The organism is Pseudomonas sp. NFACC08-1 (assembly GCF_900106735.1).
Classification (GTDB): domain Bacteria; phylum Pseudomonadota; class Gammaproteobacteria; order Pseudomonadales; family Pseudomonadaceae; genus Aquipseudomonas; species Aquipseudomonas fluorescens_Q.
The window spans coordinates 129,909-245,251 of the sequence record NZ_FNNL01000010.1 but is presented as its reverse complement, the minus strand read 5'-3'; the positions used below and the strand labels follow the sequence as shown (position 1 = coordinate 245,251).

The window sequence follows — 115,343 nt, the reverse complement described above, 5'->3', positions numbered from 1 at the left end:
GGCCGTTGTGACGGCGGATCAGCGCCGGAATGAAACGGTGCATGTGATCGAAATACGGCAGGCGCAGAAACGCCTCGCGCTCGATCAACTTGATGCCGCAACCGGTATCGGGCGTCTGGTCCTTGAGCAGGCTGGCGCGCAATTTGTTGGCAAATCGCGAGGCCCAACGCTTGCTCGCCGTGTCCCGGCGGTTGACGCGATGCCCTGCCACCAGCTTGACGCCCGCGGGGGTGCCTTCGGAGCCGCGCACCAGGTCGAGCATTTTCGGCAGATCGGCCGGGTCGTTCTGACCGTCGCCGTCCAGGGTTGCCAACCAATGCCCGCGTGCCACTTCAGCGGCGTGGTAGACCGAGGTGCTCTGCCCGAGGGAGCGGGTGTGGCTAAGCACCCGCAATTGCTGGTAGCCGCTACCTTGCAAGGTGCTTAACTCAGCGGCGGTGGCGTCGGTGCTCCCATCGTCCACCACGATGACCTCAAAGTTCTCATTGGCCAACGCCGCGCGCACTTCTTCAAGAAGTGGAATGAGATTACCTGCCTCGTTTTTGGCTGGAATCAGGACCGATACATAAGGGCGTTCGTGCATGATGCTCCAGAAAAAAGCTGGGAAATGAGTGGTTAGACGGCGTAATAGTCGCGGTACCAATCGACAAACGACTGCACACCGACGGGCACCGCGACCTGTGGGCGAAACCCCACCCGCGCCTCCAGTTCACGAGTGTCCGCCCACGTGTCGACCACGTCGCCCGATTGCAGTGGCAAGAAATTCTTTATCGCGCGGATGCCCAGCGCTTCTTCAATGCACTCGATAAACTGCAAAAGCCTCACCGGTGAGCCGAAGCCGATGTTGTAGACCTTGTTGCGCACGCCGGTCTCATCGGTCGGCGGCAGCGGAATCAGGCGCACGAGGCCCTCGACGATGTCGTCGATATAGGTGAAATCGCGAGACATCGCGCCGTCGTTGTAAACGTCGATGGCGCGACCGTTGAGGATGGCATCGGTGAATTTGAAGGGCGCCATGTCGGGCCGTCCCCAAGGCCCATACACGGTAAAAAACCGCAGGCCGGTGGTGGGAATGCCATAGAGATGCGAGTAGGCGTGAGCCATCAGCTCATTGGCGCGCTTGGTAGCGGCATAGAAAGACACCGGCTGATCGACAGGGTCGGTCGTGGCGTACGGCAGGCGGTCGTTCAAGCCATACACCGAACTGCTCGAGGCGAAAATCAGGTGCGCCGGCCGATGGGCACGGCAGGCTTCCAATATGTCGAGGAAACCTACCAGGTTGCTTTGCGCATAAACGTCCGGATTGTCGATGGAATAGCGCACGCCGGCTTGGGCCGCGAGGTGGACGACTTGGTCGAAGGCGTGTTCGGCAAACAACTCCAACAGTGCCTGTTTGTCTGCCACATCCAGCAGCTGAAAGCGGAAATCACGATATTCGGCCAAATGAGCCAGTCGTGCCTGTTTCAGCTCGACGCTGTAGTAACTGTTGAGGTTGTCGATGCCAATGACCTGATGACCATCGCTGCACAGCCGCTTGGCGGTATGAAATCCGATGAACCCTGCGACGCCGGTGACCAGTACTCTCATACGCGGCCCAAAACGGTCATTTGCATACATTACCCTGATGGATGGTCCGGCTTTTCCGGGGCTTGCACAGGCTTGTATCAGAAGAAAATGACGGTTTTACGAGCGTAGCGAAAAACCCTATGGGAGCTTGGGTAGGCACAAGATTGGAGGCCACCCGATGGGTCAATCTGGGTCGTTGAGAATCAGACTGCGATAATGCCCCGGGTTGGACCCGGACCATTTGCGAAACGCCTTGTAGAAGGAGCTGGCATCGGCAAAACCCAGGCGTGAGGCGATTTCGACGAAACTGATGGAAGGCTCGGCCAGCCAGGTGATCGCCAGGTCCTTGCGCACGCTGTCCTTGAGGCCTTGGTAAGTCTGGCCCTCCTCCGCCAGGCGTCGACGCAGGGTGGAGGCGGACACGCACAGCTGCTGGGCCAGGGCCTCGGTTTCCGGCCACTGTTCGGCAGGCAACTGCCGCAGGTCGTGCCGGATACGGCTGGCCAGGCTTTGCGGGTCGCGGTATTTGACCAGGATGTTGGCCGGGGCCTGGGCCAGGAAGCGCTTGAGCTCATCAGCGTTGCGTCTGATCGGCAGGTCGAGGCATTCGGCGGCGAAAATCATCCGGGTGCGAGGCCGGTCAAAACGCAGGTTCTGGGAAAACATCACCCGGTAGTCGTCGCAGAAATCCGGCGCCGGGCAACGCAGCTCGACGGAAAGAATGGGAATGCGCCGCCCAGCCAACCAGCAGGCCACCCCATGGACGATCATCCAGTAGGTGAAGTAGGTAAAGGCCCGGCGCGGTTCCTGATCGTCTTCCAGCAGGACGATCTCCGCCAGGCTTTGCTGGCGCACCCACTGGGCCGGCAGGTGTTCGAGCATCAGTGACAGAAAACCCAGCCCCGCCGTCAAGCCGCTCGCCAGCGTCGGCTGGGCCATGGCGCACTGGCAGAGAAACGCCAGGCTGCCGGACTTGAGCTTGCGCGGGTCCATGCCAAAAAACTCATCATCCAGGCGCCGGGCGAGCAAACGCCAGAGCCGCGCATAGGCATGGGCCGGGACCCGCGCCTGGGCGTCGTCGAGCAATGCGGGATCGATGCCCACCTTGCTCAATACCTCATCGATAGCCGCTCCGGGAGCGCAGCTTTGCAGCAGCGCCTCACGCACCAACTGAATGGAGATGGTGTCTTTTTTCGACATGGCGCCGGTGTTCACAGGATCCGGTAAAGCAGCCGTTCTATCCGCACCCGGCTGACCCGTTTCAGGAACCTGGCCACGGCATCGGGGTAATCCGGCAGGGTTTCCAGGTCCAGGTAACGCTCGATCCGGTGAGTGTGGCGGTAGATCTGTTCAAGCTCGGCCTGGCGCGGCGCCAGCAACTCGCCCTTGGGGTCGTCCAGCAACAGCGCGTTTTCCAGGTCCAGGCGAAAGGCCCGCGGGTTGAGGTTGTTGCCGGTCAGCAAGGTGTAGCGCTCGTCGATCCACATGCCCTTGAGGTGATAGGTGTTGTCCCCATCACGCCATAGGTGCAGGTTCAATTGGCCGCTGTCGATAGCGCGCTGATGGCGTTTGGCGAAGCGCCGCAAGCTGATTTCGTAGAGGTATGGCAGCGCCGCGATGATCTTGAACGGCTCGCTTGGCGCAATGTAGAAGTCGTTGGCGGTCTTGTCGCCGACGATGATGTCGATCTTGACCCCCCGGGCCAGGGCGCGATTGAGCTCCCGGGTCACCGCCAGGGGCAGGTTGAAATACGGTGTGCAAATGGTCAGTTGCTGCCGACTGCTGGCGATCAGCTCACCGATCACCCGGCTCAGCGGATTGTTCTTGCCCACCCCCAGCAACGGGCTTACCGACAGGCCGCTCTTATCGAGGCTGCCAACGCTGGTGTCATAGGTCGCGTACTTGAGGCGACTGCGCAGGTCGCCGATGTCCTTGCGCAAACTGCGGGTGCTGGGCAGGTTCGGCAGGTCCAGGCGGTGCACGGCCCTGGAGGTGATCAGGCCGTGCTGCACCAGGTGATGCATCGAATCGGCCAGTGCCGTGTTCTGCAGCAGGTGATAGCGGTCGTAGCGGTATTTGTCGAACTTGTGCAGGTAGACGTTATTCAGGCTTGCGCCGCTGTAGAGCACACAGTCGTCAATCACGAAGCCTTTCAGGTGCAGCACGCCGAACAGCTCGCGGGTCTGTACCGGCACGCCGTAGATCGGCACTTCGCTGGCATGGGTGCGAGTCTGTTCCTGATACCACGCCGAGTTGCCCGGCTGCTTCTTGGCGCCGATCAGCCCGCGCTGGGCCCGCAGCCAGTCCACCACCACGACCACATCCAGTTCCGGACGCGCGGCCTTGGCGGCATGCAGGGCATCGAGGATTTCCTGGCCGGCCTCGTCCTGTTGCAGGTACAGCGCGACGATGTAGATGCGCTGGGTGGCCTGGGCGATTTTCTCCAGCAGGCAACGGCGGAATTGGGCAGCGCCATCGAGGATGGTCACCGCGTCGGCGGTCAGTGCAAAGCTGCGCAGCTTGGGCAGCAGGGAGCGTTTGAAAAGCGACGGCATAGGGCTCGCAAAAGGTCGATTCCGAAGAACGGATGAGCTTACACCATGGATGGGTTTGGGTCTTCCTGTCCTCAAGAAAAAAAGACTTGACCAAGGAGAACGATCATTCTACTTTTGTTTCATGAACGAAATTACTGGTAATGAAACACGAGACATCATCCTCGATGTCGCCGAAAAGTTGATCTATAAAAGTGGCATCGCCGCCACCGGCATGGATCTTCTGGTGAAAACCGCCGGCGTCTCCAGGAAAAGTGTCTATCGCTACTTCGCCAACAAGGACGACCTGATCGTGGCCGCCCTCAGGCGGCGGGATGAGCGCTGGATGCACTGGTTCAGCAGCGAAGTGGACAAGGCGCCGACACCGACGGCGCGGCTGCTCAACCTGTTCACCGTACTCAAGGGCTGGTTCGACAGCGAAGGTTTCCGCGGCTGTGCATTCATCAACACCAGTGGCGAGACAGGCGATCCACAGGATCCGGTCCGCCAAGTGGCGAAGATGCACAAACAGAAGTTGCTCGATTACGTCACCCGGCTGTGCGTCGAACAAGGTGTCCAGAACCCGGACGCATTGGCCCGCCAACTCCTGATTCTGATTGACGGCGCCATTACCGTGGCGCTGGTCATGGGCGACCACAGCGCGGCTGACGACGCCCAGGACTTGCTGAAAAAACTGTTACACGCCTGACCCGTTGAACCCTTGTGCAATTCGTCAATTCACTGGAGATCCGCCATGTCTGCCTCTTCCGAAGTTCGCCCGCCGTTGCCGCCGTTCACTCGTGAATCGGCGATCGAGAAAGTTCGCCTGGCCGAAGACGGCTGGAACTCTCGTGACCCACAAAAAGTATCCCTGGCCTACACGCTGGATACTCAATGGCGTAACCGCGCCGAATTCGCCCATAACCGCGAGGAAGCCAAGGCGTTCCTGACCCGCAAATGGGCCAAGGAACTGGATTATCGGCTGATCAAGGAGCTCTGGGCCTTCACCGATAACCGCATCGCCGTGCGCTATGCCTACGAATGGCACGACGACTCGGGCAACTGGTTCCGCTCCTACGGCAACGAAAACTGGGAGTTCGACGAACAAGGCCTGATGTACAACCGTTATGCCTGCATCAACGACATGCCGATCAAGGAAAGCGAGCGCAAGTTCCGCTGGCCGCTGGGCCGCCGGCCGGACGATCATCCGGGGTTGTCTGAGTTGGGGTTGTAACGCTCTTGACTGAACCACCGTTATCGCGAGCCAGCTCGCTCCCACAGGGAATCCATGTCGGGCACAACATGTGTATCCGCAATGTGGGAGCGAGCTTGCTCGCGATGGCGGTGGCAAATCCGACAAAGGTGCAAACTGACTCACCGCTATCACGAGCAAGCGCCCACAGCAGCGCCAGACAAGCGGCCCCTCCAACAGGCTTGACCCACATGCCGCCAGGCATCACATTGCCTGGGCCGGCGATAAGCTCGCTGTTTCGTTGTGCAGCAGATTTTTGTGGAGCCCATGACCGCGTCGATTCCGATCCGTCCCCCCTGCCCGCCCGGCGTCTGCGATTGTGGCCGTGATGCCTTGCTGCAAGCGCCTGGCAGCGACCTGCGCATCCTTTGCCTGAATCGCCAGGAAGAAAAACGCCTGCTTGAACGTTTGGAGAACATCCAGAGCCTCGACGAACTCCAGCGCCTGCAGCAACGCCTGTACGAGAACCTGGGGATCCGCTTGAGCGTCGAGCCCGGCTATAACGAAGTGCGGACCATGCGCGGCATTGCCATCGAATTCCAGGAGCAGCCCGGCCTGTGCCGGAAAATTCGCCAGTCAATCCCCGCCGCCATTCGCCGCGGTCTGGAAAAACGCCCCGAGATCGCCTGGCGGCTGCTGGATGCCCACGATCTGTTTCGCGACATCTGAACCCAGGCGGCTCCTTCCCTGGAGCGGCACTTCGGCCTAGAAATCCACCGTCGCGGAAAGCAGGTAGGTGCGCGGGGTCGACAGCGTCAAGCCAGGCTCACTGTCATCCGACGCGCCGGCCGAACTCCAGTAACGCTTGTCTGCCACGTTTTCGATGTTGGCCCGCAGGGTGATGTGTTTTTCGTCGACCTTGAATGCATAGCGGGCGCCCACATCGAAACGTTCCCAGGAATCGATTTCCTTGGTGTTGGACTGGTCCAGGTACTGCGAGCTGGAATAGATGCCACGGCTGGTCAAGGTCAGGCCCTGTAGCGTCGGCACGTCCCACTCGGCGCCGAGGTTGACGTTGTACTTCGGCGTGGCCGGTGCGCGGTTGCCGTCGAAAGTGCCGTTGGTGGTCTGGGTCAGTTCGCTGTCGATGTACATCACGCCGCCGAGCAAACGGGTTCCCTTCAGCGGTTCGCCAAACACACTCAACTCCACGCCGGTGTTTTCTCGCTTGCCGTTCGGGCCGAAGACACGCGTCGTCGCGTCGGTCGCATAGGCCGGCTGCTTGATCCGGAACAGGGCGGCGGTGACGGCGAACGGACCGGCATCATACTTGGCGCCCACCTCGACCTGACGGCTGATGAATGGCGGGAAAATCTCGTCCTCGTTCACCGATGTCGACGGCGCGATCTTGCCCTGGCTCAGGCCTTCCATGTAGTTGGCATACAACGACAGCTTGTCGGTCGCCTTGAACAAGATGCCGCCCGACGGCGAAACCTTTTCTTCGTCGTAGGCGGTGTCGCCCTTGACGTTATTCGTCCAGTCGTCAACCTTCACCCGCTGCCAGCGGGCGCCGAGGGTCAGCAGCAAGCGATCATCGAACAGCCCCAGGGTGTCGGACAAGGCCACGCCACTGAAGCGGTTCTCGGTATAGACCTTGTCGTCCTGTCGGGTCGGGTTGCTCGGCGTCGGGGTCTGTACCGGGTCATACAGGTTGCTGCGACCGTTGGCGTAGCGGGCGCCGCCATTTTCGAAGTCCATGTAGAAATAACTGGCCGCCAGGTTGACCTCATGGCTCACCGGACCGGTATGGAACCAGTTGCGCACCCCGGCCGTGGCCGTGCGGACATTTTCGTCGCGGGTAAAATCTCGGGGCTGGACCGTGAAGTCACCGGCGTCGTTGATGACCGAAACGTTGTGCCTGAGGAAGTCATGCTCGCTTTTGCGCGCGCCGACACCGCCATACAGCATGACGGAATCGTTGACGTCGAATTCAGCGTTCACGGCGCCGAAGGTGTCCTTGGTGCGTGCCTTGCTCCAGGACTGGGCGTAGTTGTCACGTACGTCACTGGCGTGAGGAACCTGTGCATTGGCACCCACCTGCACGCGCTCCTGGGGCGCGTCGGTGTTACGCTCGGTGTGGCCGATGTCCGTCGACAGTCGCAGGCGCTCACCGCGAAAATCCAGGCCCAGCACCGCCATCTCGCGGTCCACGCTCTGGTGATCCCATTCGGTATCGCCCGCCTGCTTCACGCCATTGAAACGGATACCGAACTTGTCATCGTCACCAAAACGCCGACCGACATCCACGGCACCGCCAAGCTGGTTGTTGGAGGCATAGCTGCCGGTGAACGAGGTGATGGGCTTGTCGGTGGCACGCTTGGGCACCACATTGATCCCGCCCCCCACGCTGCCCCGCGGCGAGATACCGTTGATAAGCTGGCTCGGGCCCTTGAGGATATCGACGCGTTCGGCCATCTCCATGTCGATGGTGTAGGTCGGCAAGATGCCGTAGAGACCGTTGTACGCCACATCACTGTTAAACAGGCTGAAACCGCGAATGGTGAACTGCTCGTAGCGCCCGCCCGCCGGGTTGGTGGCGCGGACCGAGGGGTCGCTGGCGATCAGGTCGCCCAAGGTACGCGCCTGCTGGTTCTTGACCACCGCGCTGGTATAGGTGGTCATGCTGAACGGCGTTTCCATGAAGTCCCGCGAGCCCAGCAAGCCTTGCGAACCGCGACGAGCAACCTGGCCACCGGCATACGCCGGGCTGTCCGTCGACGCCGTGGCGCCGAGAATCGAGGTGGGTGCCAGTTGCAGGCTGCCGCGTTCCGGTGCCGGCGTCAGGATATAGGCCTGCTCACCCACCGCTTGCAATTGCAGGCCCGAGCCCGACAACAGCCGGGCAAACCCCTCCTCGACCCCGAACTCACCCGAAAGGCCGGCGCTGTTGCGACCACTCACCAGGGCCGGGTCCACCGACAGGTTGACGCCCGCCAGCCCCGCAAACCGGGTCAACGCCGCGCCGAGGCTGCCAGCCGGCACCTGGTAGCTGCGCCGGTCGGCGTCTTCGGCCAGGCTCGATGAGATAAAGAATGGACTGGCGCTCAAACTCAGCATGAGGCTCAGGTTCAACAGCGGACGCCAGCCGGCAAAGGCCGGGCGCAAAAGCAAAGGTGCAACTGCGGACATTGGAAAGCGCTCTCATTTTTTGTTCAGTTGCCTTGAATGACAAGCGAGACAAAAAAAGGGGACAGGCCTCAGGCCATATTTTTGCGAAGTGTCAACGTGACCCAGTAGCGAGTGCGCATGTGCACGTCCAGCGGTAGGCTGGCCGCAAGCAGCGTGAGGATTCGGTCGGTATTGTCCAGGCGGAAGCTGCCTGTGATTCGCAGGGGTTCCAGGGTTTCGTCCCAACGCAACACCCCGGGGCGATAGCGGCTCAGTTCCCGCAGGAAATGCCCCAGTGGCTGGTCCTGCGCAACCAATAGGCCCTCACGCCAACCCAGCTGTGCCACGTCGAACGCCTTCACTGGCCCCGCGCCCGAGTCCTGGATGTTGACCTGCTGGCCTGCTTCCAGGCTCAGCAATGGCCCGCGCAAGGGTTGCAGTTGTGCCGAGCCGCTGACCACCGACACCCGGCAATCGCGTTCGCCCAGGTGCACACAGATTTCGCCACGACCGACGGTGATGAGCCCGTAGGGTGATTGAACGGACAGCGGCGTGCGCCCGGCGAGCGTGAGGGCGATTTCGCCGCGCAACAGCACCAGGCGATGCGTCTTGAGGTCCAGGTCAACGGCGCTGTCGGTGTTCAGTTGCAGCGCACTGCCATCGACCAGCGACCAGCGCCGTTGCTCGCCCGTGGCGGTGTGCAAATCAGCGCGCCAGGCCTCCAATGGCAGCTCTCGCCCCAGCAACCAAGCGGTCGGGACCAATGCCGCGACGCCCAATGCGCGTTTGAGCGCCTCGCGCCGAGCCAGCACTGGGCGGTCCAGCGTTGCCATGCCCAGGGACGCGGGCACCCCGGCAAAGCGCTGGCGCAATCGCTGGGCCTTCTGCCAGGCCGCCTCGTGATGAGCGCTGCTGTCGCGCCAGCGTTGCAGGGCCGCCGAGTCGAATGCATCTGCGTCGAACTCCATCAGGGTCAACCAGCGAGCCGCCGCCCGCGCCGCTTCGCGGGCTTCGGGTGAAGGGGCCGAGCGCATCAGAAGTCCACCAACAGGCAATGCTCATAGGCCTGGGCCATGTAGCGTTTCACGGTGCGTTCGGACACGTGCAGGCGTTCGGCGATCTCGCGATAACCCAGGCCTTCAAGTTGGCTCCAGAGAAAAGCCCGCCGCACCAGGGGCGGCAGGCCATCGAGCAGTTCGTCCAGGGCTTGCAGGGTTTCCAGCAGCAGCCAGCGTTGCTCTGGCGACGGTGCGCAGGCTTCGGGCAGGCTCGCCAGGGCGTCGAGATACGCCTGTTCCAGACTGCGCCGGGTGTAGAAATTGCTCAGCAGACGTTTGCCAACGGTCAGCAGATAAGCCCGGGGTTCTTGCAGGTCAGCCAATGTCTGGGAACTGGAAAGCACCCGCAGGAAGGTATCCTGGCGTAGGTCCGCCGCATCCCAGGCATTGCCCATGCGCCGTCGCAGCCAGCCTTCCAGCCAACTACCGTGATCACGGTACAACGCATGGAGGGAATGCTCCGTCGGCGTAACTGCATCACACATGTCCAGAAGCCTGCGCAAAGTCTTAAATGAGACTGATTCTAATTAATGTTCGCGCGTTAATCCAAGCTCTTTATACAAAGTGTGTCTAAACAGGGGATGGGATTGATTGGGGGGTGCTACGCAGCCCAGCGGGAGCAAGCTCCCTCGCCACAGGGCAGATTTGGAAACCTGTGGGAGCGAGCAGTGCGATCAGTGACTGGCGTGCAAGGTCTTCGCCACCTCGGGCATGGCCGATGAGTGATGGTTGATGATCTTCCACTGGCCATCGAGGCGCTCATAGAGGAAGGTGTAGCGCGCCTGGACCTCGCGCTTGGAACCGTCGGCCTGGGTGAGCGTGAAGGTATAGACACCACTGTCCATCGCCGCATCGGGGCCCAGATGGCGGATCTCCCGGTAGTTGATTTGCCCGACCGGTTTGCCGGCCAGGAAATGCTCGAAGTAATCCTGGATCTGCGCCGGTGTGTTGCGCACCTTGTTGGAAACAGTCGGTTGCAAAATCGCATCCGGGGCGTAGAGGCCGGTCACGGCTGTGGCGCTACCGGTTTGCAGCGCGGCGTTCCAGCGGTCGAACAGGGCCGCGATCTCACGGTCATTCACATTCTTGGGCTGCTCGGCCACCGTGCGATACACATAAGGCGTAGCCTCAAGCGCCTGGACAAGCGGTGCGGCCAGCAGGAATAAAGCAGCAATGGCGCAGGTTTTCATTTTCATCAAAGCGTTCCTTTGGGTTTCAATGGCTCCACTTTGCCGGCCTTCCCTGCCTTCGCCATCGGCCAACCGGTGCCAATCGCCTATGCCGTTCGGCAGATAGGCCCGGTGCCGGTGACACGTTCTAATGACGCCACCGCGAACCGGACCGGTCCTCTTCCACGCTGGAGTTCCCCATGCAAAGCCCACCCCATGACCCCGGCAGCGCCCTGGCCATCCGCAGCCAATATCGCCAGTCGCAAAGCCGCGCCGCACGCCTGGGCCTGCTGCTGGGCACCGGCCATGAACTGACGCAACTGCCCCTGTCGGCCATGCGCCAGCGTGCGCTGCAACGGGCGTGCGCGTTCATGGCCATGGACCATGGCCTGCTGCTGGAGTGGGCACCGGACCACCCGTTGCGCACCCTCGCCAGCCACGGCAGCGCGGAGCGACTCGAGCTGCTCGCCAACCTGGCCCGGCCACAAACGCCCGGCCCACAATGGCTGGAGTCGCCCGGCAGCGGCCTGCCCCAGGTCTTGCGGGTGCCGTTGCGGGCCTCCGACGGTATAGCGTTCGGGGCGTTGTTGCTGGGTAACAGCGTGGCCCTCGGCGCGCCGGACAACGAAGACATCGAATCGCTGCAATTGCTGGCAACGCTGTTGGCGGCGCACTTGGAGAACAGCCGTCTGCTCGAAACACTCCAGGCCCGCGAGCGGACCATGTCCGAGTTGGTCCACCGCCTGTTCAGCGCCCAGGAAGACGAACGCAAGCGCGTGGCCTACGACCTGCACGACGGCCTGGCACAGAACCTCGCCGGTTTGCATCAGCGCTTGCAGGGCTTCGCCGGTCGCTGCCCGTCGCTACCGCCTGCACTGGCCAACGAGCTGCAAAGCATCCTCGACCTGGCCCAAGGCTGCGTTGGCGAGGGCCGGCAACTGATCGGTGGCCTGCGCCCCCACGTACTGGATGATTTCGGCCTGTACAAAGCCGTCGACAAGGAAGCCGACCGCCTGCGTGACGCGGACCTGACGGTGACCTGGGTCGAACACAGCACCGCGCGCCTGCCGGGCCACACGGAGATCGCCTTGTTTCGCATTGCCCAGGAAGGCATCAACAACATCCTCAAGCACGCCCAGGCCAGCCACGTGTGTTTGGGGTTGGCGGTAGAAGACGGCCACGCTTGCCTGCGCGTGGAGGACGACGGCCGTGGCTTTGCCCTGGAGCAACCCATCGAAACCAATGGCAGTTGCCATCTGGGACTGGCCGCCATGCAGGAACGCGCGCACTTGCTGGACGGCCACTTGAGCTGTTGCAGCCAGCCCGGCGGCGGCACCCGACTGCTGGCCAGCGTGCCGCTACCGGCCCACGGAGGACACCCATGACCCCACCCTTGCGCCTGCTGCTGGCCGATGACCACGAAGTCACCCGCACCGGGTTTATCAGCATGCTCGCCGGCAACCCGGGATTCGAGGTCGTCGGCCAGGCCCGCGACGGCCAGGAAGCCCTCGACCTGTGCGAGCGGCTACAGCCGGACATCGCGATTCTCGACATCCGCATGCCCGTCCTCAACGGCCTGGGCGCGGCGCGGATCCTGCAACAGCGCCAGCCCAGAATCAAAGTCGTGATCTTCACCATGGATGACAGCCCAGACCACCTCGAAGCCGCCATCGGTGCGGGCGCGGTCGGCTATCTGCTCAAGGACGCCAGCCGCGATGAAGTGCTCGAGGCCCTCAAACGGGTCGCCCAGGGCGAAGAGGCGTTGAACAGTTCGGTCAGCGCGCGCCTGCTGCGCCGCATGGCCGAGCGCGGTGCCAATGGCGCCACTCAAGTCCAGGCCCTGACCGCCCGAGAACGCCAGGTCCTGGGTCTGGTGGCCGGCGGTTTCAGCAACCGTGAAATCGGCGAAAAGCTGGGCATCGCGCCCGGCACGGCCAAGGCCCACGTAGAGCGGGTCATCGGCAAACTGGGCGCCGCCGACCGGACCCAGGCCGCCGTGCGCGGCGTTGCCCTGGGCCTGGTGGCGCAACCCTCCGGGCAATGGCCATGAGGTTTCTCGCCGCCCGCCGCTGGGCCGACCTGCCCTTGCGAGGCAAGGCCCTGGTGGTGATTTCCCTGCCCCTGGTGGTCCTGCTGTTGTCGCTGGTGCTGATCTATATCACCGAACGCCAGACCGCACGGGCCGAAGAGGACGTGCGCCGGGTGCTGCTGGTCCAGGGAGATATCCAGACAGTCCACACCCTGTTGGCCGAGGCAGCGGCCAGCGTGCGCGGTTACCTGCTGACCCGGCGCGAAGATTTCCTGCCCAGCTACGAACAGGCCACGCCGCTGATCCACGCGGCGTTGCAGCGCCTGGACCACAACATTCGCGATGCCAGGATGCGTGAACACCTCAAGACCATCACCCCGCTGATCGCCGACAAGCTCGACGGTCTGCTCGCGTTGCGCAACGGCAAGCGCGACGACCCCGAGGCCATCACCACGATCCTGATCGAAAACAAACAGGTGCTGGATGTGCTGCGCGAGCAGATCAGCGCCATGCGCATCCGCGAGGACGCCCTGCTCGCCGACCGCAGCGCCGCCGCCTCGGCCACGCGCATGCGCCTGTTGTTCGCTACCTTGCTGGCGGCGGTGTGCGGGCTGCTGGGGGCGATTGTCGCGGTGTTGTTCCTGTCCAAGGGCATTGTCGCCCGCGTCCAGCAGGTGCAAGGCAACGCGCAGCGCCTGGCCTTGGGCCAACCCTTGTTGCCGCAACCGCCGGAGCAGGACGAAATAGGCCAGCTCGGCACGCGCCTGGTGGAGGCCGGGCAGTTGCTCGCCGAACGCGAGCGGGCCCTGCGCGACAACGAGGAGCGCTTGCGGCTGATCATCGATGGCGTGAAGGACTATGGGATCTTCGCTCTGAATGCCCAAGGCTACGTCACCACCTGGAACGCCGGCGCGCAGCGGATCAAGGGCTACACAGAGCAGGAAATCCTCGGCCGCCATTTTTCCCTGTTCTACCTGGCCGAGGAATGCCCGGCGCACCCGGACATGGCCTTGCGCGAAGCCACCCGCGACGGTCATTACATGGAAGAAGGCTGGCGTTGCCGCAAGGACGGCAGCCGCTTCTGGGCCAGCGTGGTCATCACCGCCCAATACGATGGCACCGGCGCCTTGCGCGGTTTTTCCAAGATCACCCGCGATATCACCGACCGACGCGCTGCCGAGATCGCCCTGCGTACCGCCCGCGAAGAAGCCGAAAGCGCCAGCCGGGCCAAGAGCGAGTTTCTCTCGCGCATGAGCCATGAGCTGCGTACGCCACTGAACGCCATCCTCGGTTTTGCTCAATTGCTGGACATGGACTCCACGGCTGGCCAACGCCCCCAGGTCAGCCATATCCTGCGGGCCGGCCAGCACTTGCTGGCGCTGATCAACGAGGTGCTGGACATTGCCCGGATCGAAGCCGGGCGCCTGCCGCTGAACATCGAGCCGATCGCCCTGTCGACGGTGCTGCACGAAGCCCTGACCTTGGTTTCACCAATGGCCGCCGACGCCGGGATCCACTTGGCCGAGCTGCCAGCGCTGCCCGACGACAGCGGCGTGCTCGCGGACCGCCAGCGCCTGGTGCAGGTACTGCTCAACCTGCTGTCCAACGCCATCAAGTACAACCGGCCCGGTGGTGAGGTGCGCATCGAAGTCAGCGTCCAGGCCCATCAGGTGAGCATCGCCGTCAACGACACGGGTCATGGCATTGCCCCGGAACAGCTGGACCAACTGTTCAAGCCCTTCGAACGCCTGGGTGCCGATCCCCAGGTCGAGGGCACTGGCTTGGGGTTGTCGTTGAGCAAGAGCCTGCTGGAAATGATGCAAGGTAACCTGCAGGTCCACAGCGAGCCCGGACACGGCTGCTGTTTCACCCTGCAACTGCCCGGCACCCAGGTAGTTGGCGCGCATTTGCCACCCATCGCCGCCCTGGCGGTGACGCGTTCGCCTCTGGACTATCACGGCAAAGTCCTGTGCATCGAAGACAACCTGTCGAGCCTGGCGCTGATCGAAACCCTGATGCAACGCCGCCCGGGCATCCAGTTGTTGTCGAGCATGCAAGGCCAGATGGGCCTGGACCTCGCTCGCCAGCACAGCCCGCAACTGATCCTGCTGGACGTCAGCCTGCCTGACCTCGAAGGCCTGGAAGTCCTGCGCCGCCTGCGCCAGTCCCCGGCCACCGCCGCCACGCCCGTGCTGATGATCACCGCCGATGCCAGCGACCTGACCCACCGCGCCCTGCGTGACGCCGGCGCCACGGCGATCCTGACCAAACCTATTCATATCCAGGCCTTCCTGGGCCACCTCGAGCACTATCTACCGGAGCCCGCATGAATCGCGACTTGCGCATTCTGATCGTCGACGATCAGCGCCCCAACCTGGACCTGATGGAGCAACTGCTGGCCCGCGAAGGGTTGCACAACGTGCTGAGCAGCACCGAACCTTTGCGCACGCTCGACCTGTTCAACAGCTTCGAGCCGGACCTGGTCATCCTCGACCTGCACATGCCGGCGTTCGACGGCTTTGCCGTGCTGGAGCAACTCAATCGGCGCATTCCGGCCAATGATTACCTGCCGATCCTGGTGCTGACTGCCGACGCGACCCGAGACACGCGCCTGCGGGCCCTGGCCCTCGGCGCCCGGGACTTCATCAGCAAACCCTTGGACGCGCTGGAAACCATGTTGCGCATCTGGAACCTGCTCGAAACTCGCGCGCTCTATAAGGCGTTGCGCGAGTTGATCCCGTCCCAGCAGATCGAACTGTTGCGCCAGCACCGTCCTGCTGCCGGCCCGGCTTGACCTGGCGGCCGTTCCATCGAGGCATGCGAAGCATGGAAGTCACTGAACGAACATCGGCAACCGGCCTGCAGGCACACATTCGCGGCGAGCGCCTGGCGACGTCCGACGGCGTATCGGCCAAGGAGATTCTGGTCGAGATCTTCGTCCGTGAGCGCAGCGAAGCACACATCGTCGTGCCGGCAGTGGCCGAACCGTTGCTCGTCTGGGTGCTGTCCGGGGAAGCCATCGTCGAGGAGCGCGTTGCCGACGAGGCGTGGGAAGCGAATACCGTGGGCAGCGGAGATTTTTTCCTGACCACATCCCCGGTTCCTTATGAGATGCGCTGGCAAGTGACCAGTCGCGAGCCGTTTGTGGTCATGCATCTGTACCTGGGGTTGGCATTGCTGGAACGCGCCCTTGCCGAAGCCGGCGGCAGCGGCGCGATCCAGCTGCGGGAAGTCTCTGGCGGGCGGGATGAAGCACTTTCGGCCTTGCTCGAACAGATTCGGGCGGAATTGACCCGGCGCGGTGAAACCAGTGCCTTGCTGATCCAGGGCGTGGCTCAGTGCGTAGCGGTGCACCTGGCGCGGCATTATCTGGATGCCAATGCCGACGACATGTCCGGACGTAACGCCCTGCCCGCTTTCAAGCTCAAGCGGGTGACCCAGTTGATGGAACAACACCTGGCCGAACCCTTCAGCCTCGGTGACCTGGCCCAAGCCATCGGTATGAGCGAATACCACTTCAGCCGCCTGTTCAAACGCGCCACCGGGCGGTCACCTTCGCAATACTTCATCCAACTGAGAATGGCCCGGGCCCGGCAACTGCTGCTGGAAACCGAGCGCAGCGTCATCGATATCGGCTTGGAGGTCGGCTACGGCAGCGCCAGTCACTTCTCCCAGGTATTCCGTCGCGAAGTGGGTGTGGCGCCAAGTCATTACCGCAAGTAAGGACCACACATCCCCTGTGGCGAGGGAGCTTGCTCCCGCTCGGTTGCGAAGCGAGCGCAAGATTTTTGGACCGCTGCGCGCTCCAGCGGGAGCAAGCTCCCTCGCCACAATGGGGTTCTTGGCCGATGTCTAGATACGGCGTTTATTTGATCCGGTAGTGAAAGGTATTGCGCACTGCCGGCACCGTCACCGCCTTGCCATCGATGATCCGCGGCTGATAACGAAACGTCTGGGCGGCAGCCAAGGACGGTCGGATGAACAATGGGTGGCAACCGTCGAGCACCTTGGGGTTATCGATCCGCCCGTCCGGCGTCACGCTGTATTCCACGGTGCAATCGCCTTCCAGGCCCTTGTCCAGGGCGCGTTGTGGATAGTCCGGGGCTTGCTTGCTCAGCGGTTGGTAGCTGCGGCTGTCGGCGACGGCCTGGCGCGCCTGCTCGGCTTGGCGTTGCTCGGCAAGTGCTTGCGCCTGCCGGGCCTGACGCTGTTGTTCGGCGACCTGCTGCTCGGCGTCTTGCCTGCGTCGTTCGCTTTCCTGGCGTTCGCGCTGCTGTTGGGCCTGTTGCTCGCGCTTTTGCTCCTCGACCCGTTTGCGCGCCAGGGCCGCCTGCTCCAGTTTCTGTGCCTGGACACGCGGATCGACAACGGGTTGGCTGGGAACGGGACGCGGCGCTTCTACCGGCGCCGAAGTCGGCTCGGCCGATGGCGGTGCTACAGGAATAACAGCGGCCGGTGCAGGCGCTTCGGGCACCGGTGCCGCTGGCAACATCACCAGTTGCGTGCGCAACACCCGGGGTGCCTCGGCGGCTGGCTTTTCCACGCTCCAACCCAGCACCAACAACGCCACCACAGCCGCGTGCAGGGCAACGGCGAGCCCCGCCGCCAGGCCGTTTTTCCAGAAGCGACGGCCCAGCGCAGGCACGCTCAAGGAGGGCCTGTGCATGGTCATCGCCGTCATTGCGGCGCCTCGGTCACCAGTCCCAGATTGCTCACACCGCCCTGCTGCAACGCGGCCATGGCTGCAACGACCCGGCCATAATCGGCATGCTCGTCGGCACGGATGTACACCTGGGTATCGCTGCGCTCGGCCACGACCTGCGCCACCTTCACGCGCATCTGCTCCAGATCCACAGCGCTGTCAGTAGCGTGGTGGGTGTCCAGCTCACCGCCCAGGTTCCAGTAGTAACCGCCCTCGGCCTTGACCGACAGGGTGAGGATTTGCTGGCGACTGTCGTTGGCCAGTGCTTCGCTGGCGACCTTGGGCAGTTCGATCTTCACGCCCTGGGTCAGCATCGGTGCGGTGACCATGAAAATCACCAGCAGCACCAACATCACGTCGATGTACGGCACCACGTTCATTTCGGCCTTGGGACCGTGCTTGCGTTGTGGCTTGACGAGCATCTGCCCTCTCCTCTCAAGCGGCCGTGGCCAGGTTTACCGGTGCACCGTGCAGCTTGCGGTGCAGACGCGCCTGCAGCTCGTTGCCAAAGGCGTAGTAACGGGTCAGCAGGGTCTGGCCGCGAGCGGCAAAACGGTTATAGGCAATGACCGCCGGGATCGCCGCGAACAAGCCGATGGCCGTGGCGATCAACGCTTCGGCAATACCCGGCGCCACCGTGGAAAGGCTGGCCTGTTGCACTTGGGACAGGCCGATAAAGGCATTCATGATCCCCCAGACGGTGCCGAACAAACCGATGTAGGGGCTGACCGAACCGACGGTGGCGAGAAATTGCAGGCCTTTTTCCAGCTGTATTTCCTGTTCGCTGATCGCCACTTGCAGCGCGCGCTCGACGCCTTCAAGCACCACTTCTGGCGTGCTTGAAGGTTGGTTGAGCTGAGTGAAGGCCAGCACACCCGCCTGAAAAATCGGCGTGACACCAGCGTCTTCTTCGCGGACTTGTGCGTGTTCCCGGTACAAGGGCAACAGATCCTGGCTGCTGCGAAAACGCTGCATGAAACCGTGGAACTGACGCTCGTTGCGTTGCAGCACGGCGCTGCGCTGGATGATCAGATACCAGCTCAATAGCGAGGCCAGCAGCAACGTGAGCATGACCGCCTTGACCAACAGACTCGCGTCACTGATCAGGCCCCAGATCGTCATGTGTTCCAGAGTGGCTTGCATGGTTGAAACTCCTGTCTGGCGGTTATTCGATGAAATGTTCGTGACCGGTTGATGACAGCGTCGCTCAAGGCAGGCGCAGCACTTTCGCCACGTCGGCCCAGGGCACGAACTTGAAGTTCTGGGTCTGCTCGGGCATGCGCTTGCGTCCATCCTGGACCACCAGCATGCCCTGGCTCCAAGGCCCGCCGAGGTTCCTCGAGGTCACCTCCAGGCCATCGGTTTCCGACGCGCCATCAATGCCCGCGGCAGCGTTCAGGCCGACCCGGAAGGCGCCCCGCACGGCATAAGGCGGCTCGGCATCGAGCACCAGGTAGCTGTCGTTGCCCTGGCTGGAGATCACCAGGTAGTCGTGGCCGTTGGCCTGGTACAAGGCCATGCCCTCAACGTCGGCGTGCAACAATGGGCCAACCTTGATCACACTGTTCAAGGTCGCCGGTTGGTCGGCCCGGGCATCCACCGCCCAGACACCTACATCCTCTTCACCGAGAAACAGACGCTGGCGCCGCTCATCTGCCACGCAACCTTCGGGCTGGCTGTCGACGCTGAACTGGCGCACCAACTGGCCTTTCACCACGCCGTCCGGCGCGCTCAGGCGGTACTGCACGAAGCGCCCGTCCTTGCCGTTGGCGAAGGCATACAGCTCACCTTCGGCAGGCTGGAACAGACAGATGCCGTAGATTTCCTGCAATGACGTCATGATCTCGCCCGCTTCGCGCAACTCGCCACTGGCGCGGTCGATACTGAACAGGCTCAAGCTGTTGCGATCTCGGTTGCTGGCCACGGCCAGATCGACGATTTGCGTGCCCAGCTTGAAGTTCGCCCGCACATCGACGTTATTCAGGCGCCCGACCGCCAGTTCCTGCAGCAGCTTGCCTTGCAGGTCATAGGCCAACAGGCCTTGCTTCTTGTTGGTGCCCAGCACCCGGCTCAGCCCGGGCGTCGTTGGATGCACCCAGATCGCCGGGTCATCGGCGGCATCGCCCTGGCGGGCCACCGGTTCGCTCTGGACGATGGCCGTCACAGTGGGCAGTACCGGCGGCAAAGGCACTGGCGTGGGTTTCCAGCTGATTTCGCCTTGGTACAGGTGCCCGTTGTCATCGTCGCGCAGCAGCACTTCAATGCCACTTTTCGTCAGCCGCGCCGCGAGGTTTTCCGGTTCCTTCAGACCCGCCAGCGGCAGACTGGCTTCAGCACTCCAACCCTCTCCCTGCTGCTGATACACATGCAGGCGCGCCGCTTCCGGGTCCAGCCCCAACAGGCCTCCCGGCAACACGGCCATGGCCCCGGCGCGTTGCTGGAGCTCGCCGAACGGTGCGCGCATCGCCACGGGCACCCGCACGGTCTCGGCCTCAGAGGATGCCGGGTAGGCCCACCAACCCACCCGCTCCTCGTTGACGAATAACTGATTAGCGCTGTCCTGCACCTGGCAGGTCTTGGCATCCGGCGGCAACGGCAGGCCCCGCACCCGTTGCGCGGTGTCGCTCAGGCGCTCGCCATTGCCCACCAGCCATTGCTCGCCCTTGCCTTCCTCGCCGACCAGGAACACAAACAGGTTGCTCGCCTCGTCGCGGTACAGGCACAGGCCGTTGACCGGGAAGTCCCGCGTGGGCAGGTACAGCGGCGTGCTCCACTGGCGACTTTTTGAGTCGAGGCTGACGACCATGGCTTGCTGGCGCTCGCTGTCGAGGCTGGCGACCAGCACGTTCTCGCCTTGGGCACGGCTATCGACACCTTCGAAAGTGCCCTTCAGGCGCGTCAGTTCGCGACCTTGGGCATCGAGCAAGAACAGGCCCTCGCGGGCGCTGGCCAGGCGTTCGGTCGTCGAAGGGCCAGGCAGGAATGCCAGGGCGTTGATCGACCGTTGTTCGGCTTGAGGCCAGGGTTGCAGCTTTAGCTTGGGCGCTGAAGCAGCCGCCAGCGCGGCAGCTGATGCCAGGCTGAGCGCCATCGCCAGTAGGCAGCGCTTGGGTAAGAAAAACATCGTGATCAACGGGAAAATCCTTGTCATTGGGCCAACTTCAGAAATGGCATGTTCACTATTCCTGTGGCGAGGGAGCTTGCTCCCGCTTGGGTGCGTAGCGCCCACACAACAGGTCTGCTGCGCAGCCCAGCGGGAGCAAGCTCCCTCGCCACAGGTGATCTGCATCGGCACCTAGAAATGGGTAAAGGTCAGCCCCAGCTTGTAGGTCGGGCCGTACTCTTCGTACTGGCCGTTGTAGGAGCGGTGGCCGGTGTAGACGAAATACGGCTCGTCGGTGAGGTTCTGGGCTTCCAGGCTGACTTGCAGGTTCTTGGTCAGCGAGTAACGCGCGCTGAAGTCGACGAAGGTCTGGGCATCGACATGCAGGTCATGGTCGCGGTCGCTGATGGACGCCAGCTCGAACAGGTACGCGGATTTGTAGTTGGCCGACAGCCGCAGGCTCAGCTTGTCGTTTTCCCAACCCAACATCAGGTTGCCGACCGTGTCCGACTGGTTCGGCAAGTCGATGCTACGTTTGCGCTGGGTACCACTGGCTTGGTCGAAGCCTTCGATCTCGGCGTCCGAACGGCTGAAGGTGGTGTTGGCGCCGAGCAGCAGGCCATTCCAAGGTGCTGGCAGCCAGTCGAACTTTTGCGAGTAGGCCAGTTCCAGGCCATACAGCTTGGCGCTGTCACCGTTGGCGTAGCTGTGGGCCTCTGAAAAATCGGTCCAGGCGCCCGTGCCGGCCAGGTCGGTGTTGTAGACAAAATTCTTGATGTCCTTGTAGAACACGAAGGCCGAGACCGTGCCGGCGTGCCCCATGAAGTGCTCGATGCCCAGGTCCAGGTTGCTCGATTCCAGCGGCTTGAGCTCCGGGTTGCCGAACGTGGCCTCGTCATCGTCGATGACAAAACCCGGCGCCAACTGCCCAAAGGTCGGACGCACCACGGATTTGGTCCAGGCCGCACGCACCTGGGTGTTCTTGTCCAGTTGATAGCGGGCGTGCAGGCCCGGCAACCAGTGGTGATACTTGCGCCGGGTCTCGGTGTCGGTGAATACGCCGTCGGTGGCGCCGGTGCCCTTGGCGTCGAACTCCGTGCCTTCGTAGCGCATGCCGGCGATGAAGCGCCAGTCATCGATATCGACGGTGTTCATCAGGTATCCGGCGTTGATGTCTTCGCTCATCTTGAAGTCGTTGACTCGCGACTCCTGCTCGTCAAAAAAATCATCGCGATTCAGACCGCCGAGCAACTGCTTGATCGCGTCGGCGCTGATACCCGGGCCGAAGCGGCCGAGGCGATAATCCACATTGCCTTTCTGGAACTGCCCAAGGTTCAACTGCTCGTCGGTAAAACCCAGGTCGTCGAAATCCTCGTAGACCCAGGCATTGAGGTCGTTGTCCTTGTTACGTCGGCTGACTTTGCCACCGAACTTGACCTGGGACGCGTAGCCACTCAGGTCATAATCCCGGGCCAGGTCCAGGCGCAGGTTTTTCTCGGTGTCGGTGGTCTTCTGCTCCTCCCAATCCACCTTGTCGAGGCTGAAGTTGGCGGGATCGTAGAACCCCGACCCGATGATCGGCCGCGGCTTGTCGTTGTCGTAGAAGCCGCCGTTGAAACCGTCGATGCCTTCGAAAGTGGCGCCGGCGATATGGCCGGGGCTGTCTTCGCTGGATTGGCTATAGCCGCCCTGACCGCTCAGGGTCCAGAGCCCGAACAGGCGCTCGCCACCGAGCACGTAGGATTGAATTTCCTGGGTTTCTTCACGTTGCTTGAGTTTGCGCTCGCCCTCGGCGTCCCCCAATTCACCGGCGGCTTGCGGGTCTTCGAAGGCAATGCTGGCGGCGTTGCGGGTTTCACTGTCCTTGTAGCGGCTATACAGCGTGCGCAGGTAATAGCTACTGGAGTCGTCGGGCTTGTAGTCGAAGTTCAACCCGCCACCGGCCCGCTCGCGACGGATGTCGTAGTCGCGCTGTTCGAACTCTTCGAGGCGTGAGCCTTGCTCGAAATCCCAGGCGCCGCCGGTTTCGACGTTGTCCGAACCGAAGTCACGCTTCTGCCAGCTCAGCGCCGCGGCCACGCCGAAGTTGTCGATGCCATCGCCGAGGCTGAAACGATCGCTGATGGCACCGGAGAATTTCGGGCTGGTCTGGCTGGTGTTCTTGTCATAGCTGGCTTCGCTGCTGCCGGTGTAGAACAGGCCCTTGTGGTCGAAGGCCGAGAGGCTTTTGACGTCCACCGTGCCGCCCAGGGAGTTGGCGTCCATGTCCGGCGTCAGGGTCTTGATCACCGACAACGATTGCACCAGCTCCGAAGGCAGCACATCCAGGGCAACGGCCCGGCGTTCGCTCTCCGGGGCTGGCACCAGCGTGCCGTTGATGGTCACGCTGTTGAGGTCCGGTCCCAGGCCGCGCACGCTGACAAACCGGCCTTCGCCCTGGTCGCGCTCGACGCTGACACCGGGCAGGCGTTGCACCGCTTCGGCGACGTTTTCATCCGGCAACTGCGCCACGCCGTCGGCATGCACCACACTCTTGATGCTGTCGGCGTTGCGCTGCTCCTTGAGGGCCTGGTCGATGCTGGCCGCCTGGCCGACCACTTCAACGTGTTCAGTGGCCGCCTGCTCGGCGGCGCTCAGCCGCTCACTGGCAATGGCCATCGCCAATGCGGTGAACGTGAAACCGACGAGCCCGGCAGTGCTTGTGCGGTGATACATGGTGGTCCTCCCCAGGAATCCGGAAATCCGCCAGGCAATGGCCCGGCAACTGGGAGGGCACGCTAGGGGTGCTGAATGACGGTTCTGTGACAGGGTTTGGCTGGAGGGGCAGCAATCGGCTGATTTAGCGGGGCTGGCGAGCCGGAATGAGCTGAAATGACCTATTGGAACCGCGCTCGGAAACTCCGTGGCGAGGGAGCTTGCTCCCGCTGGGGTGCGCAGCGCCCCCACAACCAGGCGCCACGGTCCTGATAGACAGACCATCTGCGCCTGCTGCGCAGTCGAGCGGGAGCAAGCTCCCTCGCCACAGGGGCGGTGTTGTCGCAAAAAAACCAGATGACTGATGAGCTGATTCGACCTCCCCCACCCCATCACCCGCCGTCACCGCACTGTCACATTCATCTGCTGTGCTGGGCCGCATTCCGCTTCTGGCAAAGGATTCCGGCCATGTTCTCCGTGCTGCGCCCGCACTGCCTCAAACTCGCCCTGCTCCTGCTGGCGGCCAACGTCGGGTTGATCCTGCACTTGGCCAGCGGCGAACTCAAACCCGTCGCCGAATGGGTCTGGCTGGACATCCTCGGCGAAGGTGGCTCAGCGCTGCTGGCGCTGGTCTGGTTGGGGCTGGTGCTGAAAAGCCGCCCGACCGGACGGGTCACTAACTACCTGATCCTGGGCCTGGGCTGCATCTTCTTTTCCTGGTGGATCGACAGCCTCGATGAATTCATCCGCCTGCCCGACAGCATCACCTGGGACCACTGGCTCGAATCCGGGCCGATGCCGGTGGGCATGATCCTGTTGACCCTCGGCATCTATCATTGGCACCGGGAGCAACTGGCGATCAACGCGCAGATGGAGAAGCGCGAGCGGCTGTTCCGTGAGCATCGTCTGTTCGACAAACTTACGCCGTTGGGAGGCGCCGACTTTCTCAAGCACGAACTGTCCGCCAGCCTGGAAGACAGTCGACGCCGCCAGCAACCTTTGTCGCTGCTAGCCCTGGACCTTGACAACTTCACCGCCATCAACCAGCGCTTCGGCCACGGCGAAGGCGACGCGGTGTTGCAGGCCGTCAGCCAGTTGCTGGTATTGAACCTGCGGCGCCAGGATCTGCTGTGCCGCCTGGCCGGTGATCGCTTCGTGGTGCTGCTGCCCGATACAGGCGAGAGCCAGGCCCGGCGCTTGGCCCTGGAGCTGGAGATTGCGGTGCGCAGCCTGGCCCACAAGACCCGGCAACACAGCGAACGGTTGCAACTGGTCACCAGCACGGCGGTGGTGATGGCGTTCGACGAGTCCCCCGAAGCCTTGCTCAAACGCCTGAACCTGGCGCTGGCCCAGTCCCGGACCACATTGGCGAAAAGCGCATGACGCTCAAGACGTGCTGGTACGAAACCGACAGCCGCTTCATTCCGGGGCACTATCAGCCTGCCGCGCTGATCGACCTGGCGCTGTCGCGGGACATCGACAGCCATCGCCTGCTGCGCGGCACCGGGTTGTTTCACGACGATATCCTCGCCGGCCAGAGCCGTATCAGCCCGCAGCAGTTCCTCGGCCTGATCGACAACAGCCGGCGCCTGCTGGATGCCAGCGACAGCAGTTTCCTGTTCGGCCAGCGGCTGTTGCCGGGCCACTACGGGCCTGCGAGCCACGCCTTGCGCCACGCGCAGAATCTGCATCAAGCCCTGCAAACCCTGATCGACCAACAGGCGCTGCTCAGCCCGCTGGCCGCCCCGAGGCTGCTGTTGGACGAGCACTATGCCTACCTCCATTGGCTTGACAGCTGCGGCGCCGATGAGCAATGGCGCTTCGTACTGGAGGCGAGTATGACCTCGATGGTGGCGATGAGCACCTGGCTCAGCGGCGAACGCCTGCCCTGGCAATGCAGCTTTCGCCACAGCGAACCACGTTACGTCGAGCAATATTGGGTGCACCTGGGTGAGCACACCCAGTTCGACCGCCCCCTGGACCTGATGCGCCTGCCCCGCCACTGCCTCGCCCAGCCCTGGCCCAACGTTTCAGCCACCGCCGGCCAGGTGGCGCGGATCGAAGCCCGGGAACAGCTTGATCAACTGGGCTTCGCTTCAAGCTTTCTGGATTGTATCTACGACTACCTGCACGCTCATGTGCAGCAGACGCTCAGCCTGGAACAGACCGCCCAGGCCTTCGCCATGAGCCCGGCAACCCTCAAGCGCAAGCTGCACAAGCACCACACCGGATTCCAGCAACAGGTGGATCGGGTGCACACCCATGTGGCTTTGTATCTCTATCAGGTCAAAGGGTTCAGCAATGAAGAAGTGGCGCAGTACTTGCGCTTCAACGACACGGCGAACTTCCGTCGTTCGTTCAAGCGCTGGACCGGTAGCACGCCGAACCTGATTCGGCAGTTGTTGATGCTGGGGTGAGGCTTATAGGTACTGAAGTCGGACACAACCTTGTGGCGAGGGGATTTATCCCCGTTGGGCTGCGCAGCAGCCCCCCTTTTTATCACCCAAGCATTGAGTCGACTGTGCTTTTTTTGGGACTGCTTCGCAGCCCAGCGGGGATAAATCCCCTCGCCACAAATGCGAGCTTGCGGGCTCAGTGCCCGCGGATGTAGTGCTCCAACTGCCGGATCAAATCCGCCTGTTCGACAATCGCCTCTTTCACCAGGTCGCCGATGGACAGCAGGCCGATCAACTGCCCGTTATCCAGCACCGGCAAGTGCCGCAGGTGGCTGTCGGTCATGACTTCCATGCAGCGATCGATGCTTTGCTGGCTGTCGGCAGTGATCACGGGCGCGCTCATGATGGTGCGCACCTGGGTGCCCACCGAGGAGCGCCCTTGCAGCACCATCTTGCGCGCGTAATCGCGCTCGCTGAACACGCCCACCACTTGCCCGTCTTCGATCACCGGCAGCGCGCCGACGTTTTTCTCGGCCATGATTTGCAGTGCTTCGAGCACCGTCTGTTCCGGAGCGATGCTGTGGACCTGCTGGTGCTGCACGCTTTTGAGTCTCACCAGTTGAGCGGCGGTTTTCATTGCTTATCCCCACATTCAGCTAAGACACTGCCAATTGAAAAAAAGAAAAGGAGTCCGGCGCCGCTCCTGTGGCGAGGGGATTTATCCCCGTTGGGCTGCGCAGCAGCCCTAAAGCCTTTCATCCCAATGCAACAGATAAACCGAGATCGCTGTCCATGGGGTCGCTTCGCGACCCAGCGGGGATAAATCCCCTCGCCACAGATGTGCCAGACAGGTGTTTATCAGTCTTCGCCGATCTCGACCACGTCGCCATTGAGGCGCACCGGCCAGACCCGCAGGCGCTGTTCCGGGTATTCCAGGCAATGGCCGTCTTCCAGGCGGAAATGCTGCTTGTACATCGGCGAGGCAATCACCAGGTCGCCCTTGATGCTGCCCAGCAAGCCACGACCGATGACATTCGCGCCGGACTTGGGATCACGGTTGTCGATGGCGTACAGCGGCTTTTCCTCATGCTCGGGCAGGTACAGAAGCGCCACTTGGCTGCCGTCGTGCCAGGCGACCACCCCTGAGTTGGGGACCAGATCGTCACGGCTGCACAGGGCACGCCATTGCAGCGGTTCTTGAGCGACATCGCGGACAGGAATACGAACGACGTTTGACTGGCTCATCAGAGCACCTCCTCGGTAACGGGAATCAGGTGGAGTTCGTGGGCGTGAACCGGCCGGCGCTGGCCGCGTTCCCTGACAAAGTGAACATCCGGATCGCCGCGCCCGTCGTTGACGAAGGTGCGGAAACGCTTGAGCTTTTCCGGATCCTTGAGGGCGTTGGCCCATTCACATTCGTAGCGATCGACCACCAGCTGCATCTGGGCTTCGAGCTCGGCGCCCAAGCCCAGGCTATCGTTGATGATCACGTCCTTGAGGTAGTCCAGGCCGCCTTCCAGGCTTTCGCGCCAGACCGAGGTCCGTTGCAGCTTGTCGGCGGTGCGGATGTAGAACATCAGGAAGCGGTCGATGTAGCGGATCAGCGTCTCGTCATCCAGGTCGGTGGCGAACAACTCGGCGTGCCGCGGGCGCATGCCGCCGTTGCCGGCCACGTAGAGGTTCCAACCCTTCTCGGTGGCGATCACGCCGACGTCCTTGCTCTGGGCTTCGGCGCACTCTCGGGTGCAGCCGGACACCGCGAACTTGAGCTTGTGCGGCGAGCGCAGGCCTTTGTAGCGATCCTCAATGGTCAAGGCCATCTGCACGCTGTCCTGCACGCCGTAGCGGCACCAGGTGCTGCCCACGCAGGATTTTACCGTGCGCGTGGATTTGCCATAGGCATGCCCGGTCTCGAAACCGGCTTCGATCAGCTCGGCCCAGATGTCCGGCAACTGGTGCAACTGGGCGCCGAACAGGTCGATGCGCTGGCCGCCAGTGATCTTGGTGTAGAGGTCATATTTCTTGGCGACCACGCCGATGGCGATCAGCTTGTCGGCGGTGATTTCCCCACCGGCGATACGCGGCACGACCGAGTAGGTGCCGTTTTTCTGCATGTTCGCCATGAAGGTATCGTTGGTGTCCTGCAACGGCACCAGGGACGGGTCCATGATCGGCTGGTTCCAGCACGACGCCAGGATAGAGCCCACCGCCGGTTTGCACAGGTCGCAGCCGGTGTGACCACGACCGTGCTTGGCCAGCAGTTCTTCGAAGCTGATGATGCCTTCCACCCGCACCAGGGCGTACAACTCCTGGCGGGTGTAGGCGAAATGTTCGCACAGGCTCTTGTCGACGCTGACGCCGCGGGCAGTCAACTCATGCTCGAACACTTGCTTGACCAGGGCCGCGCAACCACCACACCCGGTACCGGCCTTGGTGTCGCATTTGAGCTGGCCCAGATCAGTGCAGCCACCGTCGATGGCCGAGCAGATCGAGCCCTTGGTAACGTTATGGCACGAGCAAATCGTGGCGGTTTCCGGCAGCGCCGCCGGACCCAGGGTCGGGGCGCCTTCGGACGATGGCAGGATCAGGCTGGCAGCGTCCTTGGGCAAGGCGATACCGTTCTGCATGTATTGCAGCAAGGTGTCGTAGTAGCTGTTGTCGCCCACCAGCACCGCGCCGATCACGCGCTTGCCGGCGGCGTCCACCACCAGTCGCCGGTAGCTGGCGCTGGTTTCGTCGATGAATTGGAAGCTGCGCGACCCCGGGGTGTTGCCATGGGCGTCACCGATGGAGCCGACGTCCACACCCAGCAGCTTGAGCTTGGTGGACATGTCGGCCCCGGTGAAGGCGTCAGCGCTTTCGCCGCACAGCCGGGCCGCGACATTGCGGGCCATCTGGTAGCCCGGGGCGACCAGGCCGAAAATGCTGCCGTTCCAGGCCGCGCATTCGCCGATGGCGTAGATGTCTGGGTCGCTGCTCTGGCAATGGTCGTCGATCACCACGCCACCGCGCGGACCGATCTGCAGGTCGCTCTGGCGTGCCAGGGCATCCTGGGCGCGGATACCGGCGGAAAACACGATGAGGTCGGTTTCCAGGAAATCGTCGTCGCCGAAATTCATTCGATAACGGTACTGCTCACCGGCGCTGATGGACTGGGTGCCCTTGGACAGGTGCACGCCGACGCCCAGCTTCTCGATACGGGCCTTGAGGGCCAAGCCGCCCTGGGGGTCCAATTGCACCGGCATCAGTCGGGGGGCGAATTCCACCACGTGGGCCTCCAGGCCCAGGGTCTTGAGCGCGTTGGCCGCTTCCAGGCCGAGCAGGCCGCCACCGACCACCACGCCACGACGGGCATTGCTGGCGGCAGCGCGGATCGCGTCCAAGTCTTCGAGGGTGCGATAGACCAGGCACGAATCGCCTTCAGCACCTTCAATCGGTGGCACGAACGGGTAGGAACCGGTGGCGAGCACCAGTTTGTCGTAGTGAAGGCGATCATGGGCGGTAACGACCTGATGGGCGTCACGGTCGATTTCCAGCACCGGCACACCCAGGTGCAACGTGACGCCAGGGGTCTGGTACAACGACGCTTCGCCAAGGGCCAGGGACTCGGCATCGCGGCCCGAGAAGTACTCGGACAGGTGCACGCGGTCGTAGGCACGCATCGGCTCTTCGCTGAACACATGCACACGGTAATGATTGAGGGCACCGCGCTCGATCAATTGCTCGACGCAGTGATGGCCGACCATGCCATTGCCGATCACGATCAGCGTTTGCAGCTTGTTCAGAGAAGCAACGTTGGAATTCATAAAAAGCACCCGACAAAAGCCCATCACGATTTTGAAAGCAAAAAAAAGACGCCTGAAACCTTGCGGTTCCAGGCGTCTTTGCCTGTTCTGTGCGGTATCGGCCCGGCGACTGCGCCCTGACCTACCGATGTCCCCCGGCCTGCTGGCGCTCGATCTTCGTTGACCGACGGGGCTGCCCACTCGACTGTGTTCACGGTGGGCCTGGATAGCCTCTTGCAGCGAGCGTGCCAAACCTAATCCGCAACGCTATTGGCAACCTCGCATTCGCCGACGATCCCCTGTGGGAGCGGGCCTGGCCGCGAAACCGTCGGCCCAGCCACCGCGAGCTGAGCGGCCTCTTCCGCCGTTTCCCAAGCACCGCCCACTGCCTTGCGATGGTGCGATCACCCGCCTGCGGCTTCATAAAAGTGCAGCCATTCAAACCTGTCGGGAAAAATCCTGAACCATCACCCACCCGGATTTTCACAATAAGTGAGGCCCCCGTCCGGTGTCGCGCAGGTGACTTGCCCGGCCCGGATCGAGGCTTGCTGTCCAACCCGAGAAAAAGGAGATTCAGCGATGAAAATCAATGAAGTCATGAGTCGGGAAGTACGCACGGTCTCCCCCGAGACTTCCTTGCGCGAAGTCGCGCAAATCATGCGCCAAGCCGACATCGGTGCGCTGATCATCAATCAGGACGACCGTATGGCCGGTATGATCACCGACCGTGACCTGGTGGTTCGAGCCATGGCAGATGGCATGGACATGAACACCCCGGTCAGTCGGATCATGAGCGATGAGGTGCGCTACTGCTTCGAAGACGAAGAGATCGACCATGTGGCCAAGAACATGGCCCAGATCGAAAAACGCCGCCTGCCGGTGGTCAATCGCGACAAGCGCCTGGTGGGTATGGTCTCGCTGGCCAACGTCGCCAGTTGCAATGCCGACAAGCTCAGCGCCAATCTGCTGCGTGGTGTGGCCCGGCCCCATTAAAACACCCCCGAAGCAAGCACGAGGCGGTTGTCCGGCATGCACTTTGCGCTGGGAGCGAGCCTGCTCGCGATAGCGGTGGGTCAGCTTGAAGGGTTATCGGCGGTCCTGGTCACCATCGCCACGATACTGGCCAATAACTCTTCCTTCGCCTCGTCAGCGCTGACTTCCCCAGTGGCGGCGGCATTGGACAATGCTTCCGCCGCTCCCAGCATCGCCCGCAAACCGGCCTGGGTGATGCCCTTCGTGCCGGCGAACGGCTCCAGCACCGCGCGGCACTTGTCGAGAAAAATACCCTCGTATTCGCGCTTGATACGTTCCAGCTCCGGCGAACTGTTCAACGCCGCGATCACCCCGGGAATCTCTCGGCCCTGCAACAGCACGCACTCGACGTAGGAAGAAGCAATCACCGCCGCCCGGCTTTGCAGGGTCGCGTCGCTGGCGTCCAGGGCTGCGTCCATCAACGCGGTCTGGCGGGCGTCGAAATCCTGGTACAGCGCCGCCAGCAACCCGGACCGGGTGATGAAGTGGTCGTAGACGATGGGCTTGGTCACCCCCGCCTGGTCCGCCAGCCGCGCCAGCGTCAGGGCGTCGCTGCCCTCCTCCCGCACCAGTCGCCAGGCGACATCCAGCAATTGGCGCTGCCGGTCATGCCGGGATAAACGACGACGAGGTGACGCCTGCGAATGTTCGTCAGTGCTTGACATGCTAACTTTACCAACCGTAACTTACTAAGCGTAACTTAAGCATACCTGTCATCAAGACCTCGTGACCAGAAGGAGTTTCGCCATGCATGCACTCATCGTTGTGGCTCACCACGATCCGCGCTCCCTCACCCACAGCCTGGCCGGAAAAATCGCCGAAGGCATCACCCGCGCCAACCCCGCCGATACGTTCGAGATCGCCGACCTGGCCGCCGAAGGCTTCGATCCGCGTTTCAGCTTTGCCGACCATGCCGTGCACCACCGCGAAGCCTTGCCGCCGGCGGATGTGCTGGCCGAGCAAGCCAGAATCGACCGTGCCGATACGCTGGTGCTGGTCTATCCGATTTACTGGTGGTCCATGCCGGCGCTGCTCAAGGGCTGGATCGACCGGGTGTTTTCCAACGGCTGGGCCTTCGATTTCAGCCTCGACAAGCCCTTCATCCAGAAATTGCAGCACTTGCAGGTCCATCTGGTGGGGGTCGGCGGCGCCGATGCCGACAGCTTCCAGCGCCACGGCTACGGTGAGGCCATGACCACGCAGATCGACCATGGCATTTTCGGTTACTGCGGCGCCCGCGTGGTGAGTTCCCAGCGCTTGCTCGACTCGGAAACCGCCGATCCACAACAACATCTGCAGACCGCCGGCATTATCGGCCAGCGCTTGTTCGCAACGCTCGACGAAACCACCCATGCCCCCGCGACCGCATGCGCCTGAACTCAGAGCGCGCGACCACGGGCGGCCGACAGTGTCGCGTCACGCCCGTAGATATCCGGAACGTACACCGCCTGGCCCTGGCTGTCCGCTTGTGCTGTCCAGTAGCCCAGCAGGATCGGCACGGGCCGGGCCAGCCTGAACTCGTGGGTCGACTCACTGGCCAGCAACGTCTCAGTGCGGGCGCGTTCGGCCGGGCTTACCAGCAAGTCGCGCAGGCGCATCACTTGCTCGATCCGCACGCAGCCTGAACTGAAGGCTCGCGGGCCTTTGCTGAACAGTGCCTGGCTCGGTGTGTCATGCAGGTACACCGAAAACGGGTTGGGAAAACGAATCGCCATTTTGCCCAACGGGTTCTTCGGGCCTGGATCCTGGCGCAACATGAGGTTGCCCGGGTGCTCCCAGTCGATATCCTCCGCCAGCAATGGCAGGCCATCACCATCGAGAATCCGCAGGTTGTGGCGGCTGAGAAACTCCGGATCGCGGCGGATCTCGGGCAGTTTGTCTTCGCGCATGATGGTCGGCGGAATGGTCCAGGTCGGGTTGAGTGTCAGTCGGGTGACGTGGGATTTGAGCAACGGCGTCTGCCGTTGCGCACGGCCCACCTGGGTGCGGGTTTGCCACACCGGGGCGCCGCCCTGGTAGACCGTCAACTGCGCCGCTGCCACGTTGACCAGGACACTGTCGGCCTCCACGTCCTGGGCCAGCCAGCGCATGCGCTCCAGGTTGATGCGCAGCTGCTCGCGACGCATGGCCGGGCTGATGTTCAGCTCGGTGACGGTCCACGGCCCCACCACCCCATCGGCCTGCAACGAATGCTGGGCCTGGAAGCTCTTCATCGCCTCCACCAGCATGGGGCTGTAGTGCTCGTCGCTCAACTGCGGCGGCGTACTCAGGTAACCCTCGTTGAACAGTCGTTGGGCCAGGGCGGGTACGCGGGCGTCCTGTTTGTCCGGTTGCAGCAACGGCCCGCCCGGCACCGCTTGCCATTCGGCTAAAGGCTGTTGTCGCAGCCGGGCATAGAGGCCACGCAGGTTGCGGTAGAGGTCCAGGTTCGGCCGTGCCTGTTCAAAAGCGTCGGCCAGGTTCCGCAGGCCCAGCCCGGCGATGGCCAACACCACGGCCGGATGGTCCTGTGGCGGTGGATTGGCCTTCCACACCGGTTCCAGCCGGTCTTGAGGCAAGTAGCCGAAACGCAGGTCATGCAAGGCTTGCAGGTAGCGCCGGCTGATGGCGATGTCGGCACAATGAGGGCCTTGGGTCGCCCCCTCGACCGGCAAGCCATAGCGCCCGGGATCGAGACCGTCGTCGGCCAGTTGTTGCAACTGGACCTGCAACGCCCCCCGTCGTTCGTCGTCCGACCAGACTTCCTGGCCTGCGTTTTGCTGATAGAACGCTTGCAAATCGAGCTGCGTCGGAAAGTCGACACCCACCGCGACGTCCGGGCACGCGACCGCCAATTGCGCCAGAGTGGTCTGCACGAGCGCCGGATCGCTGTCTTCGGCTGTCGCGACCAATGGCGCAGTGAGCAATAAAAGGCTCAGGTAACATGCGGACTTTTTGAACAACTGCTTTACTCCACTCCATGGCCGTCTCGTTGACGGTGAATTTTGCGACAGGTACGACCCGCCATCATGCAAACAAACGAAATCGGACGGGATGCCGCGAACGAACACCACGCTGGAAACGCTTCGCCTGTACAGGGCTTTTTGCGCCGACTCTGCCTGGTCATGCTGGGCCTGGGCGTCATTTGCAGCCCGGCACTGGCCGAAAAGAAGACGAATTCGCAAACGCTCTACAACAGCCTCGCCCACGCAGCGCCGGAACTCAATCCCCTGGCGCTCAAAAGTGCCCTGAGCGCCATGCAATGCGCGGTCGCCAATGGTGCCAGCCAGGCCCGCCACCTGGCGGTCATCGACTACTCGCAACCCTCCACGGCCCGTCGCCTGTGGATCTTCGACCTGCGTCAAAAGAAGCTGGTATTGCGTGACCTGGTGGCCCACGGGCAAAAATCCGGGGAAAACTTCGCGACGCAATTCTCCAATCGCCTGGGCAGCTACCAATCCAGCCTGGGCCTGTTTCGCACCCAGGAAAGCTACCAGGGCACCCACGGCTATTCGCTGCGCATGGACGGCCTGGAGCCGGGTTTCAATGACCTGGCCCGTGATCGGGCCATCGTGATCCATGCCGCCGACTACGTGAACCCGTTGTGGAGCGTGCGCCAGGGCCGCATCGGGCGCAGCCAGGGTTGCCCTGCCGTACGCCCCCAGGTGGCGCGCCAGGTGATCGACAAGCTCAAGGGCGGTCAATTCATGTTTTCCTGGTATCCGGACCCCAGTTGGCTCAAGCGTTCGGCGTACCTCAACTGCCAGCCGCAACAGGTTGCCAGTATCCTTGCGACCAGCGGCAGTTAGGCACGGCCCCCGTGGCGAGGGAGCTTGCTCCCGCTTGAGTGCGAAGCGCTCACACTGTTGATTGGGCCGGCTACGGATGGGGGCTGCTACGCACCCCAGCGGGAGCAAGCTCCCTCGCCACAAGGGTCACGGGTGGTTAGAATGCCGGCCCTTCGAATTGCTGGCCTTTGCGATGAACCCTGAAGCCGTTCAAACCCTTCACGCCCATTTGCTGACCGCCCTGGAGTCGGCGCCAGAAGAAACCCGGCGCCTGTTCCATGGCCGCGGGCGCTGCTGGCCGGGCCTGGAGCAAATCACTGTCGACTGGTTACAAGGGGTGGTCCTGGTCTCGCTGTTCAAGGAACCGGAACCCACGCACCTGGAGGATTTGATCGCGACACTGCTGGCGCTCGCTACGTCGTCGGCCTGGCAACACAGCAAGGCCCATACGCTGGCCGTACAGCACCGCTACCTGCCGCAAAGCCTCACCCAATGGCTGGTGGGCGAGCCCATTGACGAATGGACCCTGACCGAAGGCGGCCTGCGTTACCGGATCGATCTGGGCAAGAAGCAGAACAACGGCCTGTTCCTCGACATGCGTTATGGCCGCGACTGGGTGCGGGCCAATGCCAACGGCAAGCGAGTGTTGAATCTGTTCGCCTACACCTGCGGTTTCTCGGTGGCAGCCATCGCCGGCGGCGCGCGGCACGTGGTCAACCTGGACATGTCACGTGCGGCCCTGAGCCGAGGTCGCGACAACCATCGCCTGAACAGCCATGACCTGGGCCAGGTGAGTTTCCTCGGCCACGATTTATTCAAGTCCTGGGGCAAGGTGATCAACAGCGGGCCGTATGACCTGGTGATCATCGACCCGCCCACCTTCCAGAAAGGCAGTTTCCTGCTGACCAAGGATTACCAGCGCGTCCTGCGCCGCCTGCCGGAACTGCTGACCACCGACGGCACGGTCCTGGCCTGCAGCAACGACCCGGCCACCGGCCCGGACTTCCTCATCGACGGCGTCACCCGCGAAGCACCGGGCCTGGTGTTCGAACAGCGGCTGGCGAATCCGCCGGAGTTTCCAGATGCCGACATGGCGTGTGGCCTGAAAGCGCTGGTGTTCAGGATGACGGCCTCTGGCGAGGGTGCCGGCCAGTAACCTCTATTGCGTGCGCAACGACCACCAAGGGCTGACCAGGCCTGTGGTGATCCGCTTGACCATCCCTTCAACCTCCCGGCTCTTGACCGAGCGATAGATGGCCATGGTGCGCCGCAACTGGTCTTCGCTGAGCGTCACCGGCTGGCCGGCGGCCCAATCCACATCCGCCACCGCCTCGAGCCTCACACGGTGCCAGACGATCCCTTCTGGCCCGGTGACGGATTCCAGGGCACTGGGCAGGTCGGCTTCCGGGTGTGCCAGGTTATCCAGCAATACCTGGGGCCAATGGGAAGGGTCCACCGGCTCGCTGAAGGCATCCACCAGATCGTCTTCCACGGTGTCCCAGATCGCCAAGCCGTCGGACCACTCGCGGGACATCAACCCCAGGTAGGGACGCCAGGTCAGTTCGCCGACGCGGGGTATTTGATCGTTGCCGTTAAAGGAGTCCTGGGCGTCGCTGAGCCAGTTGATGAAGCCTTCCCGTGTCATGGCCGCCCGCAACTGCGAGACGTCGGGATAACGCCCGCTCAATACTCTGCCCCAATAGTCATGGTGGCGGCCCAGGAAGCTCGCGAAAGGCACCCTTTGCGGCTCGAGGCGGGCACGTTGAACCGCCTGGAACATCAGGAAATGCGCCTCCAGTTCGGGGACGTCCGGCGGTTGCCTGTCCAGCACGCGGGCCTGCAAGCGTGTGCGCAGTTGAGCCAATTGCTGGTCGAAATCCGCAACCCGTGCCGAGAGGTCGGCATAGATGTCCGGGAAACCGGTGTAGTACTGCAGGATGCTGGTCGCCCTTTGTCGATCGCCGGCGGCCAACCCGCCCGACACATCGGCATCGGCGTCACGGATGAGGCCGGAGTACCAATCGATGAAACGCCGCCCGCCGGCATCGTCGCGGGCCACTTCCAACGCCCGCTGGAGTTCGTTGAAGGGATCAAGCCAGTCGTCGACGGTGTAGCGAAAAGCCTGGGGGTCCACGGCCCGCAGGATTCGGATCTGGGCGCTGGGCAGTGGATTATCTTCGAGCCAAAGCCCAAGGGTATTCCCCGTTGGCAGGTTGCCCAGCGCCGGGATCAAGTCACCCTGAATGTCAGTGATGCGATTGCCCTTGAGGTCGATGAAGATTGGCTCGGATGATGTTTTCGAGAGCAACCGCAATGCCAGCGCGGGAACGCGTTCAAGCCCGGCGTTGGCCAGCTCCAGCGCCTCCAAGGACACCAGTTCGGGGAGGTCCGGTAAATCGCGACAGTTGTTACCGCTCAGCCGTAAATCCCTGACGGTCGTGGCGCTACGCAGGAATGCACTGCCCTCTTCATCCAGGCGCAGGCCACAGCGAGCCAGGTCCAGGGTGCGCAATCCCGGTAAAGCGGTGATGGCCTGCAATTCCTCGGGGGTGAAATGCAAGTTGTCGGACCATACCAGTTCCCGTAGCGAGGGCAGCTCCGCCAAGCGACCGATGGCCACGGCTCGGTCGGCACCGGGTACGGTCCCGCCGCTCACCTCGGACAGGTTCAGTTCCTCCAGACGAGGAGCACGGTCGGCGCCCAGCAAGGGGGCGAATACCTCCGCGTCCAGGTTGAGTGGATTCCTGCCCAATGACAGCTCCAGCAGGTTGCGAAACTCGCCGGCCGCCGCTGGCACGGTAGTGAGATTATTGCCGTGCAGGCGCAGCGTCTCGATATTGGGAAACAGCCGCAGGAAATCCGAGGGGTCTTCACTCAAGCCCATGTGCGCCAACATCAGCTCTTCGATATGGTCGAAACGCGCGCTGAGGGGCGGAAGCCGGCCGATGTCCCACCCCGATAGACGCAATATCAGCTCGCTATCTTCCCGGTCCGGATCGGGTTCACGTCGCCAGGCCCGGCGGATTTCCCTCGTCACCTCCCTGCGCACCGAAATCAGTTCATCACGGTTGTAACGGCCCTCGTTAGGGTGATGAAGGCCCTCCTCAACCTCCCATTGGCGCAGCCCTTCATCCAGGGTTGCCCATTCAGTCGTCAACCGGCCAACCAGGTCATCGAGACTGATGCCTTCACGCTCGGCCTGCTCGGTCAAGCTGCGTTGCAACCCCTCGAAGGCGGCTCCGGTATGGTGGGGATACAGCCGTTCAAGGCGCCCTTGGAGGGTGCCAAGCCAGCGCCGCAACGGCAGTCGGCCACGGCCGCTCATGGGATAACCAAAGTATCCGTTCAGCCACTGCGGCCCCTCATTCATGTTGTCGAAGCGCTTGAGTCGCAGGTACGGACGCAGACTCTGTCGATCATCCAGGGCTTGCTCAAGAAGGGCCTCACGCAGCTTGGCTGCGTCCCAGATATTCAGGCCCAAGGCATTGCGTGCTTCGTCCGGCATCGCCCTGAGCAACGCTTCTTCCAGGCTCGAAGGCCCGGCCAGTTCGTTATCCGCTTCGTCAAAAGGACGGTATTGGCCGTCCTCCTGGCGAATGAGTTTCAAAGGTCCTGCCTCTCCCACCGTGAGCGGGCCTTGCTGCTCGGGCGAGGACAGACGCAGGTGCAGCCGACCGTGTAATCGCGCAGTGTCGCCAAGCAACCCCATGACCATGGCGTCCCGGTCGGCGCTGCTTTCGCCGCGCTCCAGGGCGCGCAAGGCACGGGTCAGGCGCAGCTCGCTCAGGGCTTCTACACATTGCTTGCCCAGGCGCCCGGTCACCCGGCCTTCAAGCAGGCGCAGCCGGTCCTGGCCTCGAGCCTGGCTGGCCAGTTCGTTGGCCAAGGACTCCGGCAGGCCCGGGAAAGCACGCGCCACGGGAACGGCCTGCGGATCGAGCACTGCGGGCCGGGCCAGGGCAGCGCTCACTTGCGTCCCATGGCGTTCCAGGTAGTCGGACCAGCGCCCGGCCAACAACCGGCTGCGCTCCACCGGGCGCAGTCCGAGGGGGCTTTGCCCCAGCAGCGTGCGCTGTTCATTCAGGCTCAATCCGGCCAGGATGCGATCCGCCCAGGCGTCTTGCTCCAGGTCTGCGTCGTGTACGTCGAGCACGCGCGTAGCGGCTGTGTCACCGGTGACGTGAGCCTGCCCGCCGTCGTGATAACGCAGCCTCAGCTCGCTTGGCCAACCCGGCAAATCCACAAGGGTGTGGGCGATTTGCACAGGCACATGCCCGGGCGCTTCATCACGCCGCAGACGGCCAATGGTCTGCTGCACCTTTTGCCAGTTGCGCGCTTCACTCAGGGCGTCGGCGAATAGCGCCGGCAGCGGCTGTCCTTCCACTTGCAGGTAACGCAGGTGCGCCTCACTGATGCCGGCCTGTCGCTGCAAGGCAAGGATCGTCTTGTCGTCCAGCTCGCCTGGCGTTTCGGCAAAGTCGCGCAGCAGTTCCAGGTTGCTGCGCTGCAATGGGTTGCGGTGCGCCCAGCGCCAGCCGCGAGCACGGCTCCATTCCAGCAGAGGCGTCACGCCTCGATGGCCGGCGGGCAGGCGCAAGCCCAAGGCGTCGGCAGTCCCTTGCACCTCGAAATACTGGCCCTCGACCTGCACCCACGCCTGGTCGGCCGTGCGCCAAACACCCCAGGCGTCCTGTTCGGCCACCAAGGGGGGGCGCTGCCGGGCCTGGAACGGCGTGACATCGCCATTCCACAGGCGTGTCGTACCGTCACTCAGCGGCATGGGTTCAACGGCCCCGCCGATAAAACCCAGATAGGCACCTTGAGCGATCCCAAACAAGACGTTGAAGATATGGTCGATGCCTTCCTGGGCGTGGCCTTCGTTGAATGCCTGGATACCTTCGAAGAACTCATACACCAGGCGTACCCCGCCCACCGCCGCTGCGGCCATGCCAATCGGTGCGCAAAACGGGATGAAACTGACGGCGAGCATCAGCGAACGCTCCGCGAGGCTTTCCCAATACTCGAAGCGTGCCAGCAGCGCCTGCCAGTCCTGGTCCTTGGTGGGGACCATCAGCGTCGAGGCATTGGCCAGGATATGGGTGCGCCATTCGTGATAGCGATCGTCCCATTGATTTTTGCGCACATCGCCAAGACTCCAGGGCACGTGGGGCGTCGGCACCCGGATACGCCTGGGGTTGCCACCCTCGCCCAGCTCCCCTTCTCGCCAGCCGGTCACACGCGCATGGATTTCCTGGAACAGATTGAGGTTGTCCTTTATCTCCCATTCCACCTGATCATGCAGGGCATCGCCCAGTTGGGCTTGCAGGCGCAACGGGAGGTAACGCATCAGGCTCTGGCGATAACTGCGCTTGCGCAATCGTTCGGCCAGCTGTGCTGCCATGGCCTGCAGGCTGGGGAATTGCTTGACGGGCGCCACCACGTCATGGGGCAAGTGCAAGACCACCGGGCGTACGCCCTGGGCGTTCCCTGCCACCCCCCAGTAGACCCGAGCACCGAACAACGGCACAGACAGCACTTCCAGTGCCTTGATCTCGCAAGCCAGAGGCTCCACGGGCCGATCTTCGAGCTGCACACCGACATAGGCCAGCAAACGCTCACCGGTCTCATCCAGGCGCCCATCCAGCTTCGCCTCGTAGGCGTCGTAGGCCAGCTGACTGCGTGCATAGGCCATGTAAGCCTTGGCAACGGCGGGAACCTCAGCGCCGATATGCGGCAGCCGCTGTGCGAGCAAACGCTGGTAAGCGCCACCCGCGTCCATGCTTCGACACAGAAGGGCGAAACTGGCCGGGGTCATGGGCAGCGGCAGGGTCGCTGACGGAGCGCCCCAGCGATGGAACTCCCCGGGCTGGCCCTTGATGAACAGCTCGCCTTTCTTGTCGAACTCGCTGCCGACGGCGGCATCGGCGGGAGGGTAATTGCGCATGGCCGCTTCGACCACCGACAACGAGGTGCCGAAGGCATCGCGCTTGATCCGCGCCCGACGTACCGCCTCCACGACGCCGCCCTTGCCCTTCACCGGTCCCCAGGCCTGCACGGGCGGCTGAGCCAGCAGCAGGTCGCGCGTAAAGGTATCGGGGGCCGGCAAGTCGACCATCAGCGCATTGAGGGTGTCGCTGTCGCGTTGCAATTGCTGGGTCAGGACCTTGAACCGTTTCTGGTGGGCTCGCGAGGCGCGTTTCAACCAGATGGGCAGCCTGGCGTGGATGAACTCGACATGGGTCTCGAGTGTGGACATGTTGGACCTCCTTCCTTGGGGGCGATTGAATGCGTTGAGGTGGCCGATGCTCTCCAAACTGATTTTTTTTTGAAACCGCGCAACCGTTGCAAGGGGTTGCGGGCGTCAGCGCAGCAAGCGAATCGGTGCTACCTTCGCGCCGCGGCCTGGGTGCGTAGCAGGTCAATGAACAGTCCCAGCTCCCGGTTCACCGGCTCACCCTTGCGCCGCAACATGCCAAACGGCGCCAGTTGTACGTCCAGTGCCACTGGCAGCGCCACCACCAGGCCCATTTTCAGGTAATCGCGCAACGCCGTTTCCGAGAGCACCATGATCGCGTCGGTCAGCTGGATCAGCTGCTGCATGGAATACACCGAGCTGCACTCGATGATGTCCGCTGGCATTGGCAACGCCAGGCGTTGCAGCGCCTGATCGAGGCCGATGCGCGCCGGGCTGGTTTCCGGTTGCAGGATCCATGGCCAGTCGCTGACCAGTTCGGCCAGGGCCAGTTTTTTGCGCCGTGCCAGGGGATGGCCGGCGTGGACTACCACCAGCAGTCGTTCATTGCCCAGTTGTTCGAAGTCGTAGTGCTCGCTGTCGGTGGCAGCGTTGCGTCGGGCGATGGCCAGGTCGATGCGACCTTGCTCCAGCAACTGGATCACCTGGTCGCTGGTATCGCCCATGATGCGGATTCGCAGCTGCGGATTGAGCGCCTTGATCCGCGCGATGGAATCCATGACCAAGTCCGGCGCCGCTCCCATGATGGTGCCGATGGACAGGTAACCATAACCGCCCTGTTGGCGCGCCAGCAGATCTTCGGCGCAGCGATCCAGGCCGCTGAGGGCTAACTCGGCGAAGCGGATCAGTTCCTGGCCCAGGGCGGTCGGGCGCATACCCCGGGGCAGGCGCTCGAACAGGTCGCAACCGAACATGTCCTCGATCTCGTGCAGCATCCGGGTCGCCGCCGGTTGCGACATGTTCAGGCTCTGGGATGCCCGGTGCAGGTTCTGGCTGGCGCTCAAGGCCACCAGCATGTGCAAATGTTTGTAGCGCAGGCGGTTGAACAGACTGCGCGACAATACAGGATGAGTCATTGATAGGCCCCTGATTACCGATACCTTCAAGGTATCGGTTGTTAGCGAGATTCGATTTGTAACGCATCAATCGCCCGCCGTACAGTCCAGCCCATAAGAACAAATACCTGCTAAAGGACTCCCGCGATGAAGACTCTTCCTGTGTCTGTACTGGCCAAGATTTCCTGGCGCCTGCTGCCCTTCCTGCTACTGATGTACATCATGGCTTTTCTCGACCGGGCCAACGTTGGCTTCGCCAAACAGGCCTTCCAGGCCGACACCGGTATCGGCGACGCCGCATTCGCGTTTGGTGCGGGCGTGTTCTTCGCCGGTTATGCACTGCTGGAAGTGCCCAGCAACCTGATCCTGCACCGCGTCGGTGCGCGGTTGTGGATGTGCCGGATCATGGTCACCTGGGGGCTGGTGTCGGCGGCCATGGTCTTTGCCCACAACGAAACCAGTTTCTACGTGCTGCGCTTCTTGCTGGGCGTGGCCGAAGCCGGGTTCTTTCCCGGTGTCATCCTCTACCTCACCTATTGGTTCCCCTCGGCGGCCCGGGGCAAGGCCATGGGCTTCTTCTACTTCGGCGCGCCGCTGGCGTTCATCTTTGGCAGCCCGCTGTCGGGCCTGCTGTTGGAGCTGGACGGTTTTGCCGGTGTTCACGGCTGGCAGTGGTTGTTCGCCGTTGAAGGCCTGATGGCCTCGGCTGTGGGCATCTGGGCCTATTGGTACCTGGACAACCGCCCCGCCGATGCCAAATGGCTGACGGTCGAGGAACGCCGGCAGGTCCAGGCGCTGCTCGATGCCGAGGACCTGCACAAACAATCCCACGGCCGCAGCCTGCTCAGCGTGCTGTGCCAACCTTCGGTGTTGTACCTGTGCCTGATTTATCTGCTGATCCAGGCCAGCGTCTATGGCGTGGTGTTTTACCTGCCGACCCAGGTCGGCGGTCTGTTGGGCAGCAAGGTCGGGTTGATGGTGGGGCTGGTCACGGCCATTCCATGGATCTGCGCGCTGTGCGCGGCCTACCTGATTCCCGGTTACAGCGACCGCACCGGCCAGCGCCGCCGTACCGCCGCGTTGACCCTGCTGATGGCGGCCGCCGGAATCGCCTGCTCGGTGAGCGTTTCCAGCCCATTGCTGGGAATCATCGCCCTGTGCTTCGCCGCTTCCGGCTTCATCGCCGTGCAGCCGGTGTTCTGGACCTTTCCATCCAGCTACCTGGCCGGCAGCGCGGCAGCAGCGGGCATCGCGTTGATCAACTCCTTTGGCGCCCTCGGCGGCTTTATCGCCCCGGTGCTGAAGAATTGGGCCGAAGGCGCCTTCCACTCTCCCGCCGCAGGCCTCTACCTGCTCTCCGTTACCACCGTTATCGCCGCGTTGCTGGTGCTGGGTATCCACTCGCCCGGCCAACGCGCTTCGAAGACGCCCGCCACTGTTTAACTCAAGGAGCTGCACATATGGGTATTCCCACAATCAAACACGTTCGCGCCTTCGTGCTTCGAGGCGGCGGCGCGGACTATCACGACCAAGCCGACGGCCACTGGATCGACGATCACATCGCCACGCCCATGAGCAAGTACCCGGACTATCGCCAGAGCCGCCGCAGTTTCGGCATCAATGTGCTCGGCACCCTGGTGGTGGAAATCGAAGCCAGCGATGGCACCGTCGGGTTCGCCGTGACCACCGGTGGCGAGCCCGCGGCCTACATCGTTGAAAAGCACCTGGCACGATTCGTCGAAGGCGCCCGGGTGACCGACATCGAGAAGATCTGGGACCAGATGTACCAGTCCACGCTCTACTACGGCCGCAAGGGCCTGGTGATCAACACGATTTCCGGCGTGGACCTGGCGCTCTGGGACTTGCTCGGCAAGATCCGCCAAGAGCCGGTGCATCAATTGCTCGGCGGCGCGGTGCGTGACGAATTGCAGTTCTATGCCACCGGCGCGCGGCCGGACCTGGCGCAGAAAATGGGTTTCATCGGCGGCAAGATGCCTTTGCATCACGGCCCGGCCGAAGGCGAGGAAGGCTTGCGCAAGAATCTCGAAGCCCTGGCAACCATGCGCGAGCGGGTCGGCCCCGATTTCTGGCTGATGCTCGATTGCTGGATGAGCCTGGACCTCAACTACGCCACCAAACTTGCGGTCGGCGCCCACGAGCACGGTTTGAAGTGGATCGAAGAGGCGTTGCCGCCCGACGACTACTGGGGCTACGCCGCGCTGCGCAACAACGTGCCCAAGGGCATGCTGGTGACCACCGGTGAGCATGAGGCCACCCGTTGGGGCTTTCGCATGCTGCTGGAGATGGGTTGCTGCGACATCATCCAGCCGGACGTTGGCTGGTGCGGCGGCCTCACCGAACTAGTGAAGATCTCGGCCCTGGCCGACGCCCACAACGCGCTGGTAATCCCCCACGGCTCCTCGGTCTACAGCTATCACTTCGTCGCCACCCGGCATAACAGCCCATTCGCCGAGTTCCTGATGATGGCACCCAAGGCCGACGAAGTGGTGCCGATGTTCCACCCGCAACTGCTGGGTGAACCGGTGCCGGTGGAAGGCCGCATGCGCCTGTCGGTCCTTGACCAGCCTGGCTTCGGCGTGACGCTCAATCCGGATTGCCAGTTGCACCGACCTTATCACCGCGAAAGGAGCACGCCATGAACATGCCCCGCAACGCCTTCAAGGCCGCGCTCACCTCAACACAGCCCCAGTACGGTATCTGGGCCGGTTTCGCCACCGGCTATGCCGCCGAGATCATCGCCGGCACCGGTTACGACTGGATGCTGATCGATGGCGAACACGCGCCCAACACCGTACCCAGCATACTCGGCCAGCTCCAGGCCGTGGCGCCCTATGCCACCGCGCCGGTGGTGCGGGCGGTGACTGGTGACGCCAACCTGATCAAGCAGTTGCTGGATGTCGGCGCCCAGACCCTGATGATTCCCATGGTCGAAACCGCCGAACAGGCCCAGGCCCTGGTACGCGCCATGCGTTATCCGCCCCATGGCATTCGTGGCGTGGGCGGCGGCCTGACCCGCGCCACTCGTTGGGACGGTGTGGCGAACTACCTCACCACCGCCCATGAAGAACTGTGCCTGATCGTCCAGGTGGAATCGCGCACGGGCGTGGAAAACGTCGAAGCCATCGCTGCCGTCGAGGGCGTGGACGCGGTGTTCATCGGCCCCGCCGACCTGTCCATCGGTCTCGGCCATGCAGGCAACCCGGGACATCCCGAGGTACAGGAGCGCATCCGGCACGCGGTCGACGCCACCCTCGCGACGGGCAAGGCCTGCGGCATCCTGGCGCCCAACGAAGCCGATGCGCGTCGTTATCAGGCTTGGGGCTGCCAGTTCATTGCGGTGGCCATCGACATCAGCCTGCTGCGCCAGAGCGCCCAGGCTACCCTCGCCCGCTATCGCGAACCTGCCACCGTCCAAGCGCCGTCGCGCACTTACTAAAAGGAGCCTGCCATGTCATCCGTTCCTGTGTTCCAGAACTTCATCAACGGCCAGTTCACCCACAGCGAAGCACACCTGGACGTGTACAACCCGGCCACCGGTGCATTGCTGTCCCGGGGCCCGGCCTCCACCGCCGCCGATGTCGATCAGGCCTTGGCTGCCGCCCGCGCCGCGCAGAAAGCCTGGTCGGCCAAACCGGCCATCGAACGCGCCGGTCACCTGCGACGCATCGCCGGCAAACTGCGGGAGAACGTTGCGCACCTGGCGCGCACCATCACCCTGGAACAAGGCAAGACCAGCGCCCTGGCCGCAGTGGAGGTGAACTTCACCGCTGACTACCTCGACTACATGGCCGAGTGGGCCCGGCGCATCGAAGGCGAAATCATCACCAGCGACCGCCCCGGGGAAAACATCTTCCTGTTCCGCAAGCCCCTGGGTGTGGTGGCCGGCATCCTGCCGTGGAATTTTCCGTTTTTCCTGATCGCTCGCAAAATGGCCCCGGCCCTGCTGACCGGCAACACCATTGTCATCAAGCCCAGCGAAGAAACCCCGAACAACTGCTTCGAATTCGCCCGGTTGGTGGCCGAAACCGACTTGCCGCCCGGCGTGTTCAACGTGGTGTGTGGCGACGGCCAGGTGGGCGCGGCCTTGAGTGGTCACAAAGGCGTGGACATGATCAGCTTTACCGGCAGCGTTGATACCGGCTCGCGGATCATGACGGCGTCGGCGCCGAACATTACCAAGCTCAACCTGGAACTGGGCGGCAAGGCCCCGGCCATTGTGCTGGCGGACGCTGACCTGGCGTTGGCGGTCAAGGCGATTCGCGACTCACGGATCATCAACACCGGTCAGGTCTGCAACTGTGCCGAGCGGGTCTACGTGGAGCGCAAGGTCGCCGATCAGTTCATCGAACGCATCAGCGCGGCCATGTCCGCCACCCGTTACGGCGACCCGCTGGCCGAGCCCGATATCGAGATGGGCCCCTTGATCAACCGCCATGGCCTGGACAGCGTCGAGCGCAAAGTGAGAACCGCCCTGCAGCAAGGTGCCAGCCTGATCAGCGGAGGTCGCGTGGCAGACCGCCCCGACGGTTTCCACTTCCAACCCACCGTGCTGGCCGGTTGTAACGCCTCGATGCAGATCATGCGCGAGGAAATTTTCGGTCCGGTACTGCCCATCCAGATCATCGACGACCTGGACGAAGCGATCGCCCTGGCCAACGACTGCGACTATGGCCTGACCTCTTCGATCTACACCCGAGACCTGGGTCGCGCCATGCACGCCATTCGAGGCCTGGACTTTGGCGAAACCTACGTCAACCGCGAAAATTTCGAAGCCATGCAGGGGTTCCATGCCGGGGTACGCAAGTCCGGGGTGGGCGGGGCTGATGGCAAGCATGGCTTGTATGAATACACCCATACCCATGCGGTGTACTTGCAAAGCTGACCGGCGATAGAGCCAGATGGGCCGGGATACCCATTGTGGCGAGGGAGCTTGCTCCCGCTGGGCTGCGAAGCAGCCCCCGCTCAATCAACCTGATTCACCGCGTCGCCAGGTTTCAGGGCCGCTTCGCGCCCCAGCGGGAGCAAGCTCCCTCGCCACAATGGTTCTTTCCGATCCCTCAGACCACCAACGTCGCCCATGCCGACACCAGCAGCAACACCGCCATGGTCCGATTGAACCGGCTCATGGCTACGGCGGAACGGCAGAACCGGGCCGCGCCGAGGCCCAGATAAGCCCACGCGGTCATGCACGGGATGGAAATCGCGAAAAACGCCAGGGACAGCCAGAGCACCCGCACGGTACGGTCAGCCTCGGCGCCGGCAAACACGCTGACCACCGCCAGCGCCATCATCCAGGTCTTGGGATTCACCAACTGCAACCCGGCCGCTCCCGCCAGGCCCAGTCGCGGGCCTTCGGCGGGCCGGTCCGGGTCAATGGCCTGGGCCGGCGCGCTGAAAATCTGCCAGGCCATCCAGCTCAACCAGGCAATGCCGGCCCATGAGAGCAATGTTTGAATCGTGGCATGACGCGCCAGCACGTCCCCCAATCCGGTGCCGACCAGGAGCACCAACAAGGCTGCCGCCGCGCACGCGCCGAGGATGATCGGCACAGTGGTTGCCAGGCCGAAACGCGAGCTATGGCTCAACACCAGGATATTGGTCGGGCCCGGGGTGATGGAGGCGACAAAGGCGAACAAGGCAAACGGCAGTAACTGGTCCATGGAGCAACTTCTCGGTGAATGATCGATCGCCTGATCATCCCGATGAAGCCATGGTCAGTCTGGAACAATTGAGCAGCGCTTGCGGTAGTCCGCCGGGCTCAGGCGATAGGCGCGCTGGAACCAGCGGCCCAAGTGACTTTGATCGGCAAAACCGAGCATGGCCGCCACCGCCACGGCACTCTCGCCACGCGCCAGCAGGCGCCGGGCGCGGGCCAGGCGCAACTGGATCAGATAAGCATGGGGCGCCAGGCCGAATGCCGCCTTGAACGCACGGGTCAGGCGGAAACGATCCACGCCGGTGACCTGCGCCAAGTCATCCAGCCCGATGTCTTCGCTCAGGTGACTGTGCAGATAATCCCGGGCCTGCTGCGCCACCAATGGCAGCCGTGGATCCGGGTTGATCCGCGCCCGCCAGTGCAGATGTTGGGTCAGGTTGGCCAACAGCGTATCGAGGGCCGTCTGGCGCACGATGCGGATCTCCTGCTCGTGCAGGCTCTGGAAGGCCATGGCCGTGGCACTCGCCAGCCGCGCATCGTCCGTCAGGGTGGCGGCAAACCCCAACTGGGCGTTGTCCGGCGCCACGTCGAACAAGGAACGCAATTCGCGCTCCAGCCATTGAGGCTCCAGGTACAACGTGCGGTAGGTAAACCCGTGGTCGTGGGGGGCATTGCCGTCATGCAGCTCGCCGGGCTCGAGCAGGAACACTTTGCCCGGCGTACTGTTGTGCTGCTGGCGGCGGCAATGAAACTGCTGCACGCCCTGCTCGGTCACGCCCACCAGATAGGTGTCATGCCAGTGGGGATCATAGGCATGCCCCTCGAAATGCGCGCGCACGGTCTCGATACCGGACGTGGCGTCCTGCTTGAGATCGATCCAGTTGCGCGCTGTCATGCCCTATCCCGCTTGGTGAATGTGCTCTTGGCAGATTAACGGCTGATGAGGAGAGTGTCTGGAAGATTTGTGCAAACCTTGTGGCGTTCGGGTTTGCTCACGATGGTGTTCGGTCTGTAGATGCGTCTGTAACCGACCCACCGCTATCACGAGCAAGCTCGCTCCCACAGGTTTATAGCCATCTCAGGAATCCGGAGTAATCACCGGCAACACCGTCTCTACCGCCAAGCGAGCCAATTCAGCATCCTGCTCAGCCTTGACCCCAGAAACCCCGATGGCACCGATGCACTGGCCGTCATGGTGAATGCTCACCCCACCTTCAAGCATGCCCTGCACGTGCGGAGCGCTGAGAAACGCGTAACGACCACCATTGATCATGTCTTCGAAAACCTTGCTATCACGCCGCCCCATGGCGGCCGTGCGGGCTTTTTCGGTAGCGATATAGGCCGACAACGGCGAGGCATCGTCCAGGCGCAGCAGCCCCAACGGGTGGCCTCCGTCGTCTACCACACAGATCGACACCGCCCATTCCCGCTGGTGCGCCAGATCTTTGGCCGCTACCAGCAACATGGCAACGTCTTGTTCAGTGAGTGCCGCTTTGGTTTTCATGGATCACTCCGTGTTGTGCCACAGCAGGCCCGCGAGACAATCAGGCGCCCGCCCAGCAAGCCGAGGAATATTTCCTTCTGCGAACCATAGCGCACATCCAGCGGCTCATTGAAGCCCGGGCCCGGTGGCTTAGCGCGGGTGACACGAACATCCATTTCGCCACAATGGATCCACCACCATAACCAATTGTCCGCAAACACAGCAAAAACGTTGACAACGAAATTAGTTAAGAGAGTTAATGGATCCACAGACAAGAACAACATCCGCCTGGAGATCCCTCATGTACCCCAAAAATGCCTGGTACGTTGCCTGCACCCCCGATGAAATCGCCGACAAGCCCCTGGGTCGCCAGATCTGTGGTGAGAAGATGGTTTTTTACCGGGGGCATGAAGGCAAGGTCGCGGCGGTGGAAGACTTCTGCCCCCATCGCGGCGCCCCGCTCTCCTTGGGGTATGTCGAAAACGGCAACCTGGTGTGCGGCTATCACGGCTTGGTGATGGGCTGCGACGGCAAGACCGTCGAGATGCCGGGGCAACGGGTGCGAGGCTTCCCTTGCAACAAGACTTTTGCAGTACAGGAACGGCATGGGTTCATCTGGGTCTGGCCCGGAGACCAGGCGCAGGCCGACCCGGCGCTGATCCATCATCTGGAATGGGCTGAAAGCGATGAATGGGCCTACGGCGGCGGCCTGTTCCATATCCACTGCGACTATCGCCTGATGATCGACAACCTGATGGACCTGACCCACGAAACCTACGTCCACGCCTCGAGCATCGGCCAGAAGGAAATCGACGAGGCGCCGCCAGTGACCACGGTCGATGGCGATGAAGTGGTCACCGCCCGGCACATGGAAAACATCATGGCCCCGCCGTTCTGGCGCATGGCCTTGCGCGGCAACAATCTGGCCGATGACGTGCCGGTGGATCGCTGGCAGATCTGCCGTTTCACCCCGCCCAGCCATGTGCTGATCGAAGTCGGCGTGGCCCATGCCGGCAACGGCGGTTATCACGCCGCACCGCAATTCAAGGCGTCGAGCATCGTGGTGGATTTCATTACGCCGGAAACCGAGACGTCGATCTGGTACTTCTGGGGCATGGCCCGGCACTTCCAGCCGCAGGATGAAGCCCTCACCGCGTCCATTCGCGAAGGCCAAGGCAAGATTTTCAGCGAAGACCTGGAAATGCTCGAACGCCAACAGCGCAACCTGCTGGACCATCCGCAACGCAACTTACTCAAACTCAACATCGACGCAGGCGGCGTACAGTCCCGCCGGGTGCTGGAGCGCTGGATCGCACGGGAACGGGAAACACAGGCCGGGTTGATCGCCAGCAGCCATCAACCACAACGGGTGGAGCAACGGCCATGATCGAAGTCCAGGTCGTGGCGCGACACAACGAAGCCCTCGATATCTGCAGCTACGAATTGACGCGTGTCGATGGCGAGCCGCTGCCGGCCTTCACCGCCGGCGCCCATATCGATGTGCACTTGCCCGGCGGCCTGATCCGCCAGTACTCGCTGTGCAACCATCCCCAGGAGCGGCACCGCTACCTCATCGGCGTGCTCAAGGATCCGGCGTCCCGCGGTGGTTCGCGCAGCCTGCATGAGTTGATCCAGCCAGGCATGCGTTTGCACATCAGCGAGCCGCGTAACCTGTTCGCTCTCGCCCCGCAAGCCCGGCGCAGCCTGTTGTTTGCCGGCGGCATCGGCATTACGCCGATCCTGTGCATGGCCGAGCATCTGGCCCAGAGCGGTGCCGCGTTCGAGCTGCATTACTGCGCCCGCGCCCGGGACCGCGCGGCCTTTGTCGAGCGCCTGCGCCAGGCGCCTTATGCCGACCGGGTATTCCTGCATTTCGATGAAGAACCGGAAACCCTGCTGGACGCCGCCAGGGTGCTGGCCGCGCCGAGTGACGATGTGCATCTCTACGTCTGCGGCCCCGGCGGGTTCATGCAACACGTCCTCGACACCGCCAAAAGCCAGGGCTGGCAGGAAGCCTGCCTGCACCGCGAATACTTTGCCGCCGCCCCTACCGACACCCGTGCCGATGGCAGTTTTTCGGTCAAGCTGGCCCGCAGCGGCCAAGTGTTCGACGTGCCGGCGGACTGCAGTGTGGTGCAGGCGCTGGAGCGCCATGGCATCGAGATCCCGATCTCGTGCGAACAAGGGGTCTGCGGCACCTGCCTGACCCGCGTGCTGGAAGGTGTACCAGAGCATCGGGACATGTTCCTGACCGAGGCTGAACAGGCCTGCAACGACCAGTTCACGCCGTGCTGCTCCAGGTCGAAAACCCCGGTGCTGGTGCTGGATCTCTGACAACCACCGGAAAACAGGCACCCCAAATCCCGTGGCGAGGGAGCTTGCTCCCGCTCGGCTGCGCAGCACTCGCAAACCAGACAATGCGATTTACCTGAACGATATAGGGCCTGCTTCGCAGGCCAGCGGGAGCAAGCTCCCTCGCCACAGGGGGATGCGTGCTGGCTACACAAATACAGCAGTCATCCGGGCCGTTCACTCCGAACGCAGAATCACCGTCATCCGCTCGTCAGCCAGCGTAGAGCCGAACACTTCGGCGTAGCGCAGGGTCGCGTTGGCATGCTCGCGCATGATTGCCTCGGCGCGGCCGCTCTGGCGGTTGATCAAGGCGTCGAACACCGAATGGTGTTGCATATGGGCATAGTTGAAGCGGCGAAATTCGCCGGCCATGTTCTGGCGATCCACAGCCAGGGCGGTGACTGAGGCGAATGGCAGATGATCGTTGCGGGCCAGGGCATCGGCAATCGCCGGGTTGTGGCTGCCTTCGACGATCACCTGGTGAAAGCGCATGTTGAGGTCGTGATAGACCTCCAGGTCGTCCTCGGTCACATAGCCCTTGGCGAACAATTCATCGCCCTGCGCCAGGCATTGCTCGAGTATCGCACGGGCCTCTTCAGATAAACCGTGCTCGGCCGTCTGCCGTGCCGCCAGGCCCTCCAGCACGCCACGCACCTCCACGGCCCCGGCGATCTGTTCGGCACTGACCGAACGCACCTGGAAACCTCGTCCGCCGAAGCGCACCAGCAACCCTTCCTGCTCCAGGGTGCGGAACGCCATGCGCACCGGCATGCGCGAAACGCCGAACAACTCGGCCGTGGGTATTTCCATCAGACGCTCGCCAGCGGCCAACTCGCCCGAGGCGATCATCTTGCGCAGCGCAACCAGCACCGTTTGGCCGGGCTTACTCATCCAGGCGATTCCACAGAAAAGAAGCCGTCATAGTAGAAGGCTTGGCGCAGCGTGTCACGGCAAGGCAGTGGCAGCCAGGCTGGCCGCCACAGCGGATGGATCAAACCCCTGCCAACTCGCGCAACTGCGCCAGGGTCTGTTCGTCCAAGCTAATCCCATGCTCATTGGATTTGCTGCGTTCGCGATGGCGACGGTCTCCCGGCAAGCGCCGCAACCCGACGCCATGCATCTGCCTGACCAGTTCCTGGCTGCGCTCGGCAAAGTTTTGCCCGGCGGTCTTGCTCGGGTCGATCACGATCAACAACTGACCGGTCCACGGGGTCTTGGCACCCGGATGGTTGTGCCAGTCGAACTCGAAGGAAAAATTGCCGCCAGTCAGGGCTGCCGCCAGCAACTCGACCATCATCGACAGCGCCGAGCCCTTGTGCCCGCCAAAAGGCAAGAGCGCTCCCCCTTCGAGAATCGCCTTGGGGTCGCGGGTCGGCTGGCCGAGGCTGTCCACGCCCATTCCTGGTGGCAACAACTCGCCCTTGCGTGCAGCAATCTGTACGTCGCCGTGGGCAATGGCGCTGGTGGCGAGGTCGAAGACAATCGGCTCACCGTCAGCCCGTGGTGCGGCGAAGGCAATGGGGTTGGTGCCGAACAATGGGCGGTCCGCGCCATGGGGCACCACACACGTCATGCTGTTGACCACACTCAACGCCACCAGGCCTTCATAAGCGAACGGCTCGACATCCGGCCAGAGGGCGGCAAAGTGATGGGAGTTGCGAATGGCCAGGACGGCGATACCGGCACTGCGGGCCTTCGCCACCAGCAATGGACGCGCCGCGGCCAGGGCGGGCTGGGCAAACCCGTTGCAGGCGTCCACCGCGACAAACCCTGAAGCGACGTCCTCGACCATCGGCACGGCCTTGCCGTTGACCCACCCGCTGTCGAGTGTCGAGACATAACCGGGAATGCGAAACACCCCATGGCTGTGGGCGCCGTCGCGCTCGGCCCCGGCGCAGTTTTCAGCCAGGCACCGAGCGACTTCGGTCGACGTGCCATGACGCAGGAAAATTTTCTCCAGCAAGCTCACCAGAGCATCGAAAGACAAGGTGCAAGAAGCGGCATGATCGGATGGCACAGACATCTGAAGCTCCAGAATGATTGTTGGAGGTAGCAACAGCGTAAAGGGACCCGCCGGGGGATTAAACACCGGTTCAGGCGCGCACTGTCAATCCTTGTCCACGGCATCTGCCCGGCCTGGCAGGTCGAAAACCAGCATGCGGTAACTATGTACCACCTTGGCTCTTTCATCGTTGCCTAGTCTGGCGGCTTCCTCCACGTTCGCGCCGCTTTCAGGCGCCCCGATCGAGAAGCAACGATGCTCACTGAAACCACGCCACTTTTATTTCCCGAGGTATTGCACGCCCATCGCCTGGACGAATTGACCGCAACCCACGGACTGACGCAGGCAGACCTCGACTGGTTGCAGCACATCGCCCTGCCCGACCACACCCAGCGCGCAGCGCAGACACCCCCGATGTTCGCCGAAACCATTCTGTTTCAAGCCGATGAAAAACCGCCCATTGCACTGGCCGGCTGCTTTGTCCTCAGCACCTCGTCGAACAGCAGAAAAACCAGCACCCACCCGGCGTTCTTCTACACGCCAAGTGGCGGCATAAAAAAGTTCGACAACCTGGCATCCCTCGAAGCGCAGATTGACCAGATGCGCCGGGACACTGCGCAACGCGACGACCTGTTTCGTCTCTTGTCGATCTCCCAACGCAGCGAACTGAACAGCACCACCGACATCAGGCAGACCCGGCAACTCATCGAAGAGGATGTTTTCAAGACCCAGCTCGAATCCATCGAGCACGCCCAGGGCCTCAATGCCCTGGCCATGGTGAATGAACTGATCAAATTGCCCTCGTTAAGATCGATGCTTGACCAGGTATTGAACGAGGCGCTGCCAGACCTGGATCATCGACAGATCCGCGTGGCCTTCAGCAAGGGGGCTTACCCAGGAAATCCAAGGGCCATCCAGGTGACCGAAAGCATTCCACTGGGCGATGCCATCCTGGGCTATTTCCATCATCAGGGCTGGCCTGTCGGGCATGACATCGATCTGACTCACCCGGGTACGCCCGCATCGTCCTACAGCCCGCAGCGATGGGAAAACATCATAAAAGACATTGCCAGGAAACTGATTCCAACGCTTATCGGTTGCATTGATGCCTTTTGGGAGAACATGACGACCCACTTTTATATGTCTCGGCGCAAACTGCTTTCCCAAGTCATCCACGACAGACTCTGGGCAACCATCCTGGTCGAGCGGGAAAAAAGACAACTGACGGAGGAACAAAGTCGTGAACTGCTCCGATTGTTCAGGCCCTCCCGCCGGGACGAAACACTGCTGTTCATCGAAACGATTCGCCTCTGGGAATATGAGCCGCACTTTGTAGAACTTGCAGGCTCCTTGATGATCAGCGCCAAAGGCAACTATCTCTACACCCCCATGCAGGGTCTTCAGAAGATAGACAACCCTCCAGGTTTCAAGGCTGCGCTGTTCGGTCACCCCGCAAGCACCGCACAAAAGGAAGCGCTCTATAGCCTGCTGAGCCTGGAAGAGCGCAACCGTTTCCTGCGCTTTGACGAACCACAGATTTCGGGCAAGCCGCTGGATTTGCCAGTGTCCGAATCCCTGGCGAACGCCATCATCGAAAAACAGAAGAATAACTTTCATTACGCACTGGAAATGTCTCGCCAGGGCGATGTCGACATCCACGCGCTCATCGACAAGGCGTTGGATATACGCACCTTCATCAATAAAAGCCTGTTGGACCCGCCTACTGCCGGACACTGGGGGACTCATCCCGCTTTTCATGGAAGTCTGCGCCCGTCCAACTTCATGGCTGATCAGATGCAAAGAAAAGTCAAGAGCTACACCGATGTCGAAGCCGCTTTCGATAGCCTCTTTACCCGGTTGCCGACCTCCCACAACGTTTCGCTGCACAATGGGCTCAGGCAATTACTGGCTGAACTGACCAATGTTTTTTCCTTGGGGATACGGGCCGAGGCCGAACTCAGGGAACTTAACGCGAGCCTGCCGGCGATTGCCAATGACCTGATCAGAACGGTTTTTGCCTACGATTCAGAATACCCGGACCGTGCCCAACGGATCGGCGTCAGGGGCTTCCGGCCGGATGTCTATTCGTTGACGCTGGCCTGTAGCGAAGAAGACCGAACGGTTTATCTGCCCCTTGCCAACTGCTTTTTATTAACTGAGCGCGGAGGCCTCGATACCCCCTATTCGGGCATGGCCATCCTGTGGACGCCCGCCGATGGCTTGCAGGCGTTTTCGTCCGTAGATGTTGCGACCCAGCAATTGAATCGGCACCTGCTCGATTCCCGAAAACGCTTTGGTTTGCTCGCCAACCTCACCCCGGCCCAACGCCAACCTCATGGACGCTATCAACTCCAGGCATATGAACTGATCGAGGACAACGTGCTGGTGAATCGGATGAGTTCGTTCATCAAACACTTTGAGGCCGAGCATGCTTATCTGACCACCTTGAAAGCCGGAAGCTGGCAACTGACCGGCAAGGCTCTGTCGAGAAGCCTTCAGGCATTGCTGGACAAAGGCGCGCCGACCAATCTCAAGCGCGCCACCCACATTGCCCGGGCCAATAAGCAGCAACAGCAACTCCCCGCCTGGCTCGGTACGGCGGCACTTGACGATCAACGCCTGCACGTCGAGTTGCTTGAGCAATATAAAAACAGCGTGGTCGATGGCAAGGACTATCTGGACGGTATCGAGCCGCTGCGCACCTATGTGCGTAATAAATTGAAAGCACTGCTGAGCGCACGCTTCGCTGCAAACAACCTTGACCCCGACACCCTCCAGATCACACCAAACCTCGCCATAGTCGGACCGGCCAGTTCGCTAACCGACTTCGCCATGCATCACATCGAAGTGACCCGGGAGGGCTTCAAGGTTTCTTCAACGTCCACGCAGAAATTGCCGGACGGCCTGAACGAGATCACCGTCAGGCAGATGCTGTCCTCGTTGAACATCTCGACCGATTTTAAAAATCAGGTGGCGCAGAAACTGTCCGGCCCCACTGCGCAGGCCCGGCAAAGAAAAACGGCCTTCCGCCAACAAATGCCCTGGCAGTTGCTGCAATACGCTCACGCACGTTATCTGCAACAACACCTCTCCCCCTTGGCCTTTGATTTGATTCGCCAGGTGGTGGACATGCCCGATGCCGTCGCTCGCAAAGCCGTTGACGGTGCCAACGCGTTCATTCGCCCGCTGGAATTGATCAAGACCGGTGGTGCAGTGCCGGTCAAAGCGCAAGGGCTCTACTTGATCGGCTCGAGCGTCGATGCGACAAGTCCTCAGGTCCTGTATTCGCCCTACCACGAGGGGGAGCACTTCATCGAATTCAAGGATGAAGCGAGCGTCATTGCCGCATTCAATACGCCAGGGATACTTCAGAACCTGCTGATTCGCCGGCTTCCCGAGCACCAGCAGGCCACATTCAGGCACCTGTTCGCCGCCACCGTCGGGCAGCGATCGGAAATCACCCTGGCCTCGAACCCTATCCAGACCAACCTGTTCGACACATTGTTCGACGACAACGCAGCATTGTTATCGGACATGCTGAGCGCACAAACCAATGAAAAACGACAGTTTGACTGGGAAACGGTCCTGCACCTGTTCAGCTCCGGCATCAAGTCAGTGGGGAGGCAACTGTCGGGCAAACTGACTTTTATCGAAACGCTTTGGGAAAGCTACCAGGACTTCAAGGCTTCAGCCGAAGCGTTGCAGCAGCATGACTGGAAAACAGGCCTGCACAATTTTATCGCCGGCGCTGCCGAGATGGTGTCGCTGGGCCTGATGAATCGCGAGGATACATTCGGTCTTCTCGATCCCATTGAACCGCTTTCGCAAGGCGCTACGTTGGCCAATCGCTGGAAGGACATCGCTTCCACCGCCCGGATCCGAACCGACTTGAGCGTTTTCGAGGCCATGGGTATCAGCCTGTCGGACCTGCAACCAGACCTGATCGACGGCACCTACAAGGCACTGGAAAACGGCAGGCTTTATATCCCCCTTGCCGGCAAAGTCTTCCAAGTAGCGAAAGCCGGCCAAACCTGGCGAATCGTGCATGAGCACGCAGAGGGGCCGTTATTGAGAAAGTCGCCTGACGGCCGGACATGGGAACTCGATCCACAACGCCAGACCATACGCTTTGGCAAAGCCGGATCGAAAATGGCCGTCACCTACAGCGACTTCAAGGCCAAGGGCTCACTGAATATCGAAGCAAAGGGCATGGCTGAGATACGCAGGAAATATCCGCACCGTGCAAACGCCATTGTGCAGGCACTGGAGACCGCGAGGTTCTATTCATTCAACGCCCTTCACAACCTTGATCAATTCAAGCGACAACCACTTGCGGGCTCTCGGCTGGATAATTTCATGAGATTGTTTTTTGGGGTCGACAGCGTCGACGCTCGTCTTATCAGCAAGATAGAGACGGCGATCTCGCCCATATGCCGGGCATTGGCCGATCCATCCTGGGCGCAACAGAATGCCGACCGCATCGTGATCGGCAACCTCAAGCACCTGGAAGATCGAGCAACCGCCTTCGTACTCGAGCCGGCAGCCGTCGGCAGAATCTATATCACGCAGTTTTTCTTCGACATGGGCTTGGATTGGTACAAGGCCGTCGTACCCGAGTTCTTCAATGTCGATGCGCATGCCCAGGGAGCGACCCTCATCCACGAAATTTCCCATCAGTTGTTCAATACGTTCGACATCATCTACCTGGACGCCGCACTGCCATTTCTCGATTTGATTTCAACAGCGACTTACGCCGGAAAGTTGCGATACGACGAGCAAAGGGACCTGCAACTCAACGGGCTTTCATTGACCACACCAAAGTCAAAACTGTTCACGCAGTGGGACAGCACGGATAACACTTACAAGAAGCTGGAGCTGTTGCCTGGATACAGTCAAATCACCCGGGAAATCCTGAAGATTACTGGCGCCAGAACCATGGATAACGCTCGCGATGATTTTCTCGATTCGATTTTGCCGGACAAGCGCATCGACGTCATACTTCGCAACGCCGACTCGCTCACACTCTTGATCTGTGAATTGGGACGCCAACTCGACCCCACTCCACCACGGAAAACTACCGTGCCATGAACGGTTTGGGTGGTTGATCTTTTTTTCACGCAATGTATGCGACGGTAGGCGACAACGAGTGTTTGAGTAAAAAAACAGGCGATTGATGCGTAAACGCCATGACGGTTGTTCTCGGCAGCTCATGCCGAAGGTTAGAATGCGGCAAACCAGGAAGAGTCAATGACCGAACATCCCCTCTCGGAAGCCGAATACGACGCCATTACCGATGCCGCTGCCCATTGGTGCATGCGTTTGCATGCCGCCGATTGCACCCATGCCGAACGGCAGGCGTTCAAGCAATGGCACGATGCCGATCCCCTGCATGCTTTCGAATACGAAGCCATGCTGGAGATCTGGGCTGTTGCCGATCATCTGCCGCGTGTCGAGTCAACGCCGACGGCTCCAGCACGCCGCACCCAGTCGCGTTGGAGCCGGTTGGCGGTCGCCGCTGCGGTGTTAGTAGTGGGCACGCCCCTGGCTGCTTACACCGGCTGGAATCTGGGCTGGGTTGCCAATTCCTACCAGCGCTTCGAAGCGGGCGCCAGCGTACGTCATGTCACCCTGGGTGACGGCAGCCAGGTCGAACTCAACCTGGGCAGTGAGCTGGTATTTGCCAACTACAAAAACGAACGCCGGGTGACGCTGAAAAAGGGTGAGGCATTTTTTGACGTCAGCCATGACAAACAACACCCATTTGTCGTTCGGGCTGGCCAAGGCCAGGTGCGTGTGACCGGTACACGCTTCAACGTATGGATGTACCAGGACCAGGTACGGATCACGCTACTGGAGGGCTCGGTGAGGGTGACCAGCAACCAGGCACTCAGCCGTGACGGCCTGCCGCTTTTCCCGGGCATGCAGGCCAGCTACAAGGCGGGCGACCAACAACCGCAAGTTCGCGAGACAGATGCCAATGACAGTTCGCTGGCCTGGCGCAACGGCAAACTGGTGCTGGATAACCTTGCCCTGAGCGATGCACTGCCGCTGATCAACCGCTACCTCGACCGGCCTGTCATGTTGGCCGACAACAGCACCGGGGGCCTGCGTATCGGTGGTGTCTACAACATCAGCGAAGTGCAAAACCTGGTGCCTTCGCTGCCGAAAGTGCTGCCGGTCTACCTGACCCAGAACAAGGACGGCAACCCGGTCCTCAATTCCATCGGGCAACGACCAGCCACTCACTGACAGCTTTTCTCTGTGGGAGCCTAGCTTGCTCGCGATAGCCCGGGTCAGCTTGCCTCGACGTTGAATGCGCCGCCCTCATCGCGAGCAAGCTCGCTCCCACTGGGGATTTGTGTTGGCCGGGAAATCACAGGCTGGCACCGATCCTATGTGTGGAAGCGAGCTTGCTCGCGAAGGCGGTGGATCAGTCTACATTCAGTTTGAATGTGACCGCTCACCAGCGGCTATTGCGTCGCCACCCTGCCCGTCTCATCACGCTCGCGGATAATCAACGCTTGATAGTGCGGATCGGCCTTGATCTGCTGTTCAGTGAATGGCAGCACACTCCACTGCTTCTGCGAAAAGGCCTGGGTCTGGTCCGCCGAATATGGCGATGCCGGGTCGCTGGAGAGGGAGAATGCCAGCAGCCCCTGGGCCTGCGGACCGTTGCCGTCAAACGTCACCACTTGCAGATAACTGGTCCCGCTGACCACCTCCCGCTTGCCGTCCGCCCCGGGCACACTCTGGATCGCGTTGTAGATGCCCAGCTCCCCGGGACCGCCGTGAATCGGTGTCTGTCGGCTGCCGCTGCTGGCCACCTGGACGTCTTGCCATTGGCTGTCCTTCGACAAGCCGGCGACCTTCACCGTCTCCACCGAAGCCAGCATGGCATCGCGCACGGCCTTGAGTACCGCTGGCCGCTCAATCGCCAGGCCACGCGGTGTGTGTTGCGGGTCTTTGGGGTCGAACGCGACGCGCCATGAATCCGGCACCGCCTGCAAGCGGTCCATGATGTGCTGGAAATGCACGAACCCCAGGCCGCTATTCAGGCCGGCCTTGCGATCCCACGCCTTGAGGCTGGCACACGCCTCGACCAATGCCGAAGCATCGGCCCCCAGGTCACCGGCGCACACGCCGAGCAGGTCCGGCATCACTTGGTCAGCCAGGTAAACCTGATCGTCCATGACCATGCGCTGCAAATCCTCGATCTTCACCGGCCCGCTCTTGGCCAATTGGCTCATCCGGTCCAGCGCAAAACGCGCCCGCAGTCCCAGGGGCTGGCCTTGCTGACTGATCAATGGGGAGTAACCGGACAGCGGCTGCGCAGGGTTGACCATCCAAGCCGAATCGTTGGAGTTCTGCACGTAATCGCGGCGCAGCAACTGCGGAAGCCTGTCGGCGGCATAGGTGCCTTTTTGCACGGCTTTGGAATCGATGCCCCAGGCACACTCGCTGCGAGAGCCATCCAGCACGATCAGTCGCAACCCAGCCCGGGGATCGCTGCACCGGGCCAGTTTCTCGGCGTCGACGTTCGGCACCACCGACACGTTCATGTAAAGGCTTTGCCCCTGGTCATCCACCGCCAGGGTATTGACCCAGGGAATGCCCTGGATCTTATGGACGGCGTCCTGCAGATCCTTGAGCGTGACCGCCTTGTTCATGGCGTACCACTGCGCCAGCACGCGATCGTTTTCCAGGTTCGCATCCCGCAGGCTGTAGGCGAACCGGTTATCCCAGTCCAACCGGCCAGGCCACTGCACGATCGGGCCGAACTGCGAGCCATAGATCACTCGGGTGACCGTCTGCACCTGTCCATCAGGTTGCTTGTCGTCCACCGCGACCGTCTGCTGACTCATCGGCACAGACTTGCCGTCAAGCAGATAGCGGGTCGGGTCCTTAGGGTCGAGTTGCAGGCGGTATAGGGTGAAGTGTTTCGAGCTGTCGACGGTGTGGGTCCAGGCCAAGTGCTGGCTGAAACCGATATTGATCATCGGCAGGCCTGGCAGCGCCGCGCCCATGACGTCCAGCTTGCCGGGAATGGTCAGGTGCATCTGGTAGAAACGCATGCCGCCCAGCCACGGAAAATGTGGGTTCGCCAGCAACATCCCACGGCCGTTGAACGAGCGCTCGCTGCCGATGGCCAGCGCATTGCTGCCGCGCTCCAGGGCAAAACGCTGCTGCCGAGTGGCGGCGGCCGCGAAACCAGCGACCGGGGTGCCCGCGAGTGCGCTCGCCTGGGGCGGTTGCGCGCCGGCCAGGGCCTCGGCGAATTGACCAACGCCGCCTTCCACCAACAACCGACGGGTCAACTTGACCAGGTCCAGCGCCGTGATCGGCCGCACCCACTCGCTGGCACATTGTTCGGGCAGGCCTTTGGCCTTGCGCTCGACCAGCGCACGGTTGTAGCCCGCCACGTAGCCTTCGACCAGTTGTTGCACTTGAGGCGTCTGGGCCTGCCAGAAACCGGAAACCGCTTGTGGCGTGTTGAGCCAACTGAAGAACAGATCACTGACGCGGTTCTCCCGCTGCTCCACCGTCCTGCGCTCGGGCCCGAAATAGCGCGAGCGCTGGGCATTGACCGTGACAATTTCATTGGCCAGCAGGCACAGGTTGTCCTGGGCGTAGGCGTAGCCGATGCCATAACCCAGCCCGCGCTCATCCTGCGCCCGGATATGCGGTACGCCAAAACGGGTGCGACGGATCTCGGCACTGGCCTGCTGCCCATCGTCTTGCGCATTGACCACGGGGCTGAGCCCGAGGGCGATCCCCAGAAAAGCGCCTGCGAGGCCAATCCTCGATAACTGCCCGGACATTCTCACATTCACTCCTGATAAAACTTCAGAAACCAGGACGGCCACCGGTGCGACAGAAGACAAACACTCGACCCGCCTGGGAAATCACATGCCGCTTGCTGAACCGGAATGTGCCTCCCTTGAAAACGAACCGGATGAAAAAAAATTAATGGCTGGCAGCCTTTTGAATATGGGGGTTTGACGCAGCAAGGGCATTTTTTTCACATCATGGCCCTCATGATTGTGCGTCCTCGTTCGTCCTATTACAGGAGAGTATCCGTGACCTTTTCTGATCAGGCTGGTAAGGAGTTTTTGCATGCGTAACGCGCAACTGCCCATGGAGGGCAAGCCAAGGGCGACCGGCGTCTCGCTGAGCGCCCCCCACCGTGTATTCGACAGGCCGGCAGAGCGAGGCGGCAATGACCACATCAGACGCTTGCTCAAGAGCTTCGGGCTCAGGACCAGCCTGATTCGTCTCAAAGTCATCGACGCGCTGCTCAAGGCCGCCCAGGAAAACCGCAGCCTGGGCGTGCGCGGGGTGCACAGCCAGTTATTGGGGCTGGACATTCCATTGTCCTTTCTCAGCGTGCGTGAGGTGTTGAAGCGCCTGTGCAGCGAGGGCGTCGTCACCCTCAACCCGGATAAAAGCTACCGCCTGCACCCCAGTGCGATGGCCGTGCTCAAGGCCGAGGAATGAAGCCGGCGCTCAGGACTTGACCTTGCGCCGCATCACGCCGTTGACCACCACCACGATGACCGCCACGGCGATGGCGATGTATTGAAACAGCTGCTCGCTGATCATGCCCTTGCCCTGCATCCACGACAGCCCCAGCATGATTGCCAGGACGACGAGGACGATCAGAATCGAGTATTTCAAACGTTGTGAATGAGTCATTACCAATTTCCTGAATGTATCCGCTCTGTGTCCGAAGGCTTGCCAAGCCCATACCGTATTGCGGGAATGGCGGGCTGCCAACGGGGTCCCATGGTACAGCCGAAGGAGCGTATTCGCGCAACCGCGGCGGTTAATCATGAGGAATTATGTATGTTTCGCCGTATCAGCCTATTGCTTGCCTTGTTGTTCACCCTGACCCTGAGTGGCTGCCTGTTTTTCCCCCACGACCGCGGTCATGGGGATCGACCTGATCACCGTGGCGGCCCGGGCTTCGACATGCCCCGCTAACTGTCTTTTTGGCGTGGGAGCAAGCTCCCTCGCCAACCTTATGCAACACTGGTTTATCGCGCCTTGCCTTACCTGAAGCGGCGTCACCGCCATCACGAGCAAGCTCCCAAAGGACGTTATTCGCCCTTGCAACTGACAATTCTGTAATCCCCGCTTCAGCCCACCGTCAGCTCGCGCTCGCTACTCTGTTATCCTCCCTCCAAACCGTTCGACACGAGACCACCCCCATGGCCCATCCCCTGCACCTGCTCGCCTTGAGCGCCCTGTTCATGACCACCCTGGCCCAGGCCGCCGAACCAGTCACCATCGATGTACACCGCGATGCCAATTGCGGCTGCTGCAAAAAGTGGATCTCGCATCTGCAAGCAAACGGCTTCAAGGTCAACGACCATGTCGAAGCCGACATGAGTTCGGTCAAGCAGCGCCTGGGCGTGGCGCCGAACCTGCGTTCCTGCCACACCGCCGAGATCAACGGCAAATTCGTCGAAGGCCATGTCCCGGCCGACCAGGTACTGGCGCTGAGCAAGCGCGATGACCTGCTCGGTGTCGCCGCGCCGGGCATGCCCATGGGCTCGCCCGGCATGGAAATGGACGGTATGAGCGATGCCTACCAAGTCATCGGCTTGAAGAAAAACGGGACCCAAACCGTAGTGGCGGATTACCCGGCCCACTAATGGGCGAAACCTATATCGGCTTGTTCCTGGCGGCTTTCGGCGCGGCAACCTTGTTGCCGTTGCAATCGGAGGCGGTGTTGGTCGGCTTGTTGCTCAGCGAGCGCCATCTGGCCTGGCTGTTGCTGGCCGTTGCCACGCTCGGCAATGTCCTCGGCTCACTGGTGAACTGGTGGCTGGGCACGCGGCTGGAGCACTTCAAGAATCGGCGCTGGTTTCCGGTCAGCCCGGCCCACCTGGACAAGGCTCGCGTGCATTACCAACGCTTCGGCCACTGGTCACTGCTGCTCAGCTGGCTGCCGATCATCGGTGATCCGTTGACCTTGGTGGCCGGGGTGATGGGCGAACCGTGGCGGCGTTTCCTGCTGCTCGTGAGCCTTGCCAAGGGCCTGCGCTATGGCGTTCTCGCCCTGGCGACACTGGGATGGATGGACTGAACGTTCGGGCTGTTCGGTTGCCTGTGGTTAATGTCGCCATAATCGGGTCGCGCCAGGATCGGCGGCGGCCACAAGGAGATTGACCATGCCCCGTACCCCCGCGCGCTGGTTGCCCAGCCTGTTCCTCACCGCCGCCCTGCCCCTGTTCGCCCTGGCCGCCCCCCCACCCGAAGGCCCGGCCTACGGAGCGCAGTTGGAGGGCTTCGAATACCCCTACACCCTCAAGCGCTTCGCCTTCCAGTCCCAGGGCCAGTCGTTGCAGATGGGCTATATGGACGTGCCGGCCCAAGGCAAGGTCAATGGCCGCACAGTGGTACTGATGCACGGCAAGAATTTCTGCGCCGCCACCTGGGGCGATTCGATCAAGGTGCTCAGCGAAGCCGGCTACCGGGTCATCGCGGCGGACCAGGTCGGTTTCTGCACATCGAGTAAACCCGAGCATTACCAGTACAGCTTCCAGCAACTGGCGAGCAACACCCAGGCCTTGCTCAAGGCCCTCGGCGTACAGAAAGCCGTCATCCTCGGTCACTCCACCGGCGGCATGCTCGCCACCCGCTACGCCTTGCAGTTTCCCGACGAGGTCGAACGCCTGGCGATGGTCAACCCCATTGGCCTGGAAGACTGGAAAGCCTTGGGCGTACCCTATCGCACCGTGGACCAATGGTACGCGCGGGAGCTGAAAGTCAACGCCGAGGGTATTCGCAACTACGAGCGCACGACCTATTACGCAGGCCGCTGGAAACCTGAGTTCGAGCGCTGGGTAGACATGCTCGCCGGCTTGAACAAGGGCCCGGGTCATACGCAAGTGGCGTGGAACTCGGCGCTGATCTACGACATGATCTTCACCCAACCGGTCTATTACGAGTTCAAGGACTTGACGGTACCCACCCTGCTGCTGATCGGCACCTCGGACACCACCGCCATCGGCAGCGATATCGCGCCGCCGGCGGTCAAGGCCAAGCTGGGCCACTACGAGGTATTGGGCAAGCAAGCCGCCCGGCTGATTCCCAGCTCGACACTGGTGGAGTTCCCCAATCTGGGGCATGCCCCGCAGATGGAAGAGCCGGATCGGTTCCACAAGGCCCTGTTGAGCTGGCTGGACAAACCCATTCCCTGACGAGGTGTTCCATGGCGGTGCAAATAGCAGTCATAGACGATTGGCAAGATGTGGCACGTGACGTCGTGGACTGGTCGGTGCTGGACAGCGTCGGCCAGGTGACGTTTCTCCATGACTATCCCGCTGACCGCGACACCCTCGCCGAGCGCTTGCAGCGCTTCGAGGTGATCTGCGTGATGCGTGAACGCACATTGTTCGACGAAGGCCTGCTGCGTCGCTTGCCCAATCTGAAACTGTTGCTCACGGGCGGCATGCGCAATGCCGCCCTGGACCTGAAGGCTGCCGCTGAGCTGGGTATCCAGGTATGCGGCACCGACAGCTACAAGCACGCCACGCCTGAATTGACCTGGGCGCTGATCATGGCCCTGACCCGCAACCTGATGCAGGAAGCCAACGCCCTGCGCGCCGGCCTGTGGCAGCAAGGCTTGGGCGGCGACCTGCACGGCAAGACGCTGGCGATCCTCGGCCTGGGCAGCATCGGTACGCGGGTGGCGCAGTTTGGCCAGGTGTTTGGCATGCGGGTCATCGCCTGGAGCCAGAACCTCAGCGCCGAGCGCGCCGCCGAAGTGGGCGTGACGTATGTGAGCAAACAGGCATTGTTCGAGCAGGCCGATATTCTTTCGATCCACCTGGTGCTCGGCGAACGCACCCGCGGCCTGGTGGATGCCCAGGCCCTGGCCTGGATGAAACCCGAGGCGCTGCTGGTCAACACCTCCCGCGGGCCGATCGTCGATGAAACCGCCCTGATCAACGCGCTGCAGCACAAGCGCCTGGCCGGCGCCGCCCTGGACGTATTCGCCCAGGAACCTTTGCCCGCAGCCCATCCGTTCCGAACCCTGGATAACGTACTGGCCACGCCGCATGTGGGCTATGTCAGCCGACAGAATTACCAGCGGTTCTATTCGCTGATGATCGAAGACCTGCTGGCCTGGGCGGCGGGCCAGCCGATCCGGTTACTGACGCCAGCAGGCTGAACCTAGAGCATCAACACACCTTCCCTTGTGGGAGCGAGCTTGCTCGCGATAGCGGCGGATCAGTTGCAAGGTCGGTGACTGGCACATCGCTATCGCGAGCAAGCTCGCTCCCACAGGAGACATCGTGTTTTATTGGCCATTAAAACGCCTCTATACCACCCGCCCTCCAATGGTGCGCCGCGCCATTCCATCGCGCACGCCGATGAAACAACGCCGTTCCCATACACCCCTCTGGTTTCAGAAAACTGCACTTCGTCGGTGCGTATCCCCCTTTGTCATGTAAGAGATTGCCGACAAAAACCGTGATTGTCGGACAATGCGACGAACCGAGCCGCACCGCTCTACGTTCTGACCTAGACTGCCTAACCGGGGGGAAAACCAACCGGTCATCCAGACGAAAAAAAGTCGAAACTTTTCGCAACGGCGACAGGTCAGGTTAGAGGTAGGGCAACCGCGACTGGTGCAGTCCTTGCACTAGTCATTGCAACAGCTCCTTCAGCTGATTCGCTTCGCCGCATTGGGTAGCCGTTCGCTTTCCTTGCGTAGCGCTTGTGCGCCTGGCCGCAGGATTTGGCCAATGAAACAACAGCTCTGGCGCTTGCCGGAAACAGATCGAGAAAATGGGAGATATTTATGATCAGTGCTGCCTTGGAACCACAACAAGTTCGTTCTCAATTACCGCCCGCGGCCGAATCGCCAACGGCACCGGTGCTGGCCACCGGCGGCAAGGCACTGCTCCCCGTCGTTCGACAGAATCCCAACCGCAAGAAAGTATTATTCGTTACCTCGGAAATCGCCGACCTGGTAAAGACCGGCGGCCTGGGCGACGTCTCCTCCGCACTGCCCCGGGCCATGGCCGGGCTGCATGATGTCCGGGTGCTGATCCCCGGTTATCCGCAAGTGATGAACAGCGGCAATCCGATCCACATCATCGGCGAACTGGGCGGTCACGCAGCACTGCCGCCCTGCAAGATCGGGCGCATGGACATGGCCGACGGCCTGGTGATCTACGTCCTGATCTGCCCGGAACTCTTTGCCCGCGAAGGCTCTCCCTACGGAGCCAACAACGGTCGCGACTGGCCCGACAACCACATTCGCTTCGCTCGCCTGGGCCTGGCCGCGGCCGACATCGCCGCCAACCTCGCGCAGATCCATTGGTGCCCGGACCTGGTCCACGCCCACGACTGGCCAGCCGGGCTGGCGCCGGCCTATATGCACTGGCGCGGGCAACGCACCCCGACCCTGTTTACCATTCACAACCTGGCCTACCAGGGCGTCGTCAGCCTGGCGTCCTGCCCGGAACTGGGCATCCCCGAGCACGCCCTGCAACAGGAAGGCATGGAGTTCTACGGCAAACTGTCGTTTCTCAAGGCCGGGATGGCGTACTCCAGCCATATCACCACCGTCAGTGCCACCTACGCCCAGGAGATCACCACCCCGGCGTTTGGCTGCGGGCTCGACGGCTTCCTCGCTGCCAAGACCCAACAAGGCTTGCTCAGCGGCATTCCCAACGGTATCGATGAAAGCTGGGACTCGGCCACCGACACCCACCTGTTCCGTCAGTTCGCCATGGGCGACTGGGAAGGCAAGGCGGTCAACGCGTCCCATGTGCGCGAACTCTTTGGCCTCGACGACTCCACTGGCCCGCTGTTCGCCGTGGTTTCGCGCCTGGTCTACCAGAAAGGCCTGGACCTGACCGAAGCGGTCGCCGAGTTCATCGTCGAGTCCGGCGGCCAGATCGCCATCATCGGCCGTGGCGAACCGGAGGAAGAACAGGCCATGCGTGAACTGGCCCTGCGTTTCCCCGGACGCATCGGTGTGCGTATCGGCTTCAACGAAACCGATGCGCGGCGGATGTTCGCCGGCAGCGACTTCCTGCTCATGCCGTCGCGCTACGAGCCCTGCGGCTTGAGCCAGATGTACGCCCAGCGCTTCGGCTCGCTGCCGGTGGCGCGCAATACCGGAGGGTTGGCGGACACCATCGAAGATGGCATCACCGGTTTCCTGTTCGATGAGTCCACCGCGGAAAGCTACAAACAGGCCTTGAGCCGGGCCTTCAAGGTCTTCGAATTCCCCGACCTGCTCAACGCCATGCGCTGCCGGGCCATGTCGGCGCCGTTCAACTGGTGCAAGGCCGTGGAACCCTATGCCGAACTCTACGAACAGCTGGTGGCTAAGTCACTGGGAAAATCGGCCAGACAATGAGGTAACAATGACGTCAAGGACGCCTGAGACATGGACCCACGGGGCGGTCATGCTGGATGAAGAGCACACCCGCTTCGCCCTCTGGGCCCCGGATGCATTTTTTGTCAGTGTCGAGCTCGACACTGGAGATTCAATACCGCTACTGCCCCAAGCCGACGGCTGGTTCATGATCCAGACCCGTTGCCCCGCCGGCACCCGCTACCGCTACAACATCGATGGCGAGCTGGAGGTGCCGGACCCGGCCTCGCGCGCCCAGGCCGGCGACATCGACCGCCACAGCGTGGTGGTCGACCCGCATGCCTACTCATGGCGACACACCCAATGGTCCGGTCGCCCCTGGCACGAAGCCGTCATCTACGAATTGCACGTGGGCGCCCTGGGTGGTTTCGACGGCGTCGAACAGCATCTGGCACGCCTGGCCGGGCTGGGCATCACCGCCATCGAGCTGATGCCGTTGGCGCAGTTTCCCGGTGATCGCAACTGGGGCTACGACGGCGTCCTGCCCTACGCGCCCCAGGCCTCCTACGGCACGCCCGAACAGCTCAAGCATCTGATCGACAGCGCCCACGGCCATGGGCTGTCCGTCATCCTGGATGTGGTCTACAACCACTTCGGCCCCGACGGCAACTACCTGCACCGCTATGCCAAGGGCTTCTTCCGTGAAGACAAGCACACGCCCTGGGGCGCGGCGATTGATTTCCGCCGCCGCGAAGTGCGGGACTTCTTCATCGACAATGCGCTCATGTGGCTGCTGGAGTACCGTTTCGACGGCCTGCGCCTGGACGCGATACACGCCATTGAAGACCCGGACTTTCTCCAGGAACTGGCGACCCGGGTGCGCGAGCAGGTGGACCCGATCCGGCATGTCTGGCTGACCGTGGAAAACGAACACAACCAGGCCCACCTGCTGGAGCATGTCTACGACGCCCAGTGGAACGACGACGGACACAATGCCCTGCACGTGCTGCTGACTGGTGAGACCGACGCCTACTACGCCGACTATGCCGAGCAGCCGACCGAACAACTGGCACGTTGCCTGAGCCAGGGCTTCGTCTTCCAAGGCCATCTCAATCGCCATGGCGAAGCCCGGGGCGAGCCCAGCGGCCACTTGCCGCCGAGCGCGTTCGTGCTGTTCCTGCAGAACCATGACCAGATCGGCAACCGTGCCTTGGGCGAACGCCTGCATCAACTCGCCGCGCCCCAGGCCCTGCAAGCAGCGACAGTCTTGTTGCTGTTATCACCGATGATCCCGCTGCTGTTCATGGGCGACGAGGTGGCGGCCGAACAACCGTTCTTGTTCTTTACCAGCCACCACGGCGAGCTGGCAGAGCGGGTGCGCGAAGGCCGACGCAACGAGTTCAAGGCCTTCACCGCCTTTGCCGATCCACAGAAGCGCGAACGCATTCCCGACCCCAACGCCGCCAGCACCTTCGAGGCGTCACGCCCAAGCCTGGAATCGCAAGGCCCGGAGCAACAGGCCAACGAGGCGCTGTATCGGCAACTGCTGAAAATCCGCCGTGAAGAGATCGTCCCGCGCCTGCCCGGTGCCCAGGCCCTGGGGACCGATGTGCTGGGCCATGGCGCCATCAGCGCACGCTGGCGGTTGGGCGATGGCAGCGTGTTGCGCATCGACTTCAACCTCGGCGATCAGCCCGTCGAACACAATGCCCCGGAAGAGGCACGCATTCTTTTCGAACATCCGCAGCAGGTCATGGGTCTGTTGCAACAGGGCGTCCTTGCGCCCTACAGCGCGCTGGTCAGTCTGACGCAGGCGACAACCTTGCCCAACATCACTGGAGAGCGCCTATGAGCGATGCGCAACTGGAAATCCTCGCCAGCCGAGCGGGCCTGGCGGTGGATTGGATCGATGCCAATGGCCGGGCCCAGAAAGTCTCGCCGGCGGTCTTGCGTTCGATCCTCAGCGGCCTGGGCCATCCGGCCGGCAGCGCCCAGGAAATCGACGCCAGCCTGCTGCAGTTGCAGGAAGCTCAACAGAACCATCAATTGCCACCGCTGATCACCGCCGACGTCGGGGTCAGCCTGGACTTGAGCCGCTACTTCGAGGCCGGGACACCCTGCGAAATCAAACTCGAAGAGGGTGCGACACTGAATTTGAACCTCGATGCCGATGCCAAGCTGCCGGGGATGGTCCCGGTGGGTTATCAGCATGTCAGCATCCAGGACCAGCATTTCACCCTGGCCGTCGCGCCGGCCCGCTGCTACAGCGTGGCCGATGCAGTGGACGACCCGACGCCCCGGGCCTGGGGCCTGAGCGCGCAACTGTATGCCCTGCGCCGCCCCGGTGACGGTGGCTTCGGTGACACCCAGGCCTTGGAGGAGCTGGCGCGGGTGGCCGGCGAGCGCGGCGCCGAGGCCATTGCCATCAGCCCGATGCACGCGATGTTCAGCAGCGACACCGGGCGCTACAGCCCCTACTCACCGTCGAGCCGACTGTTTTTCAACAGCCTTTACGCCGCGCCGGGCACCATCCTCGGTGAACGCGCGCTGCGCACCGCCATCGACGCCACTGGCTTGACCAATCAACTGCGCACCCTGGAAGAGCAGCCGCTGATCGACTGGCCGGTCGCCGCCCAGGCCAAACAGAAAATCCTGCGTGCCCTGTACGACGGTTTCAGCCAGGGTGAGCATCCGTTGCATGAGGACTTCAGCAGTTTCCGCCACACCAGCGGCGAAGCCCTGGAAAACCATTGCCGCTTCGAGGCCTTGCAGGCCGAACGCGCCGCCCGGGGGGAAAGCCTCGACTGGCGCCACTGGCCAGAAGAATGGCGCGACCCGCGCAGCCCCGCCCTGGCCCATTTCGCCGAGGAAAATGCCGATGAGATCGGCTTCTACGCTTTTTGCCAATGGTTGATCGCCCGCTGCCTGGAGCGCGCCCAGAGCGCAGCCCGATCCAGCGGCATGGGCATCGGTCTGATCGCCGACCTGGCGGTGGGTGCCGATGGCGGTGGCAGCCAGGCCTGGAGCCGGCAGGACGAACTGCTCGCCTCGCTGACTGTGGGCGCCCCGCCGGACATTCTCAACCGCTCCGGCCAAGGTTGGGGCATCTCGGCGTTTTCCCCGGAAGGCCTGGTGCGCAACGGCTTTCGCGCCTTCATTGAAATGCTGCGGGCCAACCTTGCCCATGCCGGAGGCTTGCGCATCGATCATGTCATGGGCTTGCAACGACTGTGGGTGATCCCTAACGACGCTCCACCTTGCGATGGCGCCTACCTGTATTACCCGGTAGACGACCTGCTGCGTCTATTGGCACTGGAATCCCATCGTCATCAGGCTATCGTGCTCGGCGAAGACCTCGGTACCGTGCCCGATGGCCTGCGGGACAAGCTCAGCGCCCGCTCGATCCTGGGCATGCGCGTGCTGTTGTTCGAACAGGACAACACCCACTTCAAGCCAATTCTCGACTGGCCGGACAATGCCCTGGCCACCACCAGCACCCATGACTTGCCGACGCTCAATGGCTGGTGGCACGGTCACGACATCGACTGGAACGCCCGGCTCGACCTGATCGATTCCCACACCGAAATGGACTGGCGCAAACACCGCGAGCGCGAACGCGAAGGCCTGCGCCACGTGCTGAACCAGGACCCGCAGAACTTTCGCGAAGAACACCGCGAGACCGACCAGGTGCTCGATGCCAGCGTGCGCTTCCTCGGTCACACCCGCGCACCGCTGGTGTTGTTGCCGCTCGAAGACGCCCTGGGGATCGAGGAGCAGGCCAACCTGCCGGGCACCATCGACACCCACCCCAATTGGCGCCGCCGCCTGTCCGGGCAAAGCCAGGCGTTGCTGGATCACCCGGACGCTGCCCGGCGTCTGGAAATACTCGCCTGTGCCAGGCTTCAGGCGAACGAGCGTGACCGATGAAACAGACGTTGATCCAACCCCTGCGGGCAACATTGCGCCTGCAGTTTCATAAAGGCTTTACCCTGGACGACGCCATCCCCCAGGTGCCGTACTTCGCCTCGCTGGGCATCAGCCACCTGTATGCCTCGCCGCTGCTCAAGGCGCGTGCCGGGTCCATGCACGGCTACGACGTCGTCGACCCGACCCTGGTCAACCCTGAACTGGGTGGCGAAGCCGCGCTCAAGCGCCTGGTCGCGACCTTGCGCGAACATCGTATGGGGCTGATCCTCGACATCGTGTCCAATCACATGGCCGTCGGCGGCAACGACAACCCCTGGTGGCTGGACTTGCTGGAATGGGGTCGCCTGAGCCCCTACGGTGAGTTCTTCGACATCCAGTGGCATTCCCCCGATCCACTGATGGAAGGCCAATTGCTGCTGCCGTTCTTGGGCAGCGACTACGGCGTAGCGTTGCAGGAAGGCACCTTGCAATTGCACTTCGATGCCAGCCAAGGCAGCTTCTACGTCGAGCACTACGAACACCGCTTCCCGATTTGCCCGATGCACTACGGCGAGCTGCTCAAACCCAGCGAAACCCTGCCCGCCGAGCAAACCGAATCGCTCAAGGCCCTGGCCGAGCGCTTCACCACGCTGAATTACCAGACCGATGCCCATACCCTCGCCCGCCCGTTGCAAAAAGAATTGCAGGACCTGGCGGCGCAAGCGGGCATCCTCGCCGCCATCAAGGACAACCTAGACGGCTACGACTCCACTCAACCCGAAGGCTTCGAGCGCCTGCACCAACTGCTCGAACGCCAGAGCTACCGGCTCGCCAGCTGGCGCACGGCGGCGGACGACATCAATTGGCGGCGCTTTTTCGATGTCAACGAGCTGGGTGGGCTGCGGGTCGAGCGTCCGGCGGTATTCGAGGCGACCCATGCCAAGATTTTCCAATTGATCGGCGAAGGCCTGGTGGACGGCCTGCGGATCGATCACATCGACGGCCTTGCCGACCCTCGCGGTTACTGTCGCAAATTGCGCAGACGCGTCGATTCGCTGTCGCCGACCCGACACCTGCCGATTTTCGTCGAGAAGATCCTCGGCGATGGCGAGACGTTGCGGCAGGACTGGAACATCGACGGCAGCACCGGCTATGAGTTCATGAACCAGGTCTCGCTGCTGCAGCATGACCCGGCCGGTGCCGCCCCCCTCGCCGAATTCTGGAGCCAGCACAGTGAACGGCCAGCGCACTTCATCGAAGAAGCCCGCCTGGCTCGCCAGCAGATTCTCAATGGCTCCCTGGCCGGGGATTTCGAAAGCGTTGCCCAGGCCCTCCTGCAAGTGGCTCGGGACGATGTGATGACCCGCGACCTGACCCTGGGTGCGATTCGGCGGGCCTTGCAGGAACTGATCGTGCATTTCCCGGTGTATCGCACCTACATCACGCCCCTGGGGCGCTCGGCCGAAGACGAGGTGTTCTTCAACCAGGCCCTGGAAGGCGCCCGGCAAACCCTGAGCGAAGCTGACTGGCCGGTGATCGATTGCCTGGCCGGCTGGCTCGGTGGGATGCCCTGGCGGCAACGTCCGCGCGGCAACCAGCGTAAACGCTTGCGCCATGCCTGCGTGCGTTTCCAGCAACTGACCTCGCCGGCCGCCGCCAAAGCGGTGGAGGACACCGCCCTCTATCGCTCGGCGGTGCTGTTGTCACGCAATGACGTGGGCTATGACACCGAGCGCTTCAGCGCCCCGCCTCAGGTGTTCCACCACGCCTGCCTCGATCGACTCGAACATTTCCCCGACAACCTGATCACCACCGCCACCCACGACCACAAGCGCGGCGAAGACACCCGCGCCAGGCTGGCCGTGCTCAGCGAACGCGCCGATTGGTACACCGCCTGCGTGGAGCAATGGCGCATCCTCTCGCCTTCGCTGCACAGTGACCCGGCGGCGCCCTCGGCCGGGGATGAACTGATTCTGTACCAGGCCCTGCTCGGCAGTTGGCCGTTGGACCTCGACCTCCAGGACCACAAAGCCCTGGCCGCCTACAACGAGCGCCTGTGGCAATGGCAACGCAAGGCCCTGCGCGAAGCCAAGCTGCAAAGCAGCTGGGCGGCGGTCAACGACGCTTATGAGCAAGCCACCCAGATGTTCCTCGAACGGTTACTGCTGGGCGATGAGGGGTTGCCCTTGCGCAGCGCCATCGCCGAGGCGGTCCAGGCCATCGCCCCGGCGGGCGCCCTCAACAGTCTGGCGCAAACTTTGCTGCGCATGACCGTACCCGGCGTACCGGACCTGTACCAAGGCAACGAGTTCTGGGATTTCAGCCTGGTGGACCCGGATAACCGCCGTCCGGTGGATTTCCAGGCACGCCGCGAGGCGTTAGGGGCCGACAGCACGCCAGCCGCGTTGATTCGCGATTGGCGTGACGGCCGGATCAAACAGGCATTGATCGCCAGGACACTGGCCGTGCGAGCCGAGTATCCGCTGCTATGGCGCCAGGGTCGCTACCAGCCGCTGGAAGTGCTCGGCGAGCAAGCGGAGCGAGTATTGGCCTTCATGCGTGAAGACTCGCAACAACGGGCGATCATTGTTGTACCTGTCCATGCGGCGCCGTTGCTGGAAAACAGTGCCACGCCGCTGGTGGCTGCGTCGGATTGGGGCGATACCCGTGTGTCGTTACCGTTCGCCGCCGGGGATGAAAAACTGAAGGGACTTTTTTCAAGCGCAACAGTCACACCCCAAAGGGAGCTGCTGATCAGCACCGCTCTGGGGAATTTCCCGGTCAATGTCTTTATCCAACCTTGAGTTGAATCAGGAGCACTGCGATGAGTACCGACGATAAACGCATTCGCGAATTCGCCTATCAGATCTGGGAGTCCGAGGGTAAGCCCGCCGGGCAGGAGAAACGCCACTGGGAGATGGCGCGCAAACTGGCCGAAGCCGAAGCGCTGGCGCCGAGCAAGCCACCCAAGGCGGCGAGCAAACCAGCGGCCAGCAAAACCGATGGCGCCAAGCCTGCTGCCGCCAAGAGCGCCACGGCCAAGACTGCCGCAAAAAACACGTCCCCCAAGGCCAAGCCTGCGGCCAAACCCTCCGCAGCGACTGCAGCAGTAGTGCCACCCGCCAACAAAACAGCGGACAAGAAGCCCCGGGCACCGCGCAAGCCGCCGGCTGTTTGATTGATCCTATCGGTCTCCTCGTCAGATGGGAGCAACGCCTGCTCGCGAAACAGGCGCGTCGATTTCAGCAGGCGCGCATCGCTTCATCGCGGGCAAGCCTTGCTCCCACAGAGAAACAACTGTTGTCCCGCATAGCGGGGACAAATCCCCTCGTCACAGGTGAAGGGTGGAGCCACCCACCCCAAGTGAATCGCATCGCTGAATCTGTCTGTCTTTTGCAGGAGCAACTATGACCCGTCCAAAAAAAAACACGCCGCCGCCCGTGATCGAGGCTTCGCGGATTCGTGAAGGGCTGCCTTTTCCACTGGGTGCAACCTGGGATGGCCTCGGGGTCAATTTCGCGCTGTTTTCAGCCAACGCCACCAAGGTCGAACTGTGCATTTTCGACGATGCCGGCGAAGTCGAACTCGAACGCATCGAACTGCCGGAGTACACCGACGAGATTTACCACGGCTATTTGCCGGATGCCCACCCGGGCTTGATCTATGGCTACCGGGTCTACGGCCCATACGACCCGGCGAACGGCCACCGCTTCAACCCCAACAAGCTGCTGATCGACCCGTATGCCAAGCAACTGGTCGGCCAGTTGAAGTGGTCCGAAGCCCTCTTCGGCTACACCATCGGCCATCCCGATGGCGACCTCAGTTTCGATGAGCGCGACAGCGCCCCGTTCGTCCCCAAGTGCAAAGTCATCGACCCTGCGCACACCTGGGGCCACGACCATCGCGTCAGCGTCCCCTGGGACAAGACCATCCTGTATGAGACCCACGTGCGCGGCCTCACCATGCGTCACCCTTCGGTGCCTGAGAACCTGCGTGGTACGTTCGCCGGGCTGATGGTCGATGATGTGCTGGAGCATATCCGCAAGCTGGGTGTCTCTTCGGTGGAACTGCTGCCCATCCATGCCTTCGTCAATGACCAGCACCTGCTGCACAAAGGCATGACCAACTACTGGGGTTACAACAGCATCGCCTTCTTTGCCCCGGACCCACGTTACCTGGCCAGCGGCAAGATCGCCGAGTTCAAGGAGATGGTCGCCCACCTGCACGAGGCCAACCTGGAAGTCATCCTCGACGTGGTCTACAACCACACCGCCGAAGGCAACGAACAGGGGCCCACCCTGTCCATGCGCGGCATCGATAACGCCTCCTACTACCGGCTGATGCCCGACGACAAACGCTACTACATCAACGATTCCGGCACCGGTAATACCCTGGACCTGAGCCATCCTTGCGTTCTGCAGATGGTCACCGACTCCCTGCGCTATTGGGCCACGGAGATGCACGTCGATGGCTTCCGCTTCGACCTGGCGACCATTCTGGGCCGCTACCATGACGGCTTCGATGAGCGCCACAGCTTCCTTGTGGCCTGCCGCCAGGACCCGGTGCTGCGCCAGGTGAAAATGATCGCCGAGCCTTGGGACTGCGGCCCCGGGGGCTACCAGGTGGGACGCTTCCCGCCGGGCTGGGTCGAATGGAACGACAAGTTCCGCGACACGGTGCGGGCCTTCTGGAAGGGCGACGACGGCCAGCTTGCCGATTTCGCCAGCCGAATGACGGCCTCGGGCGAGATGTTCAACCAGCGTGGTCGGCGTCCGTACGCCTCGGTGAACTTCGTCACCGCCCATGACGGTTTCACCTTGCATGACCTGGTGTCGTACAACGACAAGCACAACGAGGCCAACGACGAGAACAACCAGGATGGCAGCAATAACAACCTGTCCTGGAACCATGGCGTCGAAGGGCCGACGGACGATCCAGAGATCAACGCGCTGCGTCATCGGCAGATGCGCAACTTCTTCGCCACCCTGCTGCTGGCCCAAGGTACGCCGATGATCGTCGCCGGCGACGAATTCGCCCGTACCCAGCACGGCAATAACAACGCCTATTGCCAGGACAGCGAGATCGGTTGGATCAATTGGGACCTGAGCGAGGATGGCGCGACGCTGCTCAAGTTCGTCAAGCGCCTGATCAAGTTGCGCCTGACCTATCCGATCCTGCGACGCGGGCGGTTCCTGGTGGGTAACTACAACGAGGACATCGGCGTCAAGGACGTGACCTGGCTGGCCCCGGACGGCAGCGAAATGACCATTGAGCAATGGCAGGACAGCCATGGTCGCTGCCTCGGCATGCTGATGGACGGCCGCGCCCAGGAGACCGGCATTCGACGCAAGGCCGGCGATGCAACGCTGCTACTGGTGGTCAACGCCCACCATGACATCGTCAACTTCCGCTTGCCGGAAGTCCCCGAGGGCAGTTTCTGGACCTGCATGGTCGACACCAACCAGCCGACCGTTCGAGGACAAGAGCGCTTCGATTTCGATTCCGAATATTCCGTCACCGGGCGCTCGCTTCTGCTGTTTGAGCTGCAACGCGAAGAAGAGGAATGAAGTACCGGTTGTAAACCGCCAGAGAGACCGCAAGGACGCGGTTTTTCGCTGCACACAGCCCAGTTTTAAGAAAAAAGTGCAGTTCAGACACACATCTCGCAAGACGAATCGGCCGACATGGTCAATACTTCACATGCGGTAGTCTCCAGGATTCGGAGCGCTGTGAATCGCAGCCATACCCACGCGGGCGTCATCGGACAGTAGGCCCGGTAGATGGCTGAAAGATTGAATACACACAAGGATGTCTCTCATGAAACCCGCCTCTCGCTTGCCCGGCCGGCAGCATCCGCAAATCTGGAACAGCGCTGCGCAACTGGCCGATATCCCGATTATCAGTACCCAGACGCTCATTCCCGCCGGCGCCCGCGCGGTCGTCCTCTCCCCGCATCCGGGTGATGAGATCGGTGCCTGTGGCGGATTGCTGCAGTTGCTGAACAATCTTGATCAGCCCATGTTGCTGATCTCGGTCTCCGATGGAGCCCTGATCCATCCCGGTTCACCGTTGTGGACCGATGAGCGCCTGCGTACACACCGCCCTCACCCGCAGGAAAGCGTGGACGCCCTGCATCGCCTGGGCATAGCAGCCCATGGCCTGCAATGGGTACGCGGCGGTTTCCCGGAAAAATCCTTGGCCGAACACGAGGCCGAGCTCACCGACTTCATTGCACGTCACCTGCGCCCCGGTGACGTGGTGTTCAGCACCTGGCGCCAGGATGGCGACAGTGACCACGAGACCGTCGGGCGCGCCGGGGCCCTGGCCGCCGACAGGATCGGGGTGGCGTTCAACGAACTGCCGGTATGGGCCTGGCACTGGCCGGTCCGTGAGCAAAATAAGATCCCCTGGCACCGGGCCCGTAAACTGCGCCTGGATGTCTGGACTACCGCCCGCAAGCGTCACGCCATGTACGCTTACGTCAGCCAACTCAACGGCGAACCGGCGAGCGGCATCGCCCCGCTGGTGCCCCGGGTTATCCTGGATCGGATGGGTATGCCGTATGAGATTGTCTTCATCTGAACACGTGCCTGTAGGAACTGGGCTTGTTCGTGATGGTGGTGGTTCGGATACACCGCTTTCGCGAGCTTGCTCGCGATAGCGCTCGGCACGGCAAGGACACGAAAAATCCGGAACTGCCGACGCCTTGGGTCAGTCGCATGAACAGGTACGTCTGATTCAGGAGGGAACGTGACTCAAGATCCCGATTGGCGGGCCGTCGAACCAATGCCATCGGAGCTGCCTGCGGCGGTTCATCGGCTGCGAATCCTGACGGTCAATACCCACAAGGGTTTCACCGCCCTCAACCGTCGCTTCATCCTGCCCGAATTGCGCGAAGCGGTGCGCAGTACCGGCGCCGACCTGGTGTTCCTGCAAGAGGTGCTAGGCGAACATGACCGACACGCGTCACGCTACGACAACTGGCCCCAGACATCCCAGTACGAATTCCTCGCCGACAGCATGTGGAGCGACTTCGCCTACGGCCGCAATGCCGTCTACCCCGATGGCCACCATGGCAACGCCCTGCTCTCCAAATACCCGATCCGCCAGTTTCGCAATCTCGATGTGTCCATCACCGGCCCGGAGCGGCGCGGGTTGTTGCACTGTGTGCTGGATGTGCCCGGGCACGCCGCTGTCCATGGGATCTGCGTGCACTTGAGTCTTCTGGAAAGCCATCGCCAATTGCAGCTCAAACTGCTCTGCCAACTGCTCGATTCGCTGCCCGAGGACGCCCCGGTGATCATTGCCGGCGACTTCAATGACTGGCAGCTGCGTGGCAACCTCGCCCTCGCCCGCCGTGGCTATCTGCATGAAGCCTTCGAGCACCACCATGGTCGCCCCGCCAGGACCTATCCAGCCCGCTTCCCGCTGTTGCGCCTGGACCGTATTTATCTGCGCAACGCCAGCAGCCATGCCCCGCAAATCCTGGGCAACAAACCGTGGACGCACCTGAGCGATCACCTGCCGCTTTCGGTGGAAGTGCATTTGTAGAGCGTAATGCTGTTCACTTAAGAAAATGATGGACCTGTGGCGAGGGAGCTTGCTCCCGCTCGGCTGCGAAGCAGTCGTAAACCGGCGGGTGCGGTGTGTCTGATGCTGCGCATTTGGCAGGTTCAGGGGCCGCTTCGCAGCCCAGCGGGAGCAAGCTCCCTCGCCAAGGGTTTGTCGATGGCCTTAAGTGAACGGCATTAATTTGTAGAGCGGGCCTTTTCTGCTCTTTCTGCCCGCGGACCTGTAAGTTATGACAGTAGCGACGCTGGTTTTTCATTGCTAGGGTGCCATCCCATACAGCGAGCGTTGCCAGGCCCTGTGTGCCATCTGTTGTGCAACCGATGCTGAAACCGGCATTTACGAGATGCCGATGCAGAGGGATAGCACATGATTCGGCACGATAGAGGATTCAATCGGCTGTTCAACGCTGTGTGGATATCAGCCCCCTTCCTGTTACCCGTCCCGGCCACCATGGCCGCTTGCACGCTGACGCCAACCGCAGGCGATGACGCTTATGTCTGCGACAGCGGCACCAGCCCCGGGCTGACGGACCTTTCGGGTAACAACAGCCTGACCATGCCCGCCAACGGCAGTGGTGTCATTAGCGGCGACGTCACATTCGGTGCCGGCGTCGACCGCATCGTGATCAATGCCAACGGCTTGATTGACGGTGATGTCCAGCAAGGCTCCGGCGTGGACGACTTCATCATGAATGGCGGCAGGATCCTGTCCCTGGCACAAGGTGACGGTCTCGATACGTTCTTGATGACCGGCGGCACCATCGTCGACGCGTTCGAAGACGGCGACGTTGCGCAGATGACCGGCGGCACGATCGGCCGGGTCGACATGAAGCTCGATGACAACGTTTTCGATATGTCAGGCGGGCAGATCATTGGCAACCTGGTGACCGGTTTCGGCCAGGACACCATCATCCTCTCCGCCGGACGCATCGGCGGCAATGTCAGCGTCAGCGGCGGCAACGACAGCATTACCGTCAGCGGCGGCGAAATCCTCGGCGAGGTCCGGGCCAGTGCCGGCGACGACCAGTTGCAGTGGAGCGGTGGCCTCATTCACTCGGCTATTTTGATGGGTGACGGCAGCGACACGGCGCTGTTGAGCAACCTCGATGAGACCGGGCTGAGCATCACCCCCAGCGTGAATGGCGGATTGGGCCAAGACGTCCTGACCTTTGAAGGCAGCACCTCCAGCACCGGCGCCCGTTACCTCAATTGGGAAACGGTCAGCCTCACCCAAGGCTCGCAACTGGACCTTGATGACACACTGACGTTGGGTGACAGCGCCACCGGCACAGGGACGCTCAACATCGAGAGCGGCAGCACGCTGACGGCGACCCAAGGCGTTGTCGCCCCTTTTACTGCCGGTCAACTGGCGACGCTCAACAATGCCGGCACGATAGACCTTACCCAGGGCAACACCCGCACCATCGATACCCTCACCGTCCAGGGTAACTACGTCGGCGACAACGGCCAGTTGCACGTGCAAACGGCAATCGGCGCCGATGGCTCCGCCAGCGACAAGCTGGTGGTCAACGGCGGGACGCTCACCGGCAATACCGCCATCACAGTCACGAACCTGGGCGGCACGGGCGCACTGACGACTCAGGATGGCATTGAAGTGGTCCAGGCCCAGGGAGGCGCGGTCAGTAGCATCGATGCCTTTTCTCTGGCGCAATCCGTCTCGGCCGGCGCGTTCGATTACCGCCTGTTCAAAGGCGGCGTGACGGGTAATCAAAACAACTGGTACCTGCGCTCCACCGTGGTCGCCGGACCGGTAGCGGCGCCCATCCCGACGGCGCCCCCCGCGCCGGGCGCGCCCCCCGTCCCGACGCTACCGCCCTTGCCAACCGCAGTGCCCGGCGCGGCCCCCATCCCGTTGTATCGCCCGGAAGTGCCGACCTGGTCGGTGCTGCCTCCGGCGGCGGCGCAATTGACGTTGATGGCCCTCGGTACGTTCCATGACCGCCAGGGTGACCAGCGCCTGCTCACGGAAACCGGCGCGTTCGGCGCGGGTTGGGGTCGGGTCTATGGCGTAGACCTGGATAAAACCTGGGCCGGTACGGTGACGCCGCAGTTCGATGGGTCGATCAAAGGGTTCCAGGTGGGCAACGACCTATACAGTTCGCTTCTGTCCGGCGGCCAGACCCAGCGCATTGGCTTCTTCGTCGGGCACACGGAATTGAACGGCAATGTCAAAGGCTTCAACCTGGGTTTCGAAGGCCGACACGCCGGCAAGATAGAACTCGACGGCGACAGCTACGGGCTCTACTGGACGCTCACCGACCCCAACGGCGGCTACGTCGACACCGTGGTGATGGGCACGCGATTGAACGGCGACAACCGTTCCGAGCGCGGTCTGAAAATCGACAATCGCGGGCACGCCTTGACCGCTTCGGCGGAGACCGGCTACCCCTTCAAGGTGACCGCTGACTGGGACTTTGAACCCCAGGCCCAGATCATCTACCAAAAGGTCTCCCTGGATACGCAAAACGATGGGGTCTCCAAGGTCGAATTCGATTCCGACGGTGCCTGGACCGGCCGCCTCGGTGCGCGCCTCAAGGGCCGCTACCAGGTCAGCGGCATGCCCATGGAACCGTACCTGCGCGCCAACCTCTGGCATACGTTTTCCGGCACCGACTCAGTGATATTCGACGACACCGAACGGGTCGAGACCCAACAGCGCGCCTCCACCGGCGACCTCGGGATTGGCGTCACCGTGAGCCTGGCGCCCAGCGTCGCCATGTACGCCGGCGCGAACTACAGCCAAAACCTCGACAGCAACCAGCAACACAGTGTCATGGGCAACGTCGGTTTACGAATCAGCTGGTAGACAGGGTCTACGACAGAGGTTTGACGCCCGAATACCCACCACAATAACCAATTGAAATCAGCGCTTTATTAGCACTGATTTCATCTTGCCATTCATCGTTCATTTTCTTGACGCGCCGCCATCGGTCTTCTTGACTACACCGTACTACCCCCGGAAATACAGTCAGGGGCAGGCCTCTGGAACCCGCCAACACGGGCCGCCAGAGGCTTGCCTCAATCCATTCGGTCGCCCCTCATTCGGGGTAGGAGAGACGCCAAAAAGCGAGAAACGCATGCGATTGCAAGGCAGGCCCCCATGAAAACTTCCCTCCGTCCACAAGCGCTCACCACCACTTTCCATACCGTCTCGACATCGTTGCTGCTGCTTTCATCCATGGAGGTCCAGGCGTGGCCTGCCGAGGAGACCGTGCAGCCCTGGTACGACCGAACATCATCCATCCACCTCGATACCGCACTGGTTGGAAGTGAGCCTGCTTCCGGCAAAAGCCCCGCCCTGTTCACAGTGCGAAACGGCGACGGTCATACCCAGCGCATGGGACTGATCAGTGGGCAACAGCAGATCACTTCAACCGGCGGCGGCCTGTTGGTGATGCCCGCGCTGGCTGACCCGGACAAAGAGGCCGTCAACCTGAAAGGTTCGAGCCTCGGCGCCTACTGGAGCCTGACCGGCCCCGCGGGCTGGCACGTCGACCTGAGCGCCAGCGGCGGCCGGATCAATGGCTACAGCCGCACCGAACAAGGCCAGCGCCAGGCCACCGAAGGCCATGCGGTGACGCTGTCGGTCGAAGGTGGCTTCCCTATTGGCATCAGCACCCACTGGGTGGTCGAACCCCAGGCGCAACTGATCAACCAGCGCATCACCCTCGATACGCCGAATGCCGAGAGCGGCACCGGCGATGAACTGAGCAGTTGGAGCGGCCGCGTTGGCGCACGCCTCAAGGGTAACTACCAGGTCAACGGCCTCGGTGTGGAGCCTTACCTGCGAACCAACCTGTGGCACACCGTCCAGGACGCCAGCACGGTGACCCTGGACAAGGTCGACAAGATCAGCAGCAGCCGAAAATCCTCCACCGTCGAAGTCGGCCTGGGCCTGGTCGCCCGGGTCACACCGGCGGTCAGCCTGTATGTCAGCGCCGATTACAGCAGTGACGTCGACGACAACGACCTCAATGGCATCATTACCAGCATGGGCGTGCGGATGCGCTGGTGAGTCGTTGATAACGCCCACCGCTTTCCAAGGCTGGGCCTGTGGGAGCTGTCGAGCGAAGCGAGGCGGCTCCTGCATAAGTCCGGCACAAGCAAACTGCCGCCACTTAAAAAACACCTCCATTAAGGCGTATAACGCTAAAAGCGATTTATACCTGCAAGCCGTCTGCCCTGGCTCATTTCATTGATGGAGTAACGACATGACCACCGTCCCCTTCCTCGCCAACCTTTTTCCCAGCGCCACCGACATCCCGCCGGCCTACCGCCTCGAAGGCCGGATCGAACAGCGTGAATACCTGGTCGACGGCGTCCTGGAAACCTGGCAAGGGCCACTGGCCGTCGTCCGCAGCCCCGTTTACCTGACGGGTGAGCTGGGCGATGAACAAGTGATTCTCGGCAGCACGCCGCTGCTGGATGCCGAGACCGCCCTCACCGCCCTGGACGCTGCCGTGCGGGCTTACGATCGCGGCCAGGGCCAGTGGCCGACGATGCGCGTTGCCGAGCGCATCCGCCATGTGGAAACCTTCCTGGCACGCATGCGCGAGCAACGCGAGGCCGTGGTCAAGTTGCTGATGTGGGAAATCGGCAAGAACCTCAAGGACTCCCAGAAGGAGTTCGACCGCACCTGCGACTACATCGTCGATACCATCAACGCCCTCAAGGAGTTGGACCGGCGCTCCAGCCGCTTCGAGCTGGAACAGGACACCCTCGGGCAGATCCGACGCGTGCCCCTGGGCGTGGCCTTGTGCATGGGCCCCTACAACTACCCGCTGAACGAAACCTTCACCACGCTGATCCCGGCCTTGATCATGGGCAACACCGTGGTGTTCAAGCCGGCCAAGCTCGGCGTCCTGCTGGTGCGGCCGTTGCTGGAAGCTTTCCGCGACAGCTTCCCGGCGGGCGTGATCAACGTGATCTACGGCAGCGGCCGCGAAACGGTCAGCGCGCTGATGGCCAGCGGCAAGATCGACATCTTCGCCTTTATCGGCACCAACAAAGCGGCCAGTGACCTGAAGAAGCTCCATCCACGGCCACACCGCTTGCGCGCCGCCCTGGGGCTGGATGCGAAGAACCCTGGCCTGGTGCTGCCGGACGTCGACCTGGACAACGCGGTCAACGAGGCGCTGACCGGCTCGCTGTCATTCAACGGCCAGCGCTGCACAGCGCTGAAAATTCTGTTTGTCCATGAGGATGTGGCGCCGGCGTTCATCGAGAAGTTCAACGCCAGGCTCGCCACCCTGAAACCTGGCATGCCCTGGGAGGACGGCGTGGCGCTGACGCCGCTGCCCGAAGCGAGCAAAGTCGATTACTTGCACTCGCTGGTCGCCGATGCACTCGCCAAAGGTGCAGAAGTGAAGAATGCCCATGGCGGCGAATCGCGAAGCTCGTTTTTCTACCCCGCGGTGCTGTACCCAGTGAACACAGCGATGCGGGTCTACCATGAGGAACAGTTCGGTCCGGTCGTGCCCATCGTACCGTACCGCGACCTCAATACCGTCATCGATTACGTACTGGAGTCCGACTTCGGCCAGCAGCTCAGCATTTTCGGCACCAACCCGGCACAAGTCGGCAAGCTGGTGGACACCTTCGCCAACCAGGTCGGACGCATCAACATCAACGCCCAGTGCCAACGTGGCCCGGACACGTTCCCGTTCAATGGCCGGAAGAATTCGGCCGAGGGTACCTTGTCGGTCCACGATGCACTGCGCACCTTTTCCATCCGCACGCTGGTGGCAACCAAGTTCCAGGAGAACAACAAGGCGTTGATCAGCGACATCATCCGTGAGCGCGATTCCAACTTCCTGACCACTGACTACATCTTCTGATCCACGCCCGAACGGTGGGCTACGACAGGACTGGGCGCCGCGACTTGATGCCCCAGCCCTGTTGCATGCCGGCAGCCGCCAGCAGGATCGCCGCCACGCCCAACCATTGCAGCGGCTCCAGGCGATGGCCAAAGGCGAACCAGTCGACGAAGATCGCTGCGATCGGGTAGATGAACGACAGCGCACCGGTCAACGCGGTCGGCAAGCGTTGTATGGCGCTGTACAGCAACACATACATCACGCCGGTGTGCACCATGCCCAGGGTCAGCAGGCTGGCCCAGGCTTCGGTTTGCTGCGGCAACGCCGAGAAGTTCGCCCAGGGCGCCAACAGCAACACGCCGGTGCTAACCTGGATCAGCGCGATCAGATGCGGCGGCGTGCCGGTCAGGCGCTTGATGATCAACGCCGCGATGGCGTACAGCAACGCAGCCCCCAGCGCCAAGGCAATGCCCAGCAGATAATCATCGCCACCCTGCCCTTGCTCGCCATGGGCACTGACGATGGCCAGCATTCCGAGAAACGACACCGCCAGCCAGAACAGTTTCTGCGCGGTGATTTTTTCCCCCAGAAACAGCGCCGCCAACCCCACCAACATGAACGGCTGGACGTTGTACACCGCCGTGCCGATGGCAATCGAGGCGCGGGAATAGGAGGCAAACAACAATACCCAGTTGCCGACGATCGCCACACCGCTGAGTACCGCCAGCAGGAAAGTGGTACGGGTGAGGATGCCGGGGCGCAAAAAGCCGAAACCGGCGCAGATCAGCAGCAAGGTCACGGCGCCGAACACGCAGCGCCAGAACACCACATCCAGCACCGGCAGGCCGGAAACCAGCACGAACCAACCAATGGTTCCGGAGATCAGCATGGCGGCAGTCATTTCCAGCGAACCGCGGCGTAAGGTCTTGTCCATCTTCAGGCTCCTTCAGCAAGTGGGCACAGTATGCCGAGCCGTCGGGAGGCTTCTCCATGGTTTGAACAAGGCTAAACTGCGATTCGACCTTTTTTATCAAGGCAACTTCACACATTCGCCTAATGGAGTTGAAATGACTGACAATATTGACCAGATTCTCATCAGTGCCCTGATGGAAGATTCCCGACGCTCCCTCAAGGCCTTGGCAAACCTCAGTGGCCTGTCATCCCCCAGTGTCGCCGAGCGCCTTCGCCGGCTCGAAGAACGTGGCGTGCTCAGGGGCTACACCGTCGAAGTGGACCCCAAGTGCTTCGGCTATCAACTCCAGGCCATCGTGCGTATCCGCCCGCTGCCGGGGCAGTTGCAGGAAGTGGAGCGGCAGATCCAGGCCATCGCTGAATTCACCGAATGCGACAAGGTGACCGGCGACGACTGCTTCATCGCCCGCCTGCACGTGCGCTCGATGGAACAGCTGGATACATTGCTGGACAAACTCAATGCCCACGCCGAGACCAATACGGCCATCGTCAAGAAGACGCCCGTCAAGCGGCGGTTGCCGCCGATGGCTTAGGTGCCGCCTGGTTTGAGCGAACGCATGGCCCGATGGGAGCGGGCTTGCTCGCGATGACGGCGGGTCAGTCACACCGAAGCTGGATGTGCCGGCCTTTTCGCGAGCAAGCTCGCCCCCACAGGAAGTCCGGCCTCGGCGCTTGTCCGAGGCCGGGGGCACGCTACTTGAGCTCTTCCAGTTCAGGGCTGCGCTGTACTTTAAACACCTCTTGTTCAGGCGCATTGCTCGCCTTCATCAGGTTAAGGGGCTGGACTTTGGCGCAAGCATTCTTGCCGTCGGCATAGATTCCGCTGTGGTTGCATTTCCATTCATAGAAGTTCGCCAGGGCGCCGGACAATTGCAGGCTGTAGTCCGTGCTGCGGGTGCCCGGCGAAAACGGCTGTCCAGCCGGGATGTTCTGGAACCATTTCATCCATTCCTCGCCTCCCACCGGTGGCGGGTTGGCTTGGAAGGTCGGATTCATTGGCGCCAATTGCTGGTACTCGGCGGTCATATGGCAACTCAGGCAAGAGGCCTGAGGATTGTCCACGGGGCCGTTGAGGCGGCCGTTCCAGCCCAGGTGGGTCGGTGGCAGCTCCTTGGTGTTGGCATTGATCGCGGTCTGCTTCAGCGCCGGGTTGATCTTGGTTTCAGTCGGCGTCGGGTTGGTGAACGCGTTGCCGTTCTCCTTCGGATCGTTCCCCCACATGATTCCCACCGGCACCAGGTTGTCCCAGCCCGATTTACCGGTCATCGCACCGTTGTACTGAAAGGTGCCGAACAACCAGCCGGTATCTTTGACGCGCGTGTCCCGGACGGCGATGTCCATCTGAATCAACGCGACTTTGGTGATGGCGCGTTTGGTTGAGTAGAAGTCCTTGGTGGTGTAGGCACTCCAAAGTACCGGATTGACCAGCGAGGGCACCGCACTGATATCGATGTCTGCGAACAACGCCTTGCACACCACTGTGCCATTGGGAAATCCCTTTGGTTGCGAGGTGTAGCTCGGGTCAGGGTTCTGCGGATCCTTCCAAACCTGGCCGATGGTGTACGCCCCTATATCGTTATAGATGCCGACCGCATAGGTCTGGCCATTCACGGTTTGGGTACTCGCCAACTGTTTGGGCTGGATAGGCGCCTCTTTGGTCAGCCCGTGAATAGCTTCACGACCGTTGGGGCCATAGTGTTGCCAAGGCATGTGATACCACTGACGAACCTTGTTTTTCTGCACGTTCCAGCCGACTTCCGTATTGCCCTCCAGGCAGTAGTTCTTTACCTCGTTCATATAGGTGCGCCAGCTTTCAAAATCATTGCTGAAATTGGCGGGCAGGTGCTTGAAAAACGACGGCATCGAAGTCGGGCCCGGCGCCACGGTGGGGTAGTCCTGACTGAGCCGGAAAAATGCGGAGGGATACGAACTTTTGGGTGGCGCGAAGCCGTAATCAGGGAACGTCCCGGCCTGGGCGCCAGCCATGGACAACGTGCCGGTCAGGGCCAGTAGTGCAACGATCTTTCCTTGGAAATGCTTCATCGATATCTCCTTATCGGGAGACGCCTGCCGTCCCATCGAAGGGTTGAGCGATGCGCAGGGCCTCCTTCTGTTATCAGGCGTTGGCACGATGCCAGACCTGCTCACGGTCCACGCTCAGCGATGTGACGCACCTCCTTGGCGCCCGCCAAGCGGACACAGTCAGGCCTGGCTCTGGCAGCCGGGTGGGAACGATATCGAGGGAGCGTGGCGAAGATTTAACGCGGTGATCGATCGATCAACCGCATGCCGACCTTGGCAATGCAATCCCTTGCCATAGGTGTAGATCATTTATCCAAAGGTGCCATCATGCTTCAGGCTTTTTGCCGGCCATTTGCCACGCTCCGGCGATGGTCAGCAAAAAAGGGCTTGTCCCCGGCAATACGATCCGAAGCCTTGGGCCCATTGGCCGCCTGGCCGTCCTGGCCATCGACGTACCAGTAACAGTGCTGCACCGCACGCGTGATGCCCACATACGCCAGGCGCAGGATTTCGTCCTTTTGCGCCGAGTCGTAAGGTTCGGCATCACCGTCCTTGCCTAGCCCGGCCATTCGGTAGACCTGGTTCTTGTAGGGTGAACTGCTCAGATGCTGGCAGTCGCCCAGCAGGAACACCGCATCGGCCTGGAGCCCCTTGGCGCTGTGGTAAGTCATCTGCCTGAGCCGTCTCGCTTCCCACGGCAAGCTAGAATCCACATTAACTGTTGGCTGAATATACCTTTCTATCAATAGCTTATCGCTGCTTTTTCGATACAACATCAAGATCGAATCGCCCTTGCGGTAGTGCTCATCCAGTCGCCGCGCCAGCCCTTCATCGTCTCGATCCAACACATTGACCGGGCTTAGCGAGCGAGACACGCCACTGGCCTTGGCCTTCTTGCCTGGGATAGCCGCAGCGGCGCGAACAATATGCTCGGCCGCATCGATGATGTGTTGGTGGCTGCGATAGTTGTCAGTGAGCATGACCCGGGTCGTCGTCGGCGACGGGAATTGCTGGTTGAATGCCATGAAATAACTCGGTGAACTGCCGCGCCAGCCATAGATCGACTGCCAATCGTCCCCGACACACAACAAGGAAGAGCGCTGGGCACCGCGTCCCACGTGCATCGCGGAGCCACGGCTGCGTATTTCCCGAAGACTGGCTCGCAGCCAGGAGACGATCTGCGGCGACACGTCTTGGAATTCGTCGATCATCAGGTGCGAAAGCGGCCGGAGCAACGCATCCCCCAGCAACTTGAAGTTTTCCGGCGAGTGTTCGCTGAACAGCGCAAACATGCGGTTGTAGGTCATGACCGGCGGCGATTGGTCGAGCAGATGGTCTTCGAATGCCCGCCAGTAGCGACTCAGCGCCTCGAAGAAATACCGATCGGGGTCATCCTGGGCAAAGGACATCCGACCCACGGCATCCGGGACGTCCAGGCCTAGGTTCTCGATAAAGCCTGCCGCCGCGACAAAGCAGTCCAGCAACGGTGCCGAACCCAGCTCGCCCTTGACCTTGTAATCGAACCCTGGCCCGGCACTGGCATCGCCGGCCATTGATGCTAATACACGTTTTGACGCCTCATAACTTTCAAGCCATATCAGTGGCTTACGACAGAAAGCTTGAAACAGGGTGCGCTTGACCGCCCATTCCGCGCGGATGCTCAACTTGGCGCCCGGACGACTGAGCCGGGCGTCTTCCCGTGGATCGAACCCCAGTATTACCCAGGCATCCAGGGAAGGCGCGTAACCATGGCAGTGGAACGTCGACCCATTGATCTCGAACGTTTGTCGTTTCGGCTCGATACCCTTGATCGGCCATGCACCGGCGCGCAACCACAGGTCTTCGACGGCATCGCACAACTCTTCGTCGCGCTGGGCTGCCAGCGCGGTCACGGCGACCCGCTTTTGTACATCCGGGTGATCGCGCTCCAGCTCCTTGAGCTGCAGCGCGTGGCGGGACAACGGCAGGATCAGCTCACGGAAACGCGGGTCACGCTGGTAAAGGTTGTAATAACAGGCGTTGAGTTGCTGGCGCTGGGCGTCATTGATGCGCAAATCAAAAGGATTGCCCTGGGCATCATCGTCACCCGCTTCGGCGCGATGGCTCAGGGTCTCGAACGCCTGGAGCCGTTCGAACCCGGGCAGGCTGCGGACCATGGGCAAGATTCGCGAATGGAATGTCCGCACCAAGTCCCGAGCTTCCTTGAGGCTGACGGTACGTCCCCACAGGGCAAACACTTCGATCAGTTTCTGGATGAAATCCTTACGCGATTCCCGGGTAAACGTCACCACGGTCATCGAGTCCAATTCGAAGCCCAGGTAATGGGACAACAGCACAATGCGCAGCACCAGGGTGGTGGACTTGCCCGCCCCGGCCCCGGCGATCACCGAGGTCGAGGGCGTGTCGCTGAAAATCATCTTCCATTGCGCGGCACTCGGTTGTGCATGGACCGGCAACAATCGGGCGACATCTGCCTTGATGCGTTTCTTCAACTCAGCGGTCAGCGGCAGGCGCCAGTCATCGAACAGCAGATCATCGACCTGCGGTGCCGGATGCTCCGTGCTGCGCGAATCACGGATCAACAGGACCTGACGGCCTTCCTCAAGCCCTTCGGCCCGGCCTTCCTTGTATCCATAGTCAAAACCGGCGGTATGACCGCTGCGGAAACCGTCGGCCTGGCCATGCAACCAGGAGGCACGATGTTGGGCTCGCAGGCGTGTCAGGCCATGGCCGAAGAACCGGGCGGCCAGGCGCTTGAACAGCGGCATCTGGGCCAGGGATAAAAGCTCGGGGGGAAGATCGGGAGTGTGTTGCGCCACGCTGGGACTCCGGTGTTCATGAACCATGACGGCTATGGTGTCTGTATTTGCCGCCAGGTTCCACCCAAAAGCTTTTAAGTCATGGGTTTAGGCGATGAAGTGAAAGTTGGCTCACGAATTCATATCTGGTTAGTCGATAGGTTTGACGCGTTTTTTACGCTTTTTGTCGATGGTTTCCTTCGCGAGAATAGCGCCATCAACCATCGCTTTCGCTCCCAGCGAAAAGGATACGAACATGCTCGAACTCAGACCCTTCGCCACCTTGGGCGCCGCCAACCACGGCTGGCTGGATGCCCACCACCATTTTTCGTTCGCCGAGTATTACGACCCACAGCGCATGAGCTGGGGCAACCTGCGGGTCTGGAACGATGATGTCATCGCCCCCGGCAGCGGTTTTCCCCAACACCCGCACCGGGACATGGAAATCATCACCTATGTGCGCGAAGGCGCGATCAGCCATCAAGACAATCTGGGTAACAAAGGCCGTACAGAGGCCGGTGATGTACAGGTCATGAGCGCCGGCACCGGCATTGCCCATAGCGAATACAACCTGGAGTCGACGGCCACCCGCATCTTCCAGATATGGATCATCCCCAACGAAGAAGGCCTGGCACCGTCATGGGGGGCCAAGCCGTTTCCCAAGGACTCGCGCGAAGGCTTCGTGACGTTGGCCAGTGGCAAGGCCGGCGATGACCAGAGCCTGCGCATTCGCGCTGACGCACGACTGGTAGCGGCCAATCTCAAGGCGGGTGAAAGTGCGGAGTATCGGCTGGACGCCGCACGTCGGGCCTATCTTGTGCCGGCCACAGGGTTGATAGAAATCAACGGCTTGCGTGCACAAGCTCGAGACGGTGTTGCGATTGAAGATGAACGGATATTGCGGGTGACCGCGATCGAAGACAGCGAAATCGTGCTCGTTGACCTCGCCTAAGCCCTGCATCGCAGCACTCCTGCTCTTGTGGCGAGGGAGCTTGCTCCCGCTGGGTCGCGCAGCGGCCCTAGAACCCGGCGACGCGGTGGATCAGGTCGATTGAGTGAGCTTGAGGGGGGCTGCTGCGCAGCCCAGCGGGAGCAAGCTCCCTCGCCACAAGCTCACATCACATGTATCACTTGCTGGTGATAGCCCCATCCACCAACGTTTGCGCCTCAGCCACCAATTGCTTGAGGTGCGCATCGCCAAGGAAGCTTTCGGCGTAGATCTTGTAGATATCCTCGGTCCCGGACGGGCGTGCCGCAAACCAGCCGTTTTCGGTCATGACCTTCAGACCGCCAATGGCCTGGTCATTGCCCGGCGCATGACTGAGGATATTCTGGATCTTCTCCCCGGCCAGTTCGGTGGAGGCCACCTGATCGGGCGACAGCTTGCTCAACAGCGCCTTCTGTTGGGGGCTGGCCTTGGCATCGACGCGTACCGAGAATGGTTCGCCCAGCTCGTCAGTCAACGCGCGGTAGGCCTGGCTCGGGTCGCGAGCGGTGCGCGCGGTCATTTCAGCTGCCAACAGCGCCGGGATCAGGCCGTCCTTGTCGGTACTCCAGACGCCTCCGTCCTTGCGCAGGAACGAAGCACCGGCACTTTCTTCACCCCCAAAGCCCAGGGAACCATCGAACAAGCCATCGGCAAACCACTTGAAGCCAACCGGCACTTCATAGAGACGGCGCCCCAGGCGCTTGGCCACGCGATCGATCAGGCCGCTGCTCACCACCGTCTTGCCCACGGCGGCATCGGCGCGCCATTGCGGGCGATTCTGGAACAGGTAGTCGATGGAGACCGCCAGGTAGTTGTTCGGCGCCAACAGGCCACCGGATGGGGTCACGATGCCATGGCGGTCATGGTCCGGGTCGCAGGCGAAGGCCACGTCGAAACGTTCCTTCAGGCCAATCAACCCTTGCATCGCATGGCTGGAGGACGGGTCCATGCGGATCTGCCCGTCCCAGTCGACGGTCATGAAACGGAAGGTGGAATCCACGTGGGTGTTCACCACGTCCAGGTCCAGGCGGTAATGCTCGGCAATGGCCGGCCAGTAGCGCACGCCCGCGCCGCCCAACGGATCGACGCCCAGACGCAACCCGGCAGTACGGATGGCATCGAAATCGATGACGTTGATCAGGTCTGCCACGTAGGTGTTTACATAGTCGTGACGGTGGGTGGTATCGGCTTTCAGGGCCTGCTCGTAGCTGACGCGCTTGACGCCGGCGAGCTGGTTGGCCAGCAATTCGTTGGCCTTGGCTTCGATCCATTTGGTGATGTGGGTATCGGCCGGGCCACCGTTGGTAGGGTTGTACTTGTAACCGCCACTTTGCGGTGGGTTGTGGGACGGCGTGATGACGATACCGTCCGCCAGGCCCGAGGTGCGGCCACGGTTGTAGCAGAGAATGGCGTGGGAAACCGCCGGTGTCGGGGTGTATTCATCGCCTTCGGCGATCATTACGGTGACGCCATTGGCCGCGAATACTTCCAGCGCGCTGGCACCCGCCGGGGTCGATAGCGCGTGGGTGTCGATACCGACGAACAGCGGCCCGTTGATGCCCTGGGCTTCGCGGTACAGACAGATCGCCTGGCTGATGGCCAACACGTGCCACTCGTTGAAGCCCAGGTCGAAGGAGCTGCCACGGTGCCCGGAAGTGCCAAAAGCCACGCGCTGGGTCGCAACCGAGGCATCGGGTCGGCCGGTGTAGTAGGCCGTCACCAGTCGCGGGATATCGATCAACAACTCTGCCGGTGCCGGCTTGCCCGCAAATGGACTGACTGTCATGCAAAACCTCTGAGTGGAGTGGCTCGGTAAATGGGGTGCAGTTTACTGACAGTTCGACCATGGCGCGATGGGTTCGATCCATTGCTGCCGACTACGCCTGTTCGAGCCTCAAGGCATCGGCCAGCGCGCAGAGGGCAGCGTCCATGTCCTGTGGCCCGTTCAGGGCATGGGTGAGGCGCATATGTTGCGCATACAGGCCCTGGAGGCTGAACAACTCCCCTGGCGCGATGACGATTCGCTGGGCAAGCAGCCGATGGAAGACTCGCCGCAAGTCGACCCGTCGCGTCGATTGCATCCAGATCGTCGCACCACCTTGAGGTTCTGCCCATTGCAGGCTATCCCCTAGCCGCTCGCGCAGCAATTGCGTCGTCGAAACCGCGCTTTCGCGCAGCAGGCGCCGCAACACCAGCAAATGCTGGTCAATCCGACCGTTGCTGTACAGCCGGGCGATGGCTTTCTGGCGAATCGGCGACAAGCAAAACGCGCGCAGCAGGAAATGTCGCTGCAGGTGCAAGGTCAACTGGCGCGACAACACATAGCCATACGGCGCCTCTGGCCCGATGGTTTTCTCGAACGTCGAATAGACGATCAACCGGTCCGGGTCGAGCAAGTCTCGAAAAGGCGTCCCCCTCGCCTCGAACGCCAGGTCCGTATGGCTGTCGTTCTCCAGCACCCAAGTTCCGTGCCGCTCCAGCAGATGCGCGATGGCACGACGGTTCTCTTCAGGAACGAGCGTCCCCCTCGGCATGTTCAAGACCGACGACAGCACCACCAGGCGTACAGTTTCGTTCACCAGCAGTTGTTCCAGTTGCTCGACATTGAGCTCGCCACTGGTCAGCAGTGGCAGCTCGATGACGTTGACCTCCGCCGACTGCAGCAGGCGCAACACTGCCCAATCGCAGGGCGATTCGATCAGCACGGCGGACCCGCGCAGTGCCAGCACCGCGATCAGGATCTCCAGCACGCCACGCAGGTCGGCGCCAATGTAGACGTCATCGGCATTCCAGCAACGGGCCGGCGAAGACGTGTAGCGGGCAGCCAGCGCGGTGCGCAGCTCCAGCTCGCCCCAGGGTTGCGAGGGTGTCTGCGAGGAGCGTGGGTACTGGCGCAGCAGTTCGCGTTCGAGCAGCAACAGCGGGCTGTCCAATGGCTGCATCGACGCTGGTTCGTCCGCACTGAGCACCCGCATGCCTGGTCGTCGGGCATTGACGTACAGGGTCTCGAGCAAATCGTCACCGCCGTCCAGGGTGGCCATGCTGGGCACTGGCAGCGCGTAGTAGCCGGACTTGGCGATCGAATAGACCCGCCCTTCCTTTTCCAGCAGCGAATACGCGTACTGAATGGTCGATATCGATACGTTCAGACGCTCGGCCAGTTGCCGCAGCGACGGCAGGCGAACCCGCGCATCAACCTCCAGTTCGTTGATCAGCGTGGTCAGGTAGCGATAAACCGCCTGGTAGGCGAAGCCTGTCTCCCGGCAACCTTTCATCGGCTCAGGCCAGGACAGCGGGTCGCCGCCGACCCAGTCGCAACACCGGGTACAAGGACTGGGGACGAGGTAGATGATTGCGTCAAACCTCGTTCCTCAATGCCTTGCCGAGCGTTCATGCAGCCCATCGGCAGGCGACCCGGCTTCTGCAGTGTCGATGCCGTCAATGGTCTGCTGCAGATCGGCGCCCGGGGCAATGTCCGGTTGTTCCGGCAGTGAGACGCTCGCCCGGTACAGCTTGCCAAGGATGTCGATGGGCAGGCCGCTGACCTCGACCATCCACTGCGCAACCTGATCGACGACGGTCGCGCCCTGCATGGCCTTGTGCAGGTCCGGCATCGCCACCAGCATGCCGGGATGGCAGCAACGCAGGAAATGCTCCAGGCCCGCACCCTGCCCCACGAAGGGCGCGAACAGCATGCACACCAGTTGCGTTTCGCTGAGCCCCAGGATCTTTTGCGCTTCAAGGGCGGCGTAGGCACGACGCTCGGGAATCGACGACGGTGAGCCGAACAGTGCCCGGGCCTGTTCGCAGGCGTGTTCCGGCAGTTGCTTGCGATGCATGATCATGATCGCTCGCTGCGCGTAGTCTCCATAGCCGGTTTCATAGCTGCGTCCATGCAGGTAGCAGGCCTGCAGACCGTGCAGATGGGCCGACAGCAGCGGGCTGATGTATTCGTTTTCAGGCGCCGATGGCACAAGCCCCTCGGTCTGCACCCGCAGGAACTCGTTGAAGAGCGGCCAGTTGGTTCCCTCCGAACGAACGACGATCAGGTCGTCGATGCCGACGTGCCCCACTCGCCGGCAAGCCTCGAAGTGACCCTCGGGCCTCCAGGCATCGAGGCGATCCGGCCCATAGAAATGCCGGTAGATATCACCACCCAGGGTGTCGAGGTGGGCAAAGAGGTTGTCGAAACCGCAGGCGTGCTCGGTCTGCAGGCCGATCTTGCGAGTCGCGCGGCGAAGGCCCGATATGAATTGTTTTTGCTGGCGCGGTGTATCGCTGCTGACCAACGAATCCACGCCCGATTCCCAGCGAGCCATATGCCGATAGAATTCGGCCATCGCCAGGTAGCCGTCGTCCCCAATCTCCAAGGGGCTGTCGACCGCACGAAGGTGTCCCAGGACCAGCAGGTCCATGCGATTGGCTTCGTGCCCCGCCACCGACAAGGGCTGCCGGTGATTGAACGGCAACACTTCGCGGTTATCCGCCATCAGCAATTCGACCCGGGGATCATCGTAGACAAACAGCGCGCTGTAGCAGCGGTGGATGTTTTCCAGCGTCGCCTGGGTGGTTTCGCTCAAGCGTGGCGTGGCGACACGCAAGGTGAAGGTCACCGGATGTCGCCCCGCGATACTCAGCTGTGCGGCCCGCAAGGCGGTCAGCACATAAAAGCTTTCCCGGCTCCCGTTCAGGACCGTCAACACGCGATAATCGCCAATCCGCTCGATGCCTCCGGCGGCGACAATTAAACGCTGGATCAAAAGCTGCAACGCGGTACGTTCTGCCCGGGAATAAAAACCTGACAGTCGTTGCAGTATCTGTTGATACACGTGAGTCATTGCCTGCTCATGAATTGCACTCATAGCCATTTACCTGGAAATTCAACTATCGGCGTCGCACCCGCACCAACGTGACTGCACGACGTGTTGGTCTAGATGATTGTTCTAGCACTCAAAGAGTATTAGCAATACGCTCGAGCATTGCTTGTTGTAATTATTTGATACATATACTGAGAGTCGGCTCACGCCCCAGCAACCCTCCGCCGAAAGCCTTGAAATCAGGGGGCCTAACCGACCAAACGGCACGTCCTAGGAGAATTCCGACAACGTCCCACAGACAATGAGTACGAGAAATAAAGAACTTGCCGAACTTTAATTGACTCTCTACCCCGCCCTGTTTTCCCCAGGGTCGATAGATAGCCCCGCACCCATTAACGTTTATTGCCCCTTGAATGCATCTTGAAGGATGAAGACCTTCGAAAAAGTTATACAGCACCACGACTTCTTCCTTGATATGGAAATCAGCGTTCAATTATCAAGACTTAAACAATGATTAGAAGATACAGATTGAGGGCAAAAACCAGTTCAGATGTTGGTCGGCAGACCGTTTCAGGCTTGAGCGAACCGGGACAGGCCATTCAAGGCACGAAAGGCCAGGTAAGAACGCAGCACCGCCAGGCAGGAGGTGCCGTCAGAAAGGATAAGAAGGTGTCAGGACGAAGGCAACGCAAGAGCCCAGGCGATGACTCTTGCGCAAGGCAGGGTTCAGACCGGGTCGATGACCTGAAGGGCAACACGTTCACGGCAAGGGCATTCGCCCATGTAGCGGTGAGCCTCGACAAACTCGGAGAACGGGAAGACCCGAGTCTTGAGTGGCAACAGCACACGGTCGGCGGTCAGTTGATTGATATCGCGCAGTGCTCGCTGCAAGGCCACCTGGTCCTGGAGAATGCCCAGTTCCGGCTTGCCGGTGAAATTGCCGATGCAGTGCACAAAGAACTGAATGTTCTTCTGGAACGCCGCGCAGGCTGGAAACGGCGTCTGGTTGCCGCCCTGCAAGCCATACAGCACCAGGCTGCCACGCGGTGCCAACACGTCACCCAGCAGCGACATCTGCGGCCCGCCGAGGCCGTCGAAGACCACATCGACGCCACGGTTGTCGGTGAGCTTGTTGATTTGCATCAGCAAGTCCTGCTCTTCGGTGACGATGACCTTCTCGGCGCCCAGCGACAACAGGTACTCACGCTCGTCAGCCGTCTTGGTGGCCGCGATCACCCGCACACCCAGGGCCTTGCCCAGTTGTACGAAGGAAGGACCGGCGCAATGGCTGGCATCGGTGACCAGGGCGAATTGCCCCGGTTTGACCCGTGCCAGGTCCATGTAGGCGAAATAGGCGATCAGCAGCGGCGTGTAATGCACGGCGGCCTCGATCGGGCTGAGCACGTCGGGATAACGGGTCAGGGCGGTGCGTGGCAGCACGATGACCTCACCGTACACCGGATAATCGTTCGGGCTCTCGGCCGGAAAACTGGCGACCTTGTCGCCCACGGCCAAGTCATCGACGCCGTCGCCGACGGCCGTGACCACGCCGGCCATTTCATGGCCCAGGCCCGAAGGCAGGCGCGCCTGGGACGACGCCAGGTTCTGGCGCCACAAGGTGTCGTACCAACTGATGCCGATCGCTTCGACACGGACCTGCACTTCTCCTGGCGCAGGAAGAGCCGCCGTATGCTCTTCGCATTTGAGCACCTCGGCACCACCAAACTTGTGAAAACGGATCGTGCGGGACATCGCAAACCTCGTCAAAGTAACCTCTAATGCCATGAACTCTATCCGGGCTTTGTACCCAAGACCATCAGTGGCTATTAATAGTCGACATGCCTGTCATTGATTCCGCAGCAAGAAAAACCAAGCCATTGCGTAGGACTTAACCTAAGAAAACTCAATTAGCCGGTGCAGAGTACCAGTCTTTCCCCGTAAGATTCATGCCGGCCATTGTTCCCATATGGCCGCTCACGTCAAGCTTGCCGAATCTGCCAGGACCCCAGATGAATCGTAATGACCTGCGGCGTGTCGACCTGAACCTGTTGATCGTGTTCGAAACATTGATGCATGAACGCAGTGTGACTCGCGCGGCCGAGAAACTGTTCCTAGGCCAACCGGCCATCAGCGCCGCGCTGTCGCGCCTGCGCAGCCTGTTCGATGACCCGTTGTTCGTACGTACCGGTCGCAGCATGGAGCCTTCGGCCCGGGCGGTCGAGATCTTCGCCCTGCTCTCCCCGGCCCTGGATTCGATTTCCACGGCGGTCAGCCGGGCGGCGGAATTCGACCCGGCCACCAGCACCTCGGTGTTTCGCATTGGCCTGTCGGACGACGCCGAATTCGCCCTGCTGCCGATGCTGCTCAAGCGCCTGCGGGCCGAGGCGCCCGGCATCGTGCTGGTGGTGCGCCGGGTCAACTACATTCTGATGCCTGGTTTGCTGGCGTCCGGTGAAATCTCCATCGGTGTCAGCTACACCGACGACCTGCCGGCCAACGCCAAGCGCAAGGTCCTGCGACGCAGCTTGCCCAAAGTGTTGCGGGCCGACACCGCGCCGGGACGACTGACCCTGGACGAATTCTGTGCTCGCCCCCATGCCCTGGTGTCTTTCGCGGGTGATTTGAGCGGCTTCATCGATGAAGAGCTGGCGAAACTCGACCGCAAGCGCCATGTGGTGCTGGCCGTACCGCAATTCAATGGCCTGAGCACGCTGCTGTCGGGCACCGACATCATCGCCACCGTCCCTGACTACACCGCCGACGCCCTGACCGCCGCCGGCGGCGTACGCGCCGAAGACCCACCGATTCCAGTGCGTAGCTTTGAGCTGCACATGGCTTGGCGCGGGTCCCAGGACAACGATCCTGGGGAGCGTTGGTTGCGGTCGCGGATTCAGATGTTTTTCGGCGATCCTGACAGTCTCTAGGTTTCGCCGGGCGGGCTGTTCATCTGATCATTTCTGCCTTTCCACAAACCAGGGAGCTCCATTCACTTCCAGTGGATTGCTACATTGGGGGCACATCTGAGGGCATGCTTTGGATGGTTTGAAAAGGATGCCCCCAGCCTGAGGTCAAGTGGGCTATTGATGAGGATAGCTCCGACCGGACTCTCTGCGAGTTGCTATACCGGCCTGAGATTTTCAGCGAAACGGTGAACATGCAGCCGATGAACATTTGATGATTCTTCGCATTCACACTGAATAGATGCGTGCAAATGTAAAAAATTATGATGGCATAATGCCTCGGAAAGCGGCAATATCCACACGTTCCCAACGGATTTTAAGGAGCGGTTCCGATGACATGGCCAGTCACGCTGAAGCTCGATATCTCAGCCTACCCGCTCAGCGTGGTGCAACGCGCCGCTTATTCAATGGCCGACACTGTCGCAATCCAGATCGGTATTGAAGCCAATCAAATTAGCCTCACGGCCCACCCCGCTGAAGCAAGGTTAACGCTTTCCCCGGAGCAGGCTCACTCACTGATCCTCCAGCACCTGAACGACTTCGCCCTGCGCGACCATATCAACCGAGAAACAGCAGGGTTACGTGAAATCCTGGCCCGAGCCGCGCTCGCTGGATGTGGGATTTCCCAGTGACACTGATTGCGACAGACGCCAAGCACTACCGCTTGCTGCCTTTTCGATTCATGCGCATGAACACGGGACAAGCCCGTGACATCCTACTCACCTCCGATACCGGTGAGTACATGCACGTGAACGACGCGCAATTACGAGCCCTCAGTTACTTCGACGTTCAAGCACGTACGCCTTTTTACAAGGACCTGCTGGCCCGCCACTTCATCTACGAACCAGGTCGCCACGACCCGTTCCCGGAAATGGCCGCGCAGTATCGCAGCCGCAAAGACTTCCTCTTCCAGGGCCCTGCACTGCACTTGTTCGTGGTTACATTGCGCTGCAACCACACCTGCCAGTACTGCCAGGTGTCGCGGGCCCCTCTGGGCGGATCCGGCCACGACCTGTCGGAAGCGGATGCACAGGCGGCGGTCGATCGCCTGTTCGAATCGAACGCTCCCGCCCTGACTGTGGAGTTTCAGGGTGGCGAACCGCTTCTGGCCTTCGAGCGCGTCCGCCAGATTGTCGAATGGGTCGTTGAACGGAACGTGGTCGAACAACGGGATATCCAGTTCGTCATTACCACCACGCTGCACCACCTGACGGAGGAAATACTCGACTTCGCAGAACAAAATCGCATCCAGTTTTCGACCTCGCTCGATGGGCCGGCGCCCTTGCACAATGCCAACCGCCCTACCCCGTCACGAGACTCCTACGAACGCACTGTAAAAGGCATCCAGTGGGTCCGTGAGCGCCTTGGCCATGATGCAGTTTCCGCGCTGACCACGCTGACTTCAAGAAGCCTCGAACAACCTGAAGCGATCATCGATGAGTATGTAAGCCAGGGCTTCTCCAGCATCTCACTTCGGCCTCTGAGCCCTTATGGATTTGCCACCAAGAGTGCCCATCGACTTGATTACCCTATTGAGCGATACCTGGCCTTCTACAAGAAGGCACTGGCCTATTTGCTGCATATCAACCAACAGGGCGTATACCTCTCAGAGAGTTATGCGAGCTTGTTGCTGAAGAATATCCTGACACCCTTCTCCTCCGGCTATGTAGACCTGCGCTCCCCCGCTGGCGCAGGCACTGCGGCGCTGGTCTACAACTATGACGGTGACGTCTATCCCTCGGACGAAGCCCGAATGTTGCTGGAGATGGGTGAAGACGGCTTGAGGCTCGGCACCGTGCAGCAACCCTTGTCTGAATTACTCGCATCGCCCGTTATGAATGCGTTGCTCGCCAGTGGTGTAGCAGAGGCGCTGCCGGGCTGCTCCGATTGCGCACTTGTCCCGTACTGTGGTGCTGACCCCGTCGAACACTATGCCCGCCAAGCTGACCCGATCGGACACCGAGTGTTCAGCAGCTTCTGCAAGAAGAACATGGGGCTGCTGAAGCATCTTTTCGGCCTGCTTTGCGATGGCGACGACAACGTGCAGAGGGTGCTGCTATCTTGGTTGAACAGGCGCTCTTACAACGATGTCCGGTTCCCGGGTTACAGGGGCTGATGGCGATGCTGCGCAAAGATACCCACTTCGAAATCCATCACCTGAATGAGCCGAAACTGCTCAAGGTCATCACTCTGGATGAGCTCATCGAACAAGGCCTGGCTGTTTGTGCTGGAAGCGCTGAGCTTGGTGACCTGCTGCTTTGGCTGCCAAACGAAGAACGGCTACGGAGCCCGCATCTGCTCTCATTACCAGTGGGTGGATTCCTGATCCCGGAGCCATTGATCGGCGACTTCGACAGCGCGCGGCCACACCTGCACACCCCTAAAGATGCGAATGTCGTGCAGCCCGGCGATGTCATTGCCATCACACCAGGCAACGCGATGGTGCGAGTGCTCTATCGACGAGGCTCAGACAGCAACCTGCTGTTCATGACCGATCGTTGCAACAGCCTCTGCCTGATGTGCTCGCAGCCGCCCAAAGATATCGATGACCGTTGGCACATCGAGGAGAACCTACGGCTGATCGACCTGATGGACCCGGGCGAGGAAAATCTGGGAATCAGCGGCGGAGAACCAACGCTTTATCGCGACGGTCTGCTCGAAATCCTGGCCAAGTGCAGAGCCGTTTTGCCGCAGAAATCCATTCATGTGCTCAGCAACGGGCGTCTGTTCCAAGACCCGAGCTGGATCGCAGCGCTCTCTGCCATCGGCCACCCTCAGTTGAGCTGGGGCATCCCGCTGTATGCCGACAATCCCGAAGACCATGACCATGTGGTGCAGGCTCCAGGCGCGTTCAGCGAAACCCTGCAAGGTCTTTACAACCTGGCGCGGGCCAACCAGATCATCGAGATACGCGTGGTGCTCAATAGCCTGACCACGCCACGCTTGCCCGAGCTCGCCCACTACGTGTTCAGGAACCTGCCCTTCGTGCGGCATGTTGCGCTAATGGGTATCGAAAGTACCGGCCTGGCCAGGAAGAACTACGAAGAACTGTGGGTTGACCCGCTGGACTATCAAGACTCGTTGAGCCAGGCCGTATATTTCCTGTTTAACCGCGGAGTGCCGGTCTCGATCTACAACTTGCCCCTGTGCCTGATCCCGGCCCACCTCTCGCGTTTCGCCCGCCAGAGCATCTCGGACTGGAAGAATCTGTTCATCCATACCTGCCAACAATGCGCTGCCGTCAAACATTGCTCTGGCTTCTTCAAATCCCAAACCGACCGCTGGCAGAGCCGCGGCGTACAACTACTATCGACCGAGGCCTTTAGCGCCTATGCAAGGAGCGCACAGTGAAATTGCTCGACCGCTGGAAAGTCCTGATCAGTGGGATCAGCTTGCTGCCAATGGCAGGTACCACCCTGGCACAGGCGGGCCATCTGTCGCTCGCCGATGCGAACTGGCAACCCAACGACAAGCTACAGCCCCCAGTATTTGCCGATACGCTCAATTCGCCAGACACCGTCAACATCTATGCGGCACATCGCTCGCACAGTTCACACCGGTCCCACAGCTCGCACAGTTCTCACTACAGCGGCTCGGGTGGCTATAGCGCACCTCGCTACTACAGCCCACCCGCTACCAGTACCCGAAGCTACCGCACGCCGAGTGCTTCGAGCAGCACCTCAAGCAGCAACAGCCTTTATCAGTCGTCTGGCACTACCAGCGGGACAAGTTCGAGCACTTCAAAGAGCCGCGCGACCAATGAGCAGAAAAGCAACCTGGTCACCCGTGTGCAGACCGCGCTGATGGTGCGCCAGTATTACCAAGGCACCATTGATGGGGTGATGGGCAAGGCGACACGTGGTGCGTTGATGGCCTTTCAGATGGACAGTGGGCTGACCGTGAATGGCCGGATGGATACGCCATCGCTGAATGCGTTGGGTATCAAGATTCCATAAGTCGCTTCAGGTTAAAGCTAGCGTCCGTTCAGCAACGAAGGAATTATCCCATGCAGCACATCATTCAAGTCGACAACACTCTCTGGGCATTGATCAGCCGCCTGCAAGGCAAGGAACTGCAAACACCGTCGCGTAGCGCCCGTTTCCGTATCACGACCGTTGATGCAAATCGCGTTGTGATTGAGACCGGATCGGAAGACTCACAGTTGGCGCTGACTCGAGCAGCTTTCCAGCAAACGTTGGACTACCTCGCCGGTAACAATCATTTCGGCCAAGCAAAAGCTGTGGAAATCAGCTCCAACCATACGTACGAAAAAGCCGGCCCACTTTGCCAAGCGGCTCGTTACAGAGCAGAAGGCAAGCCGGGCCGTACCAACATCACCTACATCCTGCCGATTTTGGAGCAGTGCCAGGCAGTCGGCATCCGGTCCACCACCCCAAACAGCACTTGGCTGCTGCCCTGAACCGCTCCTGATATCTTTACAAGGACGCCAACATGTACGCCAAAATGGACACCTTCCGCCCCAGCAGTGCCGCGTCGTTCGATCAACCCTGCAAGGTTACGATCGACATCGAGTTTATCACCGTCTCCTATGACGACGCGGGGCAGACCTGGCAATACCGAGGCCAGGCAAAAGGCCCGGGGCATTACGAACTGCAAGCAGAAGGCTTCGACGGCAGAGCAACGCTGCACCGCTTCGAAGGCTCGAATGTGCTGGAAGGCACTTGGGTCGAAGACGGCATACGCGGGATGTGGCGAATTGTCTGCCAAGCCGATTAATTCGTCATTCGTGCCCACATAAATAAGCTGAACTCGTGGTGGCTTGATGGGCCGCCACGGGGTCATCCACCTCAACTGGCAGAACAAGACGTACATCAAGGCGGCCAAGCATTGCTGTCCGCATGGATTTTAGAAGCACTGAAAAGAAGTTCAAGGATGAAAATGATAACTCTGAAAGCAAAACTGCTCGCCAAATTCCAGCAATATTCCGTATCCCAACGGTTCTATCTCGCCTCGATAGTTACGTACCTCATCACGATTGCAGCTTCTCTATACACGGGCACATCCGCGCTTACCATCGGGACGGCGGTCGCGGCTGCATTGATAATCTGCGGATTCATTGCCTGGTGCATCCCTTTCGCCCGCTGGCTCCATACAGCATGGGATAAGCCATTCGCCAAAACACCCATCATCATTATGCATCTGCTTGCATTGCTGGTGTCGACAGCATGCGCGCGTTTCGCGGTTGCCGAGACGTTAGGGCTGCCCCCTCAAAGTTTTGATCTGACAGTCGGCTTTCTCGCGTTGCTGTTCTACACTCCATCGTGGCTGCTTGTGGTGGCAATACTCCTTGGTCTGACAGCAGTGCTGATCATGGTCATCGCGATGATCAGCCTGCCATTCGAAGCAGCCTGGCAACATATGACCCGCTTGGCCGCGCTCCTCGGCTTTCAAGCCAAATTCAAGCAATCGCGCAGTATGATCATGTTCCATGGTGCAGGGGCACTGATCATTAGCGTGCTATTTGCCATGAGCTACGGCTACCTTACCGACAACTTCAGTCCGGCCTTCAAGGCCGTGACCAAAGTCATTGCACTACGAAGTGATTTCCACAAGACCCCTAACTATCCTGACGTGCGGACTGGAGAATATGTGCATCCGTTGGAGAATGGCTTTATCGCTTACGCCCGCGAACAAGAAGACAAAAGTTTCATCATTGGCGTTCGTCTACAGCCTGCCGAGAATTACGATGTCGTCGTGTCGACTATTCCGCCTCTCAAGGTTGCAATAACAACCATGGCAGAACACATCAAGCAATCCCCTGCGCTGATTTGGCTGCTCAGCAGCGCTGCTTCAGAGACTAAGTCTGACTCGATGCTGCGTTAGGCCTGGTTGCCGAGCCAGCAGGACGGCAGCTTGAGACATCAATGGATGAGTCAAGGCGCATCAGTGGCTCTCCACCGATCCATTTCTTACAGGGGCATAGAAGCGCTTAAGCGGCGGAATCTGCATCTTCCAGCCCTGAACCTCCAAAACCCAAAAAACCGCCGATACAGATAAACGGCTTCAAAAAGACAGTGGAGGAAAGGCTTTGATCTGGTATGGACTACCAATAGGACAAATTAAGACATTACGGCGAATGATGATGCATCCGCTCGACTTTGATCCAATAAGTTACATTGAAAAAAATCCTTCATGAACCTGACTCACATCCTTCGAAGGAAACGCTGATTCTGGCTAGTGAGTTCAATAGGCTTAGAGAAAAATTACTGCCTTCACTGGGCCAGATTCATTCCAATCTAGCGAATAGCGGGCCATTAACCCTTGAAAACACCACAGCAAAGGCTAGGCCACTAGAATACAAATTCTTAAAGACCAGCCTTTCAGAGCCGCTCAAACAAGCGATAACCATTAAAGCCTGCGATGGCATCAACATGCAACTAGACAGGATCGCTGACTCTTTTAAGATAAATGAATATCACGGCACTAAGCCGAATGAAGGCCTGCATGACATTATTAGGCTTTACTTTCTTAGCGAGGTGCTTTTTCTTCTGCTATCAAAAACCGCATCCTCGACAAAGCAGGGTAACTTAATCGAAGTCAGACCATCCTCCCATGAAGTCACGAAGCAATTGCATCGAAAGTGGTTTGCTAATCAATGGGAGCAAAATAGCTGCGCAGCCAACATAGCTTATCTTGACATGATTCCTTTAGGCTTCGACAAGCACTCCATGTTTCCTTTGGTTATAAGGGCGCTAGGCGAAAATCTTGCAGATAAAATATTTTTTATCCCCGAAGGGAAACTACCATATAAAATTCAAAGCCTTCCAAGTATACAATGGGCTAGAAAGCTGTGTAAGCTTGCAGTTCTTTGCTCATGGTGTCAGATCAAGAACGAATTGAATTACGCACCCAATCAGCTCATCAGCAAGATTGGTATAACAACAGACGAGATTCAAAGAATCGAAGAACTCTCGGAAAAACAGCCAAGGCCTGACCGGGTGTTCGATGTCACCAGCAAAGGGATATCCATCAAAAATCCCAGCATTACAATACAGCTTCGGCATACAATCAATTATCTCGCCAACAAAATTTCCGACGAGAAATTAAATCACGAAATCGGAATGTTTTTTTGAAAAGAAGTGTGTGTTTGACTATTTCTTTCGTGAAAATATCAAGAAAAATTACTGCGCATTTGAAGGCTTTGTACCTCATGAAATCAGCGACCAAAACTTTAACCCTGACGTAGACCTGATAATCAAAGATATAAAGTGAAACCAATATTATTTTACTCAGGTTAAATATCTGCGAGCAGGCGGCAGAGCCTATATCCTTGGAGATACGGACCAGAATGGTCGCAGGGTTCAATGCAGTCTTGATCAGCAGCCGAGGATTGTTGACCCCGGGATAGCCCAGATTATCAGCACGCAACGACAGCGTCTTACCACCTATGAACCCAAGTCGAAGACTATTAAGGCGTGCACTAGAAAACTGAAATGGCCAATCTAGAAAACTGCAACGGACATCCGGAGCGCCCCGACCACTTCAAACCATCAGGCCCGCTGCGCCCTTCACAACTGAAACGGCTGCACTGCCTGCAAATGATTCGAAAATCCCGAGTCAGTCTCACATCGCCACGTCGCCCACAACTTACACCCCTTCCCCCACATCCAACTCGAACGCCAGCCAGTTCCTGGCGGGCATCATGTAACGGTTAGATCCCGGAAAAAGCATCATCTCAACGCAATGCTGTACATCAATCGACTGAACCTTACTGGCGGTCTGGTTCAACAGCTGAAGGAAAAGCCATTCCGATACCCCTATCAGCGAAGGATGAACCACACCGGAAGAGGTGAACTGTTGAACCTGCGCCCAGTTGGAGGTCGGAGGAATATCCCGGCGATAGCAACTCCCCCAAGCCGCCACATGCACATCCCCAGAGGCAATCGACACGCGTAGCAGCTTTTTCTCAGCAACGCGTGTTAGCGTCTCCAGAAGCCGCTTACGCTCACCCTCGTGATCTCCGTGCGACCAATGATCCTTCAAATCATCGGCATTGCTGTCGAGCACGTGATCCTGGCCAAACGTATCAAGCAACCCCTCAGCCAACGACAACTTAGGATGTGCCACAGGCACAGATGACATGAAAATCAAATGCTGACACTTGCTACCTGGATGAGCCGTCTTGCCATCGCGAAGCGTGTCGAGCCAGTCCTGCATCGCCTTCCAGCTTTTCTCACCAAGCACCTGAGTGCGAGAGCGCTCCGTACGTAAATCCCCCACATACAAGGACACAGGTCCTATGTGATGAGCAAAACTGAACCCCGGCTGATTATCGAGAAACGGCAGCGCCAATGGATCGCCCGCGAGCTCCACACTCCACTCGATCCGCTCAAACTGCGGATCCTGTTTTGAAATATTCACCCGCTGTTGCTGCGCCAGCAAAGGTGGCAAATCCTCAAGCGCGTGCTGAAGCTGAAAGACCCAAAACGCCTGGCGAGCACAACGCATCAACACTTGGAACACCGAGCAGTGCTGCATCTCACGACTGTAGGAACCCCAACCATCGAAGATGTCGTGGTCATCCCACATCATCACCGTTGGTATACGCGACATGGCATCGGCCGCATCCAGGTTCGGCAGACCCTTGCCCCAGTCGCGACGCGTGTCCGGTAACCAGCGCTTGGCATAGAGATCGAAATAATACGACTCGACCTCCTGCTCAAGTGCAGCATTCACCTTGAATTTCAGCTGGTCCTTACGCGACAACCCGACCCATTGCTTGAGAGGTTTGACATCCTCCCAAATCGAGTCGAAGTAAATCTGATCCCCACCCATTAGCAGCAAGTGGAAGCGCTTCAGATGTTTGTCATGGATTCGGCTTTCGTGCCAAAGCTGTTCTTTGTCCAGCTCGAAACTATTGGGACGCAGTTCACTGTCATGATTTTCGATTAGATCTGCCCAAACAGCATTTTGAGGCTTGGCCAACTTGCGCATTGCAGCTGGGTCCGAAAAGCCATTACAGGAGACATACGCCATCCTGGGCGCATAGTCTTTCCCGGGCACAGAGAACTTCCATCTAAAGTTTTCCCCCACCAAACCAAACTCTACGGCCCGCTCCTCCTTCTGGAGGGCGCAGCTCAGGTCATAACGAAGGATGGTTTCCTTAGGCCCCGCCAACAGAACCACAGGGACTGGGCACGCTTTTCCTTCGATAGAGAGTTTGGGTACAGGCGAACCGGTGGTGATGCCGATCAACGCAGTGACCCTCCATTTCCCTGCACTGATTCCTCGAAACGAAAGCACGGGCCCCACGGTGAAAAGCGACTTGGCCATCCTTGTTATCTCCCCTGATATTCAACAGCGATCACCCTGACGATCTTGGCGCGCGAAGCGGCTCTTTTCGCCAAGATGTCAGCCTCGCCGGTTTGATCCAGCCACTCCATGAATCGTTGTAGGGCATGGCGGGTTTGTGATTCATCACGACAATTTGCCAGGAACGCAAACTGTACTTTCTGTACATCGTCTGCGACGAAAATGCCGAAAGAACCACTGACCACCGTCGCATCGGCGAAGCCTAGCAACGCGGTGGCCTGCGTCTCAGTTGCACCTCGATGACAGGCAATCAGATGCAATGGCCCAACCGCAGTTTTCAAAGCATCTGCATGAAGGTGATCACGTAAAAAGGGTTTGCCAACAAGTTCGCGCGCAGCAGCAACACTGAATGCGGCCGGGATGGCGTGGACCAGAACCGCGACTTTCGCGCCGGCAATGGGAACAACGACGGCAGTCTCACTAGAAGGTGCATCTGTCCCGGTAAGCGCTCTCAACAGAACGGCTTCCATTGCTCGTTTGCGCTGACGGAAATCGAGACGGGTCCAGTCGAGCGCCTGCCCCATGTCAAAACGTGTAGAGGCTGCTGCCGTAACACCTCGCTGGGTTAGCACAACCAACGCGTCAAGAAGCGCTTCATGCACCCGGGTGCGCAATTGCTCGACAGTGGAAACAGTACCGCCTCGAAAAGGTGTCTGCAGCGAGACAAAATCCTGGAACAGTTTATTGCGTGCAGTCTCTGCGCCCTGCCCTTCACCCACCGGAATATTCGGCATAGCAATCAGGCGCACCTTGCCGCGGGTGGTGGCCAGGCCTTCCATGTATTCAGCATGGCAAATGCCAATGTCGCCAGCACGCTTGGCCCAACCTGCATTGCCATTGGACAACACAAGCATCACATCGCAATCATGAACAGCCTGTAGACAGGTATCCCAGCTATCGTCCATAGCATCGGCGGGGGGAGCGTCTTCATTGATCCAGACTTCAAACACCTGCCTGCCGAACAGCTTTGTACCTTCAATCTCGCGCTTGAGCTGCTCTCGAATTGAGCTAAGGGTGTGATCGCTATCAATGGGGAAACGGTCGTTGCAACGACTCGAAAGCATGACCTTGATTTTTTTGGACTGGGCCATCCTTGCTCCTAAACCTCAACCAGAGGCTCTAACAGCTCTGTGATCAAAGGTGATCCTTGCGCGACAAAGCTGAGCCGCGCGTGCAGTCCTCCTAGAACAGCACAGAAGTAGCAAAATGCAATTATTTAGACATCGCGTTACCAGCGCCACCCTCTGCATTTGTAACGAAACATGTCGAATATTAGATGGACTTTGAGCGATGACAATTTCGCGAGCCAAAAGTACCCATCTAGACGCTGTGTGCTCCCAACTGTGTAAGGGACAGCCTCTCGATGGCAGCAAAAATTAAAATTGAAAACCTGCACCACTTTCAAGAAGAAAGCATTAACAATGCAATTTTCTAGTATGGCCAATTAGCTAGACAAATGTTATACAAATGAAAAGCCTCTGTACAACACCCTCACTTCCGCCGTTGCTGGACAAGTGTCTAGGTGCCGACTAGCGTTGATCCAACCACCACTTTAAGCACATGCACTCATTGGGTTGTTGAGTCTAGTGGTGACTCACTTATAATCAGCAATCCGGAGCAGCCATGAACGACAAGTTAGAGTCCGATAAACGATCAGTTGAGACAGGCCCTATTTTTTACTCAGCCCTAGTTATGGGGTTGATTATGATTGGAATAGGCACCTTTTTCGAAGTAATGCACCTTGGGAACTTCACATTAAAAATTTTCATGTTCTGTACGGGGCTAGGAATAATTCTTGGTGCTTTTGGTTCTAAGGCCAGCGTCACCCTACCGGGCCAATCAATGACGATCATCGGGTGTGCGGCACTCGCAGTCGTCATATTCTTTATAATTTTGGACCGCATGGACGGACGTTACCTACGTATAAAAATAGAGGGGGACACTAGAGAGGCTACGATGGTTTTCGAGGGCGACAATGATTTTTTTGGGTCCCGATTAAAAACCAGTTATGACTTTGTAGTTTTCGACAAGGACATTGTTCGCAAAAAACTGGCTCTCATCGTCAACATTGGTGATAGAGAACAAATATTTAGCTGCATTGATGCTGCTTTATTAAGACCATATCTAGGATCAGGAGATACCCTTCAATGGCGTTACAATTCCCAGGATGCAAGCCTAAACGACGAGACCAATAAATTAATTGCCAAGGTTGGCCCATGCCCCAGTGGGACCAGTACAGGCGTTGTCGTTGAAGTAATGCCCGCTATTGATGGTTCGTCTTGGTCGCTGTTGCAAACGGCTTATGCGGATGAGGAAACTCCAACGGTTGATGAATTAATCAATAATTTGAACTCCGACAGTACCTATGTGAGGCGCGATGCCCGCTCTGAGCTCGGAAAAAAAGGAATGCCCGCTGCAAGACCCCTGTTAACCAAAGTACAGAGCACTGACAGTTCCTATCGAACAAAGCTTGGTGCGCTTGTATCCCTCAATGAAATTGCTCAATCAAATGCTGGCCAAAGCGGAGCACTGAAAGCAGTTGTTGAAGAAGACGATTTGAAGGCTCTGACCAAAGCGTCCGCAAGTGACGACGGCACCGTACGATCCTACGCAACCAATGTCCTAGTCAACTTAAAGGATCCGCGTGCTATTCCTTTGGTCATTCAACAGTTTCCAGAATCAAGCGAAGACGGCCAACGTAACCTGCTAGTGGTCCTTAGTCAGACGGTTCCCCTTGCCGATGAGAAACAGAAACAATCCGCGGCTGAAATTGCTACATCGGTCGAACCGAAAGATGAGGCTACGTCGGTGCTGATTAAATCTATCCAGGCTGCGGCCGAGTGAATCCTTAATCGGAGTAACCGTTAGAACGTATCGGTACCATTAGCGACCTCTCATCATGGTGCAGGCGCAACGGCAAAATGGGTTGCGGCATGGAACAGGCTCTTTGCAAGCTTGAGGCGTACCTCCTCACGCCGGCAAAGAGCCTTTTCTTGCCTGATTTCCTATATCCGGCCTACCGTCCACAGTTGATCCAGCCGCGTCGCCCAATCAGATTGCTCGACACGCTTGCCGCACGTAGCGTTCCCCTTCCCCACCGCTCATTAATCTTATCCAACACAGCCATCACATTGGTCGCCTCTGACGGCAGTGAGACCGCAAACAAATCATCCGTGTACTCGCCTGGCTAACACAGGTTGAGAAGCATGACCTCGACCTTGCTGTACTTAAAACCGGGCCGGTACATACGTTCAAGCGCACCCAACGCTGCCTTGGTCAGCAACCTAACATCGTCGGTGGGGTAAGGCAGGTCCACCACTACTCCATTGGCGAACTTGGCTTCCTCAGTATTGAACATACCCGTACGGAAGCTGACGCGGATTTTCTTGCACACTGAGCCCTGGGCACGAAGCTTCTCCAACGCGCGCATCATGTAGCAATTCAGACCAAATCGGTACCTCTCATGAAACTCGATCCGGTCTCGTTGCGACTCTTTGTCAGCGTCATTGAAGAAGGCACCATTGCTGCCGCCGCCAAACGCGAGCACATCGCAGCGGCGGCGGTCAGCAAACGCCTCAGCGAGCTGGAAGAACTGCTCGACTCGAAACTGCTCAACCGCACCAACAAAGGCATTACCCCGACCGATGCGGGCCTGTCGCTACTGTTCATGGCTCGCAGTGCATTGAACAACCTCAATGAAATCGTCGTGCAGATGCGTGACTACTCCCACGGCCGCCGTGGATCGGTGCATGTCCTGGCCAATATTTCCGCCATCACCCAATTTCTCCCGAGCCTGATCAAGTCGTTCACGGAATTGTATCCACTGATCAACATCAGCCTTGAAGAAAGGCCAAGCCTGGCCGTCACCAAGGCGGTGTCCGAAAATCGCACCGACATCGGCATCTTCACCCGTCTTCCGCACGGTGCCGATATCGAGGTTTTCCCGTTTCGCACCGATCGCCTGGTGTTACTGGTTCCCCTTGGGCATCCGCTGGCGACACGCCACTCTGTCAAATTCAGCGAAACCCCGGATCACGAATACATTGCATTGCGCAGTGGCACTCATCTCAACTTTCAGTTGATCAAGGCGGCCAACGACCTGGGGCGCTCGCTAAGGATCCGAATGGAAGTCTCCAGCTACGACGCGCTATGCCTGACGGTTCAGGCCGGCCTGGGCATTGGCATCATGCCCGAGGGGAGCGCGGCGATTTACAAAATGGACGGAGCGAAGGTGATCAGGCTGGATGAGCCGTGGGCCTCCCGCGAACTCAGCGTATGCGTGAGGTCGCGAACGGCGTTGTCGGTCGCGGCAGGCTTGTTCCTGGAGCACCCGCTCGAAATGGAGTAAGCGATGTCGGGCTCAAAGGCGCGAAGGTAAAATCACCCGTTTATGAACAGCGTGCGCTCGATGACGCCCCATCTCGCGCAAGGCGGAAGCTATTCGAGCATGGATAGCCTTGCACCACATGCTGCATGTCATGACGCCAAAGATGGCTACTAAGTAGCGATCGCCTGCTCGTCGTCGGCCCTGAGCTGGTCCAATACCGAACGCTCCGGACGCGGTGCACCGAGATGCAAGTAACGTAGTTCATCCATAAAGGCACTCCAGAGTGAAGGGCCGCCCTTCTCCAGCACCTCCGCGCGCAAAGACGCTTCCTTGCTCGGCTGCGTATGCCGAACACCCCAGGCAGCCACATGCGCGAGCAGAGGTACCAGCTGTATTGCTGCTTCCGTGAGGCTGTAAATTACTTTCTGCTGGTGATTCGGATCCGGGCATCGTGTCAGCAGGCCAGCCGCGGTCAAGTGCTTCAGCCTACTTGCGAGGATGTTCGTGGCGATGCCTTCCTGGTTTTTCTCCAGCAGGACGCCATAACTGCGTCTGTTCTCGAACATGACATCGCGGATAACGATCAGGCTCCAGCGGTCGCCGATCTGCTCAAGCGTCAGGTTGATCGGGCAGCCCGATCGTCTTGTTTGTTGCACAGCTACTCTCCTTGAATTTCCACTTGCATTGTGCAAGGTGCTCGAATATTATTCAACCACTTGCACAATGCAAGCGCTATGACAGCTCAGGCGGATCGGCAAAAAATCGAACATCCGGGCTTTCATCACGGGTAACACCGGCAATTCGATGCTGCGTATGGCCGGAAAGGCGGTAACAGCGACATGGCACGATGAGTTGGCGTTTTGCTGAAGGTCATCACAGCTGTACGTACCTACATATCCACCACACACAATGGTTAAGAACACGATGAAATTCTCCACCATCACTTCGCGCACCCTACTCGCGGTATCGTTAGCATTCGCGGGCGCCTTCGCTGCTGTAGCTCCGGTCCAAGCTGCTGCGCCGATGCAGCACAAGCAGGTTCCAGGCTTCTATCGCACGATGATTGGCGACTATGAAGTCACCGCGCTCTATGACGGCGGCGGTAGTATCGACTCCAGTCTCCTACACGGTGATCCCGCGCTCATTCAGTCCCTCTTGGCGCGCTCCTTCCAAAACGATCCCAAGCATGTTTCGGCAACCGTCCAAGGCTTCCTCGTCAACACCGGCTCCAAACTCGTTCTCATCGATACCGGTTCAGGCGGTCACTGGGGCCCTCCTACACTGGGCAAGCTCGCGCAGAACTTGAAGGCCTCCGGCTACAAGCCGGAGCAGATTGACCTGGTTCTACTGACTCACCTTCACGCTGACCATGCTGGCGGTATCTACCAAAACGGGAAACGCGTCTTTCCGAACGCGACCGTGATGATGACGAAGGCCGACGCCGATTTCTGGCTG

Annotated in this window: 90 protein-coding genes and 1 pseudogene (2 of these 91 cut by a window edge); 53 read left to right on the top strand and 38 right to left on the bottom strand. The window is 60.8% G+C overall.

Annotation, left to right across the window (positions count from 1 at the left end; genetic code table 11):
* The 4 genes from BLU76_RS21155 to pssA form a co-directional block, all read right to left on the bottom strand.
* Positions 1-583: the 5' portion of a glycosyltransferase family 2 protein gene (locus BLU76_RS21155; protein WP_092224246.1), read on the bottom strand. Its footprint begins 161 nt before the window's first position; the window shows 583 of its 744 coding nt (coding positions 1-583); it begins with the start codon at positions 581-583; its stop codon lies off the left edge, out of view.
* Between the two features lie 32 nt (positions 584-615).
* On the bottom strand, positions 616-1,587 hold the full coding sequence (locus BLU76_RS21150; RefSeq protein ID WP_092224244.1) for an NAD-dependent epimerase: 972 nt from the start codon (positions 1,585-1,587) through the stop codon (positions 616-618).
* Positions 1,588-1,749: 162 nt separating this feature from the next.
* Positions 1,750-2,766: an AraC family transcriptional regulator gene (locus BLU76_RS21145; protein ID WP_092224254.1), complete on the bottom strand. Its 1,017-nt coding sequence runs from the start codon at positions 2,764-2,766 to the stop codon at positions 1,750-1,752.
* Positions 2,767-2,777: 11 nt separating this feature from the next.
* Entirely contained in the window at positions 2,778-4,121 is a 1,344-nt protein-coding gene (pssA, locus tag BLU76_RS21140) for a CDP-diacylglycerol--serine O-phosphatidyltransferase (RefSeq protein ID WP_092224242.1), read from the bottom strand.
* A gap of 121 nt (positions 4,122-4,242) precedes the next feature.
* On the opposite strand from pssA, the gene BLU76_RS21135 reads away from it, so the two are divergent.
* The 3 genes from BLU76_RS21135 (at position 4,243) to BLU76_RS21125 (ending at position 6,018) form a co-directional block, all read left to right on the top strand.
* Positions 4,243-4,806, top strand: coding sequence for a TetR/AcrR family transcriptional regulator (locus tag BLU76_RS21135; protein ID WP_092224240.1), 564 nt, complete (start codon positions 4,243-4,245; stop codon positions 4,804-4,806).
* Positions 4,807-4,851: 45 nt separating this feature from the next.
* The gene (locus BLU76_RS21130) at positions 4,852-5,331 is read left to right on the top strand and encodes a nuclear transport factor 2 family protein (RefSeq protein ID WP_046062452.1); all 480 of its coding nucleotides are present in this window, start codon (positions 4,852-4,854) and stop codon (positions 5,329-5,331) included.
* Between the two features lie 285 nt (positions 5,332-5,616).
* The gene (locus BLU76_RS21125; RefSeq protein ID WP_083569150.1) at positions 5,617-6,018 is read left to right on the top strand and encodes a hypothetical protein; all 402 of its coding nucleotides are present in this window, start codon (positions 5,617-5,619) and stop codon (positions 6,016-6,018) included.
* 36 nt (positions 6,019-6,054) lie between these two features.
* Here BLU76_RS21125 and BLU76_RS21120 read toward each other — a convergent pair whose 3' ends face one another.
* The 4 genes from BLU76_RS21120 to BLU76_RS21105 form a co-directional block, all read right to left on the bottom strand.
* Positions 6,055-8,478, bottom strand: a complete 2,424-nt coding sequence (locus tag BLU76_RS21120; RefSeq protein WP_092224238.1) for a TonB-dependent receptor — start codon at positions 8,476-8,478, stop codon at positions 6,055-6,057.
* 68 nt (positions 8,479-8,546) lie between these two features.
* The gene (locus BLU76_RS21115) at positions 8,547-9,491 is read right to left on the bottom strand and encodes a FecR domain-containing protein (protein ID WP_092224236.1); all 945 of its coding nucleotides are present in this window, start codon (positions 9,489-9,491) and stop codon (positions 8,547-8,549) included.
* Positions 9,491-10,000 carry a sigma-70 family RNA polymerase sigma factor gene (locus tag BLU76_RS21110; RefSeq protein WP_063321215.1) on the bottom strand — a complete coding sequence of 170 codons (510 nt, stop codon included), beginning with the start codon at positions 9,998-10,000 and terminating at the stop codon, positions 9,491-9,493. Before BLU76_RS21110 ends, BLU76_RS21115 begins: the two co-directional genes overlap by 1 nt.
* A 189-nt stretch (positions 10,001-10,189) precedes the next feature.
* Positions 10,190-10,711: an SgcJ/EcaC family oxidoreductase gene (locus tag BLU76_RS21105; protein WP_014338290.1), complete on the bottom strand. Its 522-nt coding sequence runs from the start codon at positions 10,709-10,711 to the stop codon at positions 10,190-10,192.
* A 173-nt stretch (positions 10,712-10,884) separates the two neighbouring features.
* Between BLU76_RS21105 and BLU76_RS21100 the strand changes: the two genes are divergently transcribed.
* From BLU76_RS21100 to BLU76_RS21080, 5 genes are read left to right on the top strand one after another with little or no spacing between them, the layout of a single operon-like run.
* Complete coding sequence (locus BLU76_RS21100; protein ID WP_092224234.1) at positions 10,885-12,069, top strand: sensor histidine kinase; 1,185 nt, start codon at positions 10,885-10,887, stop codon at positions 12,067-12,069.
* The gene (locus BLU76_RS21095) at positions 12,066-12,734 is read left to right on the top strand and encodes a response regulator (protein ID WP_092224232.1); all 669 of its coding nucleotides are present in this window, start codon (positions 12,066-12,068) and stop codon (positions 12,732-12,734) included. Before BLU76_RS21100 ends, BLU76_RS21095 begins: the two co-directional genes overlap by 4 nt.
* The gene (locus BLU76_RS21090; protein ID WP_092224252.1) at positions 12,731-15,043 is read left to right on the top strand and encodes an ATP-binding protein; all 2,313 of its coding nucleotides are present in this window, start codon (positions 12,731-12,733) and stop codon (positions 15,041-15,043) included. The genes BLU76_RS21095 and BLU76_RS21090 overlap by 4 nt, the downstream gene beginning before the upstream one ends.
* The gene (locus tag BLU76_RS21085) at positions 15,040-15,507 is read left to right on the top strand and encodes a response regulator (RefSeq protein WP_018610463.1); all 468 of its coding nucleotides are present in this window, start codon (positions 15,040-15,042) and stop codon (positions 15,505-15,507) included. The genes BLU76_RS21090 and BLU76_RS21085 overlap by 4 nt, the downstream gene beginning before the upstream one ends.
* A gap of 32 nt (positions 15,508-15,539) precedes the next feature.
* A complete protein-coding gene (locus BLU76_RS21080; RefSeq protein ID WP_092224230.1) occupies positions 15,540-16,436 on the top strand; it encodes a helix-turn-helix domain-containing protein in 897 nt (298 codons plus the stop codon).
* Positions 16,437-16,578: 142 nt separating this feature from the next.
* On the opposite strand, the gene BLU76_RS21075 is transcribed toward BLU76_RS21080, so the two are convergent.
* From BLU76_RS21075 to BLU76_RS21055, 5 genes are all read right to left on the bottom strand, one after another.
* Positions 16,579-17,394 (bottom strand): energy transducer TonB, encoded by an 816-nt coding sequence (locus tag BLU76_RS21075; protein ID WP_092224229.1) that lies wholly within the window; start codon positions 17,392-17,394, stop codon positions 16,579-16,581.
* Positions 17,391-17,837: a protein TolR gene (tolR, locus tag BLU76_RS21070; protein ID WP_063321210.1), complete on the bottom strand. Its 447-nt coding sequence runs from the start codon at positions 17,835-17,837 to the stop codon at positions 17,391-17,393. The genes BLU76_RS21075 and tolR overlap by 4 nt, the downstream gene beginning before the upstream one ends.
* Before the next feature lie 13 nt (positions 17,838-17,850).
* Positions 17,851-18,558, bottom strand: coding sequence for a protein TolQ (gene tolQ / locus BLU76_RS21065; protein ID WP_092224226.1), 708 nt, complete (start codon positions 18,556-18,558; stop codon positions 17,851-17,853).
* Between the two features lie 64 nt (positions 18,559-18,622).
* Positions 18,623-20,539, bottom strand: a complete 1,917-nt coding sequence (locus BLU76_RS21060) for a phytase (protein WP_256572691.1) — start codon at positions 20,537-20,539, stop codon at positions 18,623-18,625.
* Between the two features lie 171 nt (positions 20,540-20,710).
* Positions 20,711-23,233 carry a TonB-dependent receptor gene (locus tag BLU76_RS21055; protein ID WP_092224222.1) on the bottom strand — a complete coding sequence of 841 codons (2,523 nt, stop codon included), beginning with the start codon at positions 23,231-23,233 and terminating at the stop codon, positions 20,711-20,713.
* Between the two features lie 447 nt (positions 23,234-23,680).
* Here BLU76_RS21055 and BLU76_RS21050 point away from each other — a divergent pair, with 447 nt between their 5' ends.
* Together BLU76_RS21050 and BLU76_RS21045 are read left to right on the top strand one after the other, a co-directional pair.
* Positions 23,681-24,595 carry a GGDEF domain-containing protein gene (locus tag BLU76_RS21050; protein ID WP_092224220.1) on the top strand — a complete coding sequence of 305 codons (915 nt, stop codon included), beginning with the start codon at positions 23,681-23,683 and terminating at the stop codon, positions 24,593-24,595.
* The gene (locus BLU76_RS21045; protein WP_063321206.1) at positions 24,592-25,629 is read left to right on the top strand and encodes an AraC family transcriptional regulator; all 1,038 of its coding nucleotides are present in this window, start codon (positions 24,592-24,594) and stop codon (positions 25,627-25,629) included. Before BLU76_RS21050 ends, BLU76_RS21045 begins: the two co-directional genes overlap by 4 nt.
* A 175-nt stretch (positions 25,630-25,804) precedes the next feature.
* Here the strand turns inward: BLU76_RS21045 and BLU76_RS21040 are convergent, their stop codons facing one another.
* From BLU76_RS21040 to nirB, 3 genes are all read right to left on the bottom strand, one after another.
* Positions 25,805-26,245, bottom strand: a complete 441-nt coding sequence (locus BLU76_RS21040) for a CBS domain-containing protein (protein WP_092224218.1) — start codon at positions 26,243-26,245, stop codon at positions 25,805-25,807.
* A 221-nt stretch (positions 26,246-26,466) separates the two neighbouring features.
* On the bottom strand, positions 26,467-26,853 hold the full coding sequence (nirD, locus tag BLU76_RS21035) for a nitrite reductase small subunit NirD (protein WP_092143234.1): 387 nt from the start codon (positions 26,851-26,853) through the stop codon (positions 26,467-26,469).
* A complete protein-coding gene (gene nirB, locus BLU76_RS21030; RefSeq protein WP_092224216.1) occupies positions 26,853-29,414 on the bottom strand; it encodes a nitrite reductase large subunit NirB in 2,562 nt (853 codons plus the stop codon). The genes nirD and nirB overlap by 1 nt, the downstream gene beginning before the upstream one ends.
* A gap of 558 nt (positions 29,415-29,972) precedes the next feature.
* Here nirB and BLU76_RS21025 point away from each other — a divergent pair.
* On the top strand, positions 29,973-30,386 hold the full coding sequence (locus BLU76_RS21025) for a CBS domain-containing protein (RefSeq protein ID WP_072345929.1): 414 nt from the start codon (positions 29,973-29,975) through the stop codon (positions 30,384-30,386).
* A gap of 80 nt (positions 30,387-30,466) precedes the next feature.
* Here BLU76_RS21025 and BLU76_RS21020 read toward each other — a convergent pair whose 3' ends face one another.
* On the bottom strand, positions 30,467-31,090 hold the full coding sequence (locus tag BLU76_RS21020) for a TetR/AcrR family transcriptional regulator (RefSeq protein ID WP_092143228.1): 624 nt from the start codon (positions 31,088-31,090) through the stop codon (positions 30,467-30,469).
* Between the two features lie 82 nt (positions 31,091-31,172).
* Between BLU76_RS21020 and BLU76_RS21015 the strand changes: the two genes are divergently transcribed.
* Positions 31,173-31,802 (top strand): NAD(P)H-dependent oxidoreductase, encoded by a 630-nt coding sequence (locus BLU76_RS21015; protein WP_092143225.1) that lies wholly within the window; start codon positions 31,173-31,175, stop codon positions 31,800-31,802.
* 2 nt (positions 31,803-31,804) lie between these two features.
* On the opposite strand, the gene BLU76_RS21010 is transcribed toward BLU76_RS21015, so the two are convergent.
* Positions 31,805-33,367: a L,D-transpeptidase family protein gene (locus BLU76_RS21010; protein ID WP_092224214.1), complete on the bottom strand. Its 1,563-nt coding sequence runs from the start codon at positions 33,365-33,367 to the stop codon at positions 31,805-31,807.
* Positions 33,368-33,529: 162 nt separating this feature from the next.
* Between BLU76_RS21010 and BLU76_RS21005 the strand changes: the two genes are divergently transcribed.
* Both BLU76_RS21005 and BLU76_RS21000 read left to right on the top strand, forming a co-directional pair.
* The gene (locus tag BLU76_RS21005) at positions 33,530-34,213 is read left to right on the top strand and encodes a murein L,D-transpeptidase catalytic domain family protein (protein WP_063325073.1); all 684 of its coding nucleotides are present in this window, start codon (positions 33,530-33,532) and stop codon (positions 34,211-34,213) included.
* A gap of 172 nt (positions 34,214-34,385) precedes the next feature.
* The gene (locus BLU76_RS21000) at positions 34,386-35,348 is read left to right on the top strand and encodes a class I SAM-dependent methyltransferase (RefSeq protein WP_092143219.1); all 963 of its coding nucleotides are present in this window, start codon (positions 34,386-34,388) and stop codon (positions 35,346-35,348) included.
* A gap of 3 nt (positions 35,349-35,351) precedes the next feature.
* On the opposite strand, the gene BLU76_RS20995 is transcribed toward BLU76_RS21000, so the two are convergent.
* Both BLU76_RS20995 and BLU76_RS20990 read right to left on the bottom strand, forming a co-directional pair.
* Complete coding sequence (locus tag BLU76_RS20995) at positions 35,352-40,448, bottom strand: dermonecrotic toxin domain-containing protein (RefSeq protein ID WP_092224212.1); 5,097 nt, start codon at positions 40,446-40,448, stop codon at positions 35,352-35,354.
* Positions 40,449-40,576: 128 nt separating this feature from the next.
* Positions 40,577-41,521: a LysR family transcriptional regulator gene (locus BLU76_RS20990; protein ID WP_063321195.1), complete on the bottom strand. Its 945-nt coding sequence runs from the start codon at positions 41,519-41,521 to the stop codon at positions 40,577-40,579.
* 126 nt (positions 41,522-41,647) lie between these two features.
* On the opposite strand from BLU76_RS20990, the gene BLU76_RS20985 reads away from it, so the two are divergent.
* Genes BLU76_RS20985 through aldA form a run of 4 tightly spaced genes read left to right on the top strand, consistent with a single transcriptional unit; the run spans position 41,648 to position 46,403 of the window.
* On the top strand, positions 41,648-42,943 hold the full coding sequence (locus BLU76_RS20985; RefSeq protein ID WP_092143213.1) for an MFS transporter: 1,296 nt from the start codon (positions 41,648-41,650) through the stop codon (positions 42,941-42,943).
* A 17-nt stretch (positions 42,944-42,960) separates the two neighbouring features.
* On the top strand, positions 42,961-44,160 hold the full coding sequence (rhmD, locus tag BLU76_RS20980; RefSeq protein ID WP_046064328.1) for an L-rhamnonate dehydratase: 1,200 nt from the start codon (positions 42,961-42,963) through the stop codon (positions 44,158-44,160).
* Positions 44,157-44,957 carry an aldolase/citrate lyase family protein gene (locus BLU76_RS20975; protein WP_063321192.1) on the top strand — a complete coding sequence of 267 codons (801 nt, stop codon included), beginning with the start codon at positions 44,157-44,159 and terminating at the stop codon, positions 44,955-44,957. The genes rhmD and BLU76_RS20975 overlap by 4 nt, the downstream gene beginning before the upstream one ends.
* A 12-nt stretch (positions 44,958-44,969) precedes the next feature.
* Positions 44,970-46,403 carry an aldehyde dehydrogenase gene (aldA, locus tag BLU76_RS20970; protein WP_092143210.1) on the top strand — a complete coding sequence of 478 codons (1,434 nt, stop codon included), beginning with the start codon at positions 44,970-44,972 and terminating at the stop codon, positions 46,401-46,403.
* Between the two features lie 175 nt (positions 46,404-46,578).
* Here aldA and BLU76_RS20965 read toward each other — a convergent pair whose 3' ends face one another.
* The 3 genes from BLU76_RS20965 to BLU76_RS20955 form a co-directional block, all read right to left on the bottom strand.
* Complete coding sequence (locus BLU76_RS20965; RefSeq protein ID WP_092224210.1) at positions 46,579-47,181, bottom strand: LysE family translocator; 603 nt, start codon at positions 47,179-47,181, stop codon at positions 46,579-46,581.
* A 54-nt stretch (positions 47,182-47,235) separates the two neighbouring features.
* Positions 47,236-48,072, bottom strand: a complete 837-nt coding sequence (locus BLU76_RS20960; RefSeq protein ID WP_092143204.1) for an AraC family transcriptional regulator — start codon at positions 48,070-48,072, stop codon at positions 47,236-47,238.
* Between the two features lie 183 nt (positions 48,073-48,255).
* Positions 48,256-48,681: a GlcG/HbpS family heme-binding protein gene (locus BLU76_RS20955; RefSeq protein ID WP_092143201.1), complete on the bottom strand. Its 426-nt coding sequence runs from the start codon at positions 48,679-48,681 to the stop codon at positions 48,256-48,258.
* A gap of 280 nt (positions 48,682-48,961) precedes the next feature.
* Here BLU76_RS20955 and BLU76_RS20950 point away from each other — a divergent pair, with 280 nt between their 5' ends.
* Positions 48,962-50,047, top strand: a complete 1,086-nt coding sequence (locus BLU76_RS20950; protein WP_092224208.1) for an aromatic ring-hydroxylating oxygenase subunit alpha — start codon at positions 48,962-48,964, stop codon at positions 50,045-50,047.
* A complete protein-coding gene (locus BLU76_RS20945; RefSeq protein WP_092224206.1) occupies positions 50,044-50,994 on the top strand; it encodes a PDR/VanB family oxidoreductase in 951 nt (316 codons plus the stop codon). Before BLU76_RS20950 ends, BLU76_RS20945 begins: the two co-directional genes overlap by 4 nt.
* 195 nt (positions 50,995-51,189) lie before the next feature.
* Here BLU76_RS20945 and BLU76_RS20940 read toward each other — a convergent pair whose 3' ends face one another.
* Both BLU76_RS20940 and BLU76_RS20935 read right to left on the bottom strand, forming a co-directional pair.
* Positions 51,190-51,903 carry a GntR family transcriptional regulator gene (locus BLU76_RS20940; RefSeq protein WP_063321180.1) on the bottom strand — a complete coding sequence of 238 codons (714 nt, stop codon included), beginning with the start codon at positions 51,901-51,903 and terminating at the stop codon, positions 51,190-51,192.
* A gap of 100 nt (positions 51,904-52,003) precedes the next feature.
* A complete protein-coding gene (locus BLU76_RS20935) occupies positions 52,004-53,035 on the bottom strand; it encodes an Ldh family oxidoreductase (RefSeq protein WP_092224204.1) in 1,032 nt (343 codons plus the stop codon).
* 234 nt (positions 53,036-53,269) lie between these two features.
* On the opposite strand from BLU76_RS20935, the gene BLU76_RS20930 reads away from it, so the two are divergent.
* Both BLU76_RS20930 and BLU76_RS20925 read left to right on the top strand, forming a co-directional pair.
* Entirely contained in the window at positions 53,270-58,102 is a 4,833-nt protein-coding gene (locus BLU76_RS20930; RefSeq protein ID WP_092224202.1) for a dermonecrotic toxin domain-containing protein, read from the top strand.
* 159 nt (positions 58,103-58,261) lie between these two features.
* The gene (locus tag BLU76_RS20925; protein ID WP_072345955.1) at positions 58,262-59,263 is read left to right on the top strand and encodes a FecR family protein; all 1,002 of its coding nucleotides are present in this window, start codon (positions 58,262-58,264) and stop codon (positions 59,261-59,263) included.
* A 221-nt stretch (positions 59,264-59,484) separates the two neighbouring features.
* On the opposite strand, the gene BLU76_RS20920 is transcribed toward BLU76_RS20925, so the two are convergent.
* Positions 59,485-61,833, bottom strand: coding sequence for a bifunctional acylase PvdQ (locus BLU76_RS20920; protein WP_092224199.1), 2,349 nt, complete (start codon positions 61,831-61,833; stop codon positions 59,485-59,487).
* Positions 61,834-62,128: 295 nt separating this feature from the next.
* Between BLU76_RS20920 and BLU76_RS20915 the strand changes: the two genes are divergently transcribed.
* Entirely contained in the window at positions 62,129-62,509 is a 381-nt protein-coding gene (locus BLU76_RS20915; RefSeq protein WP_063321175.1) for a hypothetical protein, read from the top strand.
* Positions 62,510-62,518: 9 nt separating this feature from the next.
* Here BLU76_RS20915 and BLU76_RS20910 read toward each other — a convergent pair whose 3' ends face one another.
* Complete coding sequence (locus BLU76_RS20910; RefSeq protein WP_092224197.1) at positions 62,519-62,707, bottom strand: hypothetical protein; 189 nt, start codon at positions 62,705-62,707, stop codon at positions 62,519-62,521.
* A 150-nt stretch (positions 62,708-62,857) separates the two neighbouring features.
* On the opposite strand from BLU76_RS20910, the gene BLU76_RS31585 reads away from it, so the two are divergent.
* The 16 genes from BLU76_RS31585 (at position 62,858) to BLU76_RS20835 (ending at position 85,692) form a co-directional block, all read left to right on the top strand.
* Positions 62,858-62,995, top strand: coding sequence for a hypothetical protein (locus BLU76_RS31585; protein WP_170862072.1), 138 nt, complete (start codon positions 62,858-62,860; stop codon positions 62,993-62,995).
* Positions 62,996-63,222: 227 nt separating this feature from the next.
* On the top strand, positions 63,223-63,669 hold the full coding sequence (locus BLU76_RS20905; protein ID WP_092143174.1) for a DUF411 domain-containing protein: 447 nt from the start codon (positions 63,223-63,225) through the stop codon (positions 63,667-63,669).
* Positions 63,669-64,103 carry a YqaA family protein gene (locus BLU76_RS20900; protein ID WP_092224195.1) on the top strand — a complete coding sequence of 145 codons (435 nt, stop codon included), beginning with the start codon at positions 63,669-63,671 and terminating at the stop codon, positions 64,101-64,103. The genes BLU76_RS20905 and BLU76_RS20900 overlap by 1 nt, the downstream gene beginning before the upstream one ends.
* An 85-nt stretch (positions 64,104-64,188) precedes the next feature.
* Positions 64,189-65,220 carry an alpha/beta fold hydrolase gene (locus BLU76_RS20895; RefSeq protein WP_092224193.1) on the top strand — a complete coding sequence of 344 codons (1,032 nt, stop codon included), beginning with the start codon at positions 64,189-64,191 and terminating at the stop codon, positions 65,218-65,220.
* Between the two features lie 11 nt (positions 65,221-65,231).
* Positions 65,232-66,194 carry a D-2-hydroxyacid dehydrogenase family protein gene (locus BLU76_RS20890; RefSeq protein ID WP_092143166.1) on the top strand — a complete coding sequence of 321 codons (963 nt, stop codon included), beginning with the start codon at positions 65,232-65,234 and terminating at the stop codon, positions 66,192-66,194.
* Between the two features lie 633 nt (positions 66,195-66,827).
* Positions 66,828-68,399, top strand: a complete 1,572-nt coding sequence (glgA, locus tag BLU76_RS20885) for a glycogen synthase GlgA (protein ID WP_092143163.1) — start codon at positions 66,828-66,830, stop codon at positions 68,397-68,399.
* Between the two features lie 7 nt (positions 68,400-68,406).
* On the top strand, positions 68,407-70,209 hold the full coding sequence (gene treZ, locus BLU76_RS20880; protein WP_092224191.1) for a malto-oligosyltrehalose trehalohydrolase: 1,803 nt from the start codon (positions 68,407-68,409) through the stop codon (positions 70,207-70,209).
* Positions 70,206-72,284, top strand: coding sequence for a 4-alpha-glucanotransferase (gene malQ, locus BLU76_RS20875; protein ID WP_092224189.1), 2,079 nt, complete (start codon positions 70,206-70,208; stop codon positions 72,282-72,284). The genes treZ and malQ overlap by 4 nt, the downstream gene beginning before the upstream one ends.
* The gene (locus BLU76_RS20870; protein WP_092224187.1) at positions 72,281-75,067 is read left to right on the top strand and encodes a malto-oligosyltrehalose synthase; all 2,787 of its coding nucleotides are present in this window, start codon (positions 72,281-72,283) and stop codon (positions 75,065-75,067) included. The genes malQ and BLU76_RS20870 overlap by 4 nt, the downstream gene beginning before the upstream one ends.
* 20 nt (positions 75,068-75,087) lie before the next feature.
* On the top strand, positions 75,088-75,441 hold the full coding sequence (locus BLU76_RS20865; protein ID WP_063321168.1) for a DUF2934 domain-containing protein: 354 nt from the start codon (positions 75,088-75,090) through the stop codon (positions 75,439-75,441).
* A 229-nt stretch (positions 75,442-75,670) separates the two neighbouring features.
* The gene (gene glgX, locus BLU76_RS20860) at positions 75,671-77,830 is read left to right on the top strand and encodes a glycogen debranching protein GlgX (protein WP_092143151.1); all 2,160 of its coding nucleotides are present in this window, start codon (positions 75,671-75,673) and stop codon (positions 77,828-77,830) included.
* Positions 77,831-78,080: 250 nt separating this feature from the next.
* On the top strand, positions 78,081-78,845 hold the full coding sequence (locus BLU76_RS20855) for a PIG-L deacetylase family protein (protein WP_092224185.1): 765 nt from the start codon (positions 78,081-78,083) through the stop codon (positions 78,843-78,845).
* 204 nt (positions 78,846-79,049) lie between these two features.
* Entirely contained in the window at positions 79,050-79,814 is a 765-nt protein-coding gene (locus tag BLU76_RS20850) for an endonuclease/exonuclease/phosphatase family protein (protein ID WP_219737683.1), read from the top strand.
* Between the two features lie 387 nt (positions 79,815-80,201).
* A complete protein-coding gene (locus BLU76_RS20845) occupies positions 80,202-82,661 on the top strand; it encodes an autotransporter family protein (RefSeq protein WP_092224183.1) in 2,460 nt (819 codons plus the stop codon).
* A 294-nt stretch (positions 82,662-82,955) separates the two neighbouring features.
* Positions 82,956-83,870, top strand: a complete 915-nt coding sequence (locus BLU76_RS20840; RefSeq protein ID WP_092224181.1) for an autotransporter domain-containing protein — start codon at positions 82,956-82,958, stop codon at positions 83,868-83,870.
* A 196-nt stretch (positions 83,871-84,066) separates the two neighbouring features.
* Positions 84,067-85,692, top strand: a complete 1,626-nt coding sequence (locus tag BLU76_RS20835; protein WP_092143139.1) for an NADP-dependent glyceraldehyde-3-phosphate dehydrogenase — start codon at positions 84,067-84,069, stop codon at positions 85,690-85,692.
* A gap of 19 nt (positions 85,693-85,711) precedes the next feature.
* Here BLU76_RS20835 and BLU76_RS20830 read toward each other — a convergent pair whose 3' ends face one another.
* Positions 85,712-86,605 carry a DMT family transporter gene (locus BLU76_RS20830; protein ID WP_063321161.1) on the bottom strand — a complete coding sequence of 298 codons (894 nt, stop codon included), beginning with the start codon at positions 86,603-86,605 and terminating at the stop codon, positions 85,712-85,714.
* A 133-nt stretch (positions 86,606-86,738) separates the two neighbouring features.
* Between BLU76_RS20830 and BLU76_RS20825 the strand changes: the two genes are divergently transcribed.
* Complete coding sequence (locus BLU76_RS20825; RefSeq protein WP_092224179.1) at positions 86,739-87,176, top strand: Lrp/AsnC family transcriptional regulator; 438 nt, start codon at positions 86,739-86,741, stop codon at positions 87,174-87,176.
* A gap of 160 nt (positions 87,177-87,336) precedes the next feature.
* Here BLU76_RS20825 and BLU76_RS20820 read toward each other — a convergent pair whose 3' ends face one another.
* Both BLU76_RS20820 and BLU76_RS20815 read right to left on the bottom strand, forming a co-directional pair.
* Positions 87,337-88,686, bottom strand: a complete 1,350-nt coding sequence (locus tag BLU76_RS20820) for a hypothetical protein (RefSeq protein WP_092224177.1) — start codon at positions 88,684-88,686, stop codon at positions 87,337-87,339.
* Positions 88,687-88,997: 311 nt separating this feature from the next.
* Positions 88,998-91,484, bottom strand: a complete 2,487-nt coding sequence (locus tag BLU76_RS20815) for a UvrD-helicase domain-containing protein (RefSeq protein WP_092224175.1) — start codon at positions 91,482-91,484, stop codon at positions 88,998-89,000.
* A gap of 235 nt (positions 91,485-91,719) precedes the next feature.
* Here BLU76_RS20815 and BLU76_RS20810 point away from each other — a divergent pair, with 235 nt between their 5' ends.
* Positions 91,720-92,415 (top strand): pirin family protein, encoded by a 696-nt coding sequence (locus BLU76_RS20810; protein WP_092224173.1) that lies wholly within the window; start codon positions 91,720-91,722, stop codon positions 92,413-92,415.
* A 175-nt stretch (positions 92,416-92,590) separates the two neighbouring features.
* Here the strand turns inward: BLU76_RS20810 and pgm are convergent, their stop codons facing one another.
* The 4 genes from pgm to BLU76_RS20790 all read right to left on the bottom strand — a co-directional run bounded on the left by pgm (position 92,591) and on the right by BLU76_RS20790 (position 99,020).
* Complete coding sequence (gene pgm, locus BLU76_RS20805) at positions 92,591-94,237, bottom strand: phosphoglucomutase (alpha-D-glucose-1,6-bisphosphate-dependent) (protein ID WP_092224171.1); 1,647 nt, start codon at positions 94,235-94,237, stop codon at positions 92,591-92,593.
* Positions 94,238-94,328: 91 nt separating this feature from the next.
* Positions 94,329-95,726, bottom strand: coding sequence for an aminotransferase-like domain-containing protein (locus tag BLU76_RS20800; protein WP_092224169.1), 1,398 nt, complete (start codon positions 95,724-95,726; stop codon positions 94,329-94,331).
* Positions 95,727-95,822: 96 nt separating this feature from the next.
* Positions 95,823-97,313 carry a hypothetical protein gene (locus BLU76_RS20795; protein WP_092143124.1) on the bottom strand — a complete coding sequence of 497 codons (1,491 nt, stop codon included), beginning with the start codon at positions 97,311-97,313 and terminating at the stop codon, positions 95,823-95,825.
* A 681-nt stretch (positions 97,314-97,994) separates the two neighbouring features.
* Positions 97,995-99,020: a zinc-dependent alcohol dehydrogenase family protein gene (locus BLU76_RS20790; protein ID WP_072345999.1), complete on the bottom strand. Its 1,026-nt coding sequence runs from the start codon at positions 99,018-99,020 to the stop codon at positions 97,995-97,997.
* Positions 99,021-99,277: 257 nt separating this feature from the next.
* On the opposite strand from BLU76_RS20790, the gene BLU76_RS20785 reads away from it, so the two are divergent.
* The 9 genes from BLU76_RS20785 (at position 99,278) to BLU76_RS20745 (ending at position 107,322) form a co-directional block, all read left to right on the top strand.
* Positions 99,278-100,192 carry a LysR family transcriptional regulator gene (locus BLU76_RS20785; RefSeq protein WP_069970812.1) on the top strand — a complete coding sequence of 305 codons (915 nt, stop codon included), beginning with the start codon at positions 99,278-99,280 and terminating at the stop codon, positions 100,190-100,192.
* A 368-nt stretch (positions 100,193-100,560) separates the two neighbouring features.
* A complete protein-coding gene (gene hxsD / locus BLU76_RS20780) occupies positions 100,561-100,860 on the top strand; it encodes a His-Xaa-Ser system protein HxsD (protein WP_092224167.1) in 300 nt (99 codons plus the stop codon).
* Positions 100,857-102,344: a His-Xaa-Ser system radical SAM maturase HxsB gene (gene hxsB, locus BLU76_RS20775; RefSeq protein ID WP_092224165.1), complete on the top strand. Its 1,488-nt coding sequence runs from the start codon at positions 100,857-100,859 to the stop codon at positions 102,342-102,344. Before hxsD ends, hxsB begins: the two co-directional genes overlap by 4 nt.
* Positions 102,344-103,579 (top strand): His-Xaa-Ser system radical SAM maturase HxsC, encoded by a 1,236-nt coding sequence (gene hxsC, locus BLU76_RS20770; protein WP_092224163.1) that lies wholly within the window; start codon positions 102,344-102,346, stop codon positions 103,577-103,579. The genes hxsB and hxsC overlap by 1 nt, the downstream gene beginning before the upstream one ends.
* Positions 103,576-104,184, top strand: coding sequence for a His-Xaa-Ser repeat protein HxsA (gene hxsA, locus BLU76_RS20765; protein WP_092224161.1), 609 nt, complete (start codon positions 103,576-103,578; stop codon positions 104,182-104,184). The genes hxsC and hxsA overlap by 4 nt, the downstream gene beginning before the upstream one ends.
* A 50-nt stretch (positions 104,185-104,234) precedes the next feature.
* Positions 104,235-104,648, top strand: coding sequence for a hypothetical protein (locus BLU76_RS20760; RefSeq protein WP_092224159.1), 414 nt, complete (start codon positions 104,235-104,237; stop codon positions 104,646-104,648).
* A 32-nt stretch (positions 104,649-104,680) separates the two neighbouring features.
* A complete protein-coding gene (locus BLU76_RS20755) occupies positions 104,681-104,965 on the top strand; it encodes a hypothetical protein (RefSeq protein ID WP_092224157.1) in 285 nt (94 codons plus the stop codon).
* Positions 104,966-105,121: 156 nt separating this feature from the next.
* Positions 105,122-106,072 (top strand): hypothetical protein, encoded by a 951-nt coding sequence (locus BLU76_RS20750; RefSeq protein WP_256572689.1) that lies wholly within the window; start codon positions 105,122-105,124, stop codon positions 106,070-106,072.
* Between the two features lie 293 nt (positions 106,073-106,365).
* Entirely contained in the window at positions 106,366-107,322 is a 957-nt protein-coding gene (locus tag BLU76_RS20745) for a hypothetical protein (protein ID WP_139211629.1), read from the top strand.
* Positions 107,323-107,836: 514 nt separating this feature from the next.
* On the opposite strand, the gene BLU76_RS20740 is transcribed toward BLU76_RS20745, so the two are convergent.
* Together BLU76_RS20740 and BLU76_RS20735 are read right to left on the bottom strand one after the other, a co-directional pair.
* Complete coding sequence (locus BLU76_RS20740) at positions 107,837-109,522, bottom strand: alkaline phosphatase D family protein (protein WP_256572688.1); 1,686 nt, start codon at positions 109,520-109,522, stop codon at positions 107,837-107,839.
* A gap of 5 nt (positions 109,523-109,527) precedes the next feature.
* Positions 109,528-110,652, bottom strand: a complete 1,125-nt coding sequence (locus BLU76_RS20735; protein ID WP_092224153.1) for a DUF4062 domain-containing protein — start codon at positions 110,650-110,652, stop codon at positions 109,528-109,530.
* Positions 110,653-111,184: 532 nt separating this feature from the next.
* On the opposite strand from BLU76_RS20735, the gene BLU76_RS20730 reads away from it, so the two are divergent.
* Positions 111,185-112,405 (top strand): HEAT repeat domain-containing protein, encoded by a 1,221-nt coding sequence (locus tag BLU76_RS20730; RefSeq protein ID WP_092224151.1) that lies wholly within the window; start codon positions 111,185-111,187, stop codon positions 112,403-112,405.
* Positions 112,406-112,566: 161 nt separating this feature from the next.
* Here BLU76_RS20730 and BLU76_RS20725 read toward each other — a convergent pair.
* Positions 112,567-112,997: pseudogene (locus BLU76_RS20725) on the bottom strand (DUF4113 domain-containing protein); the annotation flags it as partial.
* Between the two features lie 27 nt (positions 112,998-113,024).
* Here BLU76_RS20725 and BLU76_RS20720 point away from each other — a divergent pair.
* On the top strand, positions 113,025-113,909 hold the full coding sequence (locus BLU76_RS20720) for a LysR family transcriptional regulator (RefSeq protein ID WP_092224149.1): 885 nt from the start codon (positions 113,025-113,027) through the stop codon (positions 113,907-113,909).
* A 149-nt stretch (positions 113,910-114,058) separates the two neighbouring features.
* Here BLU76_RS20720 and BLU76_RS20715 read toward each other — a convergent pair whose 3' ends face one another.
* Complete coding sequence (locus BLU76_RS20715) at positions 114,059-114,544, bottom strand: winged helix-turn-helix transcriptional regulator (protein ID WP_092224147.1); 486 nt, start codon at positions 114,542-114,544, stop codon at positions 114,059-114,061.
* A gap of 268 nt (positions 114,545-114,812) precedes the next feature.
* Here BLU76_RS20715 and BLU76_RS20710 point away from each other — a divergent pair, with 268 nt between their 5' ends.
* On the top strand, positions 114,813-115,343 hold the 5' portion of the coding sequence (locus BLU76_RS20710) for an MBL fold metallo-hydrolase (RefSeq protein WP_063321005.1). The gene runs 453 nt beyond the window's last position; only the first 531 of its 984 coding nucleotides appear in the window; it begins with the start codon at positions 114,813-114,815; its stop codon lies off the right edge, out of view.

Bases quoted from the DNA above. Each gene is read 5' to 3' on its own strand.
- BLU76_RS21150 (WP_092224244.1), bottom strand. From the start codon at position 1,587: ATGAGAGTACTGGTCACCGGCGTCGCAGGGTTCATCGGATTTCATACC.
- BLU76_RS21145 (WP_092224254.1), bottom strand. From the start codon at position 2,766: ATGTCGAAAAAAGACACCATCTCCATTCAGTTGGTGCGTGAGGCGCTG.
- pssA (WP_092224242.1), bottom strand. From the start codon at position 4,121: ATGCCGTCGCTTTTCAAACGCTCCCTGCTGCCCAAGCTGCGCAGCTTT.
- BLU76_RS21135 (WP_092224240.1), top strand. From the start codon at position 4,243: ATGAACGAAATTACTGGTAATGAAACACGAGACATCATCCTCGATGTC.
- BLU76_RS21130 (WP_046062452.1), top strand. From the start codon at position 4,852: ATGTCTGCCTCTTCCGAAGTTCGCCCGCCGTTGCCGCCGTTCACTCGT.
- BLU76_RS21125 (WP_083569150.1), top strand. From the start codon at position 5,617: ATGACCGCGTCGATTCCGATCCGTCCCCCCTGCCCGCCCGGCGTCTGC.
- BLU76_RS21120 (WP_092224238.1), bottom strand. From the start codon at position 8,478: ATGTCCGCAGTTGCACCTTTGCTTTTGCGCCCGGCCTTTGCCGGCTGG.
- BLU76_RS21115 (WP_092224236.1), bottom strand. From the start codon at position 9,491: ATGCGCTCGGCCCCTTCACCCGAAGCCCGCGAAGCGGCGCGGGCGGCG.
- BLU76_RS21110 (WP_063321215.1), bottom strand. From the start codon at position 10,000: ATGTGTGATGCAGTTACGCCGACGGAGCATTCCCTCCATGCGTTGTAC.
- BLU76_RS21105 (WP_014338290.1), bottom strand. From the start codon at position 10,711: ATGAAAATGAAAACCTGCGCCATTGCTGCTTTATTCCTGCTGGCCGCA.
- BLU76_RS21100 (WP_092224234.1), top strand. From the start codon at position 10,885: ATGCAAAGCCCACCCCATGACCCCGGCAGCGCCCTGGCCATCCGCAGC.
- BLU76_RS21095 (WP_092224232.1), top strand. From the start codon at position 12,066: ATGACCCCACCCTTGCGCCTGCTGCTGGCCGATGACCACGAAGTCACC.
- BLU76_RS21090 (WP_092224252.1), top strand. From the start codon at position 12,731: ATGAGGTTTCTCGCCGCCCGCCGCTGGGCCGACCTGCCCTTGCGAGGC.
- BLU76_RS21085 (WP_018610463.1), top strand. From the start codon at position 15,040: ATGAATCGCGACTTGCGCATTCTGATCGTCGACGATCAGCGCCCCAAC.
- BLU76_RS21080 (WP_092224230.1), top strand. From the start codon at position 15,540: ATGGAAGTCACTGAACGAACATCGGCAACCGGCCTGCAGGCACACATT.
- BLU76_RS21075 (WP_092224229.1), bottom strand. From the start codon at position 17,394: ATGACGGCGATGACCATGCACAGGCCCTCCTTGAGCGTGCCTGCGCTG.
- tolR (WP_063321210.1), bottom strand. From the start codon at position 17,837: ATGCTCGTCAAGCCACAACGCAAGCACGGTCCCAAGGCCGAAATGAAC.
- tolQ (WP_092224226.1), bottom strand. From the start codon at position 18,558: ATGCAAGCCACTCTGGAACACATGACGATCTGGGGCCTGATCAGTGAC.
- BLU76_RS21060 (WP_256572691.1), bottom strand. From the start codon at position 20,539: ATGTTTTTCTTACCCAAGCGCTGCCTACTGGCGATGGCGCTCAGCCTG.
- BLU76_RS21055 (WP_092224222.1), bottom strand. From the start codon at position 23,233: ATGTATCACCGCACAAGCACTGCCGGGCTCGTCGGTTTCACGTTCACC.
- BLU76_RS21050 (WP_092224220.1), top strand. From the start codon at position 23,681: ATGTTCTCCGTGCTGCGCCCGCACTGCCTCAAACTCGCCCTGCTCCTG.
- BLU76_RS21045 (WP_063321206.1), top strand. From the start codon at position 24,592: ATGACGCTCAAGACGTGCTGGTACGAAACCGACAGCCGCTTCATTCCG.
- BLU76_RS21040 (WP_092224218.1), bottom strand. From the start codon at position 26,245: ATGAAAACCGCCGCTCAACTGGTGAGACTCAAAAGCGTGCAGCACCAG.
- nirD (WP_092143234.1), bottom strand. From the start codon at position 26,853: ATGAGCCAGTCAAACGTCGTTCGTATTCCTGTCCGCGATGTCGCTCAA.
- nirB (WP_092224216.1), bottom strand. From the start codon at position 29,414: ATGAATTCCAACGTTGCTTCTCTGAACAAGCTGCAAACGCTGATCGTG.
- BLU76_RS21025 (WP_072345929.1), top strand. From the start codon at position 29,973: ATGAAAATCAATGAAGTCATGAGTCGGGAAGTACGCACGGTCTCCCCC.
- BLU76_RS21020 (WP_092143228.1), bottom strand. From the start codon at position 31,090: ATGTCAAGCACTGACGAACATTCGCAGGCGTCACCTCGTCGTCGTTTA.
- BLU76_RS21015 (WP_092143225.1), top strand. From the start codon at position 31,173: ATGCATGCACTCATCGTTGTGGCTCACCACGATCCGCGCTCCCTCACC.
- BLU76_RS21005 (WP_063325073.1), top strand. From the start codon at position 33,530: ATGCTGGGCCTGGGCGTCATTTGCAGCCCGGCACTGGCCGAAAAGAAG.
- BLU76_RS21000 (WP_092143219.1), top strand. From the start codon at position 34,386: ATGAACCCTGAAGCCGTTCAAACCCTTCACGCCCATTTGCTGACCGCC.
- BLU76_RS20995 (WP_092224212.1), bottom strand. From the start codon at position 40,448: ATGTCCACACTCGAGACCCATGTCGAGTTCATCCACGCCAGGCTGCCC.
- BLU76_RS20990 (WP_063321195.1), bottom strand. From the start codon at position 41,521: ATGACTCATCCTGTATTGTCGCGCAGTCTGTTCAACCGCCTGCGCTAC.
- BLU76_RS20985 (WP_092143213.1), top strand. From the start codon at position 41,648: ATGAAGACTCTTCCTGTGTCTGTACTGGCCAAGATTTCCTGGCGCCTG.
- rhmD (WP_046064328.1), top strand. From the start codon at position 42,961: ATGGGTATTCCCACAATCAAACACGTTCGCGCCTTCGTGCTTCGAGGC.
- BLU76_RS20975 (WP_063321192.1), top strand. From the start codon at position 44,157: ATGAACATGCCCCGCAACGCCTTCAAGGCCGCGCTCACCTCAACACAG.
- aldA (WP_092143210.1), top strand. From the start codon at position 44,970: ATGTCATCCGTTCCTGTGTTCCAGAACTTCATCAACGGCCAGTTCACC.
- BLU76_RS20965 (WP_092224210.1), bottom strand. From the start codon at position 47,181: ATGGACCAGTTACTGCCGTTTGCCTTGTTCGCCTTTGTCGCCTCCATC.
- BLU76_RS20960 (WP_092143204.1), bottom strand. From the start codon at position 48,072: ATGACAGCGCGCAACTGGATCGATCTCAAGCAGGACGCCACGTCCGGT.
- BLU76_RS20955 (WP_092143201.1), bottom strand. From the start codon at position 48,681: ATGAAAACCAAAGCGGCACTCACTGAACAAGACGTTGCCATGTTGCTG.
- BLU76_RS20950 (WP_092224208.1), top strand. From the start codon at position 48,962: ATGTACCCCAAAAATGCCTGGTACGTTGCCTGCACCCCCGATGAAATC.
- BLU76_RS20945 (WP_092224206.1), top strand. From the start codon at position 50,044: ATGATCGAAGTCCAGGTCGTGGCGCGACACAACGAAGCCCTCGATATC.
- BLU76_RS20940 (WP_063321180.1), bottom strand. From the start codon at position 51,903: ATGAGTAAGCCCGGCCAAACGGTGCTGGTTGCGCTGCGCAAGATGATC.
- BLU76_RS20935 (WP_092224204.1), bottom strand. From the start codon at position 53,035: ATGTCTGTGCCATCCGATCATGCCGCTTCTTGCACCTTGTCTTTCGAT.
- BLU76_RS20930 (WP_092224202.1), top strand. From the start codon at position 53,270: ATGCTCACTGAAACCACGCCACTTTTATTTCCCGAGGTATTGCACGCC.
- BLU76_RS20925 (WP_072345955.1), top strand. From the start codon at position 58,262: ATGACCGAACATCCCCTCTCGGAAGCCGAATACGACGCCATTACCGAT.
- BLU76_RS20920 (WP_092224199.1), bottom strand. From the start codon at position 61,833: ATGTCCGGGCAGTTATCGAGGATTGGCCTCGCAGGCGCTTTTCTGGGG.
- BLU76_RS20915 (WP_063321175.1), top strand. From the start codon at position 62,129: ATGCGTAACGCGCAACTGCCCATGGAGGGCAAGCCAAGGGCGACCGGC.
- BLU76_RS20910 (WP_092224197.1), bottom strand. From the start codon at position 62,707: ATGACTCATTCACAACGTTTGAAATACTCGATTCTGATCGTCCTCGTC.
- BLU76_RS31585 (WP_170862072.1), top strand. From the start codon at position 62,858: ATGTTTCGCCGTATCAGCCTATTGCTTGCCTTGTTGTTCACCCTGACC.
- BLU76_RS20905 (WP_092143174.1), top strand. From the start codon at position 63,223: ATGGCCCATCCCCTGCACCTGCTCGCCTTGAGCGCCCTGTTCATGACC.
- BLU76_RS20900 (WP_092224195.1), top strand. From the start codon at position 63,669: ATGGGCGAAACCTATATCGGCTTGTTCCTGGCGGCTTTCGGCGCGGCA.
- BLU76_RS20895 (WP_092224193.1), top strand. From the start codon at position 64,189: ATGCCCCGTACCCCCGCGCGCTGGTTGCCCAGCCTGTTCCTCACCGCC.
- BLU76_RS20890 (WP_092143166.1), top strand. From the start codon at position 65,232: ATGGCGGTGCAAATAGCAGTCATAGACGATTGGCAAGATGTGGCACGT.
- glgA (WP_092143163.1), top strand. From the start codon at position 66,828: ATGATCAGTGCTGCCTTGGAACCACAACAAGTTCGTTCTCAATTACCG.
- treZ (WP_092224191.1), top strand. From the start codon at position 68,407: ATGACGTCAAGGACGCCTGAGACATGGACCCACGGGGCGGTCATGCTG.
- malQ (WP_092224189.1), top strand. From the start codon at position 70,206: ATGAGCGATGCGCAACTGGAAATCCTCGCCAGCCGAGCGGGCCTGGCG.
- BLU76_RS20870 (WP_092224187.1), top strand. From the start codon at position 72,281: ATGAAACAGACGTTGATCCAACCCCTGCGGGCAACATTGCGCCTGCAG.
- BLU76_RS20865 (WP_063321168.1), top strand. From the start codon at position 75,088: ATGAGTACCGACGATAAACGCATTCGCGAATTCGCCTATCAGATCTGG.
- glgX (WP_092143151.1), top strand. From the start codon at position 75,671: ATGACCCGTCCAAAAAAAAACACGCCGCCGCCCGTGATCGAGGCTTCG.
- BLU76_RS20855 (WP_092224185.1), top strand. From the start codon at position 78,081: ATGAAACCCGCCTCTCGCTTGCCCGGCCGGCAGCATCCGCAAATCTGG.
- BLU76_RS20850 (WP_219737683.1), top strand. From the start codon at position 79,050: ATGCCATCGGAGCTGCCTGCGGCGGTTCATCGGCTGCGAATCCTGACG.
- BLU76_RS20845 (WP_092224183.1), top strand. From the start codon at position 80,202: ATGATTCGGCACGATAGAGGATTCAATCGGCTGTTCAACGCTGTGTGG.
- BLU76_RS20840 (WP_092224181.1), top strand. From the start codon at position 82,956: ATGAAAACTTCCCTCCGTCCACAAGCGCTCACCACCACTTTCCATACC.
- BLU76_RS20835 (WP_092143139.1), top strand. From the start codon at position 84,067: ATGACCACCGTCCCCTTCCTCGCCAACCTTTTTCCCAGCGCCACCGAC.
- BLU76_RS20830 (WP_063321161.1), bottom strand. From the start codon at position 86,605: ATGGACAAGACCTTACGCCGCGGTTCGCTGGAAATGACTGCCGCCATG.
- BLU76_RS20825 (WP_092224179.1), top strand. From the start codon at position 86,739: ATGACTGACAATATTGACCAGATTCTCATCAGTGCCCTGATGGAAGAT.
- BLU76_RS20820 (WP_092224177.1), bottom strand. From the start codon at position 88,686: ATGAAGCATTTCCAAGGAAAGATCGTTGCACTACTGGCCCTGACCGGC.
- BLU76_RS20810 (WP_092224173.1), top strand. From the start codon at position 91,720: ATGCTCGAACTCAGACCCTTCGCCACCTTGGGCGCCGCCAACCACGGC.
- pgm (WP_092224171.1), bottom strand. From the start codon at position 94,237: ATGACAGTCAGTCCATTTGCGGGCAAGCCGGCACCGGCAGAGTTGTTG.
- BLU76_RS20800 (WP_092224169.1), bottom strand. From the start codon at position 95,726: ATGAAAGGTTGCCGGGAGACAGGCTTCGCCTACCAGGCGGTTTATCGC.
- BLU76_RS20795 (WP_092143124.1), bottom strand. From the start codon at position 97,313: ATGAGTGCAATTCATGAGCAGGCAATGACTCACGTGTATCAACAGATA.
- BLU76_RS20790 (WP_072345999.1), bottom strand. From the start codon at position 99,020: ATGTCCCGCACGATCCGTTTTCACAAGTTTGGTGGTGCCGAGGTGCTC.
- BLU76_RS20785 (WP_069970812.1), top strand. From the start codon at position 99,278: ATGAATCGTAATGACCTGCGGCGTGTCGACCTGAACCTGTTGATCGTG.
- hxsD (WP_092224167.1), top strand. From the start codon at position 100,561: ATGACATGGCCAGTCACGCTGAAGCTCGATATCTCAGCCTACCCGCTC.
- hxsC (WP_092224163.1), top strand. From the start codon at position 102,344: ATGGCGATGCTGCGCAAAGATACCCACTTCGAAATCCATCACCTGAAT.
- BLU76_RS20760 (WP_092224159.1), top strand. From the start codon at position 104,235: ATGCAGCACATCATTCAAGTCGACAACACTCTCTGGGCATTGATCAGC.
- BLU76_RS20755 (WP_092224157.1), top strand. From the start codon at position 104,681: ATGTACGCCAAAATGGACACCTTCCGCCCCAGCAGTGCCGCGTCGTTC.
- BLU76_RS20750 (WP_256572689.1), top strand. From the start codon at position 105,122: ATGAAAATGATAACTCTGAAAGCAAAACTGCTCGCCAAATTCCAGCAA.
- BLU76_RS20740 (WP_256572688.1), bottom strand. From the start codon at position 109,522: ATGGCCAAGTCGCTTTTCACCGTGGGGCCCGTGCTTTCGTTTCGAGGA.
- BLU76_RS20735 (WP_092224153.1), bottom strand. From the start codon at position 110,652: ATGGCCCAGTCCAAAAAAATCAAGGTCATGCTTTCGAGTCGTTGCAAC.
- BLU76_RS20730 (WP_092224151.1), top strand. From the start codon at position 111,185: ATGAACGACAAGTTAGAGTCCGATAAACGATCAGTTGAGACAGGCCCT.
- BLU76_RS20720 (WP_092224149.1), top strand. From the start codon at position 113,025: ATGAAACTCGATCCGGTCTCGTTGCGACTCTTTGTCAGCGTCATTGAA.